The following is a 115,343-nucleotide window of genomic DNA, read 5'->3' as shown; positions in this document are numbered from 1 at the left end:
GGTTCGAATCCGGTCGGGGGTACTTGTAACACCATGGGCTATGGTGTAATTGGCAACACTACGGTTTCTGGTACCGTCATTCTAGGTTCGAGTCCTGGTAGCCCAGCGCAGAAATGCAACAGCAGTAACAAGCCCCCGTTGTGTAGCGGCCTAGCACGCTGCCCTCTCACGGCAGTAGCGCCGGTTCGAATCCGGTCGGGGGTACAACAGAGTGACAGACAAAGGCCCTTCACCTCGGTGAGGGGCTTTCTGCTTGTCCGTCAGAGTCCGTCAGAGTCCGTACCGCCGGGCCGACTCCTCCTCCTGAGCCATTCTGCGCAGCGACATCAGCAGCGGCTCGTAGAGCACGGCCGACGCGACCGCCGTCTCCACCTGCTCCGCCTCCGTGGGATACGTCTCCATCATGTCCAGGTCCTGGACGGCGACTTGGTGCATGAGGCGGGCCTGCTGGGCCAAGTACTCGACATCGCAGGGATAGCCGAGCCGGATGAGGGTGGCCACCGACGACACCAGCGCGCGATGGGCGGGGGACAGGGAGCCGAGCTCCTGCGAGGTCGCCCAGCCGAGCCGGTCCAGGAGCCGTTCGACCTCTTCGCGGGCGGCCGCCGTCTCAGGGGCCTCCTCGTCGGGGTCCGGACCGTGCGGGAGTGACCAGAGGGCGGCGCCCAGGCGGATCGTGCGGCCCAGGGACTCGTCGTCGACATGGGAGAGGACCTCACGGGCCGTCGCCACGGGGAGACGGCCCACCTGGATCAGGGCCCGCACCAGGCGCAGCCGGCGCAGATGGCTCTCGTCGTACTCGGCCTGCGTCGCGCTGACCCGGTGACCCGGCCACAGCAGTCCCTCGCGCAGGTAGTACTTGATCGTCGCGGTCTTGACGCCGCTCTTCTCGCTCAGTTCCGAGAGTCGCATGTTCCGTGCCTTCCCTTGCGCCACCTCTTGGGCAGTGCCACTATCCAACCATTGGATAGTGGCACTCTCCAACGAGAGAAGGGGGTACGGCCATGTTCGCGAAGCCGATTCCGGGGCGGACGACCGCCGCAGCCGAAGGGGAGGTGGTCGTCCTGCTCATCGGGATGCGCATCAACCACTTCCGGGGCGTGCATCATTGGCTGCCCGTGCTGGCGGCAATGCCACGCATGCTGCGGGAGTTGAGCAAGGACAAGGGGCGCGGCCTGCTCGGCTACACGCTGCTGTCCGGCTCGCCGCGGACGTACTACGTCGTCCAGTACTGGGAGTCGAAGGAGAAGCTGTACGCGTACGCGAGCGCTCCCGACATGTTCCACCGCAAGGCCTGGGCGATGATGAACCGCAAGGAGAAGAAGTCCCGGCAGCATGTGGGGCTGTGGCACGAGACCTACATAGTGCCCGAGGGCGGCTACGAATCGATCTACGCCGATATGCCGGCCTACGGACTGGCCGCGGTGACCGGCGTACTGCCGATCGAGGGGCGGGGCCGCCGGGCGGCGGACCGTCTCGCGCACCGCTCGTCCGCGAAGTGAGGTGCTGAGAGGGGGGCCGCCACGACGCTGGGGCGGCCGGAAGGTATTTCCTGCGTACGTATGTCCTGTGTACGTCAGCCGTTGCGGCGCAGGGCCTCGCTCAGCCTCGCCGCCGAGTCGATGACCGCCTGGGCGTGCATCCGGCCCGGGTGCCGGGTCAGCCGCTCGATCGGTCCGGAGACCGAGACGGCGGCGACCACCCGGTTCGAGGGGCCGCGCACCGGCGCGGAGACCGAGGCGACGCCCGGCTCGCGCTCGCCGATCGACTGGGCCCAGCCCCTGCGTCGTACGCCCGAGAGCGCCGTCGCCGTGAAGCGGGCGCCCTGGAGGCCGCGGTGCAGGCGCTCCGGCTCCTCCCAGGCCATCAGGATCTGGGCCGACGAGCCGGCCTTCATGGTGAGCGTGGAGCCGACCGGCACGGTGTCCCGCAGGCCGGACAGCCGCTCCGCCGCCGCCACGCAGATCCGCATGTCGCCCTGTCGCCGGTAGAGCTGCGCGCTCTCGCCCGTGATGTCCCGCAGGTGGGTGAGCACCGGTCCCGCCGTGGCCAGCAGACGGTCCTCGCCCGCCGCCGCCGCGAGTTCCGCCAGCCGGGGGCCGAGAATGAAACGGCCCTGCATGTCCCTCGCCACCATCCGGTGGTGTTCCAGTGCCACGGCCAGTCGATGGGCCGTGGGTCGTGCGAGCCCGGTCGCCGCGACCAGCCCGGCGAGGGTGGCCGGACCGGACTCCAGGGCGCTCAATACCAGAGCTGCCTTGTCGAGAACGCCGACGCCGCTAGAGTTGTCCATACGACGATACTTCCGTCTCACTCTGTGAAACGCAAGTTCAATTTTCGGCGGAAGTTGCGAACCTGTAGGGGCGGCCGCACAACGGCCCGTAGCGACCGCCCCGCACGGGGGTCCGGACGGCGGCGCACCGAATCTCTAGTTGGGCCGGCGAAGACGCCGGCCGGAGGGAAAGCGATGGGTAGGACACTCGCGGAGAAGGTCTGGGACGACCACGTCGTGCGGCGTGCGGACGGCGAGCCCGATCTTCTCTTCATCGATCTGCACCTGCTGCACGAGGTGACCAGCCCCCAGGCCTTCGACGGCCTCCGGCAGGCCGGACGCCGGGTCCGGCGCCTCGACCTCACCATCGCCACCGAGGATCACAACACCCCGACCCTCGACATCGACAAGCCGATCGCCGACCCGGTCTCCCGCGCCCAGTTGGAGACCCTGCGCAAGAACTGCGCGGAGTTCGGCGTGCGGCTGCACCCGCTGGGCGACGTCGAGCAGGGCGTCGTGCACGTGGTCGGCCCGCAGCTGGGTCTGACCCAGCCCGGCACCACGGTCGTCTGCGGCGACTCCCACACCTCCACGCACGGCGCTTTCGGCGCTCTGGCGTTCGGCATCGGCACCAGCCAGGTCGAGCACGTGCTGGCCACCCAGACGCTGCCGCTGGCCCGCCCCAAGACCATGGCGATCACCATCGACGGCGAACTGCCCGACGATGTCACGGCCAAGGACCTGATCCTGGCGATCATCACCCGGATCGGCACCGGTGGCGGCCAGGGCTACATCCTCGAATACCGCGGCCCGGCCATCGAGAAGCTCTCGATGGAAGCCCGGATGACCATCTGCAACATGTCGATCGAGGCCGGCGCCCGGGCGGGCATGATCGCCCCGGACGAGACCACCTTCGACTACCTGAAGGGGCGCGACCACGCCCCGCAGGGCGAGGACTGGGACGCCGCCGTCGCGTACTGGAAGACGCTGCGCACCGACGACGACGCGGTCTTCGACGCCGAGGTCGTCATCGAGGCCGCCGAACTGGCGCCGTTCGTCACCTGGGGCACCAACCCCGGCCAGGGCGCGCCCCTGTCGGCCGACGTCCCCGACCCGGCTTCGTACGAGGACGCCTCGGAGCGCCACGCCGCCGAAAAGGCCCTGGAATACATGGGGTTGACCGCCGGCCAGCCGCTGCGCGACATCAACGTGGACACCGTCTTCGTAGGCTCCTGCACCAACGGCCGGATCGAGGACCTGCGTAACGCGGCCGCGATCCTGGACGGCCGCAAAGTCGCGAGCGGCGTACGGATGCTGGTCGTCCCGGGCTCCGTCCGGGTCGCCCTGCAGGCCGTCGAGGAGGGCCTGGACAAGGTCTTCACCGCCGCGGGCGCCGAATGGCGGCACGCGGGCTGCTCGATGTGTCTCGGCATGAACCCCGACCAGCTGGCCCCGGGCGAGCGCTCCGCCTCCACCTCGAACCGCAACTTCGAGGGCCGGCAGGGCAAGGGCGGCCGCACGCACCTGGTCTCCCCGCAGGTCGCCGCCGCGACCGCCGTGCTGGGCCACCTGGCCTCGCCGGCCGACCTGTCCGAAGCCCGTACGCCCGCCGGAGTCTGAGAATCATGGAAGCTTTCACCACACACACCGGCCGGGCCGTCCCGCTGCGCCGCAGCAACGTCGACACCGACCAGATCATCCCCGCCCACTGGCTGAAGAAGGTCACCCGCGACGGCTTCGAGGACGGACTCTTCGAGGCCTGGCGCAAGGACGAGAACTTCGTCCTCAACCGCCCGGAGCGCAACGGCGCCACGGTGCTGGTGGCCGGTCCCGACTTCGGCACCGGATCGTCCCGCGAACACGCCGTGTGGGCGCTGCAGAACTACGGTTTCAAGGCCGTCATCTCCTCCCGGTTCGCCGACATCTTCCGGGGCAACTCGCTGAAGAACGGGCTGTTGACCGTCGTACTCGACCAGAAGATCGTCGACGCGATCTGGGAGCTGACCGAGGCCGACCCGACGGCCGAGATCACCGTCGACCTGGAGGCGCGACAGGTCCGCGCCGAGGGCATCACGGCCGACTTCGAGCTTGACGAGAACGCCCGCTGGCGACTGCTGAACGGGCTGGACGACATCAGTCTCACCCTTCAGAACGAAGCGGACATCGCGACTTATGAGGTGGCAAGACCGACCTTCAAGCCGCGTACAATTAACACCTGAGCAGCGCGTTTCCAGGACTGCGCCCCCCGCCATCTGGTAGGGGGCGCAGTCGCTTGTTGAGACCCCGTCGGGCGACAACTCGCCCCAGATGGCACAATCGGTGCATGGAACGCGACAGCCAACTCAAGCTTTACGGCCAAGTCGCCGACCGATTGAAGGAAGCGCACACAAGAGTGCGCACACTGCAAGTCCCGGAGGGCGTAAGGATGGCGCTGTCCCGGAAGCTGTTGGTCATCACGGCCGCGGCTAAGCACGATCTCCCGGATGCGGCAAGGCGTCTGGACCGGTTGATGAAGGACCTCGATGAGGGCCGATTCCCCGAAGGTGACTGACTCTGCGGAACTGCGCAGCGGTCGACTTCGTTGCGGCACTAGGGTGATTAGCCCGTTTCGTGTTTGATTTGCGGTATATATCTGCCTAACGTGCGAAAACGCTTGAACACTTTCGTTCTGGCAATGTCTCCGAAGGGGAAGACGTGAACAAGGCGCAGCTCGTAGAAGCGATTGCCGACAAGGTCGGCGGCCGTCAGCAGGCCGCGGACGCCGTTGACGCGGTGCTCGACGCGATCGTCCGTGCGGTTGTCGCGGGGGACCGTGTTTCGGTCACCGGCTTCGGCTCGTTCGAGAAGGTCGACCGCCCCGCCCGCTACGCCCGCAACCCACAGACGGGTGAGCGGGTGCGGGTCAAGAAGACCTCGGTTCCCCGCTTCCGTGCGGGACAGGGCTTCAAGGACCTGGTGAGCGGCTCGAAGAAGCTCCCCAAGGGCGAGGTGGCCGTGAAGAAGGCGCCCAAGGGCAGCCTCACGGGCGGTGTCGCCCGCACGACGGCCAAGGCCGCGGCCAAGAAGGCCACCGCCAAGAAGGCCGTTGCGAAGAAGGTCACCGCCAAGAGGGCCGTGACCGCCGCGAAGACCGCCGCGGCGAAGAAGACCACGGCGAAGAAGGCCGCTCCGGCGGCCAAGAAGGTCACGGCGGCGGCGAAGAAGACCACGGCTGCGGCCGCCAAGAAGACCGCGCCCGCCAAGAAGGCCACGGCGAAGAAGGCGCCCGCGAAGAAGATCACGGCGCGCAAGACCACGGCGAAGAAGGCCACCGCGCGCAAGAAGTGAGGCCGAGCAGCGCACAGCTGCTCACACGCGCCGGGCCGGGCTCCCCTCGGGGAGCCCGGCCCGCGGGCTGTTGCGGGCAGGGTGCGCGCAGTCGTTCAGAACGTCTGCAGGGTCACCAGGGTGATCCGCAGATCCGCCCCCTCGCCGACGCCTTCGATCCGCACCCGCTGCCCCGGACGCAGCAGCCGCAGCCCGCCCGCGTCGAAGGCCCGGGCGTCGAACTCCACCGGGGTCCCGTCGTCGAGCAGCACACTGCCGCTGCGGGTCTCGGGGTCGTACGTGTACGAGGTCGCCTGCATGTACGGAAGCCTATCGGCCCAGCGGGGAGGCCCCCGCGGCCCAGTGCCCCGAGGTGTGCGGGCCGGTGCCCAGGGCCAGTGCCGCCCGCAGATCGTCGCCGGTGTCCACGTCCTGGCGGACCGAATCGATGCCGGTCAGCGTGATTTCCACCGCGCCGGAGTCCAGGTGCCGGGCCCGGGAAGGGCCGCCGAAAGCCGGACGCAATTCCACTCCCGGCGCAGCCGAAAGAAATGTCGTTCCGATTCCTGCCGCATCGGTGACAAATGCGCGGGGAAAAGCGGCGGAAAAATCGAGGACCCGGTCCAGTTCCGCGGGACGCAGCGCGGGCAGATCCGCGTTGAGAGCGGCGACCGCCGCCCCGGGCCGCCCGGCCCGTACGGTCCGCTCACCGTGTGCCAGGGCGGCGTTGAGCCCGCGATCCGGTTCGTCGGGCACGATGCGCGCCCCGAGGGCCGCGAGAGCCGCTCCCGCCTCCGTGTCGTCCGTGACGACCACCACATCCCGGACCGCCCGGCAGGACAGGGCGGCGGTCACGGTGTCCCGGGCGAACGCGAGGGCGAGCCGCGGGCGCAGTGCGGCGCCCGTCGCGGGCGCGAGCCTGCTCTTGGCCCGCTCCAAGGGCTTCAACGGGACGACCAGGGTCCAAGGACCGGCCGGGTCGGTGTTCGTGGCGATCTCCCCCTCGATGCGCATCGCCGCTTATTCTCGCCTGCCGGTGCGAGAACCCGGAGGGTCGGCCCCGAAAACGGGGCGTACGGTGTTCTCGACAGAGCAGGGGCCTGGGGCGAGACTTGACCGTCGGTAGCCAGGCAGAGTTCAGGTCCATAGAGGAAGGTGTCCGAGTGTCCCGCCGCAGAATCGGCTTCTGGTACCGCCTGGCGGCGGTGATCGCAAAACCGCCGCTGGTGGTTCTGTTCAAGCGTGAATGGCGGGGAATGGAAAACATTCCGGCCGACGGCGGATTCATCACTGCGGTCAATCACAACTCGTATCTGGACCCGCTTTCCTACGGTCACTTCCAGTACAACACCGGACGTGTGCCGCGGCTTCTCGCGAAGGCCGGCCTCTTCAAGACCCCCTTTGTCGGAATGATGCTGCGCGGTACCGGACAGATTCCCGTGTACCGCGAGACGACCAACGCGCTGGACGCCTTCCGGGCCGCCGTCGACGCCATCGAGCGCGGTGAATGCGTCGCCTTCTACCCGGAGGGCACCCTCACCCGCGACCCCGACACGTGGCCGATGGCCGGCAAGACCGGCGCCGCCCGTGTCGCATTGATGACGAAGGCTCCGGTCATCCCGGTCGCCCAGTGGGGCGCCAACCTCGTGATGCCGCCGTACGCCAAGGACAACAAGCTCCGGCTCTTCCCCCGCAAGACCCTCCAGGTGCAGGCCGGACCGCCCGTCGATCTCTCCCGCTTCTACGATGAGGAGCCGACGCCCGACGTCCTGCGCGAGGCGACCGAGGTCATCATGGCCGCGGTGACCGCGCAGCTGGAGATCGTACGGGGCGAGAAGGCCCCTGCGGAGCCGTACGACCACCGCAAGGCCCGTGCAGAACAGCGGCGCAAGGCCGAAGGAAAGGGACCCAAGTGACGCACCCCGTAAAGGCAGCCGTCTTCGGAACCGGCTCATGGGGTACGGCCTTCGGCGTGGTTCTCGCCGACGCCGGCTGCGACGTCACCCTCTGGGGCCGCCGAGCCGAAGTCGCCGAGGCCGTCAACACGACCCGTACCAACCCGGACTACCTGCCGGGAATTGAACTCCCCGCGTCGATCCGGGCGACCACCGACGCCGCCGAGGCGCTGCACGGCGCCGACTACGCCGTGCTCGTGGTGCCCTCGCAGACCCTGCGCGCCAACCTCGCCGACTGGGCCCCGCACCTCGGCTCCGACACCGTCCTCGTCTCCATGATGAAGGGGGTCGAACTCGGCACCGCGAAGCGGATGAGCGAGGTCATCGAGGACGTCACCAAGGTCACCCCGGATCGCGTCGCCGTCATCACCGGCCCCAACCTGGCCAAGGAGATCGCCGAACGCCGCCCCGCCGCGGCCGTCGTCGCCTGCCGGGACGAGTCCGTGGCCCAGCGCCTCCAGAGCGCCTGCCACACCTCGTACTTCCGCCCGTACACCAACACCGATGTGGTCGGCTGCGAACTCGGCGGCGCGGTCAAGAACGTCATCGGACTCGCCGTGGGCATCGCCGACGGCATGGGCCTCGGCGACAACGCGAAGGGCTCGCTCATCACCCGGGGCCTCGCCGAGACGACCCGGCTCGGCCTCGCCATGGGCGCCGACCCGCTGACCTTCTCCGGTCTCGCGGGCCTCGGCGACCTGGTGGCGACCTGCTCCTCGCCGCTCTCGCGCAACCACACCTTCGGTACCAACCTCGGCCGCGGAATGACGCTCCAGGAGACGATCGCGGTCACCAGGCAGACCGCCGAGGGCGTCAAGTCCTGTGAATCGGTGCTCGATCTGGCGCGCAGGCACGGCGTCGACATGCCGATCACCGAGACGGTCGTCGGCATCGTCCACGAGGGCAAACCCCCCGTGGTCGCGCTGGGTGAGCTCATGTCGCGCAGCGCGAAGCCCGAGCGACGCTGACGACGGGCAGGGGGAGCGTGCAGAGCGGTGAACGTCCGCGGTCACCGCTCCAGCGGCCCCGGCCACGCTGACGCGAGGGATACCAGCAGGTACGCTCAACGCGATATGAGCAGCGAGAACCTCCCCCAGAGCCCGGAGCAGCAGCTCCGCAAGCCGCGCGTGGCCGTCGTGTTCGGCGGCCGCAGCTCCGAACACGGCATCTCGATCGTCACGGCCGGCGCCGTCCTGAACGCCATCGACCGGACGAAGTACGACGTCCTGCCGATCGGCATCACGACGAACGGCCGCTGGGCGCTCACCGCCGACGAGCCCGAACGCATGGCCATCACGGACCGCAGGATGCCCGATGTGGCCCAGCTGGCCGAGTCCACCGAGGGCGGCGTGGTGCTCTCCGTCGACCCCGGCAGCCGTGAAGTGGTGTACAGCGAGCCCGGCTCGGTCCCCAAGGCGCTCGGCGAGGTCGACGTCGTCTTCCCCGTACTGCACGGCCCGTACGGCGAGGACGGCACTCTGCAAGGGCTTCTGGAGCTCTCCGGTGTGCCGTACGTCGGCGCCGGGGTGCTCGCCTCGGCGGTCGGCCAGGACAAGGAGTACATGAAGCGGGTCTTCACCTCGTTCGGACTGCCGGTCGGCCCGTACGTCGTGGTGCGCCCCCGCGAGTGGGAGGCGGACCCCTCCGCCGCCCGCAAGCGCATCGTGGACTTCGCCGGGGACCACGGCTGGCCGCTCTTCGTCAAGCCCGCCCGGGCCGGCTCGTCCATCGGCATCACCAAGGTCGACGACCTCTCCGGTCTCGACGAGGCGATCGAGGAGGCCCGCCGCCACGACCCCAAGTTCCTCGTCGAGTCGCTGCTGCGGGGCCGCGAGATCGAGTGCGGGGTGCTGGAGTTCGAGGACGGTCCGCGCGCCAGCGTGCCCGCCGAGATCCCGCCGGTCACCTCGCACGACTTCTACGACTTCGAGGCCAAGTACATCGATTCGGCCTCCGGGATCGTGCCCGCCCCGCTCACCGAGGAACAGACTGCCGAGGTCCAGCGGCTGGCGGTCGACGCCTTCGAGGCCGTGTCCTGCGAGGGCCTGGTGCGGGCCGACTTCTTCCTCACCGAGGACGGCGGCTTCGTGATCAACGAGATCAACACCCTGCCGGGCTTCACCCCGATCTCCATGTACCCGCGGATGTGGCAGGAGAGCGGTGTGAGTTACCAGGAGCTGGTGGACCGGCTGATCCAGGCCGCGTTGAACCGGCCGACCGGGCTGCGCTGAGATGAGTCCCGAGCCGTAGGGCGTGCACTCCCGTCGCGGAGAGCACGCCCTACAGGCTGCTGGGCACCGTCTTCGTGATCACCGGGCCGAACGCGGCCAACGGGCTCGCGTCATGCGCGTACGCCGTCGAGAGACTCACCTCGACGTACGCCTTGCGGAAGGTGGTCGTAAAACGCGGACCGGCGTCTTCCGGCTGCTCCAGCAGCCAGTTGACGCCGTCCGCCTCGGTCGCCTTCGCCATGGGGTCGTCCATCTTCGCGGGCCGGGGGACACCGCAGCGCAGTACGATCGCTCCGTCCCCCCACTCGGCGATCAGTTCGGACTCCGTCCCGGTGTCACCGCGGCCGAGTCCGGCAACGGTCTTCGGCAGCTCCCTGTGCAGTGCGCGGCAGTAGGCTGCGGCTTCCGGAGACGGTGTGGGAACCGTGATCGACGCCGCGGTGTCCGTCGAGGAGCAGCCCGCCGCGGCCAGCAGCAGCGAGGCGACGGACGGACCGAGCAACACGGGATGGCGGAAGCGGCGGAGCGATGATGTCACCGGCCCAGCGTAGACGGGGACTACAGATGAACGACCGGGCAGGTCAGGGTTCGCGTGATGCCTTCCACTTGCTGGACCTTGGCGACCACCATGCGGCCGAGTTCGTCGACCGTGTCGGCCTGGGCGCGCACGATCACGTCGTAGGGGCCGGTGACGTCCTCTGCCTGTATCACTCCCGGGACTTTGGCGATGGTCTCGGCGACGGTCGACGCCTTGCCCACCTCGGTCTGAATAAGGATGTACGCCTGTACCACGGAACCTCCAGGGCGGCCACGAGGATCGTGTGGGGATGGGAAAGGGACGCCACGGTATCGCGTTGCCGCGGGCCGCGGGGAGACCTGCGGGGCGGTTGACGTCCACAGCGTGGCGCTCACACAGCACAAGTTGACGTATCTCTTGACAGTACCGACAGCAGAGACGGCCCGCGACCGCAAGCGCGACGGGGCGAAAGGGGGGACGGGCATGGCGATGGGAACCGGTGCAGACTGCTCTCTGCGGCGGCGGCCGGTCCACGGTCCGGACCCCCGGCCGCCGAAGCAGCCCGGACGGACGTCCGGCGCGATAGATGAGAGGTGAGACTCGGTGAAGGGAACCGTGGGCGAGTTGGGGGAGTTCGGGCTCATCAGGGAGCTGACTTCCCGGCTCACCACCACTCCGGCGGTACGGCTCGGCCCCGGCGACGACGCCGCGGTCGTGTCCGCTCCCGACCGCAGGGTCGTGGCCAGTACGGACATTTTGCTGGAGGGACGGCACTTCCGCCGCGACTGGTCGACCGCGTACGACGTCGGCCGCAAGGCCGCCGCCCAGAACCTCGCCGACATCGCCGCCATGGGTGCCGTGCCCACCGCGCTGCTGCTCGGCCTGGTCGTCCCCGCCGAACTCCCGGTCACCTGGGCCGGCGAGCTGATGGACGGCATCCGTGACGAGTGCCAGGTCGCCGGCGCGGCCGTGGTCGGCGGCGATGTGGTGCGCGGCGAGACGATCACCGTCTCGATCACCGCACTCGGCGATCTGCGCAACCACGAACCGGTCACCCGGTCCGGCGCCCAGCCCGGCGACGTCGTCGCCGTCACCGGCTGGCTCGGCTGGTCCGCCGCCGGTTACGCCGTGCTCTCCCGCGGCTTCCGCTCGCCCCGCGCCTTCGTCGAGGCCCACCGGCGCCCCGAACCGCCGTACCACGCGGGCCCCGCGGCCGCCGGTCTCGGCGCCACCGCGATGACGGACGTGAGCGACGGACTCGTCGCCGACCTCGGGCACATCGCCGAGGCCAGCAAGGTCCGGATCGATCTGCGCTCCGGACTCATCGACATCCCCTCGCAGATGTCCGACATCGGGCAGGCCGTCGGCGTGGACCCGCTGCAGTGGGTGCTCACCGGGGGAGAGGACCACGCGATCGTCGCCACCTTCCCGCCGGACGTGAAACTGCCCGCCCGCTGGAAGGTGATCGGCGAAGTCCTCAACCCCTCGGCGCTGCCGCAGGTGACGGTCGACGGGGCGCCCTGGACCAGCAAGGGCGGCTGGGACCATTTCGGCGGCATCGAGGACGCCCAGTAGATTCGGCGTATGCCCCGATCTGCTGCCGTACCCGCCCGCGTGCTCACCGTCGCCGGATCCGATTCCGGCGGTGGTGCGGGCATTCAGGCCGATCTGAAGACGATGCTCGCGTTCGGCGTGCACGGAATGAGCGTGCTGACCGCTGTCACCGCCCAGAACTCGCTGGGCGTGCAGGGCGCCTGGGAACTGCCCGCCGACGCCGTACGCGCCCAGTACCGCAGCGTGGTGGACGACATCGGTGTGCAGGCGGTGAAGACCGGCATGCTGGCGTCGGCCGCCCTGGTGGACACCGTGGCCGAACTCCTCGCGGGCACCGCGGCCCCGGTCGTCGTGGACCCGGTCGGGGTCTCCAAGCACGGAGACCCGCTGCTGGCCGCCGAGGCACTCGATTCCGTACGGACGAAACTGCTGCCGGTCGCCACGGTCGCCACCCCGAACCTGGACGAAGTGGCGCAGCTCACCGGCGTGAACGTCACGGACGAGACCGGAATGCGGCATGCCGCCACCGGGATACTGGCTTTCGGGCCGCGCTGGGTCGTCATCAAGGGCGGGCATCTGCCCGGCGAGCCCGTCGATCTGCTGACGGACGGCACCGCGGAGCACTGGCTGCGCTCACCCAGGCACGACAACCGGCACACCCACGGCACCGGCTGCACGCTCGCCTCGGCGATCGCCTGCGGACTGGCCCTGGGCCAGGACGTGCCCACGGCCGTACGAGACGCGAAGGCGTACGTCACCGGCGCGATCGTGGCCGGATTCCCGCTGGGCGGCGGGATCGGCCCCGTCGACCACGGCTGGCGGACGCGCACCGGGTGAGGACGCCCCGCAGCACAGCAAAAAGCCGGTCCACCGAGGTGGACCGGCTTTTTGGGCAACCGGAAGGCTGCGCTACGACGGGAACGTCAGCGCGCGACCTTGCCGGCCTTGATGCACGAGGTGCAGACGTTGAGCCGCTTCGGCGTCCGACCGACCACGGCACGCACGCGCTGGATGTTGGGATTCCAGCGACGGGACGTACGGCGGTGCGAGTGCGAAATGTTGTTGCCGAAGCCCGGCCCCTTGCCGCAGACGTCGCAGTTGGCAGCCACGGGTCACTCCAAAGACTTCAGGTGCACTTACAGTGAATTCCGGCGCGCCGGATTCATTTGACTGAAGTGGCGGCACCGGGGAAATGGCCCGACTCTCATCGGGCAACCGAAGCAGCATACAACGGCCGCGTCGGTAGAACGAAACTACCATGGGTTCCGCCGCCCCCTGTCCCGCCCCTGTCGCCGCCGGACCCGGCGCGCGGGGACTACTCTGCGGTGCAGCCGGCCGCCCACGGCCGATCTTCGAGGAGGACCGACAGGTGCCGCAGACCGCCGACGAGATGGACGCCGTCGCGGTGCGTACCTGGTGCTCACTGGCGCTGGAGGCGCTGGGCCGGGAGCGCGAGGCGATCGACGCGATCAATGTGTACCCCGTCGCGGACGGGGACACCGGTACGAACCTCTATCTGACCGTCGAGTCCGCGCACCAGGCCGTCGAAGCGGTCTTCACCGCCCACGAGACCGGCACGACCGTGCCCGTCGCCGCCGACGTGGTCCGGGCCATGGCGCACGGAGCGCTGATCGGTGCCCGCGGGAACTCCGGCACGATCCTGGCCCAGTTGCTGCGCGGGATGGCCGGGGTGCTGGCCGGCGGGCACGACGCGGACCACCTGTGCCGGGCGCTCACGAGTGCCGCGGCCGCCGCCCGGCAGGCCGTCGCCCACCCCGTCGAGGGCACCGTGCTCACCGTGGCCACCGCCGCCGCCGAGGCCGCCGGACGCACGGCGGACGACGCCGGAACCGCGGCGGTCGCACGGGCGGCGTACGAGGGGGCGCGGACGGCCCTGGAAGCGACCCCCGGACAACTCGCCGTCCTCGGGCGCGCGGGCGTCGTGGACGCCGGGGGACAGGGCCTGGTGACCGTGCTCGGGGCGCTCGTCGAAGCGGTCTCCGGGCGGGCGCCCGAGCGCCGTCACGTGGCCGCGCCCGCGCTTCCGGTGGCGGACGACTGCGCGGTGGCCGACGCGGAGGGCGGACCGGTCTTCGAGGTCATCTACCTGCTGGAGGCCACGGACGACGCCGTGGACCGGCTGCGGACCCGGCTCGACGGGCTCGGAGACTCGCTCGTCGTGGTGGGCGGCGACGGGCTGTGGAACGTCCACGTGCATGTCGACGACGCGGGTGCGGCGGTGGAGGCCGGGGTCGAGGCGGGGCGGCCGTACCGCATCCGGATCACCCACTTCGGCGCGGACCGGGTGCACCCCCACGCCGAACCCGTGCAGCGCGCGGTCGTCGTGGTGGTTCCCGGCGACGGGCTCCGCGGCCTGTGCAAGGAGGCCGGGGCGACGACGGTCCTGGCGCGCCCCGGGGAGCCGCCCGCCAGCGGCGAACTCGTCGACGCGATCCGTCGGGCGCATGCCCGCGAGGTGGTCCTGCTGCCCAACGACGCCGAGTTGCGCCACACCGCCGCTGCCGCCGCCGAACAGGCCCGCGCGGAGGGGGTCAGGGTCGCTCTGATCCCGACCCGGGCCGCCGTCCAGGGCATCGCGGCCCTCGCCGTCCACGAACCCGACCGCAGCTTCGACGAGGACGTGGTCGCGATGACCGCCGCGGCCGGCGCCACCCGCTACGCCGAACTGGCCGTCGCCGAGCGGCAGTCCTGGACCATGGCGGGCATCTGTCAGGCCGGCGACATCCTCGGCCTGATCGACGGCGACGTCGCGGTCATCGGCGAGGACGTACCGGAAACGGCCCGTAACGTGCTGGACCGCATGCTGGCGGCGGGCGGCGAACTGGTCACCCTGGTCCTCGGCGAGGACGTCCCCGACAGCCTCGCGGACGCGCTGGAGGAGCACGTACGCGAGGGCTATCTGGCGGTCGACACGGTGGTGTACCGGGGCGGCCACCAGTGCGCTCCGCTGCTGATCGGGGTGGAGTAGGGCGGCCCGGCCCCGTCCGGCCCGGCCCCGTCCGGCACGGGTTCTCAAGTGCCGGGCGGGCCCGGCTCCTTGCGCCGGGGGCCTCTCGTCCGGATCACGCCGGGCGGGCGCTCCGGCTCCGTGCCTCGCCGCGTTGTCGTCAGCTTTCCCCGGGCCCTCGGCCGCGCTCGACCGGGGGACCGGGCTCAATTGCCGGACGGGCCCGAATTGTCCACGTACTTCAGCAGCGTCTCCGCCTCCGACCGGCGCGCCCGGCCCGTCTCGTCCGGCTCCCCGTCCCCGTAGATCTCAAGAACTCTCCGCACCCGCTCCCGGGCCGCGTCCGGGCGGCTCAGGTCCGCCTCCAGCCAGGCCGCCATCAGTTCGGCGGCCGTGCGCAGGTCGAGGAAGCCGGGGCCCGCCTCCGCGAAGCCGGCGACCGCCCGGTGCACGTACGCGAGCGCCTCCTCGAACTCCGGCGCCTCACCCGGCTCGCCCTCGCAGACATGGGCGATCAGCTCGCCGGTCTGGCGGTGGGTGTCCGCGAGCTCGGCCAGCAGCTGGGGCGCCCCCTCCGCCGCGCCGGAGGCCAGCGCCGCCTCGCACTCCCGCTCGGCCGCCGCCATGAAGGCCCGTGCCGCGTCCGGGCCGGGCTGCCCCTCCCGAGTCGCGATCCAGGCCCGCACCCGCAGCGTCCGCACCAGCGCGGGGACGTCGCCGAGCCCGCGCCACAGCTCGCCGGCCCGCGCGTACGCCTGCTCCGCATGGGAGTCGAGATCGGCCTGGTACAGCGCCTGCGCGGCAAGATTGGCGAGCATCGCGTGATCGTGCTGCTCCGGCCAGCCGCGGGCGATGTCAGCGGCCTTCAGCCAGTGTTCGGCCGCCTCGCGCGGCTCGCGCAGCGCGGTGAGGGAGTCGCCGAGCCACCACAGCGTCTGCACGGCCATGCCCTCGCCGTGCTCCTCGGCCGTGATGTCGGGCAGGACGGCCTCCAGCACGACAGCCGCCTCCGCGGCCCGGCCCAGCTGAAGCAGCCGGCCGCCGAGCTGATGGCGGGCATGGACGCCGAGCGTCGCGCTCTCGCCCGACTCGTCCGCCCAGTGCGAGGCGTCCAGCGCGTGCTCCGCCGCCTCGTCGAACTGCCCGGTGGCACCGAGGATTTCGGCGAGCCGCAGATGCAGCCGGGCCCTTCCGGGCGCCGTGACGAACGCCGCCCCGTGCTCCAGGGCGGCCCGTGCGGCGCGTTCCGCCCGCTCGTACTCGTCGAGCCGGGCGGCGACCCCGGCCGTCTTGGCCTCGTACTCGACGGCGTACCACGGCAGCCCGGCGTCATTGGTCTCGGCGGCGGCCCGCTCGTACAGCTCCAGCGCGCCCCGCGCATCGCCCCGGTACCCCGCGACGTCGCCGAGGAGATCCAGCGCCTCCGCGATCCGGGTGGCCACGTGGCCCTCCGCGCGCCGTGGTTCGGTGAACGCGAGCAGATCCCGCGCACCCTGTTCCAGAGCGGCGACGGCGGCCTCGGCGGACTCCTCGTCCACGGCGTCCTGCACCAGCCGGCCGAGGACCCGGGCCCGGCACGTCAGCACGGCGCCCACCTGCCGGGCGGTGGCCGCGCCGTCGGCGTGCAGGGCGAGCGCGCGGTCCATCAGCGGAGCGATCTCGGCCAGGGCTCCCGCGGCATGGCCGGGCTCCAGCGAGCGGGCGTACGCGGCCCTGGCCGACGCGGCGGTGGCCTCGCCCCGGTCGCCCGCGGTGCCGTACAGCACGGCGGCCGTCCGGAACGCCGCCATCGCCTCGGCGGGCGGAAGCGAACCGTCCATCGCCCGGTGGTCCGCGACACACGCGTGGTCGTGGTCCGACAGCCGGTCCGCGGCCGCGACCGGCTCGTCGGCCCGGCGGGCGACGGCCGCCCAGGCAGCGCCCGCGTCCGGGTGCTGGGCGTCGGAGAGGCGGTGCGCCTCGGCCAGCAGACCGGCCAGATCGAGCGGAGCGGCCATCACCGTGCCCGGGGCCGCGGCCGGCTTCTCGACCGCGGCGGCGAGGCGCGCGGACCGCACACCGAGCGGCAGCCGGTCCAGCAGCGGCTGCCGGTCGAGACGCTCCCGCACCAGGCCGCCGACCTGCGCATTGCCGTTGCGCTCGTCGAACCGGGCGGCCAGCGCGAGCGCCTGCGTACGGGCGTGCGCGGCCAGCGCGGACGCGGTCCAGTCGGTCCCCGCGGGCCCCGGCACGGGCTGCCCGCCGTGGCCGAGCGATGCCAGCCGGTCCATCAGCAGGGCGGTGACCGCCAGGAAGTCCATCAGGCTGCCGGGGTTCCCGCTGTCCGTGAAGTACGCGGGCCGTTCGGCGATGATCTCAAGAGCCCGGGCCTCGTTGCCGGTCAGGGCGCAGAACTCGATGTGCAGGGCCGCCGAGTCCCGCATGCTCTCCATCGGCCGGACCATCCGGTACCCGCGCAGATGATGGGCGCGCGCCTGCTCCGCGCGGCCCGTCCGCAGCAGCGGGAGCAGCGAGGCCGCCAGCACGGCGTGCGGCTCATGGGCGCAGGTGTGCTCACCGTCCAGCACCGGCGCCCAGGTCTCCAGCGCCTCCGCGTCCAGGCCCCGCTGCACCTGCCAACCGCCCTGTTCGTGCAGCTCACAGGCGTGGCAGTTGGCCATCCGGTCCCGGTCGGCCGCCTGCCAGGCGGCGTACGCCCGCTCGGCGCGCGGCAGGTCGCCCAGGTGCCGGGCGATCTCCAGCTCGCCCTGGCGCACGGCACGCTCCGAGTGACCGGCGAGCCGGTAGCGGTGCGCCATCTCGCCCTGCCACTTCTCGATGGCGGCGAGCGGGATGTGCGGCTGGTCGACCATGGAGCTGGAGACCCACTTGAACATCCAGAACAGATGGTGGGTCATGAACTCGCTGAAAGCACCGGGCTGTTCGTCCCACATGCGCAGCAGCCGCGTGAAGGGCACGAACATCTTGTCCTTCTCGGAGCTGTAGTTGTAGACCTGCAGCTGATGGGTGAGCGCCTCGACGAGCAGGGCGGCGTCCCCGGTCTGCTCGGCCTCGGCCAGCAGCCGTTCCGCGCGGGCGTTGCGCGCGGGGCCCTCCGGCTCCGCGTCGTTCTCCCGCAGTGCCTGGCGGATCGTGGTGGTGTCGAGGCTCATCGGCCGTCCTCCTGGGATTCCGCGGGCGAGTGTCCTGGTACCGCGGGATGGGTGGCCCACTCCAGCAGGCCGGCGAACGCCCGGTTCAGCAGCGCCGAATCGGCGGGCCGCAGCGGGCGCTGTGCCATCAGCAACGCCTGCCCGTACAGCGCCTCCGTCGCGGTCGCGGCCAGCTCGGGGCTGTCCAGCGAACCGATCCGCCGGATCAGCGGATTGAGGTGGTTCAGTACGAGCCGGGCGCGCGGCGCGCTGCCGCGCAGCGAACCGAGGATGCCCGCCCACAGATCGTCCGCCTGCCCCTCCGCCTCGGCGCGGGCCTGCTCATGGCGGGCCGCCCGGTCGTCGAGATGCAGCGCGGGCACGGTCAGCGGATGGAAGGAACGCAGTGCCACGTCGCAGCCCAGCGGGTCGAGCCTGGCGCGGGCCGCGGCCAGGAAGGCGCCGAGCGCCAGCTCCTGCGCCGGATCGACGGAGTCCAGGTGCGCGGTGACGGTGTCGGCGTCCAGCTCCGCGACCGCCGTCCCCGGCCGGACCGAGGGCAGCCGCTCGACCAGCTCGGTGTCGTACGTGTAGCCGCCGTTGACCACCCCGATGCCCTGCGCCGAGGCGATCGGTGCGACCTGCCGGTACTCCTCCACGGTCCGCGTGAAGTGCACCACCGGGTGGCGCCGGGCGAACTCCTCCAGCGACAGCCGCCCGTCCGTCGTCTCGAACGGCAGCCACGGCAGCATCGTGCGCAGCATGGCGCTGTCGTGCCGGGCCAGCGACTTCACCCCCAGGTGGTGCACGGTGAGGAACTCCGCGAGCCGCTCCGGATCGCCCGCGGCGAGCCCGGTGAGCCAGTCCCTGATGCGGTCGCCGAGCGCCTCCCGTACGGCGGCCAGGGTCTCGTCCGCGTACAGCGCCTCGCGCGAGGCGGTGGGGCGCAGACTGTCCGTGTCGATGACACAGCGCACGAAGAACGCCCAGTCGGGCAGCAGTTCGTCGGCCCGGTCCGTCAGCAGCATCCCCTTCAGGTGCACCCGGTGGCCCGCACGCTGCGCCGGACTGACGGCGGACGGCAGGACGTAGGCGACACCGCGGATACCGGCGAGCGGCAGATCCAGATCGATCGTGTCGAGCGGCGAGAAGCCGAACTGCTCGTGGCAGTGCCGGGCGAGGGCGACCCGCCGCGCCGCCGGGGTCGGATACGGGCGGTCCCACGGCGCCGGAAGGTCGGTGACGGCCGCCCCGCCGACCCGTACGTCGTACGGCAGGAGCGAGCCGAAGTCACGGGCGAGGGAGAGGACGCGTTCCTCGGTGAGCCAGTCCGCACTGCCGGGGCGGGCGGTCAGATGCACGGTGGTGCCGGGCTCCGGGCGTGCGCTGTCGGGCAGTGTACGGACGGTGTACGAACCGTCGTCGCGGGCGCGCCACTCCACGGGCGGCGAACCCGGCGTACGCGCCGAGCGGCTGACCACCCGGATCTCGGCCGCGACGACGAAGCACGCCAGCAGCCCGATGCCGAACTGGCCGAGGAACTCGGCCCGCGCCGACGCCAGCCCCGCTGCCCCGTCGCGTTTGGAACTGCGGCCGATCGTCGCGAGCAGGCTGTGCACATCGGTCTCGGTCAGACCGATCCCGCTGTCCTCGACGCGCAGCCGTCCGCCGTCCGCGTGCAGCCGCACCAGGGCGGGCGCGTCCGGCTGCTCGGCGCGGCGGGCCGTGATGGCGTCCACGGCGTTCTGCAGCAGCTCACGGAGGTAGACGCGCGGAGAGGAGTAGAGGTGGTGGGAGAGGAGATCGACCAGTCCGCGCAGATCCACCTGGAAGGTGTGCGGCGACCGATCGGAGAGGGACCCGGAGTTTTCGGACTCTTCGGACTCGGAGTGTTCGGGGGACGCGGAATTCGCTGAAGTCTCAGATGTCATCGTCGCAGCGCCGGTGGGGGGACTGGCGACGGCGCGGGTCGGGCGATCCCGGGAAGGTGATCGCGAGCAGGAAGCGTGGGAGCCGATCCTAGGGGCGTGGCGACGATTCCGACCAGGGGATTCCGGCGTTCCGGGTGGTGCCCGCCGGACATCTGTCAGTGGTGTGGTGTGCAATGGATCGCGTGTCTGCGTTCGATGAACCCCTCAAGAAGCTGCTCGGCGGAGCCACCGCGAAGGTGATGGCCGACCATCTCGACCTGCACACGGTCGGTGATCTGCTGCACCACTACCCGCGGCGGTACGAGGAGCGCGGCCGGCTCACGGCGCTGACCGACCTCCCGCTGGACGAGCATGTGACGGTGGTCGCCCAGGTCGCCGACGCCCGCATCATGATGTTCAACAACGGCCGTGGCAAGCGCCTCGAAGTGACCCTCACCGATGGCAGCGGCCGCCTCCAGCTCGTCTTCTTCGGCCATGGTGTCCACAAGCCGCACAAGGAACTGCTGCCCGGCCGGCGGGCGATGTTCGCGGGCAAGGTCTCCGTCTTCAACCGCAAGATGCAGCTGGCCCACCCCACGTACCAGCTGCTGGACGCCGAGGACACCGACGAGGCCACGGAAGCGGTGGACGCCTTCGCCGGGCGGCTGCTGCCGATCTACCCGGCCTGCAAGCAGCTGGACTCGTGGCGGATCGCCAAGGCCGTCGACACCGTGCTGCCCAGCGCGCGGGAGGCCGTCGACCCGCTGCCGCCGAGTCTGCGCGAGGGCCGCGGGTTCACCCCGCTCCCGGAGGCGCTGCTGAAGGTGCACCGCCCGCAGACCAAGGCGGACATCGCCCAGGCCAGGGACCGGCTGAAGTGGGACGAGGCCTTCGTCCTCCAGGTCGCGCTGGCCCGCCGCAGATACGCGGACACCCAGCTCCCGGCGGTCGCCCGGAAACCCGCCCACGGCGGACTGCTCGACGCCTTCGACGCCAAGCTGCCGTTCACCCTCACCGAGGGGCAGCAGAAGGTCTCCCGGGAGATCTTCGACGACCTGGCGACCGAGCACCCGATGCACCGGCTCCTCCAGGGGGAGGTGGGCAGCGGGAAGACCATGGTCGCGCTGCGCGCGATGCTCGGCGTCGTCGACGCGGGCGGACAGGCCGCCATGCTCGCGCCCACCGAGGTGCTCGCCCAGCAGCACCACCGTTCCATCACGGAGATGATGGGCGAGCTGGCCGAGAATTGGGGGCTGTGGCGCGAAGTGCCTCCCCAGAAAGGTGGTGGCGGGCGACGGGCGGGCATGCTGGGCGGCTCCGAGCAGGGCACCAAGGTCGTGCTGCTCACCGGCTCCATGGGCGTCGCGGCCCGCCGTCAGGCGCTGCTCGACCTCGTCACCGGTGAGGCCGGGATCGTGATCGGTACGCACGCGCTGATCGAGGACAAGGTCCAGTTCCACGACCTGGGCCTGGTCGTCGTCGACGAACAGCACCGCTTCGGGGTGGAACAGCGCGACGCGCTCCGGTCCAAGGGGAAGCAGCCGCCGCACCTGCTGGTCATGACCGCCACCCCCATTCCCCGTACGGTCGCCATGACCGTCTTCGGTGATCTGGAGACCTCCGTACTGGACCAGCTGCCCGCCGGCCGCTCGCCGATCGCCAGCCACGTCGTCCCCGCCAAGGACAAACCGCACTTCCTCAGCCGCGCCTGGGAACGGGTCCGGGAGGAGGTGGAGAGCGGGCACCAGGCCTATGTGGTCTGCCCCCGCATCGGCGACGACGCCGAGGACGAGGCGGCAGGGAAGAAGGGGAAGAAGAAGACGGCCGAGGACGACGGCGAGAAGCGCCCCCCGCTCGCCGTCCTGGAGATCGCCGAACAGCTCGCCAAGGGCCCGCTCGCCGGGCTGCGCATCGAGGTGCTGCACGGCAGGATGAACCCCGACGACAAGGACGACGTGATGCGCCGCTTCGCCGCGGGCCAGGTCGACGTCCTCGTCGCCACCACCGTCATCGAGGTCGGGGTCAACGTCCCCAACGCCACCGCGATGGTCATCATGGACGCCGACCGGTTCGGAGTCTCCCAACTGCACCAGCTGCGCGGCCGGGTCGGCCGAGGCTCCGCCCCCGGACTCTGTCTGCTGGTCAGCGAGGCCCACGAGGCGAGTCCGGCCCGCGCCCGCCTGTCCGCCGTCGCCGCCACCCTCGACGGTTTCGAGCTGTCCCGGATCGACCTCGAACAGCGCCGTGAGGGCGATGTACTCGGCCAGGCCCAGTCCGGGGTCCGCTCCTCGCTGCGGATGCTCACCGTCATCGACGACGAGGAGGTCATCGCCGCCGCCCGGGAGGCGGCCGCGACGATCGTCGCCGCCGACCCGGAGCTGGAACACCTGCCGGAGCTGCGGACCGCGCTGGACGCGCTGCTCGACAAGGAGCGCGAACAGTACCTCGACAAGGGGTGACGGGTGCGCGGGCCCGATCCTCCGCGACGCCATATCGTGGATGCCACGGCGCCGCAGCATCCTGCGGGCCACCCACGAACCGAGGAACCAGACACCCATGACCCGCGTGATCGCCGGCTCGGCCGGCGGACGCCTCCTGGCCGTCCCGCCCGGCACCGGCACCCGCCCCACCTCCGACCGTGCACGCGAGGGCCTCTTCTCCACCTGGGAAGCCCTCCTGGGCAGCCTCCACGGCACCCGTATCGCGGATCTGTACGCGGGCTCCGGCGCCGTCGGCCTGGAAGCGCTCTCGCGCGGCGCCGTCCACGCCCTGCTCGTCGAGACCGACCCCAGGGCCGCCCGCACCGTCCGGGACAACGTCCGCACGCTCGGCCTGCCCGGCGCCGAAGTCCGTACCGGCAGAGCCGAACAGATCGTGACAGGACCAGTGCCCGCGGAGCCCTACGACGTGGTGTTCCTGGACCCGCCGTACGCCGTGACCGACGACGATCTCGGCGAGATACTGCTCACACTCCGTGCCCAGGGGTGGCTCGCAGTCGATGCGCTCGTCACCGTGGAACGCAGCACCAGAGGCGGAGAATTCAACTGGCCCAAGGGATTCGAGCCACTGCGGGCCCGTCGCTACGGCGAGGGAACGCTTTGGTACGGTCGCGCCGCCTCTACGTGCGAAGACGCACGATGACCGGACCGGAGAGCGAGGGAATCAAGTTGCGCCGCGCCGTCTGCCCGGGGTCGTTCGACCCCATCACCAATGGACACCTCGACATCATTGGGCGCGCCTCGAAGCTGTACGACGTCGTACATGTCGCGGTGATGATCAACCAGTCCAAGAAGGGCCTCTTCACGGTCGACGAGCGCATCGACCTGATCCGCCAGGTCACGGCGGACTTCGGCAACGTCCAGGTCGAGTCCTTCCACGGCCTCCTGGTCGACTTCTGCAAGCAACGCGACATCCCGGCGATCGTGAAGGGCCTGCGGGCCGTCAGCGACTTCGACTACGAGCTGCAGATGGCCCAGATGAACAACGGCCTCTCCGGCGTCGAAACGCTCTTCGTACCGACCAATCCCACCTACAGTTTCCTGTCGTCCTCCCTGGTCAAGGAGGTCGCCACCTGGGGCGGCGACGTCTCTCACCTGCTGCCCCCGGTGGTCCACGCGGCCCTCGTGGAGCGCCTGGCGGAGCGCTGATCCGGCGCCGAGTATCTGACGAACCGTCACCAGGTGTCGGGCGGGCGCCGACTGGCCGTACAGTCGTCCCGTCCGTCTCCAATCGGCTGTAGAGAGTGGCGAGCACACGGTGGACGTGCAGAAGAAGCTCGACGAGATCGTCGAGGCGGTCGGGAGCGCCCGGTCCATGCCCATGTCGGCTTCGTGCGTGGTCAACCGCGCCGAGCTGCTCGCGATGCTCGGAGAGGTGCGCGAGGCCCTGCCCGGCTCGCTCGCCCACGCTCAGGAGCTCATCGGCGGGCGGGAGCAGATGGTCGAGCAGGCCCGTCAGGAGGCCGAGCGGATCATCGAGGCCGCACACGCCGAACGCGCCTCGCTGGTCTCCGGGACCGAGGTCGCCGTGCAGTCCCGCAGCGAGGCCGACCGCATCCTCCGTGAGGCCCGCCGGGAGGCCGAGGAGGTCCGCGCCGAGGCCGACGAGTACGTCGACAGCAAGCTCGCCAACTTCGAGGTCGTCCTCACCAAGACCATCGGCTCCGTCGACCGGGGCCGCGAGAAGCTCCTCGGCCGCGGCCAGGCCTTCGACGAGCAGGGGTACGAGGACCCGGACTTCGCCGAGGCCCCCGAGCGCAGCACCGACCCGGCCACGCTCCAGCGCCGCGCCGACGAGTACGTGGACACCAAGCTCGGCGCCTTCGAGGCCGTGCTCGCCAAGACCCTGGAGGCGGTCGGCCGCGGCCGGCAGAAGCTGCACGGCCGGGTCGCCACCGACGAACTCGGCGCGCACATGGCCGCCCAGGACGCGGCGGGCAACCAGGTCCGCGTGAGCGACGAGGACCACTGGGCCGGCCTCGCCGAGCTCGCCACCCCGGAGCCGCAGCCGGTGCACCAGCAGCTCCAGCCGCACTTCCCCGCCCAGGACCGGCCGGACTACGCGGAGACGTACGCGTACCAGGAGCAGCCGCAGCAGGACGTCTACGGGTACCAGCAGCAGCCCGACCCGTACGCCGCCTATCAGCAGCAGGGCTACGATCAGAGCCAACCCCAGCCCCAGGCCCAGATCCCGGTCCAGGGATACGACGGCTGGCAGCAGCAGCCCATGCAGCCCCAGCAGGCGCTCCAGCCGCAGGGCGAGGGCGCCCTCGACGAGACCAGCCTGTTCGACACCAGCATGATCGACCTGGACCAGCTGCGCCGGTACGAGCAGGAACGCTGACCGGTCGCGACGGCGGCCCGGTCGTTACGGCGTCCGGGCCGTACAGGGGCCCGGTGGACCGGATTGGGAGCTGGGCGGCGCGTCCAGTATCCTGGCTCTTCGGTCGCGCATGTCCGCGATCCAGGCTGCCCGTTTCGCATCCGAAACCGGCGGCCCTCCCCACGCTGTGTGATGCACATGATTTCGAAAGCAGGAAAAGCCCTGAACGGCCACCTCGACCACCGAAACCCCCTCGTGTTCGATACGCACGAGCTGGGTCGGCGTCCCGGTGCCCTCCAGCGGCTGACCCGCACGGTGGACGCACCCGGCTCACCGGCCCTCGGCATCGACGAGGTCATCGGTGTGCCGGAAGGCGCACCCGTGGAGCTGGAACTCCGTCTCGAATCGGTCATGGAGGGTGTGCTCGTCACAGGCACCGCCCGTGCGTCGGCCGAGGGGGAGTGCGTAAGGTGTCTGGAGCCGCTGCGCCACGAGGTTGTGGCGGACTTCCAGGAGATGTTCTCGTACCCTGACGCCGATGACCGGGGCCGCAGCCACAAGGCGGAGCCGGCCGACGACGCCGAGGACGACGAGGACAGGCTCTTCATCGAGGACGGCCTTTTCGACCTCGAACCAGTGCTGCGCGATGCGGTGGTGCTCGCACTGCCGATGCAGCCGGTGTGCCGGGAGTCCTGTGCCGGTCTGTGTTCCGAATGCGGAATCAGGCTGGACGAGAATCCCGGTCACCACCACGATGCCGTCGACATCCGTTGGGCGGCATTGCAAGGACTCGCCGACACCGTTCAGGACGGCGAGAAGGACAACATGGGCGGCGCCGAAGCGGGCGTCGACGAGAAGCAGGAGAAGTAGCCGTGGCTGTTCCGAAGCGGAAGATGTCGCGCAGCAACACGCGCCACCGCCGGTCGCAGTGGAAGGCTGCGGTCCCCACCCTGGTTTCGTGCGAGCGTTGCCAGGAGCCGAAGCTGCAGCACATCGCGTGCCCCAGCTGCGGCACGTACAACAAGCGCCAGGTCCTCGAGGTCTGAGCGGCTGGTGAGAGGCCCGATGTCTGAGTTGTCCAACGCCAAGAAGCAGGCAGACAACGTCAACACAGCCTCGTCCCACACGCTTCTGGAAGGGCGGCTCGGGTATCACCTCGAGTCCGCCCTTCTGGTGCGTGCGCTGACCCACCGTTCGTACGCATACGAGAACGGCGGTCTGCCGACCAACGAGCGGCTCGAATTCCTCGGGGATTCGGTGCTCGGCCTGGTCGTCACGGACACGCTGTACCGCACCCACCCCGACCTGCCCGAAGGCCAGCTGGCCAAATTGCGGGCCGCGGTGGTCAACTCGCGTGCACTTGCGGAAGTGGGCCGCGGCCTCGAACTCGGCTCCTTCATCCGGCTCGGCCGTGGTGAAGAGGGCACGGGCGGCAGGGACAAGGCGTCCATCCTCGCCGACACCCTTGAAGCGGTGATCGGCGCGGTCTATCTCGACCAGGGCCTCAGCGCGGCCTCGGAGCTGGTCCACCGGCTCTTCGACCCGCTGATCGACAGGTCCTCCAACCTCGGTGCCGGCCTGGACTGGAAGACCAGCCTCCAGGAACTCACCGCGAGCGAGAGCCTCGGCGTCCCCGAGTACCTCGTCACGGAGACCGGCCCGGACCACGAGAAGACCTTTACTGCTGCTGCTCGCGTCGGTGGTGTCTCGTACGGCACCGGCACCGGCCGTAGCAAGAAGGAAGCGGAGCAGCAGGCGGCGGAGTCCGCCTGGCGTGAGATCAGCGCCGCCGCGGAAGCGCGGGAGGCAGCGGCGAAGGCCGCTGCCGACGGAGGGGCCGCCGACACCCCTGCCGACCCGTCGCCGCCCCCGGACGTCGCTCCGGCCTGACCCGGAAATCCCCTCGGTGCCCAGCGCATCGGGGGGTTTTCGCTGCCCGGATACCCTGGAAACGTCCCTGAGGAGCCACACCGTGCCCGAGCTGCCCGAGGTCGAAGTCGTACGGCGGGGTCTTGAGCGCTGGGTCACCGGCCGGACCGTCGGAGACGTCGAGGTGCTGCACCCGCGTGCGGTCCGTCGCCATCCCGCGGGCGGTGTGGACTTCGCGGCCCGGCTGGGCGGTGCCCGGCTCGGCCCGGCCATGCGGCGCGGCAAATACCTCTGGGTGCCGCTGGACGACGCGTCCAGTTCGCTGCTGGGCCACCTCGGCATGAGCGGCCAACTGCTCGTACAGCCGCAGGACGCCCCCGACGAGAAGCATCTGCGCATCCGGATCCGCTTCCAGGACTCGCTCGGCACCGAGCTGCGCTTCGTCGACCAGCGGACCTTCGGGGGGCTCTCGCTCCACGAATGCGCCGCCGACAGCACGGACGGGCTGCCCGACACCATCGCGCACATCGCCCGCGACCCCCTGGACCCGGCCTTCGACGACGCGGCGTTCCACGCGGCCCTGCGACTGCGCCGTACGACGATCAAGCGCGCCCTGCTCGACCAGTCGCTGATCAGCGGAGTCGGCAACATCTACGCGGACGAGGCGCTCTGGCGCGCCAAGCTGCACTACGACCGCCCGACCTCGACCCTCACCCGCCCCAAGTCGGCCGAGCTGCTGGGCCATGCCCGAGACGTGATGAACGCGGCGCTCGACCAGGGCGGCACCAGTTTCGACAGCCTCTACGTCAATGTGAACGGCGAGTCCGGCTACTTCGACCGCTCCCTCGACGCGTACGGGCGGGAGGACGAGCCCTGTCACCGCTGCGGTACGCCGATACGCCGCCGGGCGTGGATGAACCGCTCCAGCTACTTCTGCCCGCGCTGCCAGCGGCCGCCGCGCACCGTTTCCTAGGTCCGGATTCCTAGGCCCGGACCTCCGGGCACGGGTGGGCGTCGTCGTACCGGTCACGGGCCCGGAGCACCTCGGGCATCCGGCCCTCGACGAGCTCGATCAGCGCGAGCAGCCGTTCGGCGACCTGTCGGCCCAGGCGCGTCAGCTCGTAGTCGACGCGCGGCGGATTGGTCGGCTGGGCCTCGCGGTGGACCAGACCGTCCCGCTCCAGGGCGTGGAGCGTCTGCGAGAGCATCTTCTCGCTCACCCCGTCGACCCGGCGACGGAGCTCGTTGAAGCGGAAACTGCCTTCGTACAGGGCTCCCAGCGTCAGACTGCCCCAGCGCCCGGTGACATGCTCCAGGGTGCCGCGCGAGGGGCACTGCCTGGAGAACACGTCGAAGGCGAGCGCGTCCAGACGGATCTTCTCGTCCATCCCGACAGCTTACGCCCGCACAGCGCTTACTACCGGGGTGCGCTTTCTGCGGGTGAGCGTCCGTTCAAAAGCCGAAGTCCTGGGTCCACCAGGGGCCGCGCGCACCGAAGTGCACGCCGACGCCGAGCGTCTTGTAGTCGCAGTTGAGAATGTTTGCCCGGTGGCCGTCGCTGTTCATCCAGGAGTCCATCACGGCCTGTGCGTCGGCCTGGCCGCGGGCGATGTTCTCGCCGCCGAGCCCCCGCACCCCGGCCTCGGAGGCGCGGTCCCAGGGGGTCCGGCCGTCGGGGTCGGTGTGGTCGAAGAAGCCTCGGGCAGCCATGTCGTCGCTGAAATTCTGGGCGAGCGAGGCCAGTGAGGCGCTGGCCGTCACCGGGCTGCAGCCGACCTTCGAGCGCTCCTGGTTGACCAGGGCGAGCACGGCGGCCTGGGCAGAGGTGGCGGCGGCCGGCGCCGCGGACCTGCGGGCGGCCGGAGCGGAGGAGGCGGGAGCCTCCGGCGCGGCCGACGACTTCTCGGCCGTGGCCGACGCGGTGCTCTTCGAGGCTTTTGGCCGGGCGGCCTTCGACGACGTCGGTGAGGTGGTCGACGGGGACGGCTCCGTCCGCCCGGTCGGCTCGGACGTCCTCGACGGCGTGGCGGACGACGGGGATCCGGCGGGGGGCTCCGCCTTCGTCGGGCCGTCGGCCCGCCCGACACCGCGACTGGCCTGGGCGGACGCACCGGCGCGGTCGTCAGGCGTGGTGGTCGAGCCGCCCCGGCCCAGCAGATCCGGGACCCCTTCGGTACGTACCTGGTCCGCGGCCGGGCCACCGCCGGCCGAGTAGGTGTCGCCGCCCGGCAGCAGACCGGAGGCGACCGCGACGGCCCCCACGGCGAGGGCGGCGGAGACGCCGATCAGTCCGGTGCGAACAGGTGTCCCGGTCCGCTTCCCGTGGCGCACACCGCGGTGGCGCCCCGGGTCCCCCGCCGCGCGGTCCTGAACGGCAGGAGCTGCGGCGGAGCGTCGGTGGCGTCCCATATGCTGAGCCCTTCTGACGGTCTGGACGCCGGTCTCGGCGTCAATACGCCGCACCCGATCGGGTGAGGTTATTGCGACGGGACTGTACGCCATGGCCTCTCGGCAGGAAGTGCTCCGCGAGCAGTCGGCCGGTTAGCGTTCAGGCATGAACGAAGACGTACGGCTCACCGCCTGGGTACGCGGCCGAGTACAGCAAGTAGGGTTCCGCTGGTTCACCAGGGCAAATGCTCTGGAGATCGGCGGTCTCGCCGGCTTCGCCGTGAATCTCGACGACGGCAGGGTGCAGGTCGTCGCCGAGGGGCGACGTGAGAATTGCCACCGCCTGCTGGACTGGCTGCGCTCGGACGACACACCCGGGCGCGTTGACGGAGTCACTGAGATATGGGACACCCCGCGCGGCGGTTACGACGGCTTCGCGATCCGCTGATCCGGGCCCGGTCCGGCTCCGGATCGGGGGCCGTGTTCGGACCGTGTTCGAAGGATGGCGTGGGGTGAGGCGGTGGGGCGCTCATCCGCATACACATGAAATGACCTGCGGAATGACCCGGTGGTTGCCAAGATTCGGTTGGCGTGCCAGGCTGCGGCAGTAGGGATGATCTCCACGCCCACGAGGGCCCCGCAGGAGAGTCGCGCCGCATGATCGTCAAGCCGCGCGCCCCAGGGCTGCCCGCCTCTACAGGGCGTGATCGTGTTGACCGTCAAACTTTTTGGTGAGACGCTGAAATCCCCGCGCACCGCAGCTGTTCGGCAGAGCTGTTTGGCAGCAGAACAGCAGTGAATACAGAGCACTGCCGAGCACCGCGGGTGCGATTCCCTCACGACCCACACCGCATCGGTCGGTCACTCAGTGTGGAGGACCATCCATCATGGCAAAGGCGCTTCTCGGTTACGTCGGCGGTTCCGACCCGCGACTCCTCGCCGAGATGCGACGGCTCCAGCAACGCGTCCAGGACCTCGAATCCGAGCTCGTACGGATTCAGCACGAGAACGACGCGCTCAGTGCCGCCGCCCAGCACCAAGAGTCGCTGCTCGACAGCATCGACATCGACGTACCTCGGGCGGAGCCGGCGCTGACCTGACCGATGGCCCTCAGGGCCGGTCGGGTCGGCCGCGTCAGCCGTCCGAGATCATCACCCGGATCGTCGCCGGATCACTGAAGATCACTGCTCTTGATCTGTCACCTTCGTGACATGTCCTTGATCCGTCATGTGCCGCTGCACCAGTACACCGCACACGCAACACCGCACAAGATTTAAAGGGGCGCTTCGGCGTCCCTTCTTTCTTTTCCACTCGGACCTGTGCGGGACCCGCCCCGGACGTACGCCCCTTCCCTTACCGTCTGATGTGCCCTGCACCTTCATCAGCGAAACCGAGAGCGAAAGGTAGAGTCCGGCGGCGTGCACCTCAAGGCCCTGACCCTGCGTGGTTTCAAGTCATTCGCCTCCGCCACGACGCTGCGGTTCGAACCCGGTATCACGTGCGTCGTCGGTCCCAATGGGTCCGGCAAGTCCAATGTGGTGGACGCGCTCTCCTGGGTCATGGGGGAACAGGGTGCCAAATCCCTGCGCGGCGGCAAGATGGAAGACGTGATCTTCGCCGGAACCACCGGGCGGCCGCCGCTCGGGCGGGCGGAAGTGTCGCTGACCATCGACAATTCCGACGGCGCACTCCCCATCGAGTACGCCGAAGTGACGATCACTCGGATCATGTTCCGCAACGGCGGCAGCGAATACCAGATCAATGGCGACACCTGTCGGCTCCTGGACATCCAGGAACTCCTCTCGGACTCCGGTATCGGGCGGGAGATGCACGTCATCGTCGGCCAGGGCCAGCTGGACTCCGTACTCCACGCCGATCCGATGGGGCGGCGCGCATTCATCGAGGAAGCCGCAGGCGTGCTCAAGCACCGCAAGCGGAAAGAGAAGGCGTTGCGGAAACTGGACGCGATGGGGGCCAATCTGGCCCGCGTCCAGGATCTGACCGACGAGCTGCGACGGCAGCTGAAACCGCTGGGCCGACAGGCGGCCGTGGCGCGCCGGGCCGCCGTCATCCAGGCCGATCTGCGCGATGCCAGGCTGCGGCTGCTCGCCGACGACCTGGTGCGGCTGCACACCGCGCTGCGCAGCGAGATCGCCGACGAAGCGGCGCTCAAGCAGCGTCGGGAGTCCGCGGAGGCGGAGCTCAAGGCGGCCCTGGCGCGCGAGGCGGAGCTGGAGGACGAGGTACGACGGCTGGCGCCGCGGCTCCAGCGGGCTCAGCAGACCTGGTACGAGCTGTCACAGCTGGCCGAGCGGGTGCGCGGCACGATCTCGCTGGCCGATGCCCGGGTGAAGAGCGCCTCCGCCGCCCCCGAGGAGGAGCGGCGCGGTCGCGACCCGCAGGACATGGAGCGGGAGGCCGCCCGCATCCGTGAGCAGGAGGCGGAGCTGGCGGCCGCGCTGGAGGCGGCGGAACACGCGTTGGAGGACACCGCCGCCCATCGCGCCGATCTGGAAAGGGAGTTGGCGGCCGAGGAGCGCAGGCTCAAGGATGCCGCGCGGGCCATCGCGGACCGCCGCGAAGGACTCGCCCGACTGAACGGGCAGGTCAACGCGGCCCGCAGCCGGGCCGGTTCGGCGCAGGCCGAGATCGACCGGCTGGCCGCCTCCCGCGACGAGGCGCGGGAGCGGGCGGTCGCCGCGCAGGAGGAGTATGAACAGCTCAAGGCCGAGGTCGAGGGCCTGGACGCGGGCGATGCCGAGCTGGGCGCGCGGCACGACGCCGCCAAGCGGGAACTCACGGAGGCGGAGGCGGCGCTCTCTGCGGCCCGGGAGGCCGCCACCGCCGCCGAACGGAAGCGGGCGGCGGTCGCGGCCCGCCATGAGGCACTGGCCCTCGGCCTGCGCCGCAAGGACGGCACGGGCGTGCTGCTCGGCGCGCGGGACCGCCTGTCCGGCCTGCTCGGTCCGGCCGCGGAACTCCTGACGGTGGAGCAGGGGTACGAGGTGGCGGTGGCGGCGGCCCTGGGCGCGGCGGCGGACGCGGTCGCGGTGACGGACCCGGCCACGGCGGCGGACGCGATCCGGCTGCTGCGCAAGCAGGACGCGGGGCGGGCAGCGCTGTTGCTGGGCGGGGTGCGTGATCACGGTGGGGCTGGCGATGGCTGTGGTGCCTCTGGCGGCTCTGGTGCGAGTGTTGCCGCTGGTGTTGGTGGGGGCGATGTGACCGCCGCAGTGTTCGCCGGAGGTCCGCCCGCCGGAGGTCCGCCCGCCGTCGCCGGCCTCGTCGGCGGGCCGGCCGAACTGGTGGGCGCCGTACGGAGACTGGTGCAGGACATGGTGGTCGTCGGCACCCTGGAGGACGCCGAGGACCTCGTGGCCGAACGACCGGAACTGACGGCCGTCACCGCCGAGGGGGACATCCTCTCGGCCCACTTCGCGCACGGCGGTTCCGCCGGAGCGCCGAGCCTCCTCGAAGTGCAGGCGTCGGTCGACGAGGCCGCTGCCCAGCTGGAGGAACTGGCCGTGCGGTGCGCGGAGTTGACCGAGGCGCAGCGGCTCGCCGACGAGCGGCGCGGCGCGTGTGCCGGGCTCGTCGAGGAGCTGGGGGAGCGGCGCCGGGCCGCCGAGCGGGAGAAGTCCGGGGTGGCTCAGCAGCTCGGCCGGCTCGCCGGGCAGGCCCGCGGAGCCGCGGGCGAGGCCGAGCGGACGACCGCGTCCGCCGCCCGTGCCCAAGAGGCCCTCGAACGGGCGACGGAGGAGGCCGAGGAGCTGGCCGAGCGGCTGCTCGTCGCCGAGGAGATGCCGGTCGAGGAGGAGCCGGACACCTCCGTACGCGACCGGCTCGCCGCCGACGGTGCCAACGCCCGCCAGACCGAGATGGAGGCCCGCCTCCAGGTCCGTACCCACGAGGAGCGGGTCAAGGGACTCGCGGGCCGCGCGGACGCCCTCGACCGGGGCGCCCGCGCCGAACGCGAGGCCCGGGCCCGCGCCGAGCAGCGCCGCGCCCGGCTGCGGCACGAGGCGGCGGTGGCCTCGGCCGTTACGTCCGGCGCCCGTCAGCTGCTGGCCCACGTCGAGGCGTCCGTCGTCCGGGCCGAGCAGGAGCGGGTCGCGGCCGAGGCGGCGAAGGCGGAGCGGGAACGGGAGCTGGCGGCCGAGCGCAACCAGGGTCGCGAGCTCAAGAGCGAGCTGGACAAGCTCACCGACTCCGTCCACCGCGGCGAGGTGCTCGGTGCCGAGAAGCGGCTGCGGATGGAGCAGCTGGAGACGAAGGCGCTGGAGGAGCTGGGGGTCGAGCCGGCCGGGCTGGCCGCCGAGTACGGCCCCGACCAACTCGTACCGCCGTCAGCGCCCGCCGAGGGTGAGGAGCTGCCGGAGGACCCCGAGCACCCGCGCAACCAGCCGAAGCCGTTCGTCCGGGCCGAACAGGAGAAGCGGCTGAAGTCGGCCGAACGGGCGTATCAGCAACTCGGGAAGGTGAATCCGCTCGCCCTGGAGGAGTTCTCGGCGCTGGAGGAGCGGCACAAGTTCCTCTCCGAGCAGCTCGAAGACCTGAAGAAGACCCGGGCCGACCTGATACAGGTCATCAAGGAGGTCGACGAGCGGGTCGAGCAGGTGTTCACCGAGGCGTACCGGGACACGGCGCGTGAGTTCGAGGGCGTCTTCTCGCGGCTCTTCCCGGGTGGCGAGGGGCGGCTCGTCCTGACCGATCCGGACAATATGCTCGCGACCGGTGTGGACGTCGAGGCCCGGCCGCCGGGCAAGAAGGTCAAGCGGCTCTCGCTGCTGTCCGGCGGGGAACGCTCACTCACCGCGGTGGCGTTGCTGGTCTCGATCTTCAAGGCCAGGCCCAGCCCGTTCTATGTGATGGACGAGGTCGAGGCGGCGCTCGACGACACCAATCTGCAGCGGCTGATCCGGATCATGGAGGAGCTCCAGGAGAGCTCTCAGCTGATCGTGATCACGCATCAGAAGCGGACGATGGAGGTCGCGGACGCGCTGTACGGCGTCTCGATGCAGGGCGACGGGGTCTCCAAGGTCATCAGCCAGCGGCTGCGCTGAGGCTTTACGCAACCTTCAAGGCTCCAACGAATCCTTTGGACGCTCCTCGGTCGGAGTCTACTGAAAGCGCGATCATGACTTCGAGACTTGAACGAATGTTCTCTGCGGCTTCGCCTTTATCTTCAAGTGGTGGCAGGCCTGAAGTTATGCGCCACTTGGAAGAGCTCACCCCCTCAGTCGGAGCTCGCCCCACCTGACGACGCGGCCAGGCATCAGGAGTTCACGTGACCAGCACAGCGCAGGGACCGGCGTCCGGAGCCCGAGGGGCCCACCCGGACCACCTGGGCCATGTCATCTTCATCACGGCGGCCGCGGCGATGGGCGGCTTCCTGTTCGGCTATGACAGCTCCGTCATCAATGGCGCCGTCAACGCGATCCGCAGCCGGTACGACATCGGCTCGGCAACGCTCGCCCAGGTCATCGCCATCGCGTTGATCGGCTGTGCGATCGGCGCGGCCACGGCGGGCCGCATCGCCGACCGCATCGGCCGGATCCGCTGCATGCGGATCGCCTCCGTGCTCTTCACCATCAGCGCCGTCGGCTCCGCGCTCCCGTTCGCGCTCTGGGACCTGGCGATGTGGCGCATCATCGGCGGCTTCGCCATCGGCATGGCCTCGGTGATCGGCCCGGCGTACATCGCCGAGGTCTCGCCGCCCGCCTACCGCGGCCGGCTCGGCTCCTTCCAGCAGGCCGCGATCGTCACCGGCATCGCCATCTCCCAGCTGGTCAACTACGGCATTCTGCAACTCGCCGGCGGGGACCAGCGCGGCAGGATCGGCGGCATCGAGGCCTGGCAGTGGATGCTCGGTGTGATGGTCGTCCCCGCCGTTCTGTACGGGCTCCTCTCGTTCGCGATCCCCGAGTCGCCGCGGTTCCTGATCTCGGTCGGCAAGAAGAACCGGGCCCGGAAGATCCTGGAGGAGGTCGAGGGCAAGAACGTCGACCTCGACGCCCGGGTGACCGAGATCGAGACCGCCATGCACCGGGAGCACAAGTCCACGTTCAAGGACCTGCTCGGCGGCCGCTTCGGCTTCCTGCCGATCGTCTGGGTCGGTATCGGTCTGTCGGTCTTCCAGCAACTCGTCGGCATCAACGTGGCGTTCTACTACTCGGCGACGCTCTGGCAGTCCGTCGGCATCGACCCGTCGGCCTCGTTCCTGTACTCGTTCACCACGTCGATCATCAACATCATCGGTACCGTCATCGCGATGGTGCTGGTGGACCGGGTGGGCCGCAAGCCGCTCGCGCTGGTCGGCTCCACCGGTATGGCCATCGCCCTCGCCTTCGAGGCATGGGCCTTCTCCGCGCCCCTGGTCGGCGGCAAACTGCCCCACACCCAGGGCATCGTGGCGCTCGTCGCCGCCCATGTGTTCGTGCTCTTCTTCGCCCTGTCGTGGGGCGTCATCGTCTGGGTCTTCCTCGGCGAGATGTTCCCGAACAAGATCCGCGCCGCCGCGCTCGGCGTCGCCGCGTCCGCGCAGTGGATCGCCAACTGGGCGATCACCGCGAGCTTCCCGAGCCTGGCCGACTGGAACCTGTCGGGCACGTACATCATCTACGCATGCTTCGCCACGCTCTCGATCCCCTTCGTGCTCAAGTTCGTGAAGGAGACCAAGGGCAAGGCGTTGGAGGAGATGGGCTGATCCCTCGCTGGCCCGCTCCTCGACCACGGAATGCCCAGGCCCGCACCCGGGGCCCCGCGGTGGTCAGGGGCGGTTGTGTGCGATCGCCTCGCAGAACAGCCGCAGACTGCGCCATCCCTCCTCGACCGGCATCCCGCCGCACAGCGGATGCAGCACCAGGCTGTCCAGTTCCACGGCCGCCCCGGCACACTCATCCGGTGTGACGACCCGGTAGACCCCTTCGTCCCGCAGTTCCGTCACCGTCGTCGCCGCCGAACGTACCGCCGAGCGGATGTCCTTGGACTGCCAGGAGGCGTACGTACGCGCCTCGTGCAGGAAGTGCCCGCCGTACTCCGCCCACGTCCGGTCCGGGTCCTCGGACACATGGAGCAGCGGCGTCGCGGCGGACGGCATCATGCAGAAGCCGTCCGTCCCGAACTCCGCACGCCGCTCGTGGTAGTACGCCTCCAGCTCCGGCAGATGCGCGCTCGGGAAGAACGGCAGCCCGAACCGGGCCGCCCGCCGGGCCGCCGCCCGCGAACTGCCGCCCACCAGCAGCAGCGGATGCGGGCGGGTGTACGGGCGCGGCGTGACCCGGACCGTACGGCCCCGGTACGGGAACGGCTCCCCGGTCCACGCCCGCAACAGGGTTTCCAGGAGCTCGTCCTGGAGCCTGCCGCGCCTGCCCCATTCGACGCCCGCCTGTTCGTACTCCTCGGGCCGGTAGCCGATCCCCGCCACCGTGACGAGCCGACCCGCGCTCAGCAGGTCCAGGACCGCGATGTCCTCGGCCAGCCGCAGCGGATTGTGCAGCGGGCCGATGACCGCCGAGACGGTGACCGCGATCCGGCGGGTGGCGCCGAAGACCGAGCCCGCGAAGACGAAGGGGGACGGCAGCCAGGAGTTGGCGGCGCCGTGGTGTTCCTCGGTCTGTACGGTGTCGACGCCGTGCTCGTCGGCGTACGCGGCCATTTCCAGCGCCGCGCGGTAGCGGGCCGACAGCGACTCGGGGGTGGCGGCGGGATCGACCAGGTTGAACCGGACCACGGTGAACGCCATGGCACTTGGCCCCTTCGTCGGGCGGACTCGGCGAGGCGGGACACTAGCTGACGTGCCGTCAGAAGTGTAGGGGCGCGTCACTCCGGGGTCCGCCCCCGCGGCCCCCTTCGGCGGGCCGCCGCAGGAGTGCGTACAGCGCGGCGGACACGGCGATCGCGGCCGTCCGGCCCAGCCCGTGGCGCCCGATCCGGCCGTCTGCGAACGGGTCGGAGAACCACTCCACGCCGGTGAAGGGCAGGCCCGCCACCAGGCCCGTCGCCCACGCGGCCACGGCCGCCACGGCCGCCACGGCGAAGCCTCCCGTGTACCAGTAGGCGCTGGACGGCGTGGTGTCCGGGAGTGCCGCCGCATCGTACGTACGTCCCCGCAGCTGATCCATCGGGGCCTTCCGGAATCCAGCTGATCCCGCCGCCGGCCAGGGTGCCGACCCTGTTGACCACCATCGCGGTCGGTCCGGCGGGCCTGCTCGGGGCGTCGTGCCAAGCGGTGCTGCCGATCAGGTGGATCAGCACGAGGACGCCGAAGCAGCCGAAGAGAGACGTCGACCAGGTGCAGCACACCCGCAGTGCGCGCACGCCCGGCGCCGACACCAGGAAGCTGATCCCCACGAAGGCGACCAGGGTCGCCATGATCAGGGTGTTGCTGCTCACGATGCCGAAGAGCAGATTCAGTACGGCGAGTACGGCGTAAGTGACGGTGACCGCGTTCACCGTCTCCCAGCCCCAGCGGGCGATCCGGATCAGCGCGCCGGGCAGCAGATTGCCGCGCCGGCCGAAGACGGCCCGGGAGGGCGCCACGCCCGGAGCCCCGCCCTCCTTGCCCGCGACGCCGCCCCCCATGTGCCGGTCGGTCCAGGTCAGCCGAGGACGATGGGCCCCGCACCCATGGTGAGCAGCAGAACGGTCAGGTTCGCGCCGACCCAGGTGGGGAAGAGGGTCCGGACCCGGCCGGTGGGCTCGCTCTCGGGGACGGGTTCCAGGCCACGGGTCTCCACGGGCGGGATCGTATCGTTACCCCCAAAAGGTGCATAACGCCCAAGGTGATGCGGAGGTGACCCTTCAGGGCGGCCCACGCGGGCGGCCGTGACTGATACTGGGTGGGTTATGGAATTCGTCATCCTTGCTGTAGTCATCGCCCTGGTCGCGGTCGGCGTGATCAGCGGGCTCGTGGTCAGCAGCCGCAAGAAGAAGCAGCTGCCCCCGGCACCGTCGAGCACGCCGACCATCACTCCTCCCGAGCCCCATATCGGTGAGGAAGCCGAAGTGCCGCGCGAGGAACCGCGCCGCACCGTCGAGGAGGTCGGCCCCCCGGCGGCCGAGGCTCCCGCCGAGGAAGCCCCCGAGGCCGTCGAGCCGGAGGGGCCCGCCGCCCCCGCCATCGAAGTGCCCGAGCCCACCGCCGGCCGACTGGTCCGGCTGCGTGCCCGGCTCGCCCGCTCGCAGAATTCCCTCGGCAAGGGGCTGCTCACGCTCCTGTCCCGCGACAACCTCGACGAGGACACCTGGGAGGAGATCGAGGACACCCTCCTCACCGCCGACGTCGGCGTCGCGCCCACCCAGGAACTGGTGGAGCGGCTCCGCGAACGCGTCCGCGTCCTCGGCACCCGTACCCCCGAAGGGCTGCGCGCGCTGCTGCGCGAGGAGCTCATCACCCTGCTCGGCACCGATTTCGACCGTGCCGTCAAGACGGAGAGCGGCGTCGACACCCCCGGCGTCGTGATGGTCGTCGGCGTCAACGGAACCGGCAAGACCACCACCACCGGCAAGCTGGCGCGGGTGCTCGTCGCCGACGGCCGTAGCGTCGTGCTCGGCGCGGCCGACACCTTCCGGGCCGCCGCCGCCGATCAGCTCCAGACCTGGGGCGAGCGCGTCGGCGCCCGCACCGTGCGCGGCCCCGAGGGCGGCGACCCCGCGTCGATCGCCTTCGACGCGGTGAAGGAAGGCATCGCCGAGGGCGCCGATGTCGTCCTCATCGACACCGCGGGCCGGCTGCACACCAAGACCGGGCTCATGGACGAGCTCGGCAAGGTCAAGCGGGTCGTCGAGAAGCACGGGCCGCTCGACGAGATCCTCCTCGTCCTCGACGCCACGACCGGACAGAACGGTCTGGTGCAGGCCCGGGTGTTCGCCGAGGTCGTCGACATCACCGGCATCGTCCTCACCAAGCTGGACGGCACCGCCAAGGGCGGCATCGTCGTCGCCGTCCAGCGCGATCTGGGCGTACCGGTGAAGCTCATCGGTCTCGGTGAGGGACCGGACGATCTGGCTCCGTTCGAGCCCGAGGCGTTCGTGGACGCCCTGATCGGAGACTGATACCACCTCGTGCGTACACATACGTGTACGCGAAGAGCCCGACCGCGGGATGCAGCCGCGGTCGGGCTCTTGTGCTGTGCGGAGCAGCCATCAACGGGTACCCCTCCGCGCAAGTGGCGGCGGTTCAGCCGCAGAGGGGCGCGCGATGGCAGCTGTACGCCAGCGTGCCCAGCAGCAGCCGCGCCTGCGGCGGCGAGGCCGCCGTGTCCAGCACCGGCGGGCGCAGCCACCGGACGGGGCCGAGACCACCCTCGTCGGACGGCGGGGCGGTGATGTGGCAGCCGGGCCCCAGCGCCCGCAGGTCCAGGCCCGCGTCGTCCCAGCCCATTCGGTACAGCAGCTGCGGGAGCTCGGCGGCCGCCCCCGGGGCGACGAAGAACTGCGCCCGCCCGGCCGGTGTCACCGCGACCGGGCCGAGCGGCAGCCCCATCCGCTCCAGGCGCACCAGGGCCCGGCGCCCGGCCGCCTCGGCGACGTCGAGGATGTCGAAGGTGCGGCCCACCGGCAGCAGCATCGAGGCGCCCGGCACCCGGGCCCAGGCATCCGCCGCCGTGTCGAGCGAGGCGCCCGCGGGGACCTCGGGGACGAAGTCCAGCGGATGGGTGCCGGGGGAGGGGCACCGCGCCTTCCCGCACGAGCAGCGGCCTGCCGCGGCCCGTGCCCCCGGCGCGACGGCCCAGCCCCACAGCCCTGTGTACTCGGCCACTGCGGTGCACTCGGCCGCGCGGCCGCGACGCCGTGAGCCGGTGCGCATCTCACGGATGCCGCCGATCGTGAAGCCCATGCCCCCTCCAACGGGTCCGGCTCGCCGGTGGTTACGGCCCAGAGCGCAGTCGTGACGCTCCGTCGTCAGTGTCGATCCGTGGTGCGCCGGTGCACTCGGGGTAGTGCGAGATGGTTCGCGCGCCCCGCCGCGCATCACTGCGCCCACTGCTGATCGCCGTGTGTCAAGTGAATCGCGCCCGGCGGTGACGGTGTTCATCCGAAGGGGTGGCGAATGGTGGCGATTCGGCAATCGCCCTCGCTGGGCGGGTGATCGTAGGATTACCGTCGGTACGCGAACCATGGAAGTATGTGCGTCCATGGGTATGCCCGAGGCAACCCGATTTCCAGTTCGACCGTGCGCAATCTCCGTATGGGCGGCATCGGATCAGGGCATTCTGGTAATGGTTCGCGCGACAGTATTCGGCGGATGGGGGCGTTCCAGTGAGTGGCAGCGGCGCAGGCGATTCGAATGCCGGTAAGCGCCCCAATGGGCAATTGGGCTCATGGTTCGTGCGCAGCGGCTGGTCGAAGGGCGAACTGGCGCGGCAGGTGAACCGCCGGGCGCGCCAGATGGGCGCCCACCACATCAGCACCGACACCTCCCGGGTGCGGCGCTGGCTCGACGGTGAGCAGCCGCGCGAACCGATCCCGCGCATCCTCTCCGAGCTCTTCTCGGAGCGCTTCGGCTCCGTCGTCGCCGTCGAGGACCTCGGACTGCGCTCGGCGCGCCAGTCACCGTCCGTGTCCGGTGTCGACCTGCCCTGGGCGGGGCCGCAGACCGTCGCCCTGCTCAGCGAGTTCTCCCGCAGCGATCTCATGCTCGCCCGCCGCGGATTCCTCGGCTCCTCGCTCGCCCTGGCCGCGGGGCCCGCCCTGATCGAGCCCATGCAGCGCTGGCTGGTGCCCGTCACCGCCAATGGACACGAGGAGCCGGAGTCGCCCGCCGCGGCCCGCCGCCCCTCCCGGCTCTCCGCCCCCGAGCTCGATCTGCTGGAGTCCACCACCGCGATGTTCCGCCAGTGGGACGCGCAGTGCGGCGGCGGACTGCGCCGCAAGGCCGTTGTCGGACAACTCCACGAGGTCACCGACCTGTTGCAGGAATCGCAGCCGGCGGCCACCGCCAAGCGGCTGTTCCGCTGCGCGGCCGAACTGGCGGAGCTGGCCGGCTGGATGAGCTACGACGTGGGCCTCCAGCCCACCGCCCAGAAGTACTTCGTTCTCGCGCTCCACGCCTCGAAAGAGGCCGACGACAAACCGCTCGGTTCGTATGTTCTGTCCAGTATGAGCCGCCAGATGATCCACCTCGGACGGCCCGACGACGCCCTCGAACTGATCCATCTCGCGCAGTACGGCAGCCGGGACTGCGCCACCCCGCGCACCCAGGCCATGCTGTATGCGATGGAGGCCCGCGCGTACGCCAACATGGGCCAGCCCAGCAAGTGCAAACGAGCCGTCCGGATGGCCGAGGACACCTTCGACGACATCGGGATCGACGGCGAGCCCGAGCCCGACTGGATCCGTTTCTTCTCCGAGGCCGAGCTCAACGGCGAGAACTCCCACTCGTACCGCGACCTCGCCTACGTCGCGGGCCGCAGCCCCACGTACGCCACGCTCGCCGAACCCCTCATGGAGAGGGCCGTCCAGCTCTTCGGCGAGGACGACGAGCACCAGCGGTCGTACGCACTCAACCTGATCGGCCTCGCCACCGTCCGCCTTCTCCAGCGCGAGCCCGAACAGTCCACGGTGCTGGCCGAGAAAGCGCTGCTGGTCGCCAAGAAGATCCGTTCCGAACGCGTCAACACCCGGCTCCGCAAGACCGTCGACACCGCGGCCAGGGATTTCGGGGACATTCCCGAAGTCGCCAGGCTCACCGACCTCCTCACCGGGCAACTGCCCGAAACCGCCGCAGCGGTCTGAGCGGCCCCCAGGCCCCGGCCACGACGACCACCCCGCACAGACCGACTTCGGCTCCCCCATTGCCAGGTCAGAGGGTGGTCGGCGTGGCCGGTTCGCGTTGCCGTTCCCGTACGGGAGAGTTCCTGTACGGGAGAGTCGTCACCGCACCGTATGCGGCCGCGGCGGCAGAGCGGGCCCGGCACCGGGTGCGCCATCGCCGGTTCATGGGGCCGTAACACACCGGACCTCTTCGTCACTGCCGCGAAACGCCGTGCGGCATCGGCGGAAACCGTGCTGGGCGAATCTCATGGCTCATAACCGGCCCGCACCTTTTCCCCAGTGGTCCCGCACGTGGTGCCGCTCATCCCGCCCGCACGCGGCCGCACCGACGACGAGGAGACGCCGATGCCCCCAGGCATCACGACGCTTGCCGCAGACGCCCCGACGCTGTCTGCCGCCAACACCGGGTTCATGCTCATCTGCTCCGCCCTGGTGATGCTCATGACCCCGGCCCTGGCCTTCTTCTACGGAGGCATGGTCCGCGTCAAGAGCACCCTCAACATGCTGATGATGAGCTTCATCAGCCTCGGGATCGTCACGATCCTGTGGGTGCTCTACGGATTCAGCCTCGCCTTCGGGACCGACATCGGTTCCGTACTCGGCTGGAGTTCGGACTACGTCGGTCTCAGCGGAATCGGCATCACCCAGCTCTGGGACGGCTACACGATCCCCGTCTACGTCTTCGCCGTCTTCCAGCTGATGTTCGCCGTCATCACCCCGGCGCTGATCAGCGGCGCCCTCGCCGACCGGGTCAAGTTCACCTCTTGGGCCCTGTTCATCACGCTCTGGGTCACCGTCGTCTACTTCCCCGTGGCCCACTGGGTCTGGGGCGCGGGCGGCTGGCTCTTCGAGCTCGGCGTCATCGACTTCGCCGGTGGTACGGCCGTCCACATCAACGCGGGAGCCGCGGCGCTCGGCGTGATCCTCGTCATCGGCAAGCGCGTCGGCTTCAAGAAGGACCCGATGCGGCCGCACAGCCTGCCGCTCGTCATGCTCGGCGCCGGACTGCTCTGGTTCGGCTGGTTCGGCTTCAACGCCGGTTCGTGGCTCGGCAACGACGACGGCGTCGGTGCGGTCATGTTCGTCAACACCCAGGTCGCCACCGCCGCCGCGATGCTCGCCTGGCTCGGCTACGAGAAGCTCCGCCACGGCTCCTTCACGACGCTCGGTGCGGCCTCCGGCGCGGTCGCGGGCCTCGTCGCCATCACACCGTCCGGCGGCGCGGTCAGCCCGCTCGGCGCCATCGCGGTCGGCGCCATCGCCGGTGTCCTGTGCGCCATGGCCGTCGGCCTGAAGTACAAGTTCGGCTACGACGACTCCCTGGACGTCGTCGGCGTCCACCTCGTCGGCGGTGTCGCCGGCTCCCTCCTCGTCGGCCTCTTCGCGACCGGCGGCGTCCAGTCCGACGCCAAGGGCCTCTTCTACGGCGGCGGCCTCGACCAGCTCGGCAAGCAGGCCGTCGGAGTCTTCGCCGTCCTCGCGTACTCTCTGGTCGTCTCCGCGCTCCTCGCCTTCCTCCTCGACAGGACCATCGGGATGCGGGTCGACGAGGACGACGAGATCTCCGGCATCGACCAGGTCGAACACGCGGAGACGGCGTACGACTTCAGCGGAGCGGGCGGCGGCGCGGCCCTGCGCACCACGGCCTCCGCAACGGCACCGGGCACGACGGCAGCCCCGCAGACCAAGAAGGTGGATGTATGAAGCTCATCACCGCAGTCGTGAAGCCCCACCGGCTCGACGAGATCAAGGAAGCCCTTCAGGCCTTCGGCATCCAGGGCCTCACGGTCACGGAAGCCAGCGGATACGGGCGTCAGCGTGGCCACACCGAGGTCTACCGGGGTGCCGAGTACACCGTCGACCTCGTCCCCAAGATCCGCATCGAGGTCCTCGTCGAGGACGAGGACTCCGAACAGCTCATCGACGTTGTCGTGGAGGCCGCCCGAACCGGCAAGATCGGTGACGGCAAGGTCTGGAGCGTGCCGGTCGACACCGCGGTTCGCGTACGGACAGGCGAGCGCGGCCCGGACGCCCTCTGACCGACGGCTCCGAAGACCGACGGCCACCGAAGGCCGACGGCCCCGAAACGAAAGGCAGCCGGGTGACGAGCACCGAAGTGACCACCGAATCCGACGACTCGGAGCCCAGCGGCTACGCGGCGGCCCGGCTGCGCCTCCTCCAGGAGAAGGCGCAGCCCGGGCCGCCGCGCCGTGCGGCCCTCGCCGTGCTCACCGACGACTGGCTCACCGCGCTGTTCACCACCGCCGCCGAACAGACCGGCATCCGCGGCGCCGCCCTCGTCGCCGTCGGCGGCTACGGACGGGGCGAACTCTCCCCGCGCAGCGACCTCGACCTCCTGCTCCTGCACGACGGCAACGCCGACGCCGGAGCCATCGCCTCCCTCGCCGATCGCATCTGGTATCCCGTCTGGGACCTCGGCCTCGCCCTCGACCACTCCGTACGCACCCCCGCCGAAGCCCGCAGAACGGCCGGCGAGGACCTCAAGGTCCAGCTCGGACTGCTCGACGCCCGCCCCGTCGCCGGAAACCTCGGCCTCGTCGCCGCCCTGCGCACCGCGATCCTCGCCGACTGGCGCAACCAGGCCCCCAAACGCCTCCCCGCCCTCGACGAACTCTGCCGTGAACGCGCCGAACGCCAGGGTGAGCTCCAGTTCCTCCTGGAACCCGACCTCAAGGAGGCCCGCGGCGGACTGCGCGACGCCACCGCCCTGCGCGCCGTCGCCGCCTCCTGGGTCGCCGACGCCCCCCGCGAAGGTCTCGCCGAAGCCCGCCGCACCCTCCTCGACGCCCGCGACGCCCTCCACCTCACCACCGGCCGCGCCACCGACCGCCTCGGCCTCCAGGAACAGGACCAGGTCGCCACCGGCCTCGGCCTCCTCGACGCGGACGCCCTGCTCCGGCAGGTGTACGAGGCCGCCCGCACCATCTCGTACGCCACCGACGTCACCTGGCGCGAGGCCCACCGCGTCCTGCGCGCCCGGTCCGTACGCCCCCGGCTGCGCGCCATGCTGGGCGGCGGCAGGACCGCCGCGACCGAGCGCACCCCGCTCGCCGATGGCGTCGTCGAGGCCGACGGCGAAGTCGTCCTCGCCCGTACCGCCCGCCCCGAAATCGATCCCGTGCTCGTCCTGCGCGCCGCCGCCGCGGCCGCCCAGTCCGAACTTCCGCTCTCCCGCCACGTCGTACGCCATCTCGCCACCACCGCACGCCCGCTGCCGGTGCCCTGGCCCGCCGAGGCCCGTGAGGAACTCGTCACCCTCCTCGGCGCGGGCGAGGCGACCGTCCCCGTCTGGGAAGCACTCGAAGCCGAAGGGCTGATCACCCGTCTGCTGCCCGACTGGGAACGCGTCCACTGCCGCCCCCAGCGCAACCCCGTCCACACCTGGACCGTCGACCGTCACCTCGTCGAATCGGCCGTACGCGCCTCCTCCCTCACCCGCCGCGTCGGCCGCCCCGACCTCCTCCTCGTCGCCGCGCTCCTGCACGACATCGGCAAGGGCTGGCCCGGCGACCACTCCGTCGCCGGGGAGGTCATCGCCCGCGACATGGCCGCCCGGATCGGCTTCGACCAACACGACGTGGGCGTCATCGCCACCCTCGTACGCCACCATCTGCTGCTCGTCGAGACCGCCACCCGCCGCGACCTCGACGACCCGGCGACCGTCCGCTCCGTCGCCACCGCCGTGGGCACCACCGCCACGCTGGAACTGCTGCACGCCCTCACCGAGGCCGACGCACTCGCCACCGGGCCCGCCGCCTGGTCCACCTGGCGCGCCTCCCTCGTCGCCGACCTCGTCAAGCGCGTCGCCGCCGTGCTCGCCGGCCGGGCCCCGGAAGAACCGGAACCCGCCGCGCCCAGCGCCGAACAGGAACGCCTCGCCGTCGAGGCCCTGCGCACCGGCGAACCCGTCCTCGCCCTGCACGCCCAGGCCGAGACCCCGAACGAGGACGGCGAACCGGAACCCGTCGGCGTCGAACTCCTCATCGCCCTCCCCGACCGCCCCGGCGTGCTGCCCGCCGCGGCGGGCGTCCTCGCCCTGCACCGTCTCACCGTGCGGGCGGCCGATCTGCGTGCCGTGGAACTCCCCACCGAACTCGGCGCGGGCGAAGCCGCCGACCTGCTGCTGCTCAGCTGGCGGGTCGCGGCCGAATACGGCTCCCTGCCGCAGGCCTCCCGCCTCCGTGCCGACCTCGTACGCGCCCTGGACGGCTCCCTCGACATCCGCGCCCGCCTCGCCGAACGCGAGGCGGCCTACCCGAGGCGGCGCGGGGTGAAGGCCCCGCCGCCGAGGGTGACGGTCGCGGCGGCCGGCTCACAGCTCGCGACGGTGATCGAGGTACGCGCCCAGGACGCCCCGGGGCTGCTGCACCGGATCGGCCGGGCGCTGGAACAGAGCGGGGTACGGGTACGCAGCGCGCACGTGTCGACGCTGGGGGCGAACGCGGTCGACGCCTTCTACGTCACGGATACGGACGGTGAGCCGCTGCCCGAGGAGGCCGCGGGCGTGGTGGCGAATGCGGTAGAGGCGGCCTTGCGGGGGTGACCTGGGACGGCCGCGATCGTTGGATCAGCAGATGATCCCTGCGAACGCGGGGATGTTCCGCCCGCCCAGCAGGTCGTAAGGATGGACAAGGACTGCTCCCCGCACCCGCGGGGATTCATGTGACACGGCCTCCACCCGGGATTTTCCCCCGGGCAGGGGTCATCGTTTCTCCCGAGCCGGATACCCTGGGGTACCGAATCCACTTTGCCCCCGACCCTGAGGACCGACGAGCGCCGTGTTCGATACTCTCTCCGACCGCCTTGCCGCGACTTTCAAGAACCTCCGGGGCAAGGGCCGCTTGTCCGAGGCGGACATCGACGCCACGGCCCGCGAGATCCGTATCGCCCTGCTCGAAGCAGATGTCGCCCTGCCTGTCGTTCGGCCCTTCATCGCCAAGATCAAGGAGCGGGCGCGCGGTGCCGAGGTCTCCCAGGCGCTGAATCCGGCGCAACAGATGATCAAGATCGTCAACGAGGAGCTCGTCGGCATCCTCGGCGGCGAGACCCGGCGGCTGCGGTTCGCCAAGAACCCGCCCACCGTGATCATGCTCGCGGGTCTCCAGGGTGCCGGTAAGACCACCCTCGCCGGAAAGCTCGGCCTCTGGCTCAAGGGCCAGGGCCACTCCCCGCTGCTCGTGGCCTGTGACCTCCAGCGCCCCAACGCCGTCAACCAGCTCAGCGTCGTCGCCGACCGCGCGGGCGTGGCGGTGTACGCCCCCGAGCCGGGCAACGGCGTCGGCGACCCGGTCCAGGTCGCCAAGGACTCGATCGAGCACGCCAGGTCCAAGCAGTTCGACGTCGTGATCGTCGACACCGCCGGCCGTCTCGGCATCGACCAGGAGCTGATGCAGCAGGCCGCGGACATCCGCGACGCCGTCAGCCCCGACGAGATCCTCTTCGTCGTCGACGCGATGATCGGCCAGGACGCGGTCAACACCGCCGAGGCCTTCCGCGACGGCGTCGGCTTCGACGGCGTGGTGCTCTCCAAGCTCGACGGTGACGCCCGCGGTGGTGCGGCCCTGTCGATCGCCCACGTCACGGGCAAGCAGGTCATGTTCGCGTCGAACGGTGAGAAGCTCGAGGACTTCGACGCCTTCCACCCCGACCGCATGGCGTCCCGCATCCTCGACATGGGTGACCTGCTCACCCTGATCGAGCAGGCGGAGAAGACCTTCAGCCAGGAAGAGGCCGCCAAAATGGCCTCCAAGCTGGCGTCCAGCAAGGGCAAGGACTTCACGCTCGACGACTTCCTGGCCCAGATGGAGCAGGTCAGGAAGATGGGCTCCATCTCCAAGCTGCTCGGGATGCTGCCCGGCATGGGGCAGATCAAGGACCAGATCAACAACATCGACGAGCGCGACGTGGACCGTACCGCCGCGATCATCAAGTCGATGACCCCGAAGGAACGCGCCGAGCCGACGATCATCAACGGCTCGCGCCGCGCCCGGATCGCCAAGGGTTCCGGTGTCGAGGTCAGCGCCGTGAAGAACCTGGTGGAGCGGTTCTTCGACGCGCGCAAGATGATGTCGAAGATGGCGCAGGGCGGCGGCATGCCGGGGATGCCCGGGATGCCGGGCATGGGCGGTGGTCCCGGCCGGCAGAAGAAGCAGGTCAAGCAGGCCAAGGGCAAGCGCAAGAGCGGCAACCCGATGAAGCGCAAGGCCGAGGAGGAGGCCGCGGCGGTCCGTCGCGAGCAGGCGGCGGCGCAGGGCGGTGCGTTCGGTCTGCCGGCGCAGGAGGACAAGAACTTCGAGCTGCCGGACGAGTTCAAGAAGTTCATGGGCTGATCGCCCGACTGCACATGTGTGAGGGGCGCCCACCGCCGGTGGGCGCCCCTCACACATGTGCCGCGTGTGCCGCGCGTTCCTGTGCGGCGTGCGGTCCCGGCTGAGGGCCGTGCTTCCCTCTCCGGGCCCACTGGAAGGCCCCACAAGGGGCTATGGGCTGGTTTCTCCTTTAATGTCACATTCACTGACTGTCGGCAGAGGAGCGCGCGTGACCACCCCCGTACCTCCCCGCGATCGAACCGATCAGCCGTGGCGCTCCGAGGGCGCCCCGCCACCCCCGCCACCGGGCCGGAAGATGCCAGGAGGCTGGGGCGGACTGCTGCTCACCGCTCTCGCCGTCTATCTGATCGCCAATCTGGTGCTGTCCTTCTTCAACGGGGAGGCGGAGCGCACGGTCGCGTACACGGAGTTCAGCAAGCAGGTCACCTCGGGCAATGTCTCCAAGATCTACTCCAAGGGTGACGCCATCCAGGGGCAGCTCAAGAAGGAGGCGAAGGTCCCGGGAACCGACAAGAAGTACACCAAGTTCGTCACGCAACGGCCCGCGTTCGCGGACGACAACCTCTGGGCCGAACTGGTCAAGAACAATGTCGCGGTCACCGCCGAGCCCGTCGTCCAGCAGCGCAGCTTCCTCGCCAACCTGCTGATCTCGCTGGCCCCGATGCTGCTGCTCGTCCTGCTCTGGGTGTTCGTCGCCCGCCGGATGGCCAAGGGCATGGGCGGCGGTATGGGCGGCTTCGGGCGCAAGGCCCCGCCCAAGCCCGTCGAGCTGGAGGCCGGCCGGCGCACCACCTTCCAGGACGTGGCCGGGATCGACGAGGTCGAGGGCGAGCTCAACGACGTCGTGGACTTCCTGAAGAACCCGCAGGAGTACCGGAGGATGGGCGCCCGGATGCCCGGGGGAGTGCTCCTCGCGGGACCGCCCGGCACCGGCAAGACGCTGCTCGCACGGGCCGTCGCGGGTGAGGCCGGGGTGCCGTTCTTCTCGGCTTCGGCCTCCGAGTTCATCGAGATGATCGTCGGCGTCGGCGCGAGCCGGGTGCGGGAACTCTTCGCGGAGGCGCGCAAGGTCGCCCCCGCCATCGTCTTCATCGACGAGATCGACACCATCGGCCGGGCCCGCGGCGGCGGCTCCGGCATGGGCGGCCACGACGAGCGCGAGCAGACGCTCAACCAGATCCTCACCGAGATGGACGGCTTCTCCGGTTCGGAGGGCGTCGTCGTCCTCGCCGCCACCAACCGCGCCGACGTCCTCGACCCCGCCCTCACCCGGCCCGGCCGCTTCGACCGGATCGTCCAGGTCAGCCCGCCGGACCGGCGCGGCCGGGAGGCGATCCTGGAGATCCACACCCGGCAGATCCCGCTCGCCGACGATGTGAACCTGGCCCAGGTGGCCGGTACGACCCCCGGTATGACCGGCGCCGATCTCGCCAACCTCGCCAATGAGGCGGCGCTGCTCGCCGTCAAGCGCCGGCAGTCCGAGGTCGGCCAGTCCGATCTCTCGGACGCCCTGGAGAAGGTCCAGCTGGGGGCGGAACGCTCACTGGTCATGTCGGACGAGGAACGCCGCAGGACCGCTTACCACGAGAGCGGGCACGCCCTGCTCGGCATGGTCCAGCCGGGCGCCGACCCGGTCCGCAAGGTCACCATCGTGCCGCGCGGCCGGGCCCTGGGCGTCACCCTCTCGACGCCGGACGCCGACAAGTACTCCTACACCGAGGACTATCTGCGTGGCCGCATCATCGGTGCGCTCGGCGGCATGGCCGCCGAGCAGGTGGTCTTCGACATGGTCACCACCGGCGCGGAGAGCGACCTGGAACAGGTCACCAACCTGGCCCGCGGGATGGTCGGCCGCTGGGGCATGAGCCACAAGGTCGGCAGGCTGACGGCGATCCCGAGCGACGCCCAGCAGGCGTACGGGCTCTCCGCGGCCCCCGCGACGCTAGACGCGGTGGACGGCGAGATGCGCCGCATCGTCGACGAGTGCTACGAGGAAGCGTGCCGGCTCCTGCGGGAAAACCGGCACAGGCTGGACTCGCTGGCCGCGGCACTGCTGGAGAACGAGACGCTGGACGAGGCCGCGGCCTATCGGGCGGCGGGCATCGCCCGCCTGGCCAAGTAGCCGCCGCGGCCCGGACGGTGCACACGGAGCTTCAGGTCGTGCACACGAGATAGCGGAAGACGTTCGGCATCCAGATCGTGCCGTCCCCGCGCAGATGCGGATGCAGAGCCTCCGCGACCTCCTTCGCCACCTGGTCCCGGTCCGTCGCCGATACCGCCGCGTCGAAGAGCCGCGTCGACAGCAACCCCCGTACCGCGCTGTCCATGTCCGCGTACCCGAACGGGCACGCCACCCGGCCGGAACCGTCCGGGCTCAGACCGGCCCGGAACGCCACTTCCTCCAGATCGTCCCGCTCCCACGGCCGCCAGCCACCGGTGCGCGGCGCCCGGGCCCCGTCGCAGAGCCGCCCCGCCACCCGCAGCACCGGCGCCGTCGCGCACCGCTCCGGCGGACCCCACCCGGTCAGCACGACCGTGCTGCCCCGGGCGGCCAGCGGTACGGCCGACCGCAGCGCGTCCACGAGCCGTTCCCCGTCACCGGCCGAGCAGCCGATCGGAGTGAACGCGGTGATCAGGCCGTACGGCGCCCCGTCGGCCGGGGTGGCCGCGGACGGATCACCGTCGACGAGCCGGGCGTGCCCGGCCGGAGTTCCGGCATCGCCCCCCGGATCGGGCAGCAGCCGGGCGCGGGCGAGCGCCAGCCGTTCGGAATCGGTATCGACACCGGTGACGCGCGCGCCCCGCGCGGCCGCGATCAGCAGCGAAAGACCGGAGCCGCAGCCGAGGGAGAGCAGCCGGGTGCCGGTTCCCACTTCGAGCCGCTCGTACACCGCTTCGTACAGCGGTGCGAGCATCCGCTCCTGGATCTCGGCCCAGTCCCGGGCACGGGTACCCGGATCCACCGGGGTGGCCGTGTCCGCGCAGCTGTGGTGCCGGACGAGCGTTGGTGTCATGGAAGCGCCCCAATCCGCCGAGAGGTCGGTCGTGTCCGATCGGTCGTGCCCGAGTGGATGTTCCCCCTGCGCGTCTGCGTCCGCTCCCCCCGTATGTCAGAGAACTGCGCATCCGCGCCCACGTCCAGAGGTCTGATGGCAATGGTTGTGTGCTCCGGAGCTGCGCCCGTGCTCACGGCCCGTGGAGGCAGGGCCAGTCGCTCCGTGTGGTGGGCGGTGTCGCCGTACGATGCGCGCCATGGCAAAGGCACCCGTTCTCACGCCCCAGGCCGAGGACTTTCCCCGCTGGTACCAGGATCTGATCAACAAGGCCGAACTCGCGGACAACGGTCCGGTGCGCGGCACCATGGTCATCCGGCCGTACGGATACGGCCTGTGGGAGCGGATGCAGCAGGAGATGGATGCCCGGATCAAACAGGCCGGCGCCCGGAACGCCTACTTCCCGCTCTTCATCCCCCAGTCTTACCTGACACGCGAAGCCGAGCACGTCGAGGGCTTCGCACCGGAACTCGCGATCGTGACCCACGCCGGCGGAAAAGAGCTCGAAGAGCCCGTGGTGGTGCGGCCGACGTCCGAAACGATCATCAACGAGTACTTCTCGAAATGGATCCAGAGCTACCGGGATCTGCCGCTGCTGATCAACCAGTGGGCGAACGTCGTGCGCTGGGAGATGCGCCCGCGGGTCTTTCTCCGTACGACGGAATTCCTCTGGCAGGAGGGCCACACCGCCCATGCCACCTACGAGGAGGCCCGGGAGTACGCCGCGTACATCCACCGGGAGGTCTACGCGGACTTCATGGTCAACGTCCTGGGTATCGACGTGGTCCTGGGCCGAAAGACCCCGGCCGAGCGGTTCGCCGGGGCCGTCAACACCCTGACGCTCGAAGGAATGATGCGGGACGGCAAGGCCCTGCAACTGGGTACGAGCCACGAACTCGGCACGAACTTCGCCAGGGCCTTCCACACCAGCTACCTGTCCAGGGAAGGCAGGCAGGAGCTCGTCTGGCAGACCTCCTGGGGTTCGTCGACCCGCATGGTCGGCGGTCTGATCATGGCGCACGGCGACGATCACGGCCTCCGGGTGCCGCCGCGCCTCGCCCCCGTCCAGGCCGTCGTCCTCGCGGTCAAGGGCGACGATGCGGTACTGGCCGCGGTCCGGTCGCTCGGGGAGCGGCTGCGCGCCGCGGGGATCAGGGCCGAGGTCGACGACCGCACCGACACCCCGTTCGGCCGTCGCGCCGTCGACTGGGAACTGAAGGGCGTGCCGGTACGGATCGAGATCGGCCCGCGCGATCTGGCGGACGGTACCGCGATGCTGGCCCGGCGGGTCCCCGGCGGGAAGGAACCGGTGGCCATCGAGGCTCTGCCCGCGCTGCTCCCGACGGTCCTGGAGGAGGACCAGGCAGCTCTGCTGCGGGAGTCCCGGAGCCGGCGCGAGTCGGCCACCAGCGAGGTCGCGTCCGTCGAGGAGGCCGTGGAGGCGGCGGCCGCGGGTGGCTGGGCGCGTATCGCCTGGTCGGCCCTCGGCCCGGCGGGGGAGGCCCGGCTCGCGGAGCACGGGGTGTCCGTACGGTGCCTGGTCGCCGGGGACGGGTCCGTGCCGGGTGCGGACGACGCCCCCGGTACTGTCGCCCTGGTGGCCCGCGCCTACTGACGCCCCACCCGCCTCCGGGGCCGCCCGACGGCCCGGCGTACGGTTGCCGTCTACGCCCGGGCGTACGGGGCGCTACGTACCACCTTGGTGTGAGCTGTGAGACTTCTCCGCAGATCAGCGCACCCGCCCTCGTCAGGACGCATCAATGGCAACTGACTGGTACGTGCAAATTATTTGGGATGGCCCGGAATCGGAACACCGGGGCCCTCGTGCTCGTTGTCACGACGTGAGCACGACACCACCTGTACTTGCCGCAGAGCTGGCGCAGGCGTGGGCCGACATTCAGCGGTACCACCCCGAGCTGCCCGATCTAGCCGCGCCCGAGTCCCTGATCGGAGAGTCCTCGTCCGCCTGTGGCGCCGAACTCTCCTTCGAGCGACTGCTCCACGAGGCAGTCCACGGCATCGCCGCCGCGCGAGGTGTCCGCGACACCTCGCGGGCCGGCCGCTACCACAACCGACGATTCCTCGCGATCGCCGAGGAGTTGGGCCTCGACCACGCCGAGGAGCCCCACCCCAGCAGTGGCTTCTCGCTGGTCACGCTCAATCCCGAGGCCAAGCGGAGATACCGCCCGACGACCGAGCGGCTGCAGCGCGCCCTCAAGGCGCATACGGTCGCCACCGCCGCCGACACCAAGCGTTCCTTCCGCGGGCCGGCCGCCCGGCACGGCTCCTCAGGCGGGGGCGTCCGCGTCAAGGCCGTCTGCGACTGCGGACGCAATGTGCGGGTCGTCCCGTCGGTGCTGGCACAGGCGCCGATCGTCTGTGGTGGCTGCGGAAAGCCGTTCCGTATCCCCGAAGCCGCGGTCGCGGTGGGGTGACCCGACGCGGTGTGGCACAATGGCTAGCTGTACTCGACAGTCGCACAGGACCCCTCTCTCCTCCGGCTGACGCGTCCATCGGGCACCCGAGTACCGCAACCCCACGTGGCATCTTCGTTGTGCCCAACCACGTCATAGACCAGGAGACACCACTTCCGTGGCAGTCAAGATCAAGCTGAAGCGTCTGGGCAAGATCCGTTCGCCTCACTACCGCATCGTCGTCGCCGACTCCCGTACCCGCCGTGACGGCCGGGCCATCGAGGAGATCGGCCTGTACCACCCGGTACAGAACCCCTCGCGCATCGAGGTCAACTCGGAGCGTGCGCAGTACTGGCTGTCCGTCGGCGCCCAGCCGACCGAGCCGGTTCTCGCGATCCTGAAGCTCACCGGTGACTGGCAGGCCCACAAGGGTCTCCCGGCCCCCGCGCCGCTGCTGCAGCCGGAGCCCAAGGCCGACAAGCGCGCCCTGTTCGAGGCCCTGGCCAAGGACACCGGCGAGGAGTCCAAGGGCGAGGCCATCACGCAGAAGGCGAAGAAGGCCGACAAGAAGGCGGACGAGGCGGCTGACGCTGCCGCGCCTGCCGAGTCGACCGAGGCCTGAGCATGCTCGAGGAGGCTCTCGAGCACCTCGTGAAGGGCATCGTCGACAACCCTGACGATGTGCAGGTCGCCTCGCGCAACCTGCGCCGTGGTCGCGTGCTGGAGGTCCGGGTCCACCCCGACGACCTCGGCAAGGTGATCGGCCGCAACGGTCGCACCGCACGCGCGCTGCGTACCGTCGTGGGAGCCATCGGCGGCCGTGGCATCCGCGTCGACCTCGTCGATGTGGATCAGGTTCGCTGACAGAGTTGAACACCGGCACGGGCCGGGGAGGGCCATGCGCCCGCCCCGGCCCGTCGTCGTACGACAGGGTCGTAGGACAGGAGAAATACAAGGTGCAGTTGGTAGTCGCGCGGATCGGCCGTGCCCATGGCATCAAGGGCGAGGTCACCGTCGAGGTGCGTACGGACGAGCCGGAGCTGCGGCTCGCTCCCGGGGCCGTGCTCACCACCGAACCGGTCGGCGTCGGACCGCTGACGATCGAGACCGGCCGGGTGCACAGCGGACGGCTGCTGCTGCGCTTCGAGGGCGTACGCGACCGTACGGCTGCCGAGGCCCTGCGCAACACGCTCCTGATCGCCGAGGTCGATCCGGCGGAACTCCCCGAGGATCCCGAGGAGTTCTACGACCATCAGCTCATGGACCTCGACGTGGTCCTCGCCGACGGCACCGAGATCGGCCGGATCACCGAGATCACGCATCTGCCGTCCCAGGACCTCTTCATCGTCGAGCGGCCGGACGGCAGCGAGGTGATGATCCCGTTCGTGGAGGAGATCGTCGCCGAGATCGATCTCGAAGCGCAGCGCGCCGTGATCACCCCGCCGCCCGGTCTGATCGACGAGAGCCAGGCCGTGATCGACTCCTCGCGAGACGAAGACCGCGAAGAAGAGGACGACGGGGACGAGGCGCCCGGGGCCGGGAAGGACGCCTGATGCGCCTCGACGTCGTCACGATCTTCCCGGAGTACCTGGAGCCGCTGAACGTCTCCCTCGTCGGCAAGGCCCGCGCGCGCGGCCGCCTCGACGTGCACGTGCACGACCTGCGTGACTGGACGTACGACCGGCACAGCACGGTCGACGACACCCCGTACGGCGGCGGCCCCGGCATGGTCATGAAGACCGAGCCGTGGGGCGAGGCGCTGGACGACGCGCTGGCAGCCGGGTACGAGGCCGGGGCGCACTCCCCGGTGCTCGTGGTGCCCACACCCAGCGGCCGCCCGTTCACCCAGGAGCTCGCCGTCGAGCTCTCCGAGCGGCCGTGGCTGATCTTCACCCCGGCCCGCTACGAGGGCATCGACCGGCGGGTGGTGGACGAGTACGCGACCCGTATGCCGGTCGTCGAGGTGTCCATCGGGGACTACGTGCTGGCCGGCGGGGAAGCCGCGGTACTGGTGATCACGGAGGCGGTGGCCCGGCTGCTGCCCGGCGTGCTCGGCAATGCCGAATCGCACCGGGACGACTCCTTCGCCCCCGGCGCGATGGCCAATCTGCTGGAGGGGCCCGTCTACACCAAGCCGCCCGAGTGGCGCGGCAGGGGCGTCCCGGACGTCCTGCTCAGCGGGCACCACGGGAAGATCGCGCGCTGGCGGCGGGACGAGGCGTTCCGTCGCACCGCGCTCAACCGGCCCGATCTGATCGAGCGCTGCGAGGCAACTGCCTTCGACAAGAAGGACCGCGAGATCCTCTCCATCCTCGGCTGGTCACCGGAGCCCGGGGGCCGATTTTGGCGCAGGCCCGAGGCCGTGGAAGAATAGGCCGCTGCTGTCCGTCCGACGTGCGCCCCTGCCACAGGGGGAAAGCGACCGTTGTGTTCCCCATGGACATGGGGATGGTCCCGACGCCCGCCCGACGTGATCAGCACCCCGAATTCATCACTCTCCCGTCGATGACCTGTGGCATCGGCGAAGAAAGCAGACAACATGGCTTCCCTGCTCGATGGCGTCAACGCCGCCTCGCTGCGTACCGACCTCCCGGCCTTCCGCCCCGGCGACACCGTCAACGTCCACGTGCGAGTGATCGAGGGCAACCGCTCCCGTATCCAGCAGTTCAAGGGCGTAGTCATCCGCCGCCAGGGCTCGGGCGTCAGCGAGACCTTCACGGTCCGCAAGGTCTCCTTCAGCGTCGGCGTCGAGCGCACCTTCCCGGTGCACAGCCCGATCTTCGAGAAGATCGAGCTCGTCACCCGCGGTGACGTCCGTCGCGCCAAGCTGTACTACCTCCGTGAGCTGCGCGGCAAGGCCGCGAAGATCAAGGAGAAGCGCGACAAGTGAGCTGACTCCCAGGTCCACAGGACGGCCGGATAGGCTCTGGCCCCGATGGACACGGAAGCCAAGCACACGGAGCGCGACCGCTCCTCCGCACCCGAAGCAGGGTCGGAGGAGGGGTCGCGCTCCTCGCGTATCCCGGACCGGCTGACCGCCTCGATCTCATGGCGGCGGACCGCCGCGCTCAGTGTCGTCTGCTCGGTCTTCGTGCTGCTCGTCAGCGCCTTCGTGGTGCAGCCCTTCCTGATTCCCAGCGGCTCGATGGAGTCCACCCTTCGGGTGGGGGACCGGGTGCTGGTGAACAAGTTGGCGTACCGTTTCGGCTCCGTACCGCAGCGCGGCGATGTCGTGGTCTTCGACGGCACCGGTTCCTTTGTGCAGGAGCCGCCCCGGGAGAATCCCGTCACCGGACTGCTGCACGGTGCGGCAGCCTCCCTGGGCCTGGCGGAGCCCGCCCGGACCGACTACGTGAAGCGGGTGGTGGGCGTGGGGGGTGACCGGGTGGTCTGCTGCGACAAGCAGGGACGGCTCGAGGTGAACGGCAGCCCGGTCGACGAGGACTATCTGTACCCGGGCGATGCACCGTCCCGGGTGCGCTTCGACATCGTCGTCCCCGACGGCACGCTGTGGATGATGGGCGACCACCGCAGCAATTCCCGCGACTCGCGTGACCACCTGGGAGAGCCGGGCGGTGGCATGGTCCCGGTCGACATGGTGATCGGCCGGGCGGACTGGATCGGCTGGCCGCTGGGCCGGCTGGGCTCGCTGCCGGACAGCACGGCCTTCGCCGGTCCACGGGCGCCGGGCGGGGCCCATGGGTAACCGCCGGCGGGGGCAGAGCGGGGGCGATCCCGAGATACCGCCGCCGTCCGGCGCCGGGCCGACGCCCGCGCGCTCGCTGCCGACCAGGGCGGAGCGGCGCAAGCTCGCCCGCAAGGTCAAGCGGCGGCGGCGCAGGTCGGCCGTCCGGGAGATCCCCCTTCTCATCACCGTGGCGCTGCTGATCGCGCTCGTGCTCAAGACCTTCCTGGTGCAGGCCTTCGTGATCCCGTCCGGATCGATGGAGCAGACCATCCGGGTCGGCGACCGGGTGCTCGTGGACAAACTGACACCCTGGTTCGGATCCAGGCCCCGGCGCGGCGATGTCGTCGTCTTCAAGGACCCGGGCCACTGGCTCAAGCAGGAGAGCACCGGCAAGAAGAACCCGCCCGTCGTCGTCAAACAGGCGAAGGAAGCGCTGACCTTCATCGGCCTGCTGCCGTCGGACAACGAGCAGGATCTGATCAAACGGGTGGTCGCGGTCGGCGGTGACAAGGTGAAGTGCTGCGACAAGGGCGGCCGGATCACCGTCAACGGCGTACCGCTCGACGAGCCCTATCTCTATCCCGGCAATCCGCCCTCCCTCATCAAATTCGAGGTAAAGGTTCCGGCCGGACGGATCTTCGTGATGGGCGACCACCGGTCGGATTCGGCCGATTCGCGCTACCACCTGGACGAGCCGGGACACGGCACGGTTTCCGAGGACGAGGTCGTGGGACGTGCCGTTGTCATCGCCTGGCCCTTCGGTCACTGGCGAAAACTGGAGGAACCGGCGACTTTCGACTCGGTCCCTGACGCGCGCGCCGGGACGGCGGCTGCCTCGGGCTCGTCGAATAGTGTGTTGTCCAAGGATCCCAACGGAATGATCCCTCTCCCGACCCCTGCGGAACTCCCGCTCGTTACGGGAGTGGTGGGCCTGCACCGGCTAGGGCGCAGGCGGTGGCACGGAGTAAGGAGTGGATGTGGGGGATTTGGCGGTCGGCGCACGATCCGGACACGAGGAACCCGAGGACCGGCCTGACAATCCGGAGAATGTCGAGTCCGCCGGGGCGACGGACCGCACGGAGGGTGACGGCGACTCTCCGGACGGCGGTGGTACGGCCCAGAAGAAGCCGCGCTCCTTCTGGAAGGAGCTGCCCCTGCTCATCGGCATCGCGCTGGTTCTCGCGCTGCTGATCAAGACGTTTCTGGTACAGGCGTTCTCGATCCCCTCGGACTCGATGCAGAACACGCTCCAGCGGGGCGACCGGGTGCTGGTCGACAAGCTGACCCCGTGGTTCGGCGCGGAGCCCAAGCGCGGCGAGGTCGTGGTCTTCCACGACCCGGGCGGCTGGCTGGAGAACACCCAGGCGGCCAATCCCAATGTGATGCAGAAGTTCCTCAGCTTCATCGGACTGATGCCGTCCGCGGAGGAGAAGGACCTGATCAAGCGGGTCATCGCGGTCGGCGGCGACACGGTGGAGTGCAAGAAGGACGGCCCCGTCGTGGTCAATGGCAAGGCCCTGGACGACAAGTCGTTCATCTTCCCGGGGAACACCCCCTGCAACGACGAGCCGTTCGGCCCGATCAAGGTGCCCAAGGGCCGGATCTGGGTGATGGGCGACCACCGCCAGAACTCCCTCGACTCCCGCTATCACCAGGAGCTCCCGGGCGGCGGCACGGTCTCCGACGACGAGGTCGTCGGCCGCGCCATCGTCGTGGCCTGGCCGATCAACCGCTGGTCGACCCTGCCCGTCCCGAAGACCTTCGACCAGCCGGGGATCAGCGCGGCGATGGGCCTGGCCCCCGGAGCACTCGGTGTGGCCGGTGCGCTGCCCATTGTGCTGTGGCGTCGCAGGAAGCTGACCAGCGGGCGTACTGCCGGGTAGTGTGCCGACTCGGATCAGCGGTTGTCGATCTCCGAGGTGGGGGCGCTGGGATGAGTGCAATAGGACGTACAGGTGACGGCCACGGCCGGCTCGGCAGCATGCTGTCGGGGCTGGCCGTGGCCGTCGGCTGTGTGCTCTTTCTCGGCGGGTTCGTCTGGGGGGCCGTGGTGTACCGGCCCTACACGGTGCCGACCGGGTCGATGACGCCGACGGTGCATGCCGGCGACCGGGTGCTCGCCCAGCGGATCGACGGCGGCGAGGTGCACCGAGGCGACGTGGTGGTGTTCACCGATCCGGCGTGGGGCAACAACATGCCCATGGTGAAGCGGGTCGTCGGGATCGGCGGCGACACGATCGCCTGCTGCGACAAGGGCCGGCTCACGATCAACGGCAAACCCGTAGAGGAACCGTATCTGCAGACCGAGGGCCTCGCCTCGATGAAGAACTTCACGGCGGATGTGCCCGCGGGTCAGCTCTTCCTGCTCGGTGACGAGCGCAGTTCCTCGCTGGACTCCCGGGTCCATCTGGAGGACCCGGGGCAGGGTTCCGTACCGCGCAGCGCGGTGCAGGCCCGAGTGGACGCCATAGCCTGGCCGATGAACGGCATGGTCGGGCGGCCGCAGGCCTTCGCGTTCCTCCCGGGCGGAGTGTCGTCGCCCGGGCCGCTGCGGCTGCAGCTCGGTGCCGTGGTGGCCGGTGTGGCGCTTATCCTCGGCGGTGCCGCGTACGGCCCGATCGCGGCACGGTCCGCGCGATCGGACCGCAGGCGGAACAAGCGGGAAGGGACGACGGCCGGTGCGCACTGAGAAGCGGAAGGCCGCCCGGGTGGTACTCCTGGACCCCGACGACCGCATACTCCTGATACACGGGTTCGAACCGGAGGACCCCGCGAGCACCTGGTGGTTCACCCCCGGTGGCGGTCTGGAGGGCGCGGAGACCCGGGAACAGGCCGCGCTGCGCGAACTTGCCGAGGAGACCGGGATCACCGATGTCGAGCTGGGTCCGCTGCTCTGGCAGCGGCTGTGCTCGTTCCCGTTCGACGGGCGCCGCTGGAACCAGGACGAGTGGTACTTCCTGGCACGCACGACGCAGACCGTCACCGACACCAGCAGGATGACCGGACTGGAGCAGCGCAGCGTCGCGGGTCTGAGGTGGTGGACCTCCGCCGAACTGTCGGCAGCGCGTGAGACGGTGTACCCGACCAGGCTCGCCGAGTTGCTGCGCACGCTGCTCGACGAGGGTCCTCCGCGTACGCCACTGGTTCTGGCCCCCGAAATCGCCTAAGCGCCCAGGGGCGCCGGGGCCTGGCGCACAATGGGGGCACGCACGGCTGAAGGGGAACATGCCAATGAGCGCCGAGGACCTCGAAAAGTACGAGACCGAGATGGAGCTGAAGCTCTACCGGGAGTACCGAGATGTCGTCGGTCTGTTCAAATATGTGATCGAGACCGAACGGCGCTTCTACCTCACCAACGACTACGAGATGCAGGTGCACTCGGTTCAGGGCGAGGTGTTCTTCGAAGTATCCATGGCGGACGCCTGGGTCTGGGACATGTACCGGCCCGCCCGCTTCGTCAAGCAGGTACGCGTGTTGACGTTCAAGGACGTCAACATCGAGGAGCTCAACAAGAGTGATCTCGAACTTCCGGGCGGCTGAGCCGGCTCTCCGGGGGAGACCCAGGGGGATCCGAGGAGGATTCGAGGGGAAGACCCGAAGGGGAGCGCTTGCCGCTTCCGGGGGATTGACCCCCACCTTCGGGTGATCTCCAGCTTCGGGGGATCGATTCCCACCTCCGGGTGGCCGAGTTGTCCACAATCCAGGAGTTGTCCACCAAGATCCACAAGCCGGGGCCGAACGCGTCAGAGTCGGTCCCGGAGGTGGTGCCGATATGAACGCACGGGGGGCACTCGGGCGGTTCGGCGAGGATCTGGCGGCGCGGCTGCTGACCGACGTCGGCATGTCCGTACTGGAACGGAACTGGCGCTGTCGTGCCGGTGAGATCGACATCGTCGCGATGGACGGCGACGCACTCGTGGTCTGCGAGGTGAAGACCCGCAGGGCGGGCGCCTTCGAACATCCGATGGCGGCGGTCACCCCGGTCAAGGCGGAGCGGCTGCGACGGCTGGCCGGGATCTGGCTCCACCGGCACGGCGGCCCGCCGCCCGGCGGGGTCCGGATCGACCTGGTCGGCGTGGTGCTGCCCAGGCGTGGAGCGCCCGTTGTCGAGCATGCGCGCGGGGTGGCCTGATGGGGTTCGCGCGGGCGTGTTCAGTGGCGCTCGTCGGCGTCGAGGGCGTGGTGGTGGAGGTTCAGGCGGACCTGGAGGCCGGGGTGGCCGCGTTCACCCTGGTGGGGCTGCCGGACAAGAGCCTGGTGGAGAGCCGGGACCGGGTCAGGGCCGCAGTCGTGAACTCCGGGGCCGAGTGGCCGCAGAAGAAACTCACGGTGGGTCTGTCACCGGCCTCCGTGCCGAAAGGCGGCTCCGGATTCGATCTGGCGGTGGCCTGCGCGGTGCTGGGAGCGGCCGAGCGGATCGATCCGGCGTCCATCGCCGATGTGGTGATGATCGGTGAGCTGGGGCTCGACGGTCGGGTGCGGCCGGTGCGCGGGGTGCTGCCCGCCGTGCTCGCCGCGGCGGAGGCCGGGTACCGCCAGGTCGTCGTGCCCGAGCAGACCGCGGGGGAGGCGGCGTTGGTGCCCGGGGTCTCGGTTCTCGGGGTGCGGAGCCTGCGCCAGCTGATCGCGGTGCTCTGCGACGAGCCGGTGCCGGACGAGCGGCAGGCCCACGACGAGGGGCGCCCCGACACCATGCTGGCCGGGCTGATGGTGCCCGGCGCGGGGATCGGCACCGGGCTCACCCGGGGGCCCGGGCAGGGCGACGGCAATCCGCCGGATCTCGTGGACGTGGCGGGGCAGCGGCGTCCCCGCAAGGCGCTGGAGGTCGCCGCGGCGGGCGGTCACCATCTGCTGCTCTCCGGGCCGCCGGGCGCCGGCAAAACCATGCTGGCCGAGCGATTGCCGGCGATCCTGCCGGTGTTGACGAGGAAGGAGTCCCTGGAAGTCACCGCGGTGCACTCGGTGGCCGGCATTCTGCCGCCGGGGGAACCGCTGGTCACCCGGGCGCCGTACTGCGCACCGCACCACTCGGCGACGATGCAGTCGCTGGTCGGCGGGGGCAACGGGCTGCCGAGACCCGGTGCGGTCTCCCTGGCCCACCGAGGGATTCTCTTTCTGGACGAGGCACCGGAATTCTCCATGCGGGTGCTGGACGCGCTGCGCCAGCCACTGGAGTCGGGGCATGTGGTGGTGGCACGCAGCGCCGGGGTGGTGCGGCTGCCCGCCAGATTCTTGATGGTGCTGGCCGCCAATCCCTGCCCGTGCGGCCGACACTCACTCAGCGGCGCGGGTTGCGAGTGCGCGCCGTCGACGGTCCGCCGCTATCAGTCGAGGCTCTCCGGGCCCCTGCTCGACCGGGTCGATCTGCGGGTGGCCGTCGATCCCGTCAGGCGCGAGGACCTGATGGGGCAGGGCGGCAGGGGCGAGCCGACGGCCACCGTCGCGGCCCGGGTCCGGGAGGCGAGGGCGCGAGCGGCGGAGCGGCTGGCCGGCACCGCGTGGACGACCAACAGCGAGGTGCCCGGCCATGAGCTGCGGACCCGGCTGGTCGCGGCACCGGGCGCGCTCATGGAAGCCGAACGGGACATGGAACGCGGCTTGCTCACGGCTCGGGGCCTGGACCGGGTGCTCAGGGTGGCGTGGACCGTCGCCGATCTGCGCGGTGCCGACCGGCCGGAAGCCTCCGACATCGCCGTGGCGCTGGAACTGCGGACCGGGATCCCCCGGGGCACCCTGATGGAGGCCGGAGCGTCATGACAGTGCGGGCGGACCACGACCAGGGGCAGCACCCGGAGCGCGGCGCGGGGCCCGAGCCAGGACCGGAGGGGGAGCCGGGGGTGGCGGTGAGCGATCGGGAACGCCTGGCGCGGGCCGCGCTGACCCGCGTCCTGGAGCCGGGGGACGAGCGCGGCGGCCGATGGCTGCGCGAAATCGGCGCCGTCGAGCTGATACGGCGGATCACCACCAGGGACGGGGCCGCGGAGCAACTGACCGGAATGACTCCGAAACGTCTCGACGCGTACCGGCTACGGGCCGAGAACGCCGAGCCCGAGCAGGACCTCGCGGCAGTCGCCGTGCTCGGCGGGCGGTTCGTCTGCCCCGGGGAGCGGGAGTGGCCCAGCCAGCTCGACGACCTGGGAGACGCCAGGCCGACCGGCCTGTGGGTGCGGGGACCGCGCGATCTGCGGCTCTGGGCGCTGCGCTCGGTCGCCGTGGTCGGCGCCCGTGCCTGCACGCCGTACGGCTCCCACATGGCGGCGAGCCTCGGCGCGGGTCTCGCCGAGCTGGGGTGGGTGGTGGTCTCGGGAGCGGCATTCGGGGTCGACGGGGCAGCTCATCGTGGCGCGCTCGCTGTCGACGGGGCGACCATGGCGGTGCTGGCCTGCGGGGTGGACGTCGCCTATCCCCGGGGCCATGCCGAGCTGATCGGACGCATGGCGGAACAGGGGCTCGTCATCGGCGAATTGCCACCGTCCGGTCATCCGACCCGCAGCAGATTCATTCTCCGGAACCGGGTCATCGCCGCGTTGACGCGCGGGACGGTGGTGGTCGAGGCCGAATACCGCAGCGGTTCGCTGGTCACCGCACGCAGCGCGCAGCGCCTCGGCCGCTTCACCATGGGGGTGCCGGGCCCCGCCACCAGCGGGTTGTCGGCAGGAGTCCATGAACTCCTCCGCGGGGAAGGCATCCTGGTGACGGACGCCGCGGAAGTAGCCGAACTGGTGGGGGACATCGGCGAGCTGGCTCCGGCCAGGCACGGCCCCGTACACCCCAGGGACTTGCTGGACGCAGTCTCCGCCAGGGTCCTCGACGCGCTGCCGTCGCGCGGCGCCGTCAGCGGGCGCGAGGTGGCCCGCACGGCGGGAACCAGCGCCGACGAAGCGCTCGGCAGGCTGTACGAACTGCACTCACTGGGGTTCGTCGAACGCGATGGCGATGGATGGCAGTTGACGCCGCGACGTATATGCAATGGCGACGCGCGGCGAGGCGGTACTTGACCTGGAGCATTCGGGTGAAAAGGTGATGCCGATGACCTCGGCGGATCCTTCAGCGACGCTTCCGGGGCCGGCGCACGAGGCGACGGCCCCGGACCCCAGACATGTTCGATCGGACGGAATGGCACAGCGCCGATCCACTGTCCTGCGCGGACCGCGACGCCTCAGTCACGCTACGCTCACAAGGATTCCGACTCAGACACAAGTCCCCCAGCACTTCACAGCAGAACGGCTCAAGGCACCACATGCCCCAGCACACCTCCGGGTCTGACCGCGCGCCAGTACCACCGGCTGCGCGTGGCACTGTGCGCCCTCCGGCCCCCTCCTCGCTCGACGAGTTGTGGCGTTCATACAAGTCCACGGGCGACGAGCGGCTGCGGGAGCAGCTGATCCTGCACTACTCGCCGCTGGTGAAGTACGTCGCGGGCCGGGTGAGTGTGGGCCTGCCTTCCAACGTCGAGCAGGCGGACTTCGTCTCCTCGGGCGTCTTCGGACTGATCGACGCGATCGAGAAGTTCGACATCGAGCGCGCGATCAAATTCGAGACGTACGCGATCACCCGCATCCGGGGCGCGATGATCGACGAACTCCGGGCGCTGGACTGGATCCCTCGCTCGGTGCGCCAGAAGGCGCGGGCCGTGGAACGTGCCTATGCCACGCTGGAGGCGCAGCTGCGACGCACCCCTTCCGAGCCGGAGGTCGCTGCGGAAATGGGCATCGCGCTGGAGGAACTGCATGCGGTTTTCAGCCAGTTGTCCCTCGCGAACGTCGTCGCGCTGGAAGAGCTGCTGCACGTCGGCGGCGAGGGCGGCGACCGGCTGAGCCTGATGGACACGCTCGAGGACACCGCCGCCGACGATCCGGTGGAGGTTGCCGAGGACCGTGAGCTCAGGCGGCTGCTCGCCCGGGCGATCAATACGCTTCCGGAGCGTGAGAAAACGGTCGTCACGCTCTACTACTACGAGGGCCTCACCCTCGCCGAGATCGGCAACGTGCTCGGGGTCACCGAGAGCCGTGTCAGCCAGATCCACACCAAGTCGGTGCTGCAACTGCGTGCGAAACTCGCCGACGCCGGCCGCTGAGACCCTCCCGGTGGCCGCTGCGGTTGTGGCTGCTTCGGCCACCGATCGGGGCCTTGAGCGCCCTTTCGAACACCGGCCGCCGTAGAGTGGACGGGTGCCCAGGATTCGAGCGGCCTCGGTGGCCGAGCACCGGACCATGCAGCGCGGCGCCCTCCTGGACGCCGCCCGCTCCCTGCTGTCAGAGGGCGGTACGGAGGCGTTGACCTTCCCCGCCCTCGCCGAACGCACGGGCCTCGCCCGGTCCTCCGTCTATGAGTATTTCCGCTCCCGTGCGGCCGTCGTCGAAGAGCTCTGCGCCGTCGACTTCCCCATCTGGGCGGCCGAGGTCGAAGGCGCGATGGAGCAGGCCACCACGCCGGAGGCGAAGATCGAGGCCTACGTACGGCGACAGCTCGACCTCGTCGGGGACCGCCGCCACCGAGCGGTCGTCGCGATCTCGGCGAGCGAACTGGACGCGGGCGCACGCGAGAAGATCAGGGCCGCGCACGGCGGGCTGATCGCCATGATCGTCGAGGCGCTCGGCGACCTCGGCCATGAACAGCCGAGGCTCGCGGCGATGCTGCTGCAGGGCTCGGTGGACGCCGCGGTACGGCGTATCGAACTCGGCGTGGCGGAGGAGCCGGGCGTGATCGCGGACACCGCTGTCGCCATGGTCCTGCGCGGCGTACGGGACTGACGTCGGGGCCGCACGGCGGCGACGACGAGCAGAACGCCGGGGGCGGCGAGTCCGTCCCCGGCCCCCTCGGCCGAAGGCCGCGGCTCCGGTACGCCGAACACCGGCAGCAGCCGGGACGGCCCTCGCCGCAGCAGCCCGGGCGGCAGCAGCGACAACGGATCCAGATACGCGTCACTGCGCCGAAGCCCCCAGTGCAGACAGCCCGACGCGCAGTGGAAGGGCCCCGCCTCCATTACCGCCACGACCTGTCCCGCCACCACCTCCTCGCCCTTCGCGACCAGTGCGCGCACCGGCTCGTACGTGGTCCGCTGCGGCGGATCACCCGTCCCGGCCACCTCGATCGCCAGCACCCCGCGCCCCGCCACACGCCCTGCAAATGAGACCCGGCCCGAGGCCGCGGCGAGCACCGCCGTGCCCGGCTCCGCGGCGAGATCCACCCCGCGGTGGCCCCGCCCGTAGGCGTCGGCCGGCGGCTCCCATCCCCGTACGACCACGGGCCGCCCGGCAAGCGGCCACACGGCGGCAGGCACGGCCCCCGTCCCTGCCGCTGCCGCGACCGGCACACCGCACAGCGTCGCGAGAACGGTCACCACCGCCACGAGCGCGGCCTCGCAGAGCCGGGGTCCGCGCACGAGCCGGGGTCCGCGCACGAGCCGGGGTCCGCGCACGAGAAGGGAAGGGGAAACGGGCGGATCAGGTGTGCATCGCATGGCAGAACGGTCCCGCGCCGCGCGGATTCGCGGGGATCATGGTCCGGATCTGTGGACTACCGACCGGTTGTGGACAACGCCGTCACCCGGCACCCGGCCCGTCCCGTACACTTCCTATGGCGATCCGGGTCACCGGGTCGACTTCGCACGCCCCGCCACCTCCCTCTCTGCGGACGGTGGCCGCGCTCCTCGGTCCCTTGTGGCACGGCGCGTCGGGGCGTCAGGCGCGACAGCAATCCTGCGGTCGCGGCAACCGAGCACCTCAAGGAGTACGGCCATGGCCGTCGTCACGATGCGGGAGCTGCTGGAAAGCGGCGTCCACTTCGGTCACCAGACCCGTCGCTGGAACCCGAAGATGAAGCGCTTCATCTTCACCGAGCGCAACGGCATCTACATCATTGACCTGCTCCAGTCGCTGTCGTACATCGACCGCGCCTACGAGTTCGTCAAGGAGACCGTCGCCCACGGCGGCTCCATCATGTTCGTCGGTACCAAGAAGCAGGCCCAGGAGGCCATCGCCGAGCAGGCGACGCGCGTCGGCATGCCGTACGTCAACCAGCGTTGGCTCGGTGGCATGCTCACCAACTTCTCCACCGTCTACAAGCGCCTTCAGCGTCTGAAGGAGCTCGAGCTCATCGACTTCGAGGACGTGGCCGCCTCCGGCCTCACCAAGAAGGAGCTCCTGGTTCTCTCCCGCGAGAAGGCCAAGCTGGAGAAGACCCTCGGTGGTATCCGCGAGATGCAGAAGGTGCCGAGCGCCGTCTGGATCGTCGACACCAAGAAGGAGCACATCGCCGTCGGTGAGGCGCGCAAGCTCCACATCCCGGTCGTCGCGATCCTCGACACCAACTGCGACCCCGACGAGGTCGACTACAAGATTCCGGGCAACGACGACGCGATCCGCTCCGTCACGCTGCTCACCCGCGTGATCGCCGACGCCGTCGCCGAGGGCCTCATCGCCCGTTCCGGTGCCGCCACCGGTGACTCGAAGCCGGGCGAGAAGGCCGCCGGCGAGCCGCTCGCCGAGTGGGAGCGCGACCTGCTCGAGGGCGACAAGAAGGCCGACGCCGAGGTGCAGACCTCTGCCGAGACCGAGAAGGTCGCGGACGCTGCCGAGACGCCGGCCGAGGCCGCTGCCGAGGCCCCCGCTGCCGAGGCTCCGGCCGCTGAGGCCCCCGCCGCCGAGGCTCCGGCCGCTGAGGCCCCCGCCGCCGAGGCTCCGGCCGCGGACGCCGAGCAGGCCTGACGCCTCCGTCACGGCTGAATGACGGCGGGGGCCGGTGCCACAAGCACCGTCCCCGCCGTCCACCCGTAGATCTTTCAGACTTCGAGAGAGAAACACAGACTCATGGCGAACTACACCGCCGCTGACGTCAAGAAGCTCCGCGAGCTGACCGGCGCCGGCATGATGGACTGCAAGAAGGCGCTCGACGAGGCCGAGGGCAACGTCGACAAGGCCGTCGAGGCGCTCCGTATCAAGGGTCAGAAGGGCGTCGCCAAGCGCGAGGGCCGTTCTGCCGAGAACGGTGCCGTCGTCTCCCTCATCTCCGAGGACAAGACCTCCGGTGTTCTGCTCGAGCTGAAGTGCGAGACGGACTTCGTCGCCAAGGGCGAGAAGTTCCAGACCGTCGCGAACACGCTCGCCGCCCACGTCGCCGCGACCTCCCCGGCCGACCTGGCCGCGCTGCTCGCCTCCGAGATCGAGGCCGGCAAGACCGTCCAGGCGTACGTCGACGAGGCCAACGCCAACCTCGGCGAGAAGATCGTCCTGGACCGCTTCGCGCAGTTCACCGGCGGTTACGTGGCTGCGTACATGCACCGCACGATGCCCGACCTCCCGCCGCAGGTCGGTGTCCTGGTCGAGCTCGACCAGGAGAACGCCCAGGTCGCCAAGGACGTCGCGCAGCACATCGCCGCCTTCGCCCCGAAGTACCTCAACCGCGACGAGGTCCCGGCCGAGACGGTCGAGAACGAGCGTCGTGTCGCCGAGGCCACCTCTCGCGAGGAGGGTAAGCCGGAGGCCGCCCTTCCGAAGATCGTCGAGGGTCGCGTCAACGGTTTCTTCAAGGAAGTCGTCGTCCTGGAGCAGGCGTTCGCCAAGGACAACAAGAAGTCCGTCCAGAAGGTTCTGGACGAGGCCGGTGTCACCCTGAAGCGCTTCTCGCGCATCAAGGTCGGCATCTGAGTCCGTCCGCGAACAACGGTGGACCCCGTTAGGGTCCAGTGCAGTCGTCGGCCGCACTCATGCCGTACGACCGCAGATCTGACGAGGAGGCCATTGCCGCTGAGGGACACCAGACCCACCGGCAATGGCCTTCTTCGTATGTGCACGAGGAGAATCTCCATGAACAAGGGCGCGGACGCCGCCAAAGGTGACCACAAGCGCGAGGACGGCAAGGTGCCCGGACGCTTCATGCTGAAGCTGTCCGGAGAAGCGTTCGCCGGCGGCGGAGGTCTCGGTGTAGACCCCGACGTCGTACACGCCATCGCCCGGGAAATCGCGGCAGTCGTCCGCGGCGGCGCGGAAATCGCGATTGTCATCGGCGGCGGCAACTTCTTCCGGGGTGCCGAACTCCAGCAGCGCGGCATGGACCGGGCCCGGTCCGACTACATGGGCATGCTCGGCACGGTCATGAACTGCCTGGCTCTCCAGGACTTCCTGGAGAAGGAGGGCATCGACTCCCGGGTCCAGACCGCCATCACCATGGGACAGGTCGCGGAGCCGTACATCCCGCTGCGCGCCGTGCGCCACCTGGAGAAGGGCCGCGTCGTCATCTTCGGCGCCGGTATGGGGATGCCGTACTTCTCCACCGACACCACCGCCGCCCAGCGCGCCCTGGAGATCGACGCCCAGGCGCTGCTCATGGGCAAGAACGGCGTGGACGGGGTCTACGACTCCGACCCGAAGACCAACCCCGACGCGGTGAAGTTCGACGCCCTCGAGTACAGCGAGGTGCTCGCCCGCGATCTCAAGGTCGCCGACGCCACCGCCATCACGCTCTGCCGTGACAACCAGCTGCCGATCCTCGTCTTCGAACTGACCGCCACGGGCAATATCGCCCGCGCGGTCAAGGGTGAGAAGATCGGCACGCTCGTGAGTGACCAGGGCACCCGGGCCTGAGAACCGGGGGGCCTTCCCGGGAAGCCACGGGAGGGCCCGGGGCCTGCGGGGAACACCCCGGGACAGGTCCCGAAGGATGGACAACGGCCTGCCGGTCGGACACCGTGCAGGTGAGGACGCGACCCAGGACCCGCCGGGCCCGAGCACGCCGGGCCCACTCAAGACACGCAGGAGCACGTGGTGATCGAAGAAACCCTCCTTGAGGCCGAGGAGAAGATGGAGAAGGCCGTCGTCGTTGCGAAGGAGGACTTCGCCGCGATCCGTACCGGCCGTGCCCACCCGGCGATGTTCAACAAGATCGTCGCCGACTACTACGGCGCGCTGACCCCGATCAACCAGCTCGCCTCGTTCTCGGTGCCCGAGCCGCGCATGGCCGTCGTGACGCCGTTCGACAAGACCGCGCTGCGCAACATCGAACAGGCCATCCGCGACTCGGACCTCGGCGTCAACCCGAGCAACGACGGCAATATCATCCGGGTGACCTTCCCGGACCTCACCGAGGAGCGTCGTCGCGAGTACATCAAGGTCGCGAAGACGAAGGCCGAGGACTCCAAGATCTCCATCCGGGCCGTGCGCCGCAAGGCCAAGGAGACGCTCGACAAGCTGGTCAAGGACAAGGAGACCGGCGAGGACGAGGTGCGTCGCGCCGAGAAGGAGCTCGACGACACCACCGCGAAGTACGTCGCACAGGTCGACGAGCTGCTCAAGCACAAGGAAGCCGAGCTGCTCGAAGTCTGATGAACGACTCTTCCTGGGGCGCCCCGCAGAGAGCCGGCCACTGGGGTCCGCCCGAGATGCAGGCGGCTCCGGCGGGTCCTGCATACGATGTGCATGGCGCCCAGCAGACTCGGCCCATGCCCATCGTGCCGGACGCTCCCGACGCAGGTAGAGACGCTGACGACCGTGATGACCGGGACCGGGGGGCCGCACGCCTGAGCGGCGGCCCCCTGTTCCGCGACGAGAAGCCGCAGGAGCCCATGTCCACCGCGCCGCCTCCCCCGCAGAAGAAGCGTGCGGGCCGTGATCTGCGAGCCGCCATAGGGGTCGGTGTGGGGCTCGGTGCCGTCATCGCCGCCTCGCTGTTCATCGTGAAGGCCGTCTTCGTCGGTGTGATCGCCGTCGCCGTCGTCGTGGGGCTGTGGGAGCTCACCTCCCGGCTGGAGGAGCGCAAGGACATCAAGGCGCCGCTCATCCCGCTGGCGGTCGGTGGCGCGGCGATGGTGGTGGCCGGCTACGCACGGGGTGCCGAGGGAGCCTGGGTGGCGATGGCGCTCACCGCCCTCGCGGTGCTCGTCTGGCGGATGACCGAGCCCCCGGAGGGCTACCTCGAGGACGTCACGGCCGGCGTGTTCGCCGCGTTCTACGTGCCGTTCCTGGCCACGTTCGTCGCCATGCTCCTGACCGCGGACGACGGGCCGCAGCGGGTGCTGACCTTCCTGTTGCTGACCGTGGTCAGCGACACGGGTGCGTACGCCGTCGGCTGGCGCTTCGGCAAGCACAAGCTCGCGCCGCGCATCAGCCCCGGAAAGACCCGGGAGGGTCTGTTCGGCGCCGTCGCCTTCGCGATGGTCGCCGGTGCGCTGTGCATGCAGTTCCTGATCGACGGCGGTTCCTGGTGGCAGGGGCTGCTGCTGGGGCTCGCGGTCGCGGCCAGTGCCACGCTCGGTGACCTGGGCGAGTCGATGATCAAGCGGGACCTCGGCATCAAGGACATGGGCACGCTGCTGCCGGGGCACGGCGGCATCATGGACCGGCTGGACTCGCTGCTGCCGACCGCCCCGGTGGTCTGGCTGCTGCTGGTGCTGTTCGTGGGCTCCGGCTGATCCCTCGAGCTCTACTCTCCTGACCTGGGCTTTTACGAGTGAGGGTCCGTTGTCCACAGGGCGGCGGGCCCTCACTGTTCTGTCTGCGACACTGGATGGACCATGCCTAAGCCCGGAGAACTCACTTTCGTCGCGCCCCGCGGAGCCAAGAAGCCGCCGCGGCATCTCGCCGACCTCACGCCCGCCGAGCGCAAGGAAGCCGTCGCCGCGATCGGCGAGAAGCCGTTCCGTGCCCAGCAGCTCTCGCAGCACTACTTCGCGCGGTACGCGCACGACCCGGCCGAGTGGACCAACATCCCGGCCGGTTCGCGGGACAAGCTCGCCGAGGCGATGTTCCCCGATCTGATGTCCGTGGTCCGCCACATCAGTTGTGACGACGACACCACTCGCAAGACGCTGTGGAAGCTGCACGACGGGACGCTCGTCGAGTCCGTCCTGATGCGCTACCCGGAGCGGGTGACGATGTGTATCTCGTCACAGGCGGGATGCGGGATGAACTGCCCGTTCTGCGCCACGGGACAGGCCGGTCTCGACCGCAATCTGTCGACCGCCGAGATTGTCCACCAGATCGTGGACGGCATGCGGGCGCTGCGCGACGGGGAGGTCCCGGGGGGCCCGGCACGGCTCTCCAACATCGTCTTCATGGGCATGGGCGAACCGCTCGCCAACTACAAGCGGGTGGTCGGCGCGATCCGTCGGCTGACCGACCCGGAGCCGGACGGGCTGGGGCTCTCGCAGCGCGGGATCACCGTCTCCACCGTCGGCCTGGTGCCCGCGATGCTCCGCTTCGCCGACGAGGGCTTCAAGTGCCGTCTCGCCGTCTCGCTGCACGCCCCGGACGACGAGCTGCGCGACACGCTCGTCCCCGTGAACACGCGGTGGAAGGTGCGTGAGGTGCTGGACGCCGCGTGGGAGTACGCGGAGAAGTCCGGTCGCCGCATCTCCATCGAGTACGCGCTGATCCGGGACATCAACGACCAGGCCTGGCGCGGCGATCGGCTCGGCCGGCTCCTCAAGGGGAGGCGGGTGCACGTCAACCTGATCCCGCTGAACCCGACGCCCGGCTCCCAGTGGACCGCCTCGCGGCCCGAGGACGAGAAGGCCTTCGTCGAGGCGATCGCGGCACACGGGGTGCCGGTGACCGTGCGGGACACCCGCGGCCAGGAGATCGACGGGGCCTGCGGGCAGCTGGCTGCAGCCGAGCGCTGAGGCCGGAACGGCCCGTGTAACCTGGGCCTGAAATCAACTTCATAGAATCAACTTCATATTCCGACAGGGGAGCGCCACAGCGCTGAGAGTGCGGCACCGAGGACAGGTCGGCCGCAGACCCTCTGAACCTCGCCCGGGTCATTCCAGGTAGGAAGTTCGGTCATCAACTCATGCTGTTGCGCCCTGCCCGCCTCCCGTGGGCAGGGCCGCGTCTCTTCCTGGCCAAAACCCAGGAGGAATCCACAATGAGCACCACGCGCAGAACCAAGCAGCTCGCGGCGACGGCCGTTGCCGCCGCGCTCGGCGTCACCGCACTTGCCGGATGCGGGAGTTCCGACACGTCGGACTCCGGTTCCGGCTCCACGAAGAGCTCGGGCTCGAAGACCGTGACGCTCGTCAGCCATGACTCCTTCAACGCCTCCAAGGACGTGCTGAAGGAGTTCACCGAGCAGACCGGCTACACCGTCAAGGTACTGAAGAGCGGCGACGCGGGTGTCGCGCTCAACCAGGAGATCCTGACCAAGGGTTCCCCGCGCGGTGATGTGTTCTTCGGCGTCGACAACACCCTGCTTTCCCGCGCGCTCGACAGCGGCCTCTTCACGCCGTACGAGGCGAAGGGCATCGACCAGGTGGCGTCCGATACCCAACTCGACGCCACCGAGCACCGGGTCACCCCGATCGACACCGGCGACATCTGCGTCAACTACGACAAGAAGTACTTCGCCGACAAGAAGCTCGCGCCGCCGCAGTCCTTCGAGGACCTGACGAAGCCCGCGTACAAGAACCTCCTCGTCACCGAGAACGCCCAGACCTCCTCGCCCGGCCTCGGTTTCCTCCTCGGCACCGTCGCCACCTACGGCGAGAAGGGCTACCAGGACTACTGGAAGAAGCTGAAGAGCAACGGCGTCAAGGTCGTCGACGGCTGGGAGCAGGCGTACAACGAGGAGTTCTCCGGCTCCGCGGGGGGCAAGAAGGCCAAGGCCGACCGGCCGCTCGTCGTCTCGTACGCCTCCAGCCCGCCCGTCGAGGTGCTCTACGCGAAGCCGCAGCCCACTGCGGCCCCGACCGGGGTCGCCACCGGGACCTGCTTCCGCCAGATCGAGTTCGCGGGGCTGCTGAACGGTGCGAAGAACGAGGCGGGTGGCAAGGCCCTGCTGGACTTCCTGATCAGCAAGAGGTTCCAGGAGGACATGCCGCTCAACATGTTCGTGAACCCGGTCACCAAGGGCGCGAATCTGCCGGAGCTCTTCACGAAGTTCGGCGCGACGGTGGACAGGCCGACGACCGTCGCCCCGGACAAGATCTCCAAGAACCGTGAGCAGTGGGTCCAGTCGTGGTCCTCGCTCGTAGTGAAGTAGCGAAGACCCCCGTACGCGGAACGGACGCGGGCGGGAAGAGTTCGGGCGGGACGGGTGCGCACCAGGACGGGCCGCGTGGTGAGGAGCCGCGCGGCCGCTCCGGGCACGCGGACTTCGTGCGCGCGAAGGCGCGGCGCGGGAGCGCGGTGCGGCTCGGCCTGATGGCCGTGCCCGTCGCGTTCTTCGCGCTGTTCTTCGCCTATCCGGTCACCGCGATTGTCGGCCGCGGCCTGAAGGCGGACGGCGTCTGGCAGTTCGGCCGGATCGGCGAGGTGCTGACCCGGCCGGACATCCGCGACGTCCTCTGGTTCACCACCTGGCAGGCGCTCGTCTCGACCGCGCTGACCCTGCTGATCGCGCTGCCCGGCGCCTATGTCTTCGCCCGCTTCGACTTCCCCGGCAAACAACTGCTGCGGGCGGTCGTCACCGTGCCGTTCGTCCTGCCGACCGTCGTCGTCGGGACGGCCTTCCTGGCGCTGGTGGGACGCGGCGGGTTCATGGACGAGCTCTGGGGCGTACGTCTCGACACCACCGTCTGGGCGATTCTGCTCGCCCATGTCTTCTTCAACTACGCGGTGGTCGTACGGACCGTGGGCGGGCTGTGGTCACAGCTCGACCCGCGACAGGAGGAGGCCGCCCGGGTGCTGGGCGCCGGGCGGTTCGCCGCCTGGCGGCGGGTCACCCTGCCGGCCCTCGCACCCGCCGTGGCCGCTGCCGCGTTGATGGTCTTTCTCTTCACCTTCACCTCCTTCGGCGTCGTGCAGATCCTCGGCGGTCCGGGATACGCCACGCTGGAGGTGGAGATCTACCGGCAGACCGCCCAGCTGCTCGCCCTGCCGACGGCCGCCGTGCTGACGCTGGTGCAGTTCGCCGCGGTCGGCGCGATCCTCGCCGTGCACGCGTGGACCGTACGGCGCAGGGAGACCGCGCTGAAACTGGTCGACCCCGCGCAGACCGCCCGCAGGCCGCGCGGCGCCGGGCAGTGGGCGCTGCTCTGCGGGGTGCTGCTGTCCGTGCTTGTGCTGATCCTGCTGCCGCTCGGGGTGCTGGTGGAGCGCTCGCTGGCCACGCCCGGCGGCCACGGCCTCGACTACTACCGCGCCCTGGGGTCCGTGGACGCGGGCGGCGGTACGTTCCTGGTCGCGCCGCTCGAAGCGGTCTGGAACTCAACTCAGTACGCACTGGTCGCGACGGCCATCGCGCTGGTCATCGGCGGGCTCGCCGCCGCGGCGCTGACCCGGCGCACGGGCCGGCTCGTGCGCGGCTTCGACGCCTTGCTGATGCTGCCGCTCGGGGTGTCCGCGGTCACCGTCGGCTTCGGTTTCCTGATCACCCTGGACAAGCCCCCGCTGGATCTGCGTACTTCGTGGATTCTGGTGCCGCTCGCCCAGGCGCTGGTCGGTGTGCCCTTCGTCGTACGGACCATGCTGCCGGTTCTGCGCGCGGTGGACGGTCGGTTGAGGGAGGCGGCCGCGGTGCTCGGAGCGTCACCGCTGCGGGCCTGGCGGGAGGTCGATCTGCCGCTGGTACGACGCGCGTTGCTGGTCGCGGCCGGCTTCGCGTTCGCGGTGTCGCTCGGTGAGTTCGGCGCGACGGTGTTCATCGCGCGGCCCGACCGCCCGACGCTGCCGGTCGCCGTGGCCCGGCTGCTGGGCCGGGCCGGGGAGCTCAACTACGGCCAGGCGATGGCCCTCAGCACCCTTCTGATGGCAGTCTGTGCGGTGTCGCTGCTGCTGCTCGAACGTATGCGCACGGACCGGTCCGGGGAGTTCTAGAGATGCTGACACTGGAATCGGCCACGGTCCGCTTCGGCGAGCGTGCGGCGCTCGACCGGGTGGATCTGGAGGTCGCCGAGCACGAGATCGTATGCGTGCTGGGGCCGAGCGGCAGCGGCAAGTCGACGCTGCTGCGGGTGGTCGCCGGACTGCATCCGCCGGACGGCGGCCGGGTGCTGCTGGACGGCGCGGACCAGGCGGGGGTGCCGGTGCACCGGCGCGGTCTCGGCCTGATGTTCCAGGACCACCAGCTGTTCCCGCACCGGGACGTCGGCGCCAACGTCGCCTTCGGGCTGCGGATGCGCGGGGTGTCGCGGCGCGATCAGGAGCACCGGGTCGGCGAACTTCTCGACCTGGTGGGCCTGCCCGGCGCCGAACGGCGGGCCGTCGCCGCGCTGTCCGGCGGTGAGCAGCAGCGTGTCGCCCTCGCCAGGGCGCTCGCTCCGCGCCCCAAGCTGCTGATGCTGGACGAGCCGCTCGGCCAGCTCGACCGCGGCCTGCGTGAACGGCTCGTCGTCGAACTGCGCACGCTCTTCGGGCGGTTGGGTACGACGGTGCTCGCCGTCACCCACGACCAGGGCGAGGCGTTCGCCCTCGCCGACCGGGTGGTGGTGATGCGCGACGGGCGGATCGCCCAGGTGGGCACCCCGCTGGAGGTCTGGCAGCGGCCCGCCTCCGCCTTCGTCGCCCGGTTCCTCGGCTTCGACAACGTGGTCGAGGCGACGGTGACCGGCACGGCCGCCGACACGGTGTGGGGCATGGTGCCGGTGCCCGAGGGCTCGCCGCAGGGGGCGTGCGATCTGCTGGTGCGCCCCGCCGGGATCCGGATCGGTGCTCCGGTCGACGGGCTGCGCTGCACGGTCGGGACGCGTACGTTCCGGGGCAACCACGTCGCCGTACAGCTGATGCCGGAGGGCGGTCCGGTGCTGGAGGCGGAGTGCGCGCTGCGGGACGCGCCGGAGGAGGGTGCGGCGGTCGGGGTCGGCTTCGACGCGGCGGAGACCGTCGTCCTGCCCGCTGCCTTCTGACCGGACTCGCGTGGCCCGGCGGTGGCCGCGCTCACTGGACCGGCCGAGCGGCGTCCGCCGGTCCCGCCCGCCGTTTCCCGTGGTGTCCGTGCAAGCTGGAGGGGACACGCGGAAGGTCCGGAACGACTCATCGAAGGACGGGAACAATGACCGGTTCAGCACGCGAGGGCATCGACATCACCCGCATCCTCGACGCCCCGCGCGAACGCGTCTTCGAGGCGTGGACAACCCCGGAGCACTTCGCCGCCTGGTACGGCGGGGACGCCGAGGTTCCGCTCGACCGGGTCTCGATGGACGTCAGGCCGGGCGGCGCCTGGAGCCTGGTCATCGTGGTGCCGGGCACCGAGATGCCCTTCCACGGGGTCTACCGCGAGGTGGTCGCGCCCGAGCGGCTGGTGTTCACGCTGAAGGACGCCACCGCGCCCGCCGACATCGAGGGCGAGACCGTCACCGTCACGTTCACCGACCGCGGTTCCAAGACCACCGAAATGGTCTTCGCGCAGCGCGGCGGCAACCTCACGGCCGAGCAGTACGCGGCGGCCGAGGACGGCTGGGAGGCCTTCTTCGACGCGCTGGTGGCCCGTCTCGCTTCCCGCTGAATCCGACCCGGTTCCGGTCACGGGTCGGCTCGCGGTCACGGGTCCGCCGACAACCGGGCGAGTGCCTCGGGCGCCTCGTCCACCGTGTCGACGAGCGCGATACGGGCCCCCATCGTCCGGCCGTCGGCCAGCGCGCGCAGCAGCGGCCAGGCGGGCAGCTCCCGTGTCCAGTGCGTGCTGCCGACCAGCACCATCGGGGTCGGTCCGCCGCGCGAGCCGTAGTAGTTCGGCGTCGCGTTGTCGAAGATCTCCTGTACGGTGCCGGCCGCGCCCGGCAGGAAGATCACGCCTGCCGTGGAGCGGGCGAGCAGCCCGTCCTCGCGCAGGGCGTTGGCGAAGTACTTGGCGATGTGGTCGGCGAACGGGTTCGGCGGCTCGTGTCCGTAGAACCAGGTGGGGATCGACACCGAGCCGCCGCCGCCCGGCCAGCGTTCCCGCACGGCGAAGCCGGCCAGCGCCCACGCGGTGACCGACGGGAGGAACGAGGGGGTCGCGGTCAGCATCCCGCAGGCCTTGTCCAGCATGGGATCGGGATGCGGCGCCGCGTACGCCCCGAGGTTCGCGGCCTCCATCGCGCCCGGCCCTCCGCCGGTCGCCACGGTCAGGCCGCCCCGGGCCAGCGTCCGGCCCAGCCGGGCCGCCGCCGCGTACCACGCGCTGCCGCGAGCGGTGGTGTGGCCGCCCATCACCCCGACGACGCGGGCGCCGACGAGGTGTTCGTCCAGCGCGTCGGAGACCGCGTCGTCGTGGAGCGCGCGCAGCATCGACGCGAAGGCGTCGCCGCTCGCCCGGGTCTCCTGGAACCAGCGGTACGCGCGGGCGTCGGGCGTCGCCGCGTAGCCGCCGTCCGTCAGCCCTTCGTAGAGCGCGTCGGGGGAGTAGAGCAGGCCCCGGTACGGATCGAAGGGCAGCCCGGGCACCGGCGGGAAGACGATCGCGCCGTCGGCCCGGACCTTCGCCGCAGCTTCGGGCGCCATCCGGCAGCCGAGGAAGACCGTGCCGGACGTGTCGGCGGCCAGTAGAGCGGCGCTGCGGTCCGTGAGGTCGACGGACTGGACCCGGTGTCCGGCCAGCGTTCCGGCGGCGACCGCCGAATCGAATGCGGCGAGCGACTCGATTTCCGGACCGGACGGGCCGGACGGGTCGGACGGTCCCGACGGACCGGGTACGGGTTTGCTGTCGTCCGGGTTCTCCACGGTGTCATGCTACGTAGCGGCCGAGGTGCGTGGGCGCCGTCGGGAGGCGGTGTCCTCAGGCCGTCAGCGGCAGCGCCGCCAGCTGGGCGATCAGCCAGGTCAGCGGGGCGAAGACGATCAGCAGCGCGGCGGCGCGCAGCGCCGTCGCGGCCCGGAGCGCCGAGGCGGGGGCGCCGAGCCTCAGCAGCGCCTGCGCCGTCCGGGTACGGTCCTGCCGGGCCTCCAGCGCCGAGGTCAGCAGCGTCGCCGTCGTGCAGCCGAGGACGAGCACCGCGCCCAGTTCCGTGAGCGGGCCGAAGGGGCGCGGCCCCGTCCCGTACAGCGCGTAGGCGGCGGCCACCGCCGAGAGCACCGCGCAGACCACACCGAGCGGCCCACCGATCCGGCGCGCCTCGTTCATCAGCACCCGGCCGGCCAGCAGGCGTACGGCGCCGGGGCGCACCGCCTGCAGGAGCCGCCCGCACAGATACGCCAGGCCGGGTCCTGCCATGGCCAGGCCGATCGCCGTCAGCGTCCAGCCCGCCAGCACTCCAACCGGGGTGGCATCGAGCCTGCCGGGGAGCGGGAGCAGGCTGCGCCCGTCGCCGCCGCTCATGTACGCCTCGACGGCGAGGCCGGCCGCGGTCAGCGCCACCCCCCACGGCAGCCCCGTCGGGGGCGCCGTCGGCGCGGGCGGCAGGTCCTCCGGCAGAGCGTCCACTGAGTCGTCGTCACCGACCGTCGCCGAGACCCCGGACGCCGTCGAGACCGGCCGGGTGCGCAGCGCCAGCGCGCTCGCCGTCGCCGCGGACACCGGGACCAGGGCCAGCAGCACGAGCACCGCCGCGAGCGGCAGCGGGGCGTCCGCGTCGAGCAGCCCGGCCGCCGCACCGTCGAACGGCAGCCCGGACAGATCACCGCGCAGATGGAGGAAGAACAGCAGCGCCACCATCGACCCGAGGGCGCAGGAGACGGCCGTGGAGACCGCGGCGAGCACCGTGAGCTTCACCGGCCCGAGGCCCACGGCGGACAGCCCGGAACGCGGCCGGGTGCTCGGGTCCGTACGGGCCACCGCGACCGCGAACTGCACGGTGGCGGCGAGCGGCACGAAGCACCACAGCAGGCGCAGCACGGCCCCGGTGGAGTGCGCCGGGTGCCCCGACGCGTAGCCCAGGGCGCACAGCAGCAGGAAGCCGACCCCGGCGGACGCGGCCGCGACCAGCAGCCGCCGCATCAGGACCAGCGGATGGGAACCCCGGGCTAGACGGAGAGCGAGCACGCCGCGCGGCCCTCCGCATCGGATACGGCGGGCAGGGCGACGGTGGCGACGAGGCGGCCGTCCAGCAGCGGGACCGTACGGTCGGCGAGGGCGGCGACCTCCGCGTCATGGGTGGCCAGCACGACGGTGATGCCGTGCGAACGCGCCGCGCTGGTGAGCGTGCGCAGCACATGTGCCCGGTCGTTGCGGTGCAGGGTCGCGGTCGGCTCGTCGGCGAAGATCACTGCGGGTGAGGCGGCCAGCGCGCGGGCCACGGCGATCCGCTGGCGCTGCCCCTGGGGCAGCGCGTGCGGTCGTTTCTTGGCACACACGTCGATGTCGAGCCGCTCCAGCCAATCCAGGCCGGCCTTCTTCGCCTCCCGGTGCGAGGTGCCGCGCAGCAGCAGCGGAAGGGCCACGTTCTCCCAGGCGTTCAGCTCCGGTACGAGCTGGGGCTCGGGGGCGATCCAGCCGAACCTGTCGCGGCGCAGCCGTTCGCGCAGCCGGGGGCCCATGGTGTGGACGGGGACGCTGTTGAACCACACCTCGCCCTGCTGGGGCACCAGTTGACCGGACAGACAGTGCAGCAGGGTCGTCTTGCCACTGCCCCTGGGGCCGGTCACGGCGAGGATCTCGCCGTCACGGACGCCCACGGAGACGCCACCGAGGGCGGGTGAGCCGTTGTGGGAGTGCTGCAGGGAACGTGCCCAGATCACGTCGTTGTCCGGCGGGGCCACCATGGCGTACACCTCGGTTCAGATCGAAATTCCCGTCCCCCGTACGGGGGAACGAAGAAGGGGCCGATCGGTCACTCGGCACCGTAAGGATTCGAACCGCGGTGTGGGCACAGCACACGGCCCGGGTGCGCCCCTTCCCACTCGAATGGGGGCATCCGGGCCGTGTGGACCGTATGAAACGACCGTTGCGAGCCGGTCATGTGGTGGTCAAGCGAGGGTCAAGCCGCGGGTTCCGTCCGGTGGATCACCGCAGGACGGAACCCGGCCCGCCGGGCCGTCGGGCGGACAGGGGCGACCGGCCGGCCGGTCCGTGGTCGGCCGGCCGGTCGGACCGCTGTCAGAGCTTGGTCCACGCCTCGGTGAGGACGGTCCGCAGAATGCCCTCGATCTCGTCGAACGTCGACTGGTCGGAAATCAGCGGCGGCGCGAGCTGGACGACCGGGTCGCCGCGGTCGTCGGCCCGGCAGTACAGGCCGTTGTCGTACAGCGCCTTGGAGAGGAACCCGTACAGGACGCGCTCGGTCTCCTCGTCGGTGAAGGTCTCCTTGGTGGCCTTGTCCTTCACCAGCTCGATGCCGTAGAAGAAGCCGTTGCCGCGGACGTCGCCGACGATCGGCAGGTCGAGCAGCTTCTGCAGCGTCGTGAAGAAGGCGTTCTCGTTGTCCAGGACGTGCTGGTTGAGGCCCTCGCGCTCGAAGATGTCGAGGTTGGCGAGGCCGACCGCCGCGGAGACCGGGTGGCCACCGAAGGTGTAGCCGTGCAGGAAGGTGTTGTCGCCCTCGTAGAACGGCGCGGCGACGCGGTCCGAGACGATGCAGGCACCGATCGGGGAGTAGCCCGAGGTCATGCCCTTGGCGCAGGTGATCATGTCCGGCACGTAGCCGAACTTGTCGCAGGCGAACATCGTGCCGAGACGGCCGAAGGCGCAGATGACCTCGTCGGAGACGAGCAGCACGTCGTACTTGTCGCAGATCTCGCGCACGCGCTGGAAGTATCCGGGCGGCGGCGGGAAGCAGCCACCGGCGTTCTGCACCGGCTCGAGGAAGACCGCGGCGACGGTCTCCGGGCCCTCGAAGAGGATCTCCTGCTCGATCTGGTCGGCGGCCCAGCGGCCGAAGGCCTCCGGGTCGTCGCCGTGGATCGTGGCGCGGTAGATGTTGGTGTTCGGCACCTTGTGCGCGCCGGGGACCAGCGGCTCGAAGGGGGCCTTCAGGGCCGGCAGACCGGTGATCGACAGGGCGCCCTGCGGGGTGCCGTGGTAGGCGACCGCACGCGAGATGACCTTGTACTTGGTCGGCTTGCCCTGGAGCTTGAAGTACTGCTTGGCCAGCTTCCAGGCGGTCTCGACGGCCTCGCCGCCACCGGTGGTGAAGAAGACCTTGTTGAGGTCGCCCGGCGCGTAGTCGGCGAGCCGCTCGGCCAGCTCGACGGCCTTCGGGTGGGCGTAGGACCACACCGGGAAGAAGGCGAGCTCCTGGCCCTGCTTGTACGCCGCCTCGGCGAGCTCGTGCCGGCCGTGACCGGCGTTGACCACGAACAGGCCGGAGAGGCCGTCGAGGTAGCGCTTGCCCTGGTCGTCGTAGATGTAGGTGCCCTCGCCACGCACGATGGTGGGAACGGGCGCGTTCTCGTAGTCCGACATGCGGGTGAAATGCATCCACAGGTGGTCGTACGCGGTTCGGCTGAGGTCCTTGCTCACGGCTATCGGGTTCCCCACATATAGGTCTGCTTCTTGAGCTTCAGGTACACAAAGCTCTCGGTGGAGCGCACGCCGGGGATGGCCCGGATGCGTTTGTTGATCGTTTCCAGCAGGTGGTCGTCGTCCTCGCAGACGATCTCCACCATCAGGTCGAAGGAGCCCGCGGTCATCACCACGTACTCGCACTCGGCCATGGCCGACAGGGCCTCCGCGACGGGGTCGAGGTCTCCCTCGACATTGATCCCGACCATTGCCTGCCGCCGGAAGCCCACGGTGAGCGGGTCCGTGACGGCGACGATCTGCATCACGCCCTGGTCGAGCAGCTTCTGAACACGCTGTCGTACGGCCGCCTCGGAGAGGCCGACGGCCTTGCCGATCGCGGCGTACGGACGACGTCCGTCCTCCTGGAGCTGCTCGATGATTGCGAGGGACACGGCATCGACCGCTGGGGACGATCCGCTCCCGGTCCTGGAGTCTGCGCTGCGACTGGCCACGCATCCACTGTGCACCGGGACTCGTCTGTCTGGCAACCCCAGATCAATGAAATTCGTTGTCTGAGGGTCTGGATCTCACTGAATCCGAAGTTCACGGCGGTTGGGCATGTCGAAAGCGACACCTGAGCGACTAGGCTGGTCTTCTCATCCACTGGACGTGTCGACAGGAGGGGTGGTTGTGACCACCGAGGTGCGCCGTCTGCGCAACTACATCAACGGAGAGTTCCGGGACGCCGCTGACGGGCGGACCATCGACGTGGTCAACCCGGCGACGGAAGAGGTCTACGCGACCTCGCCGCTCTCCGGCCAGGCCGATGTCGATGCCGCGATGGAAGCCGCCGCGGCCGCTTTCCCCGCCTGGCGCGATGCCACGCCCGCCGAGCGCCAGAAGGCCCTGCTGAAGATCGCGGACGCCTTCGAGGAGCGCGCCGAGGACCTCATCGCCGCCGAGTCGGAGAACACGGGCAAGCCGATCGAGCTCACCCGCACCGAAGAGATCCCGCCGATGGTGGACCAGATCCGCTTCTTCGCGGGCGCGGCACGGCTGCTCGAAGGCCGCTCGGCAGGCGAGTACATGGAGGGCCTCACCTCCATCGTCCGGCGCGAGCCGGTCGGCGTCTGCGCCCAGGTCGCGCCGTGGAACTACCCGATGATGATGGCCGTGTGGAAGTTCGCCCCGGCGCTCGCCGCGGGGAACACCGTCGTGATCAAGCCGTCCGACACCACTCCGGCGTCGACCGTGCTGATCGCCGAGATCATCGGTCAGATCCTCCCCAAGGGCGTCTTCAACGTCATCTGCGGCGACCGTGACACCGGCCGCGCGATGGTCGAGCACCCGACCCCGGCGATGGCCTCCATCACCGGTTCGGTACGGGCCGGCATGCAGGTCGCCGAGTCCGCCGCCAAGGACGTCAAGCGGGTCCACCTGGAGCTCGGCGGCAAGGCCCCGGTCGTCGTGTTCGAGGACACCGACATCGCCAAGGCCGTCGAGGGCATCTCCGTCGCGGGCTTCTTCAACGCGGGTCAGGACTGTACGGCCGCGACCCGGGTCCTGGTCCACGAGTCCATCCACGACGAGTTCGTCACCGCCCTCGCCAAGGCCGCCGCCGACACGAAGACCGGGCAGCCGGACGACGAGGACGTGCTGTACGGCCCGCTCAACAACGCCAACCAGCTGAAGCAGGTCAGCGGCTTCATCGACCGCCTCCCCGCCCACGCCAAGGTCGAGGCGGGCGGCCACCGGGTCGGAGAGAAGGGCTACTTCTACGCCGCGACCGTCGTCTCCGGCCTCCAGCAGGACGACGAGATCATCCAGAACGAGGTCTTCGGCCCCGTCATCACCGTCCAGAAGTTCACCGACGAGGCCCAGGCCGTCGCGTATGCCAACGGCGTCGAGTACGCCCTGGCCTCCTCGGTATGGACCAAGGACCACGCCCGCGCCATGCGGATGTCCAAGAACCTCGACTTCGGCTGCGTGTGGATCAACACCCACATTCCGCTCGTCGCCGAGATGCCGCACGGCGGATTCAAGAAGTCCGGCTACGGCAAGGACCTCTCCGCGTACGGCTTCGAGGACTACACCCGGATCAAGCACGTCATGACCTCGCTCGACGGCTGAGCCTTCGTCAGTTGCGGTGAGCGGCCCCGGGCATGAGTCCGGGGCCGTTTCCGTTCGGCATCGGCACCGGCATCGGCACCGGCATCGGCGACGGCATCGACAGGGTGTGCGGACGGAGCGGGTTCCGCTGGACGGTTGGTCCATTGCCCGCACCGTCGCCCGACCGGCATCCTGCGCAGGTGCGAGCGACCCCGAAGAACCCCATGACCCGCCGGTCCCTGCTGCGCGCCTTCGGGGCAACAGCGGCCGGTGCCACACTGGCCGGCTGCGGAGTGCCCGCCGCCTATGTGGAGCCCGGTGACCGCACCGGACGCGACAGATCGGCGAGCGACCGTTCCCTGCACTTCGCGAACTGGCCCCTCTACATCGACACCGACGACGAGAACACGTCGAAGCGGCCTACCCTCGACGCGTTCGGCAGGCGCACCGGGATCTCCGTCACGTACACCGAGGAGATCAACGACAACGACGAGTTCTTCGGAAAGATCAGCCCGGCCCTGATGAACCACCAGGAGACCGGCCGGGACCTGATCGTCATCAGTGACTGGATGGCCGCCCGGTTCGTACGGCTCGGCTGGGTGCAGGAGATGGACCGGGCCGCACAGCCCAACGTCGCCAAGTACCTGGATCCGCAACTGCGTTCGCCCGCCTTCGACAAGGGGCGGATGCACAGCGTCCCCTGGCAGTCCGGGATCACCGGCATCGCGTACAACCGCAAGAAGCTCGGCCGGGAGATCAAGCACCTGAGCGATCTGTGGGCGGACGACCTGCGCGGCAAGGTGACGCTGCTGTCCGGGCTCGACGAGTCCTTCGCCCTTCTGATGCAGGGCAACGGCGTCGACATCACCCGCTGGAAGCGGGACGACTTCTACGAGGTGTGCGAGCAGGTGGAGAAGCTGGTGAAGAAGAGGCACATCCGCCGCTTCACCGGCAACGACTACATCAAGGACCTGTCGACCGGCGATGTGCTCGCCTGCCAGGCCTACTCCGGCGATGTCATCCAGCTCCAGGCAGACAACCCGGAGATCGAGTTCGTGGTGCCCGAGGAGGGTGCCGAACTCTGGGCGGAGTCCCTCCTGGTCCCCAACCTCGCCCGCCACAAGCGCAACGCCGAGAAGCTCATCGACTACTACTACGAGCCGGAGGTGGCCGCGGAGCTGGCGACCTGGGTCAACTACGTCTGCCCCGTCCCGGCCGCCCGCGAGGTGCTGGCCTCCTCCAAGGACGAGGAGGCCGCCGCCCTCGCCGAGGACCCGCTGATCTTCCCCGACGACGCGATGCGCAGACGGCTGGCGATCGCCCGTGACATCACGTCCGAGGAGCGCACCGAGTTCGCCAAGAAGTGGAACTCCATCGTCGGCCTGTGAGCCGTTGCGGGGGCGGCGTAAAGAGGCGGTAAACACGGGCGTACGCTGCGGACATGAGCCGGCGAAGAGCCTTGCTGAGGCGCATCCGCGTGTGGTTGGTCGTCTTTATCGTCTGTCTGGCGCTGAGCGGGCTGACCGCCTTCCCGCTCGTCCACGAACTCCACTGGGCCGAGGACCTGCTGAGGTCCTCGGCCTCTCCGGTACCCGAGCACTTCCCGGCCCTGATGGAGTGGATCACCCGGGTCCGCACCGGTCTCGACGAGGCCGATGCGAAGTACCCCTTCGTGCTGTACGGCACCGACTGGCTGGCGTTCGCGCACCTCGTCATCGCGGTCGCCTTCTACGGCCCCTACCGAGACCCGGTCCGCAACATCTGGGTCGTCGAGTTCGGCATGATCGCCTGCGCGGGGATCATCCCGCTCGCCCTGATCTGCGGACCGATCCGGGACATCCCCTTCTGGTGGTCGGTCATCGACATGTCGTTCGGGGTCTTCGGGGTGATCCCGCTGCTCGTCGTACGCCGCATGATCAAGCGGCTGGAGGCCCTGCCGCAGACACCGTCACCAAAACCGCTCTCCGCCGCGACGGCCGGCCGAGTCACTCCCGCGCCGGGGCTCCGAAGGCGCTGACGATCAGGCCCATCACGACGCCGTTGGTGCCCTGCCCCTTCGCGTCCGTGGAGTTCACGCTGTAGACGAGGGTGCGGGAGAGATCGCGGGTGCCCCCTATTCCCGCGTTGTAACCCCAGCGGCCACCGGTCTTGCCCCAGACCTCGTGGCCGCCCAGCCGCCACGAGGTCAGGCCCGCGCTGTACGCCGCGGGCGCGCCGGACTCGTAGTCACGGACCGAGGGCTCGGGCAGAGTGAACATCTCCTCCAGCAACGGCCCGCGCACCACCCGGCCGCGGAACAGGGCCTTGGTGAACCGCTCCAGATCGGCGGTGGTGGAGATGATGTCGCCCGCCGCCCAGCCGTCGGTCGCGCCCCAGACGCTCACATCGCGCAGTCCGGTCGTTCCGTCGTCGAGCCTCATCGTCTGGTAGCCGTGGTTGTGCGGGCCGTGGATGAAGGGATCGGCGCCGGGGTACGAAGTGCCGTGCAGACCGAGCGGCTCGATGATGCGGCGGGTGACCTCGCTCTCGTAGGTGTGGCCGGTGACCCTCTCGATCAGCAGCCCGGCCACGGTGTAGTTGATGTTCAGGTAGTGCTGGCGCTTCCCGGCCGGGAACTCCGGCAGCTTCGCCGTCGCCGATGCGACCGTCTCGCGCGGGGTGTGGATCAGGAAGCGGTTCTCGTACCACTCCTCCACGGTCGTGCCGGGGAAGTCTGCGGAGGGCAGACCGCTGGTGTGGTTCAGCAACTGACGCACGGTGACCTTCTCGTACGCCGCCGGGATCAGCTCGGGCAGATAGGCCCGCACCGGCCGGTCCAGGTCGACCCTCTTCTCGGTGGCGAGCTGGAGCAGCGTGGCCGCCGTGAAGACCTTGGTCACCGAACCCGCCCGGAACCGGGCATCCGGGTCGGCCGGGCTGCCGGACCTCAGATCATGGACGCCGGAGCTGCCGCGCCAGGCACCGGAGGTGCCCGAGAGCCGTGCCAGCGCGGCCGTCGCGGTGTCGTCCGGCAGCCCGGCGATGGCGGCGGCCAGCGCCTTCGCGTCCGGGGCGCCGTATGCCGGGGCCTGTGCCGCGGTGCTCGTGGCGGCGGGCTTCGGGGCGCCTGCGGCCAGAGCCGGAGCGGCCGGGCCCGCCGCGATACCGAGGACCAGGGCGGCGGCGAGGACGGTGCGGGTGCGGGCGTTCATCGTGGGCCTCCGGGGCGTGGAATCCATGACGGCCCAGTCGCTGCGCCGTCGCTGTTGTCGGATTCCATCCTGGTGAGCGCCGGGCCCCGGCGGATCCCCGGAGCGGGGGGTCTCAGGAGGGAGTTCTTCTCACCTGCGCGGGGGAGAGGAGCGCTTCGGCTCCCTCCGGCGAGGGAGCGACAAGACCGGTCTCGTACGCGCAGATGACTGCCTGGATGCGGTCGCGCAGCCCCAGTTTGGCGAGCACATTGCCCACATGGGTCTTCACCGTGTGCTCGCTGACGACCAGCGCCGCCGCGATCTCCGCGTTCGACAGACCGCGGGCCAGATGCAGCAGCGTCTCGCGCTCGCGGGCGGTCAGTACATCGAGCCGTTCGCGGGAGACGGCACCGGCAGCGGGGCGGGAGGTGTAGTCGGCGATCAGCCGACGGGCCACCGAGGGGGCGAGCAGGGAGTCGCCTGCCGCCACCACCCGTACCGCGTGCACCAGATCGTCCCTGCGGACGTCCTTGAGCAGAAAGCCGCTCGCGCCGGCGTGCAGTGCCTCGTAGACGTACTCGTCGGAGTCGAACGTGGTGAGCATGACCGTCCGGCAGCCGGTCTCCGCGCTGATGGTGCGGCAGGCCTCGATCCCGTCCATGACCGGCATCCGGATGTCCAGCAGGGCGACTTCGGGCTTCAGCCGGCGCACCGCCCCGACCGCCTGCGCACCGTCACCGGCCTCCGCGACGACCTCGATGTCCGGCTGTGCGTCCAGGATCATCGCGAAGCCGCTGCGTACCAGCTCCTGGTCGTCGGCCACCATCACGTGAATCGTCAACTGCCCACCTCCGCGAGGGACGTTACTAGGGGCAGGGTGACCTCCACCCGGAACCCCCGGCCGTTCGGGCCGGGGCCGGTGCGGGCCGTTCCGCCGTGGGCGGCCGCCCGTTCGGCGATGCCCACCAGGCCGAGTCCGGCGCCGGTCCCCGTGCCGGGACCGCGCCCGTCGTCGACGATGCGGACGACCAGCTCGCCGGGGCCGTGAACCAGCCGCACGGACACCGTCCGGGCGGCGGCGTGCCTGACCACGTTCGTCAGGGCCTCCTGCACGATCCGGTGGACCGCGGCCTCGGTGTCCAGCGCCAACGGCCGGGCCGGGCCCATGACCTCGAAGGAGACCTCCAGGCCACTGCCGCAGACCCGCTCGACGAGGCCGGGCAACGAGGCCAGTGCGGGCGGGGGCTCGCGCGGTGACTCCGGGTCCGCCTCCCTCTCGCGCAGCACGCCGAGCATCCGGCGCAGTTGCACCATCGCGTCCCGGCCCGTCTCCGAGATTGCCTCGAACGCCGCCTCCGCGCGCTCCGGCGCCGTACGGACCGCCACCGGACCTGCCTCCGCCTGCACGATCATCAGGCTCACCGCGTGGGACAGTATGTCGTGCATCTCCCGTGCGATCCGCGCCCGTTCACGGGCCGCGGCCTGTTCCGTCTCCATCCGGTGCGTCAGCTCCAGCTGCCTGGCCCGGTCCTCCACGGCCCGGGTGTACGCCTGCCGGGTGTGGGTGAACCGGCCGAAGGCGTACGCCGCGGTGAAGACGATGAGCGAGAACACCAGCTCACGCGCCTCACCCGTGTTGAACGCGGTCGACGGGAAGACCACGGCGAGGGTCAGGGCTCCGAGGACCTGGCGCCTGGGCGACGGTGCGAGCGCCGCCACGGTGTAGAGGGCGACCAGGCCCGTGTACGGCAGCGTCTGTCCGGGGCCGTCGACGGCGAGCCCGTACAGCGCCTGGGCCGCGAAGACGGCGAGGAGTACGCGCACCGGCGCCCGGCGCCGCCACACCAGCGGCAGCACGGTGAGGGTGGTCAGCAGATACGCCGTCGCCGTCGCCGGCTCCAGACCGGGATCCCGGGGGACGACCCACGGCATCGACACGGCGGCCTGCACCAGCAGGGCCACCCCGATGTCCGTCGCCCAGGGGCCGGTGTTCCACAGCTCCCGGGCGCGCGCCCACACCCCTCGTATGTCCATTACGGCTTCCGCGCCACCGCGCCGAACTGGGCGACCTCCACCGCCCCGGGCTCGGCGCGCCAGCGTGCGCACGACACGATGCCCGGCTCCACGAGTTCGAGCCCCGTCAGGAACGCGGCGAACTCGGCGCGGCTGCGCGCGGTGATCGGCGGGGTGGCGTTCTCGTTCCAGAACCGCATCGCCGCCTCGTTGCCCTCGCCGCCCAGCTCCGGCGTGGGATGGGTGAGCACCAGATGGCTGCCGGACGGCATCGCGTCCATCAGGGTCCGGACGATGCGCTGCGCCTCGTCGGCGTCGAGGACGAAGTTGAGGATGCCCAGCAGCATGACCGCGACCGGCTTCTTCAGGTCCAGCGTCGGTTCGACGGCCCGCAGGATCCGCTCCGGGTGGCGCGCGTCCGCGTCGATGTACTCGGTCGCGCCCTCCGGTGAGCTGGTGAGCAGCGCGCGGGCGTGCACCAGCACGGTCGGGTCGTTGTCGACGTACACGATGCGGGAGTCGGGGGCGGTGTGCTGGGCGACCTCGTGCGTGTTGTCTGCGGTCGGCAGGCCGGTGCCTATGTCGAGGAACTGGCCGATCCCCGCGTCACCGGCGAGATACCGGACGGCCCGCCCCAAAAACGCCCGGTCGGCGCGCGCCACTTCGCCGATGCTCGGATACATGCCGGTGACCTGGTCGCCGACGGCACGGTCCACGGGGTAGTTGTCCTTGCCGCCGAGCCAGTGGTTCCAGACCCGCGCGTTGTGGGCGATGTCGGAACGGATGCGGTCGTCGAGAGGGGTGGTGCGGGCTTCGGTCACGTCTCTGCTCCTCTGGCTCCCGGCCTGGCATCACGGCGGATGCGGTGCTGTCCATGATGCCGGACCGATCAAGAAGAGGCGGTGGCCGAGGAGTTGGTGAGGACCCTCTGCAGGGCGTCGACCCGGTTGGTGGTGATCGAGTCGACCCCCTGCCGGACGAGGCGGCGCATGGTGCGCTTGGTGTCGGCCGTCCAGGCGGAGACCAGCAGTCCGTCCCGGTGAAGACGGTCCGTCAGCTCCCGGTCCACCAGGCCGAACCGGTAGTTCAGCCACCTCGGCCTCACCGCGTCGAGCAGCGCGGCGCGTGGTGGCGCGAGTGTCGTCCAGGTCAGGGCGATCTCCGCGGACGGATCGGCGGCGCGCACCCGCAGCATGGCATCCGGGCCCGCGCAGTAGTACGCCCGCTCACCTGCCCCGCACTCGCGCACCACGCCGACGATCCTGCGTACCGAATCATCGGTGGAGCCCGGCAGATCGACCATGACGCGATGCGTCCCGACGGCGAGCAGCGCGTCGCGCAGTGTGGGCACACCGCCCGCGGTCAGCCCGGTGAGCTCCTTGTGGGTCAGTCGGTCGAGACGCACGTCATGGCCCCACAGCCGCTCCAGCGTGGAGTCGTGCAGCAGGACCGGTACACCGTCGCGGGTGACGCGCACATCGACCTCGACCGCGTCCGCCCCCCGTTCGAGGGCGGAGCGGATCGAGGGCAGCGTGTTCTCGCGGACACGGTATGGATCGCCGCGGTGGGCTACGGCGGTGACAGTGGTGGCCATGGGGCCATTGTGGCTACCGGGGGTCAGCGGCCGGTGCGCTCCAGCCAGTTCGTCGTGTACGTGTCGATCTCGGCGGCCAGCGTCCGCTTGCCGGCCGCGTCGAGGTACGACGCCTCGACCGCGTTCTTCGCCAGCGCCGCGAGACCCCGCTCGTCCAGGCCGAGCAGACGGGCGGCCACCCCGTACTCGTTGTTGAGGTCGGTGCCGAACATCGGCGGATCGTCGCTGTTGATGGTGACCAGGACGCCCGCCTGCACCATCTCCTTGACCGGGTGCTTCTCGATGTCCGCCACCGCACGGGTCGCGATGTTCGACGTCGGGCAGACCTCCAGCGGGATGCGGTGCTCCGCGAGGTGGGCCAGCAGCTCCGGGTCCTGGACGGAGTTGGTGCCGTGGCCGATGCGCTCGGCGCGCAGCTGGGTCAGCGCGTCCCAGACGGTCTGCGGCCCGGTGGTCTCCCCGGCGTGCGGCACGGAGTGCAGGCCCTCGGCGATCGCCCGGTCGAAGTAGGGCTTGAACTGCGGGCGCTCCACGCCCACCTCCGGACCGCCGAGCCCGAACGAGACGAGTCCCTCGGGCCGCAGGTCCACGGCGAGCCGGGTGGTCTCCTCGGCCGCTTCGAGCCCGGCCTCGCCGGGAATGTCGAAGCACCAGCGCAGGGCGACCCCGAGCTCGGTCTCCGCGGCCTTGCGGGCGTCCTCTATCGCCTCCATGAACCCCTGCTCCGGGATGCCGCGCCGGGTCGAGCTGAACGGGGTGACGGTCAGCTCCGCGTACCGGATGTTCTGCCGGGCCATGTCACGGGCGACCTCGAAGGTCAGCAGCCGGACGTCCTCCGGGGTGCGGATCAGGTCCACGACGGAGAGGTACACGTCGATGAAGTGCCCGAAGTCGGTGAAGGTGAAGTAGTCGGCCAGCGCCTCGGGGTCGGTGGGGACCTTGGAGTCGGGGTGGTGCGCGGCCAGCTCGGCGACGATACGGGGCGAGGCGGACCCGACGTGGTGGACATGCAGTTCCGCCTTGGGCAGCCCCGCGATGAAGGGGTGCAGATCGGTCATCGGATACTCCGGGGGCATGGGACGGTTCGGGTGCCGGGCGCGGTCGGCCGGGCAGGGGACGGGGATCATCGTAGGCCCGGTCCTGCCGTGCGGGGCCGGGCCGTAGCATGACGGGATCACGATGGGGGAGGCCCATGTCAGACAACACAGAGCAGCCCGCGGGCGGGGGCGCGCCGCACGATCCGTGGGCTCCGCCGGACAGCAGGGTGCCGCTGGAGAAGCCGGCCGGCGATCCCCGGCCGCCTGCTGTGCACGATCAGCCGACCATGACCTCGATGCCGGGGGCCGGGGACGGCTCCGCACCCGCCACGGGGCCCGGCGCCGGAGCGCCGACCGGGCCGGTGCCGGGCGCCGGAGCCGGCTTCGGCCCCGGGTTCGGCACCGCGGAGATACCGCCGCCGCCGATCGCACCGAACGGACCGGGCCAGCAGGTCCCGCCGGCCGCGGGACTGTACGGCTACCCGGCCACGCCTGCCCCGCAGTACGGCGGCTACCCGGGGTACTCCGCCTATGGCCAGCCGCCGTGGGGCGGTTCCGCGCCCTCCAACGGCATGGGTACGGCAGCCATGGTGCTCGGCATCCTGGCCGTCTGCCTGTTCTGCATCTACGGCATACCCAGCGTGGTCCTGGGCGTACTCGCCCTGATCTTCGGCATCCTGGGCCGTAAGCGGGTGCAGCGCGGTGAGGCCACCAACAACGGTCAGGCACTCGCCGGGATCATCATGGGGTCCGTCGGCATCGCCATCGGTGTGGCGATCATCAGCTTCTTCATCTGGCTGTTCGTCGCCCACGCCGACGAGTTCGACGACAACACCTACAACGACGACCCGTACTCCACGTCTCTGGTCGTCGACGTCAACCGATAGCGGACGTCGAACGGCGGTGCCCGGACCGCCGCGGGCACCGGCACCCGTATCCCTCCCGATGGCAGGGTGGGCCGGACTCAGGCCCACCCTGCCATCGGGCGTCCGGCCCGCCTCATCGCGCGCGCAGCTCCGCCCGCGCTTCCACCAGCGCGAACCCCAGCAGATTCAGCCCCCGCCAGGTCGCCGGATCCTCCGCGCGCGGGTCGTCCGCCGCCAGCCCGATGCCCCAGACACGGTCCATGGGACTCGCCTCGACCAGGACCCGGTCCCCCGTATCCAGCAGGAACTCCCGCAGTTCCGGGTGGTGGCCGAACTTGTGGACGCTGCCGGACACCACCAGCGCGTACCGCTCGCGCTCCCACACCGCCTCGTCGAAACCGCGGACCAGCCGGCCCATCTTCTTCGCCTGGGCCGGGCTCTTCGCCGAAACCGCCCGCTCCTGCGCCTCCGCGTCACCGAACAGCCGGGCCTTCGCGGCCATCATCCAGTGCTCGGCCGACGCGTACGTCACGCCGTCGACCGTGAAGGGTGCCGGCCACCACTGACTGAGGCAGCTCGCACCGATGCGGCCGTCGGGCCGCGGGCGGTGCCCCCAGAAGCGCAGGTACTTCACCTTCTCGCCGCGCCGGGTCCGCGCCAGGAGATCGTCCATGTGTTCCATGACACGCGAGTCTGGCATCCGCCACTGACACTCCGTACGGGGAATTCCGCACTGACGCGACACATGGTCGACAGATTCCGTTGCGTAACCAAAAGGCAACAACGGAATCACTTGTTGGGGTCGACCTCCTCTGTCAGGATCGGCAGTCAAATCGAACAGAAGCTACGCCGCCACGGCACTCCGGGGCGTGCGGCGGAGGAGAACGTCATGGGCAACGGCATCCAGGTGCGGGACCGCTTCGCGGACGGCGCACAGTACATCGGCGGAAAGCTGCGGTCCGGTACATCGGGACGTCACCACGACGTGGTGAACCCGGCGACGGGCGAGACCGTCCACACCTACGAACTGGCGGGCACCGCCGACGTCGACGCGGCCGTGGCGGCCGCCCGCGAGGCGTTCCCCGGCTGGTCGGGGGCGACGCCTGCCGAGCGGGCCGAGGCGATGCACCGCTTCGCGGCCGTCCTCGCCGAGCAGGCCGACGACTTCGCGTACGTCGAGTCCCTCCAGTGCGGCAAGCCGATCAAGCTCTCCACCGAGTTCGATGTGCCCGGCACCGTCGACAACACGTCCTTCTTCGCGGGCGCCGCCCGCCATCTGGAGGGCAAGTCGGCCGCCGAGTACGACGGCGACCACACCTCGTACGTACGCCGTGAGGCGATCGGCGTCATCGGCTCCATCGCGCCCTGGAACTACCCGCTCCAGATGGCCGCGTGGAAGATCCTCCCGGCCGTCGCCGCAGGCAACACCATCGTGCTGAAGCCCGCCGAGATCACCCCGCTGACCTCGCTGATGTTCGCCCAGGCGGCCACCGAGGCCGGCATTCCGGACGGTGTGATCAACATTGTCACCGGCGCGGGCAAGGACGCCGGGGAGCACCTCGTCGGCCACCCGGACGTCGTCATGACCTCCTTCACCGGCTCCACCGCCGTCGGCAAGCGGGTGGCGGAGATCGCCACCGCCACCGTCAAGCGCCTGCACCTCGAACTCGGCGGCAAGGCACCCTTCGTCGTCTTCGACGACGCCGACCTCGAAGCCGCGGTCCACGGCGCGGTCGCCGGAGCGCTCATCAACACCGGCCAGGACTGCACCGCCGCCACCCGCGCCTACGTCCAGCGCCCCCTCTACGACGCCTTCGTGCAGGGCGTCGCCGAACTGATGGAGACCGTCCGGCTCGGCGACCCCTTCGACCCGTCGACCGACCTCGGCCCGCTGATCAGCCACGCCCAGCGGGACCGGGTCGCCGGATTCGTCGAGCGCGCCCGCGCGTATGCCACCGTCGTCACCGGCGGTGAGGCGCCCGGCGGTGAACTGGCGGCCGGGGCCTACTACCGGCCGACGCTGGTCGCCGGTGCCGCCCAGGACAGCGAGATCGTCCAGTCGGAGATCTTCGGCCCGGTCCTCGTCGTGCTGCCCTTCGACACCGATGACGAAGGCATCCGCCTCGCCAACGACACCCCGTACGGACTCGCCGCCTCCGCCTGGACCCGCGACCTGTACCGGGCGAACCGCGCCACCCGCGAGATCAAGGCGGGCTGCGTCTGGGTCAACGACCACATTCCGATCATCAGCGAGATGCCGCACGGCGGATACAAGGCCAGCGGCTTCGGCAAGGACATGTCGTCGTACTCCTTCGAGGAGTACACGCAGGTCAAGCACGTCATGTACGACAACACCGCGGTCGCCCGGAAGGACTGGCACCGCACGATCTTCGGGGACCGATAGCCCGGCCGCCCCCGGCCATACACACCCGAAAGGGCAACGCGCATGGAGCAGTACGAGCCCGAGCGCCTCTCCGCGGCCCAACTGGCCGCGATGCGACGCAGTCTGACCAGTGGCCGGGGCGCCCTGACCCGCCGCTCGCTACTCCGTGCCTCCGGCATGGGGGCGCTCGCGATCGGCGGGCTGGGGACGCTGAGCGCCTGCGGCATCCCGCCCGCGAAGCGGGAAGGGGACGCCGCGGCGGCCTCGGACGACCACTCGGCAAAGGAGAAGCAGGTCAACTTCTCCAACTGGACCGAGTACATGGACGTCACCGAGGACGGCAAGCACCGGCCCACCCTGGAGGCGTTCACGGAGCGCACCGGGATCAAGGTCAAGTACACCGAGGACATCAACGACAACGTCGAGTTCTTCGGCAAGATCAAGCCGCAGCTCGCGGCCGGCCAGGACACCGGCCGCGACATCATCTGCGTCACCGACTGGCTGGCCGCCCGCATCGTCCGCCTCGGCTGGGCGCAGAAGCTCGACCCGTCACAGCTGCCGCACGCCTACGCCAACCTCTCGGCCCAGTTCCGGTCCCCGGACTGGGACCCCGGCCGCGCCCACTCGTACCCGTGGGCGGGCATCCCCACCGTCATCGCCTACAACTCCAAGGCGACCGGCGGCCGCAAGGTCGATTCCGTCAGCCAGCTGCTCGACGACCCGAAGCTCAAGGGGCGGGTCAGCTTCCTCTCGGAGATGCGCGACTCCATCGGGATGACCCTGCTCGACATGGGCAAGGACCCCGGCACCTTCACCGACGCCGACTACGACGCCGCGATCGGCCGGCTCCAGAAGGGCGTCGACAAGAACCAGATCCGGCGCTTCACCGGCAACGACTACACGGCCGACCTCGACAAGGGCGACATCGCCGCCTGTGTCGCCTGGGCCGGCGACATCATCCAGCTCCAGGCCGGAAACCCGGACATCAAGTACGCCATCCCGGCCGCCGGTTACATCATTTCCAGCGACAACCTGCTCGTCCCGGTGAAGGCCCGGCACAAGACCAACGCCGAGAAGCTCATCGACTACTACTACGAGCCGCCGGTCGCCGCCCAGCTCGCCGCGTACATCAACTTCGTCTGCCCGGTCGACGGTGTCCGCGACGAACTGGCGAAGATCGATCAGGCGATGGCCGACAACGTCCTGATCCTTCCGGACAAGGAGATGGCGGCCCGGTCGCACGCCTTCCGCTCCCTGACAGCCGAGGAAGAGACGGCGTACGAAGAGAAGTTCGCCAAGCTCATCGGCGCCTGACCGCCGAGCCTTCCCCCTTCCCCGATCTCCCCCTGACACCACTGGGACTGCGATCCATGACACAGCAGCAGACAGGCGGCGATGTCCGCCTCACCGGGATCAGCAAGACGTACGGCTCCTTCGCCGCCGTCAAACCGCTCGATCTGACCGTCCCGCAGGGCTCCTTCTTCGCCCTGCTCGGCGCGTCCGGCTGCGGCAAGACCACCACCCTGCGGATGATCGCGGGCCTGGAGGAGGCGACCACCGGCACCGTCTCCCTCGGCGGCCGCGACATCACCGGCCTGCCGCCGTACAAGCGGCCCGTCAACACGGTCTTCCAGAGCTACGCGCTCTTCCCGCACCTCGACATCACCGAGAACGTCGCCTTCGGTCTGCGCCGGCGCGGCATCAAGTCGGTGAAGAAACAAGTCGACGAGATGCTGGAGCTCGTCCAGCTCGGCGACTTCGCCAAGCGCAAACCGCACCAGCTCTCCGGCGGCCAGCAGCAGCGCGTCGCCGTCGCCCGCGCCCTGATCAACCACCCGCAGGTGCTCCTCCTCGACGAGCCGCTCGGCGCCCTCGACCTCAAACTGCGCCGCCAGATGCAGCTGGAGCTCAAGCGCATCCAGACCGAGGTCGGCATCACCTTCGTCCATGTCACCCACGACCAGGAAGAGGCCATGACCATGGCCGACACCGTCGCGGTGATGAACGGCGGCCGGGTCGAACAGCTCGGTGCCCCCGCCGATCTGTACGAGAACCCGAAGACGACCTTCGTCGCCAACTTCCTCGGCACCTCGAACCTCATCGAGGGCGAGATCGTCTCCGTCGGCACGGACATCGTCGTGGCGGCCGGTGGCGGCAAGCTGCGGCTGCCCACCGACCGATGTACGGCCCCGACCGCCAACGGAGGCAAGCTGCTGCTCGGCGTACGCCCGGAGAAGATCTCGCTCGCGCACGCCGACGACGCGGACGCGATAGCCGACGGACGCAACCGGGTCACCGGCCGGATCGTCGACTCCAGCTTCATCGGCGTGTCCACGCAGTACGTGGTCGAGAGCCCGGCGGGCAAGGCGCTCCAGGTCTACGAGCAGAACATCGAGCGTGATACCCGGCTGGCCCCCGGTGCCGAGGTCGTCCTGCACTGGAACCCGGCGCACACTTTCGGTCTGGACGCCGCTCAGGACATCGACGCCGGTGTGGAGACGGTGGAGGACGCGGCGTGACCGTCACCCAGGAGGCGCCACCCGCGCCCATCACGGAGCTGAAGGTACGCAAGGCCTCCACCCGCAAGCGGCTCGTCCCGTACTGGCTGCTGCTCCCCGGCATCCTGTGGCTCGTCGTCTTCTTCGCGCTGCCGATGGTCTACCAGGCGTCGACCTCCGTACAGACCGGCTCCCTGGAGAAGGGATTCGAGGTCACCTGGCACTTCCAGACGTACTGGGACGCGCTGAAGGACTACTACCCGCAGTTCATCCGGTCGCTGCTGTACGCGGGCACCGCCACGATCCTGTGCCTGCTGCTCGGCTACCCGCTGGCGTACCTCATCGCCTTCAAGGCCGGTCGCTGGCGCAATGTCGTCCTCGTGCTGGTCATCGCGCCGTTCTTCACCAGCTTCCTGATCCGTACGCTCGCCTGGAAGACGATCCTCGCGGACGGCGGCGCGGTCGTCGACGTACTGAACACCCTGCACGTCCTGGACGTCACCGGCTGGCTCGGCTGGACCGAGTCCAACCGGGTGCTGGCCACGCCGATGGCCGTGGTCTGCGGTCTCACGTACAACTTCCTGCCCTTCATGATCCTGCCGCTCTACACCTCGCTGGAGCGGATCGACGGCAGGCTGCACGAGGCGGCCGGCGATCTGTACGCCACCCCCGCCACCACCTTCCGCAAGGTGACCTTCCCGCTCTCCATGCCGGGTGTCGTCTCCGGAACGCTGCTGACCTTCATCCCGGCCAGTGGTGACTACGTCAACGCGGAACTGCTGGGCTCCACCGACACCAAGATGGTCGGCAGCGTCATCCAGACCCAGTTCCTGCGCGTCCTCGACTACCCGACGGCGGCCGCGCTCTCCTTCATCCTCATGGCGGTCGTCCTGATCATGGTCACCGTCTACATCCGCCGCTCCGGGACGGAGGACCTGGTCTGATGCCCGTACTGCGCTGGATCCGCCGGAATCTGATCGTCATCGCGGGTCTGCTGACCCTCGCGTACCTGATCCTGCCGAACATCGTCGTGATGGTGTTCTCGTTCAACAAGCCGAAGGGGCGCTTCAACTACGCCTGGCAGCACTTCTCCGTGGACGCCTGGAAGGACCCCTGCGGCGTCGCCGACATGTGCGGCTCGCTCTCCCTGTCCCTGCAGATCGCCGCCTGGGCCACCGTCGGCGCGACGGCCCTGGGCACGATGATCGCCTTCGCCCTGGTCCGCTACCGCTTCCGGGCGCGCGGCGCGATCAACTCGCTGATCTTCCTGCCGATGGCGATGCCCGAGGTCGTCATGGCCGCCTCGCTGCTCACGCTCTTCCTCAACATGGGTGCGCAGCTGGGCTTCTGGACGATCCTCATCGCACACATCATGTTCTGCCTGAGCTTCGTCGTGACCGCCGTCAAGGCGCGCGTGATGTCGATGGACCCGCGACTGGAGGAGGCGGCCCGCGATCTGTACGCGGGCCCCGTACAGACCTTCGTGCGGGTGACGCTGCCGATCGCCGCCCCCGGAATCGCGGCGGGAGCGCTGCTCGCCTTCGCGCTCTCCTTCGACGATTTCATCATCACCAATTTCAACGCGGGCTCCACCGTGACCTTCCCCATGTTCGTCTGGGGATCGGCACAGCGCGGCACGCCCGTGCAGATCAACGTCATCGGCACGGCGATGTTCATCATTGCCGTCACGGTGGTTGTCGTCGGCCAGCTGATCGCGAACCGGCGGAAGAACAGCGCACGACCGTGAGTTCCTGAAGGAGTTGGAAACCATGGCCCCAGGTGCCATGCGTACTGCAGCACAATCACTCTCCGGCGCCAAGCCGGTCTCGTTCTGGCTGGACGACCCCGGCAGACCCGAAGCGCTGCCAGCGCTCACGGGCGACGAGCACTGCGATCTCCTCGTCATCGGCGGCGGCTACAGCGGACTGTGGACCGCGCTGATCGCGAAGGAACGCGACCCGGAGCGGGACGTCGTACTGATCGAGGGGCACGAGGTGGGCTGGGCCGCCTCCGGCCGCAACGGCGGATTCTGCGCCGCCTCCCTCACCCACGGCCTGCCCAACGGCCTGGAGCGGTGGCCCGACGAGATCAACAAGCTGGAGGAGCTGGGCGAGCGGAACCTCGACGCCATCGAGGCGGCCGTTGCCCGCTACTCCATCGACTGCGAATTCGAGCGGACCGGCGAAATCGACGTCGCCACCGAACCCCACCAGCTCGAAGAACTCCACGCATGGCACCAGGAAGCGGAGAAGCTCGGCTTCACCGGAATGGAATTCCTGGACCGGGACGCGGTGCGCGCCGAAGTCGACTCACCGACCTTCCTGGGCGGACTCTGGGACCGGCGCGGGGTCGCCATGCTGCACCCCGCCAAACTGGCCTGGGGTCTGAAGCAGGCCTGTCTCGACCTGGGGGTCCGGGTGTACGAGCACACCCGGGGTCTCGAACTGGCCGGGACCACCACCGCGATGGCGGTCCGCACACCGTACGGAAGGGTCTTCGCGCGCCGCGTCGCACTGGGTACGAACATCTTCCCGTCCCTGGTCAAGCGGGTGCGGCCGTACACCGTGCCGGTCTACGACTACGCGCTGATGACCGAACCCCTGACCGCCGACCAGCTCGCCTCCATCGGCTGGAAGAACCGGCAGGGGCTGGGCGACAGCGCCAACCAGTTCCACTACTTCCGGATGTCGGCCGACAACCGGATTCTGTGGGGCGGCTATGACGCGATCTATCCGTACGGAGGCCGGCTGAGCGCCGATCTCGATCAGCGTCCGGAGACCTTCCTCAAACTCGCGGGCCAGTTCTTCGACTGCTTCCCGCAATTGGCCGGGATCCGTTTCAGCCACGCCTGGGGCGGGGCGATCGACACCTGTTCCCGCTTTTCCGCATTCTTCGGTACGGCCCATCAGGGCCGGGTCGCCTATGCCGCCGGATTCACCGGACTCGGCGTCGGAGCCACGCGTTTCGGGGCCGATGTGATGCTTGATCTGCTGGCCGGTGAACAGAATGAACGGACCGCTCTGGAAATGGTCCGCCACAAGCCGATGCCGTTTCCGCCGGAGCCCTTCGCCTGGGCCGGGATCGAACTCACCAAGCGGTCCCTGGCCAGGGCGGACAGCAATGGTGGGCACCGCAATCTGTGGCTGCGGACGATGGACCGGCTGGGGCTCGGCTTCGACAGCTGAGCGATGCCCGGGCGCGGCGTGACCCAGTTCGCTGCCAACTGGTGACCCGAACCTGCGTAGTGGACCGGCGCCACCCCTCTCTCCCGTGTGAACACACCGGCCACGCAGGGCCGGTGTGCACACGTCACGGAGGCCGGTCATGGCCGGCTCGGGGGTCGATGCAGCAGTCGAGTGGCTCGCATCAGTGGCGCCGGATCCGGACGCCTGCCGGTGGGAGTGGGAGCGCAATCCCCAGGGGATCGCGCTCCTGCCCGCCGGCCGGCGCCGGTGCGTACTGATTCTGCCGGGGGAGCTGGGCTGTCCCACGCTCGATGTGCTCACCCGGCTCATCGACCGGCCCGGACCGGTCCTCTCCGATTTCGGCGATGCCCGCATGGGCTTCTTCGTGCCGCCGGGCACCGCCACGCTGGGGCCGTTTCAACAACGGGGAAGTCCTCGAAGGACTTCGAGGACTACCCCGGCGGACGCAGTCGGCGTCCCGCGCGGCGGCCGAGGCACAGTGGCAGGAGCAACAGCCCACACAGGAACCAGCTGCCCAGCACATCCAGCGGCCAGTGATAACCGCGCAGCACCAGACCGATGCCTGTCGCCGTTGTCAGTACGGAAGCGGCGACAGGCATCATCCATACCCGCCTCGTGTACCGCGCGGTCAGCAGCGCCGCGGCGCCGTACGCCGCCATTGCCGTCGCCGCATGGCCGGACGGGTAGTAGCCGGTGGCTTCGGTCAGCGGTCCCGGACGGGCGATCCAGTCCTTCAGCGGGACGACGAGGAGGGGCACTGCCGCCATGGTGAGCGCCGCGCACAACGGCTCACGGCGCTGACCGCGCACCAGCGCCCATACGATGGCGCAGCCCAGCACCGGGAGCGCGACCTGCATGTTGCCGAGATCGGCAAGGAATTCGGTCAGTCGGGCGGGGCCATGTCCCACGACGGCCCAGCCGGTCCGCTCGTCCAGCGAGCGCAGTGGACCGTCGGACGCGACCTGCCAGGTGGTGAGCGCGAGGAGCGCCAGGAAGGACGACACCAGAGAAATGAGAAGAGCCGGCCGCCCGGGAACAGGGGGGGTGGTTCCCGGGCGGCCGGTCGGATCGGTTTGCCGCGCGCCCCGGGGGGTTTGGGGCGAGCGGCCATCCGATCGGTGAGGAGTTCCGGAGCCAGAGGCTCCAGTGGTGTGCGCGAAGGCACGGCCAGGACGGTGCTGGGGAAGCTCCGGCCCGGCGTCGCCGGCAGTCCCCTGCGGGCGGGGTGTTTCTCTCATCTGCAGAAACCGTACGTCAGCGGATGGGGGACCGACAGACGGAAACGGATCCCGCCATCGGCCCCCCACACCTTCTTCACAAGCCCTCACGCGGGCCCTGCAGCCCCGGCAAAAACGCCTTCCGGCACCGCGGGGGGTTTCGCACAGGTCAGATCTGGCCGAAAGCCTGCTCGATGACGTCGAGAGCCTCGATCAGCAGGTCCTCGCCGATCACCAGCGGCGGGAGGAAGCGCAGGACGTTGCCGTACGTGCCGCACGTGAGGACCAGCACACCCTCCGCGTGGCAGGCCTTGGCGAGCTTCGCGGTGGCCTCCGGGTTCGGGTCCTTCGTGCCGGACTTCACCAGCTCGATCGCGATCATCGCGCCGCGGCCGCGGATGTCACCGATGACATCGCCGTTCGGCAGCTTCGCCTGCATCTCGGCGAGGCGGCCCTTCATGATCTCCTCGATGCGCTTCGCCTTCGCGTTCAGGTCCAGCTCGCGCATCGTCTCGATGGCGCCGAGCGCACCCGCGCAGGCCACCGGGTTTCCGCCGTAGGTGCCACCGAGGCCACCGGCGTGGGCGGCGTCCATGATCTCGGCGCGGCCCGTCACGGCGGACAGCGGAAGGCCGCCCGCGATGCCCTTGGCGGTGGTGATCAGGTCGGGGACGATGCCCTCGTCCTCACAGGCGAACCACTGGCCGGTACGGCAGAAGCCGGACTGGATCTCGTCGGCGACGAAGACGATGCCGTTGTCCTTGGCGAACTGGGCGATCGCCGGGAGGAAGCCCTTGGCGGGCTCGATGAAGCCGCCCTCGCCGAGCACCGGCTCGATGATGATCGCGGCGACGTTGTCCGCGCCGATCTGCTTGGTGATCTGGTCGATGGCCTGGGCGGACGCCTCCGCGCCGGCGTTCTCGGCACCGGTCGGCCAGCGGTAGCCGTACGCCACCGGCACCCGGTAGACCTCGGGCGCGAACGGGCCGAAGCCCTGCTTGTACGGCATGTTCTTGGCGGTCAGCGCCATCGTGAGGTTGGTGCGGCCGTGGTAGCCGTGGTCGAAGACGACGACCGCGGAGCGCTTGGTGTAGACGCGGGCGATCTTCACCGCGTTCTCGACGGCCTCGGCACCCGAGTTGAACAGCGCGGACTTCTTGGCGTGGTCGCCCGGCGTCAGCTCGGCGAGCTGCTCACAGACCTCGACGTACCCCTCGTACGGCGTGACCATGAAACAGGTGTGGGTGAAGTCGGCGAGCTGCGCGGACGCACGGCGTACGACGGCCTCGGCCGAGGCGCCGACCGACGTCACGGCGATACCGGAACCGAGGTCGATCAGACGGTTGCCGTCCACGTCCTCGATGATCCCGCCACCGGCGCGGGCGGTGAACACCGGCAGGGTGGAGCCCACACCTGCGGCCACCGTCGCGAGACGGCGGGCCTGCAGCTCCACCGACTTCGGGCCGGGAATGGCAGTGACGACGCGGCGCTCCTGCGGAATTGCGGTCATGAGGGGCTCCTGTGGGGTGTTTCGGACGCTTCTCTTTCTGCAGGCTATGGGCGGGGCCCGGGGTCCGGCATGTTCCGTTCGGGAGTGGTGACCGGACGCGGTTGTCCGCCACGGACATAGTGAGGGGGTCCGGGGCCGGGCCGCGGCGGCGCGCGGACGAGTCCGGAGACCGCCGGGGCGCGGGCGGAGAGATCCCGCCGGAGCGCGTCCGACGGGGTGGTACGGGGCACTAGATTGATGACTTCGGGCGCGTGCGCCCGGAGTTACCGGTCGGCGCTGGTCAGGGGACGAGGGACAGCAGATGGACACCGAGGGCACGTACGGCTCGCGCGACACCCGTTCCGGTCGTCCGGTGCCGCGCCCGGCGGGCCCGCCACCGCCCGAACTGCCGCCGAGGCCGGGATACGCTCCCACGTCCGGGCCTTCGCTGGGGGACTGGCTCCGCACCCCGCGCGCGGCGGCCGAGCCCGGCCTGTGGCGATTCGGCCACACCCCCCGGCCCGACGCCGACCCCGACCGGGTGCCCGACCGGGCACTGATCGGCGGTGCGGTGGTGGCGCTGCTCGCTGCCCTGCTGGTGTGGTCGCTGTGGCGCAACGGATATGTGCCGCACAGCCGGATCCTCCTCGAAGTGGTCACCCCGTCCGACTGGTGGGGGCTCGAACGCCCCGCGGCGGCCCTGACCGCCCTCGCCGTCTACAACAGCCTGGTCGCCGTCCTGGTGATCTGGGGCTTCGGGCGGTTGGGCAACTGGCACGAGGTGTTCCGCCGGTACGCCGCCGACCACCCCCAGCCGGGCCGGGCGCTGCGCACCGCGCTGGTCGGGGCCGTCCTGGTCTGGTGCTTCGTGAACTCCGACGACCTGCTGCCCTTCGACGACCTGGCACTGGGCCTGACGCCGTACTCCTGGCTGTACGGCGGCACGGCCGTGGAGACCCGGGATCGCGTGGAGACCTTCAAGACCGTGTACCACTTGGTGGGCGCCGCCGCGATCCTCCTGCCGATCGCCCGGGCCGGCGGCTGGTTCACCCTCGTACGGGAGCTGCGCGGCGGCGGGAAGAGCGGGCCGGAACCGGAAAAGGCACCCGGTGAGAGCCCCGCCGACTGGCCGCAGCTGCGCGCCGCGGGCCGGCACGCGGCCGCCGACCGGCTGGTGGCGGACGAGCGGGCCGGGCGGATGAACGACGTCGACTGCGTACGGATCCGGCGTGCCTGGGTCTCCGTGGAGGCCGACTCCTCGCGGGTCGGCCCGTTCACCGACGCCGTGCTCGGCCAGGGCGCGCGGGCCTGTCCGCACCCTTCGGGCGACCGGGACCTGCCGGCCCGTACCGCCACCCACGACCTGCTCACCTCGCAGGTGCGGCTCGGCCGGTACACGGACTTCGACCGCAACCCGGCGGCCCGGCGGGGCGCGGGGGCCGCCGTCGACCCGGCGTCACTGGGCTCCTCGCTGCTGGCCGTCGGGCCCTTCGGGTCGGGCAAGACCCGGCACCTGGTGCGGCCCGTCGTGGAGTCGCTCGCCCTGCAGGCGCTCGCCGGGAAGGCCGTTGTCGTGGCCGTCTGCGCGACGGGCACGCCGCTCGGGCCCGACGAGGGCTACGACGTGGTGATCAAGCCGGGCGATCCGTCCTGTGCCCACGACCTCGACCTGTACAGCGGAACCGACGACGCCGACGAGGCCGCCGCCCTGCTCGCCGAGGCGGTCGCCGGCGACCTGCCCGACATCGACGCGCGGCGGGCCACGACCGCACTCGCCCAACTGCTCGGCCCGTACCGGGCGGTCCATGACCGCTTCCCGTCCGTCCCGGTGCTCCGCGAGCTGCTCGACGGCTCTCCCGGCGCCCTGGCCGAGCTCCGGGCCCTGCTCCACATCGACGCGCACCGCTCCTATCTCCGTGAACTCGACACCCGGGCACGGCAGGCGGGCACCCCCGGCGACCCGGGACTCCTTCTTGCCGACCGGCTCGCCGCCCTGGACCGGCCCGCCTTCGCGGGGTTCTTCGACACCACCGGCACGACCCGGCCCTTCTCGGTACGCACCCTCGAACACCCGCTGCGAGTCCGCATCGACCTGCCGGAACGCGCCCACCCCGAGGCCGCGCGCCTGATCGCCCGGCTGGTGCTCGCCCAGTTCACCTCCGGGGCGGCCGCCCGCGCGGACCGCTCGCTGTTCGCCTTCCTCGCCCTGGACGACGCCACGCACGCCGTCACCGCCGAGTCCGTCCGGGCCGTGCAGCGGCTGCGGAACTGCAACGCCGGAGTCCTGCTCACCCTGCGCGGGCTGGGCGACGTACCGGAGAGCCTGCACACGGCGCTGCTCGGCTCGGTCGGCTGCCACATGACGTTCTCCGGCGTCACGACCTGGGACGGACGGCTCTTTGCGCAGGCATGGGGCACCGAATGGGTGGAGACCACCGAGGTCGCCAAGCACACGGTCTTCGCCGACCAGCCGCTCACCCGGGCCGTGCACGCCCTGCGCAAACTGGTCACCGGCAAGGCGGTCACCACGGACGCGGTGACCGTGCGCCAGGTGGAGCGCGAGCGCTGGTCGGCCTCCGAACTGGCCCACCGGGTGCCCGCCGGGCACGCGGTGCTCTCCCTGACCACCGTCAAGGGCGAGCACGCACCGCCGCTCCTGGTGGACCTGAACGGCTGAGCGGTACGGGGCGGGGCCCGTGGCGCGGGAGCGGTTACGGCAAACCCTGCCGCCCTGGCAGAATCGAGGGGAGCCGTTCGTACGGGACGGCGAAAATCGATACTGATCGATTCCCTCATCGACTCCCTGAGGTCCCACGGTCCCCATGCCCCCCACTCTCGCCTCGCTCCTCCAGCATTCGGCGCTCAAACTCACGGTGCGTGCGGGGGCGGACCGGCTCGACGCGCCCGTCCGCTGGGCACACGCCAGCGAGCTGACCGACCCCGTGCCGTACATGGAGGGCGGTGAGTTCCTGCTCGTCACCGCCACCAACCTCGACGCCGAGAACCCCGAGGCGATGCGGCGGTACGTGCGACGGCTGGCCGGGGCCGGAGTCGTCGGCCTGGGCTTCGCCGTCGGCGTCAACTACGACGACGTACCGCAGGCCCTGATCGACGCCGCGGAGGAGACGGGTCTGCCGCTCCTCGAAGTGCCACGCCGCACCCCGTTTCTCGCCATCGCCAAGGCGGTGTCGTCGGCGATCGCCGCGGACCAGTACCGGGCCGTGACGGCGGGGTTCGAGGCCCAGCGGGAACTGACGAAGGCCGCGCTCGCGGGCGACGGGCCCGGCGAGCTCCTGGGCCGGCTCGCGGCCCATGTCGACGGCTGGGTGGCGCTGTACGACGCCTCCGGCGCGGTGGTCGCCGCCGCCCCCGAGTGGGCCGCCCGCAGGGCCGCCCGGCTCACCCCCGATGTGGAACGGCTGCGGGACCGCCCCGCCCCGGCCAGCGTGGTCGTCGGCGGCACCGACGACCGGGTCGAGCTCCAGTCCCTCGGCACCGGCCGCCGGGTCCGGGGCGCCCTGGCCGTCGGCACGGGGGCGGCACTCGGCACCGCCGAGCGGTACGCCGTGCACTCCGCGGTCGCCCTGCTGACCCTGACCACCGCCCGCTCCCGGTCCCTCCAGGGCGCCGAACAGCGGCTGGGCGCGGCGGTGCTGCGCATGCTGCTGGCCGGCCAGCCGGACCACGCACGGGCGGTCGCCGGGGATCTGTACGGGGGGCTGCTCGACGCCCCGTTCCGGCTGCTCATCGCGGAGGCCTCCGGGCCCGCGACACCGGCGGCGCTGGGCGAGGCGATGGATGCGGCGGCCTTCCGGACCGGCGAGGCGCTGCTGGCCGTGCCCGAGGGCGAACGGCTCGTCGTGCTGGCCGCGGACGGCGGAGCAGCGGTCGCCGCCTGCGCGGCGTTCGCGCAGGCGCAGGAGGCCCAGGAGGCCCATGCGGCACGGCCGTCGCGCGAACCGGCGGCGGAGGAGGGCCAGGGCAAGGTGGTCGTGGGCCTCTCCGCACCCGCGGGCCCCATCGCCGTCTCCGCCGCGTACAAGCAGGCGGAACAGGCCCTGTCGGTGGCCCGCCGCCGGGGCAGGGCGCTGGTCGAGCACGAGGAGCTGGCGACGGGCTCGGTGCTGCCGCTCCTCGCGGACGACGCCGTACGGGCCTTCGCCGACGGAATGCTCCGCGCCCTGCACGAGCACGACGCCAAGGGCCGCGGCGACCTGGTCGCCTCCCTGCGGGCCTGGCTCGCCCACCACGGCCAGTGGGACGCGGCCGCGGCCGACCTGGGCGTGCACCGCCACACCTTGCGCTACCGGATGCGCCGGGTCGAGGAGATCCTGGGCCGTTCCCTGGACGATCCGGACGTCCGGATGGAGCTGTGGCTGGCACTGAAGGCCACGAGTTCCCCGTTGGTGCCGGAGACGCAGGTGCCGGAGACGTAGCCGTTGCGCCGACGAATGGGCCCGGTGTCCCCGTCGACGTACCCGCATCCGACAAACCGGCGCACCCCCGCCGCGCACTGCTCCACGCCGGACAAACGCCAGGGCGGCCGCGCGGCCCTACGGTGGGGGCAACACACCCCACGTCTCCGAAGGGCCGGAACCTCCATGACTTCCACCCACGCCTTCTGGCTCGCCGGCCGCCAGGCCACCGGCGAGGACAGCTTCGACGTCACCAACCCCTGGGACGGCCGTCTCGTCGGCACCGTCAGCGTGCCGACCGACGCCCAGATCGAGGAGGCCGTCGCGGCCGCGCACGCCGTGCGTGAGGAGTTCGCCGCGACCCCGGCCCATGTCCGGGCCGCCGCACTCGACCACGTCGTACGGCGCCTGGTGGAGCGCACCGAGGAGATCGCCCAGCTGATCTCCGCCGAGAACGGCAAGCCCATCAAGTGGGCCCGCGGCGAAGTCGGCCGCGCCGTCTCCGTGTTCCGGTTCGCCTCCGAGGAGGCCCGCCGCTTCAACGGCGGTGACGCGCAGCGCCTGGACACCGACGCCGGTGGCACCGGCCGCCTCGGCCTGACCCGGCGCTTCCCGCGCGGCACGGTCCTCGGTATCGCACCCTTCAACTTCCCGCTGAACCTGAGCGCCCACAAGGTCGCCCCGGCCATCGCCGTCGGTGCCCCGATCATCCTGAAGCCCGCCCCGGCCACCCCGATCTCCTCGCTGATCCTGGGCGAGCTGCTGGCCGAGACCGACCTGCCGGCCGGTTCGTGGTCCGTGCTGACGGTGCCCAACGACCGGATGCCCGCCCTGGTCCAGGACGAGCGCCTGCCGGTCATCTCCTTCACTGGTTCCGGCCCCGTCGGCTACTCGATCATGGAGTCGGTGCCGCGCAAGCACTGCACCCTGGAGCTCGGCGGCAACGGCGCCGCGGTCGTGCTCGGCGACTACGCCTCCGACGAGGACCTCAACTGGGCCGCGACCCGTATCGCGACCTTCTCCAACTACCAGGGCGGCCAGTCCTGCATCTCGGTGCAGCGCGTCATCGCGGACGCCCAGGTCTACGACCGGCTCCTCCCGAAGATCGTCGCGGCCGTCGAGGCCCAGGTCACCGGCGACCCGTCCGACGCCGCCACCGACGTCGGCCCGCTGGTCAGCGAGGACGCCGCCAAGCGCGTCGAGTCCTGGGTCGACGAGGCCGTGCAGGCCGGCGCCCAGCTGCTCACCGGCGGCAAGCGGGACGGTGCCACGTACGCCCCGACCGTGCTCGCCGAGCTCCCGGACAACGTCACCCTCTCCTGCGAGGAGGTCTTCGGACCGGTGCTGTCCGTGCAGAAGGTGGACGGCGAGGCCGAGGCGTTCGCAGCGGTCAACTCCTCCAAGTACGGCCTGCAGGCAGGCGTGTTCACGCACGACCTGCAGACCGCCTTCCGCGCCCACCGCGCCCTCGAGGTCGGCGGCGTGATCATCGGCGACGTCCCCTCCTACCGGGCGGACCAGATGCCGTACGGCGGCGCCAAGCAGTCCGGCGTCGGCCGCGAGGGCGTCCGCTACGCCATGGACGACTACACCTACGAGCGCGTGCTGGTCCTCACCGGCCTCGCCCTGTAGTCCGCGAGCAGGATCGAACCGATCCACCCACGTCGCCTGTGATCCGCCTGGACAGCACGAAAGCAGGTGGCAGAGAGACGGCCGGAGCCCAACTGTGCGGGGGCTCCGGCCGTCTCTGCTTCACCCGCCCCGCTCACGGCCCGACCGCCCTGTCACCACGGGGCTGTCCAGTGGAGTGGCTCCCGACCCGATCGGCGTCCGGGGGATGGTGGGAGTCCCAGGAATCGGGTACATCAGGACAAGTACACCGGTTGGTACGGCTCGGCAGGCGCCCATGCGCTCCGGGCGGACCGGCCGCGTCCGCCCACCCCACAACGCGGCGAGGTGAGCTCCTCATGTCCGCACCATCCGCACCGAAGAACACACCCAAGATCACCGAGCGTGAAGCGCGCCAAGTGGCCGAGGCCGCGCGCGAACAGGACTGGCACAAGCCCAGTTTCGCCAAGGAACTCTTCCTCGGGCGCTTCCGTCTCGACCTGATCCATCCGCATCCGCTGCCGCCCGTGGACGACGTCCGGCGCGGCGAGGCGTTCCTCGCCCGGCTGCGCGACTTCTGCGAAACCAGGATCGACAGCGCCCTGATCGAGCGTGAGGCGAGGATCCCCGACGAGGTGATCAACGGCCTCAAGGAACTCGGCGCGCTCGGGATGAAGATCGAACCGAAATACGGCGGCCTGGGGTTGACCCAGGTCTACTACAACAAGGCTCTCTCCCTGGTCGGCTCCGCCAGCCCCGCGATCGGCGCGCTGCTCTCCGCCCACCAGTCCATCGGCGTACCGCAGCCGCTGAAGCTCTTCGGCAGCCAGGAGCAGAAGGACGCCTTCCTGCCCCGGCTGGCCAGCACCGACATCTCGGCGTTCCTGCTCACCGAGCCGGACGTCGGCTCCGACCCCGCCCGGCTCGCCACCTCGGCCGTTCCGGACGGATCGGACTACATCCTCGACGGCGTGAAGCTGTGGACGACCAACGGTGTCGTCGCCGACCTGCTCGTCGTGATGGCCCGTGTCCCGAAGTCGGACGGCCACAAGGGCGGCATCACCGCGTTCGTCGTCGAGGCGGACTCCCCGGGCATCACCGTGGAAAACCGCAACGCCTTCATGGGCCTGCGCGGCATCGAGAACGGCGTCACCCGCTTCCACCGCGTCCGGGTCCCCGCCGCGAACCGCATCGGCCCCGAAGGCGCGGGGCTCAAGATCGCCCTGACCACGCTCAACACGGGACGGCTCTCGCTGCCCGCGATGTGCGTCGGTGCCGGGAAGTGGTGCCTGAAGATCGCCCGTGAGTGGTCGGCGGTGCGCGAGCAGTGGGGCAGGCCGGTCGCCCGGCACGAGGCCGTCGGCGCCAAGATCTCCTTCATCGCCGCGACCACGTTCGCGCTCGAAGCGGTGGTCGAACTCTCCTCCCAGATGGCCGACGAGAACCGCAACGACATCCGGATCGAAGCGGCCCTCGCCAAGCTCTACGGCTCCGAGATGGGCTGCCTGATGGCCGACGAGCTGGTCCAGATCCGCGGCGGCCGGGGCTTCGAGACCGCCGAGTCGCTCGCGGCCCGGGGCGAACGGGCCGTCCCCGCCGAGCAACTCCTGCGCGATCTGCGGATCAACCGGATCTTCGAGGGCTCCACCGAGATCATGCACCTGCTGATCGCCCGTGAGGCCGTCGACGCCCACCTGAAGGTCGCCGGAGACATCATCGACCCCGACAAACCCCTCTCCGCCAAGGCGAAAGCGGGCGCGAACGCGGCAGGCTTCTACGCCCGCTGGCTCCCCAAACTCGTCGCGGGACCGGGACAACTCCCGCGTACGTACGGAGAGTTCAACCCGCCCGGCCACCCGGACCTGTCCACCCACCTGCGCTACGTCGAACGCTCCGCCCGTAAACTCGCGCGCTCCACCTTCTACGCCATGTCGCGCTGGCAGGGCCGGATGGAGACCAAGCAGGGCTTCCTCGGCCGGATCGTCGACATCGGCGCGGAACTCTTCGCGATGAGCGCCGCCTGCGTCCGCGCCGAACTGCAACGCTCCTGCGACGACCACGGCCGCGAGGCCTACCAGCTCGCCGATGCGTTCTGCCGTCAGTCCCGCGTCCGGGTCGAGGAACTCTTCACCCGCCTGTGGTCCAACACCGACGACCTGGACCGGCGCGTGGTGGACGGCGTCCTGTCCGGTACGTACACCTGGCTGGAGGACGGCATCATCGACCCGAGCGGCGAAGGACCGTGGATCGCCGACGCCACCCCGGGGCCGTCCGTCCGGGACGACGTCCACCGGCCCATTCGCTGACCCGCGGCCCACCGGGCGGCCCCGGCGGACCGCTCCGGGCGGGTGCGGGGGGACGCACTGTCCACACCCACAGCCGATGCGGCAAGAATGGGGGGCATGAGCGACAGCCCTGCCCCCCTCGCCGACCCGCACCTCGTCTTCGACGCCGCGGAAGGCCGCCGGGATCTCGTCATCCTCGGCTCCACCGGTTCCGTCGGTACCCAGGCCATCGACCTGGTGCTGCGCAACCCCGACCGCTTCCGCGTCACCGGGCTCTCCGCCGCGGGCGGACGGGTCGCCCTCCTCGCCGAGCAGGCCCGGCAGCTGCGGGTGCGTACCGTGGCCGTCGCCGCACCGGACGCCGTACCGGCCCTCCGCGAGGCGCTGCGCGCGCAGTACGGGACGGGCGAGCCGCTCCCCGAGATCCTGGCCGGCCCCGAGGCCGCCGCCCAGCTCGCCGCCGGCGACTGCCACACCGTGCTCAACGGAATCACCGGCTCGATCGGTCTCGCCCCCACACTCGCCGCGCTCGAAGCGGGCCGCACGCTCGCCCTGGCCAACAAGGAATCGCTGATCGTCGGCGGCCCGCTGGTGAAGGCGCTGGCGAAGCCCGGCCAGATCATCCCGGTCGACTCCGAGCACGCCGCCCTTTTCCAGGCGCTCGGCGCGGGTACCCGCGCCGACGTACGCAAGCTCGTCGTCACCGCGTCCGGCGGCCCCTTCCGGGGACGCACCAGGAGCGAACTCGTGAACGTCACCCGCGAGGAAGCCCTCGCGCACCCGACCTGGGCCATGGGACCGGTCATCACGATCAACTCCGCCACCCTGGTCAACAAGGGACTGGAGGTCATCGAGGCGCATCTCCTCTACGACATCCCGTTCGACCGGATCGAGGTCGTGGTCCACCCCCAGTCGTACGTCCACTCCATGGTCGAGTTCACCGACGGCTCCACCCTCGCCCAGGCCACACCCCCGGACATGAGGGGCCCGATCGCCATCGGCCTCGGCTGGCCCCAGCGCATCCCGGACGCCGCACCCGCCTTCGACTGGGCGAAGGCGTCCAGCTGGGAGTTCTTCCCCCTCGACAACGAGGCCTTCCCGTCCGTGGGACTGGCCCGGCACGTGGGCACGCTCGGCGCCACCGCACCCGCCGTGTTCAACGCCGCGAACGAGGAATGCGTCGACGCATTCCTGGCGGGACAGCTGCCGTTCAACGGAATCATGGATACGGTCACCGCGGTGGTGGCCGAACACGGCACCCCCGATACGGGAACTTCGCTCACGGTCGCAGACGTCCTCGAAGCGGAGACCTGGGCACGCGCCCGGGCCCGTGAACTCTCGGCGAAAGCGACAGCGGAGGCGCGCGCATGAGTATTACGACGGTCCTGTTGACGATTCTGGGCATCGTCGTCTTCGTCATCGGCCTGCTGTTCTCGATCGCCTGGCACGAACTGGGCCACCTGTCGACAGCGAAGCTCTTCGGCATCCGCGTCCCCCAGTACATGGTCGGCTTCGGACCGACGATCTGGTCGCGGAAGAAGGGCGACACCGAGTACGGGATCAAGGCCATCCCGGCCGGCGGCTACATCCGCATGATCGGCATGTTCCCGCCGGGACCGGACGGGCGCCTGGAGGCGCGGTCCACATCACCGTGGCGCAGCATGATCGAGGACGCCAGGTCCGCGTCCTTCGAAGAGATCGAACCGGGCGACGAGAAGCGCCTCTTCTACACGCGCAAGCCGTGGAAGCGCGTCATCGTGATGTTCGCCGGACCGTTCATGAACCTGGTCCTCGCCGTCGCGATCTTCCTCGGTGTGTCGATGTCCTTCGGCTTCCAGACCCAGACCACCGAGGTCGCGGGCGTCCAGAAGTGCGTGATCCCCCAGAGCGAGAACCGCGACACCTGCAAGAAGTCCGACGCCGTCTCGCCCGCACAGGCAGCGGGACTCAAGAAGGGCGACAGGATCGTCGCCTTCGACGGCCAGAAGGTCGACGACTGGGCGACGCTCTCCGAGAAGATCCGCGACACCATCGGCCCCGCCACCATCACGGTGCAGCGCGACGGTCAGGAGCAGACCCTCCACGCCGTGCTGAAGAAGAACGCCGTGGCGAAGAAGGACTCCAAGGGAGAGGTGATCGCCGGTCAGTACGTGACGGCCGGCTACCTCGGCTTCGCCGCCCAGAGCGAGATCGTGCCGCTCTCCTTCGGCGACTCGGTCGTCCGCATGGGAGACATGATCGAGAACGGCGTCCACTCGATCATCGCCCTCCCGTCCAAGATCCCGGACCTGTGGAACGCCGCCTTCGGTGACGGCCCGCGAGCGGCCGACTCCCCGGTGGGCGTCGTCGGCGCGGCCAGGATCGGCGGCGAGGTGATGGCGCTGGACGTACCGGCGCAGAACCAGATCGCGATGATGCTGTCCCTGCTGGCGGTCTTCAACCTCTCGCTGTTCCTCTTCAACATGCTGCCCCTGCTCCCGCTCGACGGCGGACACATCGCCGGAGCGCTCTGGGAGGCCCTGCGCCGCAATGTGGCGCGCGTCTTCAAGCGCCCCGACCCGGGCCCCTTCGACGTGGCCAAGCTGATGCCGGTCGCCTATGTCGTCGCAGGTGTCTTCATCTGCTTCACGCTGCTGGTGCTGGTGGCCGACATCGTCAATCCGGTCAAGATCTCCTGACCTTCCGGACGGCCCGCTGCACGAAGGGTGACGACCCGGCACACAGTGTGTGTCCGGGCGTCCCCTGCGCGCGGCATTCCCGCACGCGGTGTGCTCCGGGCCGCCGTCGGTGACGTAACCTCGGAACCCGGAGCCCGCCGATCTCGGGACCTCGATCCACACCTTGGGGATGCTCAGCGCATGACTGCGATTTCTCTCGGAATTCCGTCCGTTCCGACCAAGCTCGCCGACCGGCGGGTCAGCCGCAAGATCCAGGTCGGGTCGGTTGCGGTGGGCGGGGATGCGCCGGTGTCGGTGCAGTCGATGACGACGACGCGTACGTCGGACATCGGTGCGACGTTGCA

General features: G+C 70.3%; 103 protein-coding genes, 3 tRNA genes, 3 pseudogenes and 1 riboswitch (1 of these 110 running past the window's edge). Of the genes and pseudogenes, 79 read left to right on the top strand and 30 right to left on the bottom strand.

What is annotated here, in order from left to right:
• The 3 genes from ACFVV1_RS18620 to ACFVV1_RS18610 all read left to right on the top strand — a co-directional run.
• Positions 1-22, top strand: a tRNA-Glu gene (locus ACFVV1_RS18620); it begins 51 nt to the left of the window's first position.
• 12 nt (positions 23-34) lie between these two features.
• Positions 35-106: transfer RNA gene (locus tag ACFVV1_RS18615), tRNA-Gln, on the top strand.
• A gap of 25 nt (positions 107-131) precedes the next feature.
• Positions 132-204: transfer RNA gene (locus ACFVV1_RS18610), tRNA-Glu, on the top strand.
• Between the two features lie 66 nt (positions 205-270).
• On the opposite strand, the gene ACFVV1_RS18605 is transcribed toward ACFVV1_RS18610, so the two are convergent.
• Positions 271-912 (bottom strand): MerR family transcriptional regulator, encoded by a 642-nt coding sequence (locus ACFVV1_RS18605; protein WP_389990268.1) that lies wholly within the window; start codon positions 910-912, stop codon positions 271-273.
• A 92-nt stretch (positions 913-1,004) separates the two neighbouring features.
• Here ACFVV1_RS18605 and ACFVV1_RS18600 point away from each other — a divergent pair, with 92 nt between their 5' ends.
• Complete coding sequence (locus ACFVV1_RS18600) at positions 1,005-1,502, top strand: DUF4188 domain-containing protein (protein ID WP_389990267.1); 498 nt, start codon at positions 1,005-1,007, stop codon at positions 1,500-1,502.
• Positions 1,503-1,576: 74 nt separating this feature from the next.
• On the opposite strand, the gene ndgR is transcribed toward ACFVV1_RS18600, so the two are convergent.
• On the bottom strand, positions 1,577-2,293 hold the full coding sequence (gene ndgR, locus ACFVV1_RS18595; protein ID WP_030928691.1) for an IclR family transcriptional regulator NdgR: 717 nt from the start codon (positions 2,291-2,293) through the stop codon (positions 1,577-1,579).
• A gap of 174 nt (positions 2,294-2,467) precedes the next feature.
• On the opposite strand from ndgR, the gene leuC reads away from it, so the two are divergent.
• The 4 genes from leuC to ACFVV1_RS18575 all read left to right on the top strand — a co-directional run bounded on the left by leuC (position 2,468) and on the right by ACFVV1_RS18575 (position 5,599).
• The gene (gene leuC, locus ACFVV1_RS18590; RefSeq protein ID WP_389990266.1) at positions 2,468-3,892 is read left to right on the top strand and encodes a 3-isopropylmalate dehydratase large subunit; all 1,425 of its coding nucleotides are present in this window, start codon (positions 2,468-2,470) and stop codon (positions 3,890-3,892) included.
• A gap of 5 nt (positions 3,893-3,897) precedes the next feature.
• Entirely contained in the window at positions 3,898-4,491 is a 594-nt protein-coding gene (gene leuD / locus ACFVV1_RS18585) for a 3-isopropylmalate dehydratase small subunit (protein ID WP_389990265.1), read from the top strand.
• A 104-nt stretch (positions 4,492-4,595) separates the two neighbouring features.
• A complete protein-coding gene (locus ACFVV1_RS18580) occupies positions 4,596-4,823 on the top strand; it encodes a hypothetical protein (RefSeq protein WP_093545158.1) in 228 nt (75 codons plus the stop codon).
• Between the two features lie 143 nt (positions 4,824-4,966).
• Complete coding sequence (locus tag ACFVV1_RS18575; RefSeq protein ID WP_389990264.1) at positions 4,967-5,599, top strand: HU family DNA-binding protein; 633 nt, start codon at positions 4,967-4,969, stop codon at positions 5,597-5,599.
• Positions 5,600-5,694: 95 nt separating this feature from the next.
• Here ACFVV1_RS18575 and ACFVV1_RS18570 read toward each other — a convergent pair whose 3' ends face one another.
• Together ACFVV1_RS18570 and cofC are read right to left on the bottom strand one after the other, a co-directional pair.
• Positions 5,695-5,898, bottom strand: coding sequence for a hypothetical protein (locus ACFVV1_RS18570; RefSeq protein ID WP_389990263.1), 204 nt, complete (start codon positions 5,896-5,898; stop codon positions 5,695-5,697).
• A gap of 10 nt (positions 5,899-5,908) precedes the next feature.
• Entirely contained in the window at positions 5,909-6,592 is a 684-nt protein-coding gene (gene cofC, locus ACFVV1_RS18565; RefSeq protein WP_389990262.1) for a 2-phospho-L-lactate guanylyltransferase, read from the bottom strand.
• Between the two features lie 149 nt (positions 6,593-6,741).
• On the opposite strand from cofC, the gene ACFVV1_RS18560 reads away from it, so the two are divergent.
• From ACFVV1_RS18560 to ACFVV1_RS18550, 3 genes are all read left to right on the top strand, one after another.
• Positions 6,742-7,494, top strand: a complete 753-nt coding sequence (locus ACFVV1_RS18560) for a lysophospholipid acyltransferase family protein (protein WP_389990261.1) — start codon at positions 6,742-6,744, stop codon at positions 7,492-7,494.
• Positions 7,491-8,501 carry an NAD(P)H-dependent glycerol-3-phosphate dehydrogenase gene (locus tag ACFVV1_RS18555; RefSeq protein WP_389990260.1) on the top strand — a complete coding sequence of 337 codons (1,011 nt, stop codon included), beginning with the start codon at positions 7,491-7,493 and terminating at the stop codon, positions 8,499-8,501. Before ACFVV1_RS18560 ends, ACFVV1_RS18555 begins: the two co-directional genes overlap by 4 nt.
• A gap of 105 nt (positions 8,502-8,606) precedes the next feature.
• Entirely contained in the window at positions 8,607-9,764 is a 1,158-nt protein-coding gene (locus ACFVV1_RS18550; RefSeq protein ID WP_389990259.1) for a D-alanine--D-alanine ligase family protein, read from the top strand.
• A gap of 49 nt (positions 9,765-9,813) precedes the next feature.
• Here ACFVV1_RS18550 and ACFVV1_RS18545 read toward each other — a convergent pair whose 3' ends face one another.
• Both ACFVV1_RS18545 and ACFVV1_RS18540 read right to left on the bottom strand, forming a co-directional pair.
• The gene (locus tag ACFVV1_RS18545) at positions 9,814-10,302 is read right to left on the bottom strand and encodes a DUF3515 domain-containing protein (protein WP_389990258.1); all 489 of its coding nucleotides are present in this window, start codon (positions 10,300-10,302) and stop codon (positions 9,814-9,816) included.
• A gap of 20 nt (positions 10,303-10,322) precedes the next feature.
• A complete protein-coding gene (locus tag ACFVV1_RS18540) occupies positions 10,323-10,556 on the bottom strand; it encodes an Lrp/AsnC family transcriptional regulator (RefSeq protein ID WP_093899132.1) in 234 nt (77 codons plus the stop codon).
• A 328-nt stretch (positions 10,557-10,884) separates the two neighbouring features.
• Between ACFVV1_RS18540 and ACFVV1_RS18535 the strand changes: the two genes are divergently transcribed.
• Entirely contained in the window at positions 10,885-11,856 is a 972-nt protein-coding gene (locus tag ACFVV1_RS18535; RefSeq protein ID WP_383751448.1) for a thiamine-phosphate kinase, read from the top strand.
• 9 nt (positions 11,857-11,865) lie between these two features.
• On the top strand, positions 11,866-12,672 hold the full coding sequence (thiD, locus tag ACFVV1_RS18530; protein WP_389990257.1) for a bifunctional hydroxymethylpyrimidine kinase/phosphomethylpyrimidine kinase: 807 nt from the start codon (positions 11,866-11,868) through the stop codon (positions 12,670-12,672).
• 86 nt (positions 12,673-12,758) lie between these two features.
• Here the strand turns inward: thiD and rpmB are convergent, their stop codons facing one another.
• Positions 12,759-12,944, bottom strand: a complete 186-nt coding sequence (gene rpmB / locus ACFVV1_RS18525; RefSeq protein WP_030928661.1) for a 50S ribosomal protein L28 — start codon at positions 12,942-12,944, stop codon at positions 12,759-12,761.
• A gap of 260 nt (positions 12,945-13,204) precedes the next feature.
• Here rpmB and ACFVV1_RS18520 point away from each other — a divergent pair, with 260 nt between their 5' ends.
• Positions 13,205-14,824, top strand: coding sequence for a DAK2 domain-containing protein (locus ACFVV1_RS18520; RefSeq protein WP_389990256.1), 1,620 nt, complete (start codon positions 13,205-13,207; stop codon positions 14,822-14,824).
• Between the two features lie 185 nt (positions 14,825-15,009).
• Here the strand turns inward: ACFVV1_RS18520 and ACFVV1_RS18515 are convergent, their stop codons facing one another.
• Both ACFVV1_RS18515 and ACFVV1_RS18510 read right to left on the bottom strand, forming a co-directional pair.
• On the bottom strand, positions 15,010-17,955 hold the full coding sequence (locus tag ACFVV1_RS18515) for a tetratricopeptide repeat protein (protein WP_389990255.1): 2,946 nt from the start codon (positions 17,953-17,955) through the stop codon (positions 15,010-15,012).
• The gene (locus tag ACFVV1_RS18510; RefSeq protein WP_389990254.1) at positions 17,952-19,865 is read right to left on the bottom strand and encodes an HSP90 family protein; all 1,914 of its coding nucleotides are present in this window, start codon (positions 19,863-19,865) and stop codon (positions 17,952-17,954) included. Before ACFVV1_RS18510 ends, ACFVV1_RS18515 begins: the two co-directional genes overlap by 4 nt.
• A 173-nt stretch (positions 19,866-20,038) precedes the next feature.
• On the opposite strand from ACFVV1_RS18510, the gene recG reads away from it, so the two are divergent.
• From recG to mutM, 8 genes are all read left to right on the top strand, one after another.
• A complete protein-coding gene (recG, locus tag ACFVV1_RS18505; protein WP_389990253.1) occupies positions 20,039-22,303 on the top strand; it encodes an ATP-dependent DNA helicase RecG in 2,265 nt (754 codons plus the stop codon).
• Between the two features lie 97 nt (positions 22,304-22,400).
• Positions 22,401-22,985: a 16S rRNA (guanine(966)-N(2))-methyltransferase RsmD gene (gene rsmD / locus ACFVV1_RS18500; protein ID WP_389990252.1), complete on the top strand. Its 585-nt coding sequence runs from the start codon at positions 22,401-22,403 to the stop codon at positions 22,983-22,985.
• Between the two features lie 26 nt (positions 22,986-23,011).
• Positions 23,012-23,491, top strand: a complete 480-nt coding sequence (gene coaD, locus ACFVV1_RS18495) for a pantetheine-phosphate adenylyltransferase (protein WP_389990485.1) — start codon at positions 23,012-23,014, stop codon at positions 23,489-23,491.
• A 109-nt stretch (positions 23,492-23,600) separates the two neighbouring features.
• Positions 23,601-24,686 (top strand): cell division initiation protein, encoded by a 1,086-nt coding sequence (locus ACFVV1_RS18490; RefSeq protein WP_389990251.1) that lies wholly within the window; start codon positions 23,601-23,603, stop codon positions 24,684-24,686.
• 177 nt (positions 24,687-24,863) lie between these two features.
• A complete protein-coding gene (locus ACFVV1_RS18485; protein WP_389990250.1) occupies positions 24,864-25,535 on the top strand; it encodes a YceD family protein in 672 nt (223 codons plus the stop codon).
• A 2-nt stretch (positions 25,536-25,537) separates the two neighbouring features.
• Positions 25,538-25,711: a 50S ribosomal protein L32 gene (gene rpmF, locus ACFVV1_RS18480; protein ID WP_003965982.1), complete on the top strand. Its 174-nt coding sequence runs from the start codon at positions 25,538-25,540 to the stop codon at positions 25,709-25,711.
• Positions 25,712-25,730: 19 nt separating this feature from the next.
• The gene (gene rnc / locus ACFVV1_RS18475) at positions 25,731-26,555 is read left to right on the top strand and encodes a ribonuclease III (protein WP_389990249.1); all 825 of its coding nucleotides are present in this window, start codon (positions 25,731-25,733) and stop codon (positions 26,553-26,555) included.
• An 82-nt stretch (positions 26,556-26,637) separates the two neighbouring features.
• Entirely contained in the window at positions 26,638-27,507 is an 870-nt protein-coding gene (mutM, locus tag ACFVV1_RS18470; protein WP_389990248.1) for a bifunctional DNA-formamidopyrimidine glycosylase/DNA-(apurinic or apyrimidinic site) lyase, read from the top strand.
• A 10-nt stretch (positions 27,508-27,517) separates the two neighbouring features.
• On the opposite strand, the gene ACFVV1_RS18465 is transcribed toward mutM, so the two are convergent.
• Positions 27,518-27,922, bottom strand: coding sequence for a winged helix-turn-helix transcriptional regulator (locus tag ACFVV1_RS18465; RefSeq protein WP_389990247.1), 405 nt, complete (start codon positions 27,920-27,922; stop codon positions 27,518-27,520).
• 64 nt (positions 27,923-27,986) lie between these two features.
• Positions 27,987-28,943, bottom strand: a complete 957-nt coding sequence (locus tag ACFVV1_RS18460; protein WP_389990246.1) for a CAP domain-containing protein — start codon at positions 28,941-28,943, stop codon at positions 27,987-27,989.
• Positions 28,944-29,088: 145 nt separating this feature from the next.
• Between ACFVV1_RS18460 and ACFVV1_RS18455 the strand changes: the two genes are divergently transcribed.
• The 4 genes from ACFVV1_RS18455 to ACFVV1_RS18440 all read left to right on the top strand — a co-directional run bounded on the left by ACFVV1_RS18455 (position 29,089) and on the right by ACFVV1_RS18440 (position 35,628).
• A complete protein-coding gene (locus tag ACFVV1_RS18455) occupies positions 29,089-29,370 on the top strand; it encodes an acylphosphatase (protein ID WP_389990245.1) in 282 nt (93 codons plus the stop codon).
• 439 nt (positions 29,371-29,809) lie between these two features.
• Positions 29,810-30,022, top strand: a complete 213-nt coding sequence (locus ACFVV1_RS18450; RefSeq protein ID WP_389990244.1) for a hypothetical protein — start codon at positions 29,810-29,812, stop codon at positions 30,020-30,022.
• Positions 30,023-30,340: 318 nt separating this feature from the next.
• Positions 30,341-33,985, top strand: coding sequence for an AAA family ATPase (locus tag ACFVV1_RS18445; protein ID WP_389990243.1), 3,645 nt, complete (start codon positions 30,341-30,343; stop codon positions 33,983-33,985).
• Positions 33,986-34,209: 224 nt separating this feature from the next.
• A complete protein-coding gene (locus tag ACFVV1_RS18440) occupies positions 34,210-35,628 on the top strand; it encodes a sugar porter family MFS transporter (protein WP_389990242.1) in 1,419 nt (472 codons plus the stop codon).
• A gap of 63 nt (positions 35,629-35,691) precedes the next feature.
• On the opposite strand, the gene ACFVV1_RS18435 is transcribed toward ACFVV1_RS18440, so the two are convergent.
• Positions 35,692-36,666, bottom strand: coding sequence for an LLM class flavin-dependent oxidoreductase (locus tag ACFVV1_RS18435; protein WP_389990241.1), 975 nt, complete (start codon positions 36,664-36,666; stop codon positions 35,692-35,694).
• 58 nt (positions 36,667-36,724) lie between these two features.
• Positions 36,725-37,660 (bottom strand): annotated as a pseudogene (locus tag ACFVV1_RS18430) (cytosine permease).
• Between the two features lie 109 nt (positions 37,661-37,769).
• On the opposite strand from ACFVV1_RS18430, the gene ftsY reads away from it, so the two are divergent.
• Positions 37,770-38,978 (top strand): signal recognition particle-docking protein FtsY, encoded by a 1,209-nt coding sequence (gene ftsY / locus ACFVV1_RS18425; protein ID WP_389990240.1) that lies wholly within the window; start codon positions 37,770-37,772, stop codon positions 38,976-38,978.
• Between the two features lie 124 nt (positions 38,979-39,102).
• Here the strand turns inward: ftsY and ACFVV1_RS18420 are convergent, their stop codons facing one another.
• Positions 39,103-39,762: a bifunctional DNA primase/polymerase gene (locus ACFVV1_RS18420; protein ID WP_389990239.1), complete on the bottom strand. Its 660-nt coding sequence runs from the start codon at positions 39,760-39,762 to the stop codon at positions 39,103-39,105.
• Between the two features lie 422 nt (positions 39,763-40,184).
• On the opposite strand from ACFVV1_RS18420, the gene ACFVV1_RS18415 reads away from it, so the two are divergent.
• From ACFVV1_RS18415 to ftsH, 6 genes are all read left to right on the top strand, one after another.
• On the top strand, positions 40,185-41,660 hold the full coding sequence (locus ACFVV1_RS18415) for a hypothetical protein (protein ID WP_389990238.1): 1,476 nt from the start codon (positions 40,185-40,187) through the stop codon (positions 41,658-41,660).
• Positions 41,661-42,044: 384 nt separating this feature from the next.
• On the top strand, positions 42,045-43,403 hold the full coding sequence (locus ACFVV1_RS18410; protein ID WP_389990483.1) for an ammonium transporter: 1,359 nt from the start codon (positions 42,045-42,047) through the stop codon (positions 43,401-43,403).
• Positions 43,400-43,738, top strand: a complete 339-nt coding sequence (locus ACFVV1_RS18405; protein ID WP_389990237.1) for a P-II family nitrogen regulator — start codon at positions 43,400-43,402, stop codon at positions 43,736-43,738. Before ACFVV1_RS18410 ends, ACFVV1_RS18405 begins: the two co-directional genes overlap by 4 nt.
• A 62-nt stretch (positions 43,739-43,800) precedes the next feature.
• Entirely contained in the window at positions 43,801-46,263 is a 2,463-nt protein-coding gene (locus tag ACFVV1_RS18400) for a [protein-PII] uridylyltransferase (RefSeq protein WP_389990236.1), read from the top strand.
• A 235-nt stretch (positions 46,264-46,498) separates the two neighbouring features.
• On the top strand, positions 46,499-48,049 hold the full coding sequence (gene ffh, locus ACFVV1_RS18395) for a signal recognition particle protein (RefSeq protein WP_389990235.1): 1,551 nt from the start codon (positions 46,499-46,501) through the stop codon (positions 48,047-48,049).
• Positions 48,050-48,257: 208 nt separating this feature from the next.
• Positions 48,258-50,171: an ATP-dependent zinc metalloprotease FtsH gene (gene ftsH, locus ACFVV1_RS18390; RefSeq protein ID WP_389990234.1), complete on the top strand. Its 1,914-nt coding sequence runs from the start codon at positions 48,258-48,260 to the stop codon at positions 50,169-50,171.
• Between the two features lie 31 nt (positions 50,172-50,202).
• On the opposite strand, the gene ACFVV1_RS18385 is transcribed toward ftsH, so the two are convergent.
• A complete protein-coding gene (locus tag ACFVV1_RS18385; RefSeq protein ID WP_389990233.1) occupies positions 50,203-51,063 on the bottom strand; it encodes a methyltransferase domain-containing protein in 861 nt (286 codons plus the stop codon).
• Positions 51,064-51,301: 238 nt separating this feature from the next.
• On the opposite strand from ACFVV1_RS18385, the gene proS reads away from it, so the two are divergent.
• The 18 genes from proS to ACFVV1_RS18295 all read left to right on the top strand — a co-directional run bounded on the left by proS (position 51,302) and on the right by ACFVV1_RS18295 (position 65,957).
• A complete protein-coding gene (proS, locus tag ACFVV1_RS18380; RefSeq protein WP_389990232.1) occupies positions 51,302-52,717 on the top strand; it encodes a proline--tRNA ligase in 1,416 nt (471 codons plus the stop codon).
• A gap of 226 nt (positions 52,718-52,943) precedes the next feature.
• A complete protein-coding gene (locus ACFVV1_RS18375) occupies positions 52,944-53,537 on the top strand; it encodes a hypothetical protein (protein WP_003965961.1) in 594 nt (197 codons plus the stop codon).
• A gap of 157 nt (positions 53,538-53,694) precedes the next feature.
• Entirely contained in the window at positions 53,695-54,138 is a 444-nt protein-coding gene (gene rpsP / locus ACFVV1_RS18370; protein WP_030928571.1) for a 30S ribosomal protein S16, read from the top strand.
• Between the two features lie 2 nt (positions 54,139-54,140).
• Positions 54,141-54,380 (top strand): RNA-binding protein, encoded by a 240-nt coding sequence (locus ACFVV1_RS18365; protein ID WP_005311361.1) that lies wholly within the window; start codon positions 54,141-54,143, stop codon positions 54,378-54,380.
• A 92-nt stretch (positions 54,381-54,472) separates the two neighbouring features.
• Positions 54,473-55,069: a ribosome maturation factor RimM gene (gene rimM, locus ACFVV1_RS18360; RefSeq protein ID WP_389990231.1), complete on the top strand. Its 597-nt coding sequence runs from the start codon at positions 54,473-54,475 to the stop codon at positions 55,067-55,069.
• Positions 55,069-55,890: a tRNA (guanosine(37)-N1)-methyltransferase TrmD gene (gene trmD / locus ACFVV1_RS18355; RefSeq protein WP_389990230.1), complete on the top strand. Its 822-nt coding sequence runs from the start codon at positions 55,069-55,071 to the stop codon at positions 55,888-55,890. Before rimM ends, trmD begins: the two co-directional genes overlap by 1 nt.
• Positions 55,891-56,055: 165 nt before the next feature.
• The gene (gene rplS, locus ACFVV1_RS18350; protein WP_389990229.1) at positions 56,056-56,406 is read left to right on the top strand and encodes a 50S ribosomal protein L19; all 351 of its coding nucleotides are present in this window, start codon (positions 56,056-56,058) and stop codon (positions 56,404-56,406) included.
• A gap of 45 nt (positions 56,407-56,451) precedes the next feature.
• Positions 56,452-57,222 (top strand): signal peptidase I, encoded by a 771-nt coding sequence (lepB, locus tag ACFVV1_RS18345; RefSeq protein WP_389990228.1) that lies wholly within the window; start codon positions 56,452-56,454, stop codon positions 57,220-57,222.
• A complete protein-coding gene (lepB, locus tag ACFVV1_RS18340) occupies positions 57,215-58,240 on the top strand; it encodes a signal peptidase I (protein WP_389990227.1) in 1,026 nt (341 codons plus the stop codon). The genes lepB (ACFVV1_RS18345) and lepB (ACFVV1_RS18340) overlap by 8 nt, the downstream gene beginning before the upstream one ends.
• On the top strand, positions 58,191-59,087 hold the full coding sequence (lepB, locus tag ACFVV1_RS18335; RefSeq protein WP_389990481.1) for a signal peptidase I: 897 nt from the start codon (positions 58,191-58,193) through the stop codon (positions 59,085-59,087). The genes lepB (ACFVV1_RS18340) and lepB (ACFVV1_RS18335) overlap by 50 nt, the downstream gene beginning before the upstream one ends.
• 50 nt (positions 59,088-59,137) lie before the next feature.
• On the top strand, positions 59,138-59,893 hold the full coding sequence (gene lepB, locus ACFVV1_RS18330) for a signal peptidase I (RefSeq protein ID WP_389990226.1): 756 nt from the start codon (positions 59,138-59,140) through the stop codon (positions 59,891-59,893).
• Positions 59,883-60,371 (top strand): NUDIX hydrolase, encoded by a 489-nt coding sequence (locus ACFVV1_RS18325; RefSeq protein WP_389990225.1) that lies wholly within the window; start codon positions 59,883-59,885, stop codon positions 60,369-60,371. Before lepB (ACFVV1_RS18330) ends, ACFVV1_RS18325 begins: the two co-directional genes overlap by 11 nt.
• 64 nt (positions 60,372-60,435) lie before the next feature.
• The gene (locus ACFVV1_RS18320) at positions 60,436-60,744 is read left to right on the top strand and encodes a DUF2469 domain-containing protein (protein ID WP_003965949.1); all 309 of its coding nucleotides are present in this window, start codon (positions 60,436-60,438) and stop codon (positions 60,742-60,744) included.
• A gap of 232 nt (positions 60,745-60,976) precedes the next feature.
• Positions 60,977-61,336, top strand: a complete 360-nt coding sequence (locus tag ACFVV1_RS18315) for a YraN family protein (protein ID WP_389990224.1) — start codon at positions 60,977-60,979, stop codon at positions 61,334-61,336.
• A complete protein-coding gene (locus ACFVV1_RS18310) occupies positions 61,336-62,961 on the top strand; it encodes a YifB family Mg chelatase-like AAA ATPase (protein ID WP_389990223.1) in 1,626 nt (541 codons plus the stop codon). Before ACFVV1_RS18315 ends, ACFVV1_RS18310 begins: the two co-directional genes overlap by 1 nt.
• A complete protein-coding gene (dprA, locus tag ACFVV1_RS18305) occupies positions 62,958-64,202 on the top strand; it encodes a DNA-processing protein DprA (protein ID WP_389990222.1) in 1,245 nt (414 codons plus the stop codon). The genes ACFVV1_RS18310 and dprA overlap by 4 nt, the downstream gene beginning before the upstream one ends.
• A gap of 242 nt (positions 64,203-64,444) precedes the next feature.
• Positions 64,445-65,281 (top strand): RNA polymerase sigma factor WhiG, encoded by an 837-nt coding sequence (gene whiG / locus ACFVV1_RS18300; RefSeq protein ID WP_389990221.1) that lies wholly within the window; start codon positions 64,445-64,447, stop codon positions 65,279-65,281.
• Between the two features lie 118 nt (positions 65,282-65,399).
• Positions 65,400-65,957, top strand: coding sequence for a TetR/AcrR family transcriptional regulator (locus ACFVV1_RS18295; RefSeq protein WP_389990479.1), 558 nt, complete (start codon positions 65,400-65,402; stop codon positions 65,955-65,957).
• A 215-nt stretch (positions 65,958-66,172) separates the two neighbouring features.
• Here the strand turns inward: ACFVV1_RS18295 and ACFVV1_RS18290 are convergent.
• Positions 66,173-66,667: pseudogene (locus ACFVV1_RS18290) on the bottom strand (peptidoglycan DD-metalloendopeptidase family protein); the annotation flags it as partial.
• Between the two features lie 277 nt (positions 66,668-66,944).
• Between ACFVV1_RS18290 and rpsB the strand changes: the two are divergent.
• From rpsB to ACFVV1_RS18240, 10 genes are all read left to right on the top strand, one after another.
• On the top strand, positions 66,945-67,913 hold the full coding sequence (gene rpsB, locus ACFVV1_RS18285; RefSeq protein WP_389990220.1) for a 30S ribosomal protein S2: 969 nt from the start codon (positions 66,945-66,947) through the stop codon (positions 67,911-67,913).
• A gap of 102 nt (positions 67,914-68,015) precedes the next feature.
• Entirely contained in the window at positions 68,016-68,852 is an 837-nt protein-coding gene (gene tsf / locus ACFVV1_RS18280) for a translation elongation factor Ts (protein WP_389990219.1), read from the top strand.
• Positions 68,853-69,011: 159 nt separating this feature from the next.
• Positions 69,012-69,788: a UMP kinase gene (gene pyrH / locus ACFVV1_RS18275; RefSeq protein ID WP_266748968.1), complete on the top strand. Its 777-nt coding sequence runs from the start codon at positions 69,012-69,014 to the stop codon at positions 69,786-69,788.
• Positions 69,789-69,968: 180 nt separating this feature from the next.
• Positions 69,969-70,526, top strand: a complete 558-nt coding sequence (frr, locus tag ACFVV1_RS18270) for a ribosome recycling factor (protein WP_383751557.1) — start codon at positions 69,969-69,971, stop codon at positions 70,524-70,526.
• A complete protein-coding gene (locus ACFVV1_RS18265; RefSeq protein ID WP_389990218.1) occupies positions 70,526-71,611 on the top strand; it encodes a phosphatidate cytidylyltransferase in 1,086 nt (361 codons plus the stop codon). Before frr ends, ACFVV1_RS18265 begins: the two co-directional genes overlap by 1 nt.
• Positions 71,612-71,713: 102 nt before the next feature.
• A complete protein-coding gene (gene rlmN / locus ACFVV1_RS18260; protein WP_383751571.1) occupies positions 71,714-72,820 on the top strand; it encodes a 23S rRNA (adenine(2503)-C(2))-methyltransferase RlmN in 1,107 nt (368 codons plus the stop codon).
• Between the two features lie 55 nt (positions 72,821-72,875).
• Positions 72,876-72,992: riboswitch (TPP riboswitch) on the top strand.
• Positions 72,993-73,065: 73 nt separating this feature from the next.
• The gene (locus tag ACFVV1_RS18255) at positions 73,066-74,178 is read left to right on the top strand and encodes a thiamine ABC transporter substrate binding subunit (protein ID WP_389990217.1); all 1,113 of its coding nucleotides are present in this window, start codon (positions 73,066-73,068) and stop codon (positions 74,176-74,178) included.
• 161 nt (positions 74,179-74,339) lie between these two features.
• A complete protein-coding gene (locus ACFVV1_RS18250; protein WP_389990477.1) occupies positions 74,340-75,953 on the top strand; it encodes an ABC transporter permease in 1,614 nt (537 codons plus the stop codon).
• 2 nt (positions 75,954-75,955) lie between these two features.
• Positions 75,956-76,981 (top strand): ABC transporter ATP-binding protein, encoded by a 1,026-nt coding sequence (locus ACFVV1_RS18245; protein WP_389990216.1) that lies wholly within the window; start codon positions 75,956-75,958, stop codon positions 76,979-76,981.
• A gap of 146 nt (positions 76,982-77,127) precedes the next feature.
• Positions 77,128-77,580 carry an SRPBCC domain-containing protein gene (locus tag ACFVV1_RS18240; RefSeq protein WP_389990215.1) on the top strand — a complete coding sequence of 151 codons (453 nt, stop codon included), beginning with the start codon at positions 77,128-77,130 and terminating at the stop codon, positions 77,578-77,580.
• Between the two features lie 35 nt (positions 77,581-77,615).
• On the opposite strand, the gene ACFVV1_RS18235 is transcribed toward ACFVV1_RS18240, so the two are convergent.
• From ACFVV1_RS18235 to ACFVV1_RS18215, 5 genes are all read right to left on the bottom strand, one after another.
• Positions 77,616-78,698, bottom strand: coding sequence for an LOG family protein (locus ACFVV1_RS18235; RefSeq protein ID WP_389990475.1), 1,083 nt, complete (start codon positions 78,696-78,698; stop codon positions 77,616-77,618).
• Positions 78,699-78,831: 133 nt separating this feature from the next.
• Positions 78,832-80,034, bottom strand: a complete 1,203-nt coding sequence (locus ACFVV1_RS18230; RefSeq protein WP_389990214.1) for a hypothetical protein — start codon at positions 80,032-80,034, stop codon at positions 78,832-78,834.
• Positions 80,016-80,753, bottom strand: coding sequence for an ABC transporter ATP-binding protein (locus ACFVV1_RS18225; protein WP_389990213.1), 738 nt, complete (start codon positions 80,751-80,753; stop codon positions 80,016-80,018). Before ACFVV1_RS18225 ends, ACFVV1_RS18230 begins: the two co-directional genes overlap by 19 nt.
• Before the next feature lie 334 nt (positions 80,754-81,087).
• A complete protein-coding gene (locus ACFVV1_RS18220) occupies positions 81,088-82,467 on the bottom strand; it encodes an aspartate aminotransferase family protein (RefSeq protein WP_389990212.1) in 1,380 nt (459 codons plus the stop codon).
• The gene (locus ACFVV1_RS18215; protein WP_266748981.1) at positions 82,452-82,958 is read right to left on the bottom strand and encodes an Lrp/AsnC family transcriptional regulator; all 507 of its coding nucleotides are present in this window, start codon (positions 82,956-82,958) and stop codon (positions 82,452-82,454) included. Before ACFVV1_RS18215 ends, ACFVV1_RS18220 begins: the two co-directional genes overlap by 16 nt.
• Before the next feature lie 163 nt (positions 82,959-83,121).
• Here ACFVV1_RS18215 and ACFVV1_RS18210 point away from each other — a divergent pair, with 163 nt between their 5' ends.
• The 3 genes from ACFVV1_RS18210 (at position 83,122) to ACFVV1_RS18200 (ending at position 86,557) form a co-directional block, all read left to right on the top strand.
• Positions 83,122-84,561 carry a gamma-aminobutyraldehyde dehydrogenase gene (locus tag ACFVV1_RS18210; RefSeq protein WP_389990211.1) on the top strand — a complete coding sequence of 480 codons (1,440 nt, stop codon included), beginning with the start codon at positions 83,122-83,124 and terminating at the stop codon, positions 84,559-84,561.
• A 203-nt stretch (positions 84,562-84,764) separates the two neighbouring features.
• Positions 84,765-85,928, top strand: a complete 1,164-nt coding sequence (locus ACFVV1_RS18205) for a spermidine/putrescine ABC transporter substrate-binding protein (protein WP_389990473.1) — start codon at positions 84,765-84,767, stop codon at positions 85,926-85,928.
• Positions 85,929-85,981: 53 nt separating this feature from the next.
• Positions 85,982-86,557, top strand: a complete 576-nt coding sequence (locus ACFVV1_RS18200; RefSeq protein WP_389990210.1) for a hypothetical protein — start codon at positions 85,982-85,984, stop codon at positions 86,555-86,557.
• On the opposite strand, the gene ACFVV1_RS18195 is transcribed toward ACFVV1_RS18200, so the two are convergent.
• From ACFVV1_RS18195 to ACFVV1_RS18170, 6 genes are all read right to left on the bottom strand, one after another.
• A complete protein-coding gene (locus ACFVV1_RS18195) occupies positions 86,526-87,731 on the bottom strand; it encodes a serine hydrolase domain-containing protein (protein ID WP_389990209.1) in 1,206 nt (401 codons plus the stop codon). The genes ACFVV1_RS18200 and ACFVV1_RS18195 overlap by 32 nt on opposite strands.
• A 112-nt stretch (positions 87,732-87,843) precedes the next feature.
• Positions 87,844-88,551: a response regulator gene (locus tag ACFVV1_RS18190; RefSeq protein WP_389990208.1), complete on the bottom strand. Its 708-nt coding sequence runs from the start codon at positions 88,549-88,551 to the stop codon at positions 87,844-87,846.
• Entirely contained in the window at positions 88,548-89,744 is a 1,197-nt protein-coding gene (locus ACFVV1_RS18185; protein ID WP_389990207.1) for a sensor histidine kinase, read from the bottom strand. Before ACFVV1_RS18185 ends, ACFVV1_RS18190 begins: the two co-directional genes overlap by 4 nt.
• The gene (locus ACFVV1_RS18180; RefSeq protein ID WP_389990206.1) at positions 89,744-90,544 is read right to left on the bottom strand and encodes an SAM-dependent methyltransferase; all 801 of its coding nucleotides are present in this window, start codon (positions 90,542-90,544) and stop codon (positions 89,744-89,746) included. Before ACFVV1_RS18180 ends, ACFVV1_RS18185 begins: the two co-directional genes overlap by 1 nt.
• Positions 90,545-90,612: 68 nt before the next feature.
• Positions 90,613-91,317: a glycerophosphodiester phosphodiesterase gene (locus ACFVV1_RS18175; RefSeq protein WP_389990205.1), complete on the bottom strand. Its 705-nt coding sequence runs from the start codon at positions 91,315-91,317 to the stop codon at positions 90,613-90,615.
• 23 nt (positions 91,318-91,340) lie between these two features.
• The gene (locus tag ACFVV1_RS18170) at positions 91,341-92,375 is read right to left on the bottom strand and encodes an adenosine deaminase (RefSeq protein WP_389990204.1); all 1,035 of its coding nucleotides are present in this window, start codon (positions 92,373-92,375) and stop codon (positions 91,341-91,343) included.
• 134 nt (positions 92,376-92,509) lie between these two features.
• Here ACFVV1_RS18170 and ACFVV1_RS18165 point away from each other — a divergent pair, with 134 nt between their 5' ends.
• Complete coding sequence (locus ACFVV1_RS18165; protein WP_389990203.1) at positions 92,510-93,241, top strand: DUF4190 domain-containing protein; 732 nt, start codon at positions 92,510-92,512, stop codon at positions 93,239-93,241.
• 112 nt (positions 93,242-93,353) lie between these two features.
• On the opposite strand, the gene ACFVV1_RS18160 is transcribed toward ACFVV1_RS18165, so the two are convergent.
• Positions 93,354-93,893, bottom strand: coding sequence for an NADAR family protein (locus ACFVV1_RS18160; RefSeq protein WP_389990202.1), 540 nt, complete (start codon positions 93,891-93,893; stop codon positions 93,354-93,356).
• Between the two features lie 216 nt (positions 93,894-94,109).
• Between ACFVV1_RS18160 and ACFVV1_RS18155 the strand changes: the two genes are divergently transcribed.
• The 7 genes and pseudogenes from ACFVV1_RS18155 to ACFVV1_RS18125 form a co-directional block, all read left to right on the top strand.
• Entirely contained in the window at positions 94,110-95,624 is a 1,515-nt protein-coding gene (locus ACFVV1_RS18155; protein WP_389990201.1) for a gamma-aminobutyraldehyde dehydrogenase, read from the top strand.
• Between the two features lie 42 nt (positions 95,625-95,666).
• The gene (locus ACFVV1_RS18150; protein WP_389990200.1) at positions 95,667-96,917 is read left to right on the top strand and encodes a spermidine/putrescine ABC transporter substrate-binding protein; all 1,251 of its coding nucleotides are present in this window, start codon (positions 95,667-95,669) and stop codon (positions 96,915-96,917) included.
• A 56-nt stretch (positions 96,918-96,973) separates the two neighbouring features.
• Positions 96,974-98,122, top strand: coding sequence for an ABC transporter ATP-binding protein (locus ACFVV1_RS18145; protein WP_389990199.1), 1,149 nt, complete (start codon positions 96,974-96,976; stop codon positions 98,120-98,122).
• Positions 98,119-99,045, top strand: a complete 927-nt coding sequence (locus ACFVV1_RS18140) for an ABC transporter permease (protein WP_389990198.1) — start codon at positions 98,119-98,121, stop codon at positions 99,043-99,045. Before ACFVV1_RS18145 ends, ACFVV1_RS18140 begins: the two co-directional genes overlap by 4 nt.
• Positions 99,045-99,848, top strand: coding sequence for an ABC transporter permease (locus ACFVV1_RS18135; protein WP_389990197.1), 804 nt, complete (start codon positions 99,045-99,047; stop codon positions 99,846-99,848). The genes ACFVV1_RS18140 and ACFVV1_RS18135 overlap by 1 nt, the downstream gene beginning before the upstream one ends.
• Positions 99,849-99,870: 22 nt before the next feature.
• The gene (locus ACFVV1_RS18130; protein ID WP_389990196.1) at positions 99,871-101,286 is read left to right on the top strand and encodes an NAD(P)/FAD-dependent oxidoreductase; all 1,416 of its coding nucleotides are present in this window, start codon (positions 99,871-99,873) and stop codon (positions 101,284-101,286) included.
• A 139-nt stretch (positions 101,287-101,425) separates the two neighbouring features.
• Positions 101,426-101,692, top strand: a pseudogene (locus ACFVV1_RS18125) (hypothetical protein); the annotation flags it as partial.
• A 46-nt stretch (positions 101,693-101,738) separates the two neighbouring features.
• Here the strand turns inward: ACFVV1_RS18125 and ACFVV1_RS18120 are convergent.
• Positions 101,739-102,545 carry a phosphatase PAP2 family protein gene (locus ACFVV1_RS18120; RefSeq protein WP_389990195.1) on the bottom strand — a complete coding sequence of 269 codons (807 nt, stop codon included), beginning with the start codon at positions 102,543-102,545 and terminating at the stop codon, positions 101,739-101,741.
• 148 nt (positions 102,546-102,693) lie between these two features.
• The gene (gene gabT / locus ACFVV1_RS18115) at positions 102,694-104,034 is read right to left on the bottom strand and encodes a 4-aminobutyrate--2-oxoglutarate transaminase (protein ID WP_389990194.1); all 1,341 of its coding nucleotides are present in this window, start codon (positions 104,032-104,034) and stop codon (positions 102,694-102,696) included.
• 301 nt (positions 104,035-104,335) lie between these two features.
• Here gabT and ACFVV1_RS18110 point away from each other — a divergent pair, with 301 nt between their 5' ends.
• The 7 genes from ACFVV1_RS18110 to ACFVV1_RS18080 all read left to right on the top strand — a co-directional run.
• Positions 104,336-106,690, top strand: coding sequence for an ATP/GTP-binding protein (locus ACFVV1_RS18110; RefSeq protein ID WP_389990193.1), 2,355 nt, complete (start codon positions 104,336-104,338; stop codon positions 106,688-106,690).
• Positions 106,691-106,835: 145 nt separating this feature from the next.
• Entirely contained in the window at positions 106,836-108,449 is a 1,614-nt protein-coding gene (locus tag ACFVV1_RS18105) for a PucR family transcriptional regulator (RefSeq protein WP_389990192.1), read from the top strand.
• 165 nt (positions 108,450-108,614) lie between these two features.
• Entirely contained in the window at positions 108,615-110,060 is a 1,446-nt protein-coding gene (locus tag ACFVV1_RS18100; protein WP_389990191.1) for an aldehyde dehydrogenase family protein, read from the top strand.
• Between the two features lie 335 nt (positions 110,061-110,395).
• Complete coding sequence (locus ACFVV1_RS18095; RefSeq protein WP_389990190.1) at positions 110,396-112,342, top strand: acyl-CoA dehydrogenase family protein; 1,947 nt, start codon at positions 110,396-110,398, stop codon at positions 112,340-112,342.
• A gap of 96 nt (positions 112,343-112,438) precedes the next feature.
• Positions 112,439-113,692: a 1-deoxy-D-xylulose-5-phosphate reductoisomerase gene (gene dxr, locus ACFVV1_RS18090; protein WP_389990189.1), complete on the top strand. Its 1,254-nt coding sequence runs from the start codon at positions 112,439-112,441 to the stop codon at positions 113,690-113,692.
• A complete protein-coding gene (locus tag ACFVV1_RS18085) occupies positions 113,689-114,999 on the top strand; it encodes a M50 family metallopeptidase (RefSeq protein ID WP_389990188.1) in 1,311 nt (436 codons plus the stop codon). Before dxr ends, ACFVV1_RS18085 begins: the two co-directional genes overlap by 4 nt.
• A gap of 180 nt (positions 115,000-115,179) precedes the next feature.
• Positions 115,180-115,343, top strand: a 164-nt coding sequence (locus ACFVV1_RS18080; RefSeq protein WP_350985938.1) for a flavodoxin-dependent (E)-4-hydroxy-3-methylbut-2-enyl-diphosphate synthase, incomplete at its 3' end; no start/stop codon positions are given.

It is taken from the genome of Streptomyces sp. NPDC058092 (assembly GCF_042884935.1).
GTDB lineage: Bacteria > Actinomycetota > Actinomycetes > Streptomycetales > Streptomycetaceae > Streptomyces.
This window is presented reverse-complemented; position numbering and strand designations above follow the sequence as displayed.

Coding starts and splice junctions, on each gene's coding strand:
- ACFVV1_RS18605 (WP_389990268.1), bottom strand. CDS start 912: ATGCGACTCTCGGAACTGAGCGAGAAGAGCGGCGTCAAGACCGCGACG.
- ACFVV1_RS18600 (WP_389990267.1), top strand. CDS start 1,005: ATGTTCGCGAAGCCGATTCCGGGGCGGACGACCGCCGCAGCCGAAGGG.
- ndgR (WP_030928691.1), bottom strand. CDS start 2,293: ATGGACAACTCTAGCGGCGTCGGCGTTCTCGACAAGGCAGCTCTGGTA.
- leuC (WP_389990266.1), top strand. CDS start 2,468: ATGGGTAGGACACTCGCGGAGAAGGTCTGGGACGACCACGTCGTGCGG.
- leuD (WP_389990265.1), top strand. CDS start 3,898: ATGGAAGCTTTCACCACACACACCGGCCGGGCCGTCCCGCTGCGCCGC.
- ACFVV1_RS18580 (WP_093545158.1), top strand. CDS start 4,596: ATGGAACGCGACAGCCAACTCAAGCTTTACGGCCAAGTCGCCGACCGA.
- ACFVV1_RS18570 (WP_389990263.1), bottom strand. CDS start 5,898: ATGCAGGCGACCTCGTACACGTACGACCCCGAGACCCGCAGCGGCAGT.
- cofC (WP_389990262.1), bottom strand. CDS start 6,592: ATGCGCATCGAGGGGGAGATCGCCACGAACACCGACCCGGCCGGTCCT.
- ACFVV1_RS18550 (WP_389990259.1), top strand. CDS start 8,607: ATGAGCAGCGAGAACCTCCCCCAGAGCCCGGAGCAGCAGCTCCGCAAG.
- thiD (WP_389990257.1), top strand. CDS start 11,866: ATGCCCCGATCTGCTGCCGTACCCGCCCGCGTGCTCACCGTCGCCGGA.
- ACFVV1_RS18515 (WP_389990255.1), bottom strand. CDS start 17,955: ATGAGCCTCGACACCACCACGATCCGCCAGGCACTGCGGGAGAACGAC.
- ACFVV1_RS18510 (WP_389990254.1), bottom strand. CDS start 19,865: ATGACATCTGAGACTTCAGCGAATTCCGCGTCCCCCGAACACTCCGAG.
- recG (WP_389990253.1), top strand. CDS start 20,039: ATGGATCGCGTGTCTGCGTTCGATGAACCCCTCAAGAAGCTGCTCGGC.
- rsmD (WP_389990252.1), top strand. CDS start 22,401: ATGACCCGCGTGATCGCCGGCTCGGCCGGCGGACGCCTCCTGGCCGTC.
- ACFVV1_RS18485 (WP_389990250.1), top strand. CDS start 24,864: ATGATTTCGAAAGCAGGAAAAGCCCTGAACGGCCACCTCGACCACCGA.
- rnc (WP_389990249.1), top strand. CDS start 25,731: ATGTCTGAGTTGTCCAACGCCAAGAAGCAGGCAGACAACGTCAACACA.
- ACFVV1_RS18465 (WP_389990247.1), bottom strand. CDS start 27,922: ATGGACGAGAAGATCCGTCTGGACGCGCTCGCCTTCGACGTGTTCTCC.
- ACFVV1_RS18460 (WP_389990246.1), bottom strand. CDS start 28,943: ATGGGACGCCACCGACGCTCCGCCGCAGCTCCTGCCGTTCAGGACCGC.
- ACFVV1_RS18455 (WP_389990245.1), top strand. CDS start 29,089: ATGAACGAAGACGTACGGCTCACCGCCTGGGTACGCGGCCGAGTACAG.
- ACFVV1_RS18450 (WP_389990244.1), top strand. CDS start 29,810: ATGGCAAAGGCGCTTCTCGGTTACGTCGGCGGTTCCGACCCGCGACTC.
- ACFVV1_RS18435 (WP_389990241.1), bottom strand. CDS start 36,666: ATGGCGTTCACCGTGGTCCGGTTCAACCTGGTCGATCCCGCCGCCACC.
- ftsY (WP_389990240.1), top strand. CDS start 37,770: ATGGAATTCGTCATCCTTGCTGTAGTCATCGCCCTGGTCGCGGTCGGC.
- ACFVV1_RS18420 (WP_389990239.1), bottom strand. CDS start 39,762: ATGGGCTTCACGATCGGCGGCATCCGTGAGATGCGCACCGGCTCACGG.
- ACFVV1_RS18410 (WP_389990483.1), top strand. CDS start 42,045: ATGCCCCCAGGCATCACGACGCTTGCCGCAGACGCCCCGACGCTGTCT.
- ACFVV1_RS18405 (WP_389990237.1), top strand. CDS start 43,400: ATGAAGCTCATCACCGCAGTCGTGAAGCCCCACCGGCTCGACGAGATC.
- ACFVV1_RS18385 (WP_389990233.1), bottom strand. CDS start 51,063: ATGACACCAACGCTCGTCCGGCACCACAGCTGCGCGGACACGGCCACC.
- proS (WP_389990232.1), top strand. CDS start 51,302: ATGGCAAAGGCACCCGTTCTCACGCCCCAGGCCGAGGACTTTCCCCGC.
- ACFVV1_RS18365 (WP_005311361.1), top strand. CDS start 54,141: ATGCTCGAGGAGGCTCTCGAGCACCTCGTGAAGGGCATCGTCGACAAC.
- trmD (WP_389990230.1), top strand. CDS start 55,069: ATGCGCCTCGACGTCGTCACGATCTTCCCGGAGTACCTGGAGCCGCTG.
- rplS (WP_389990229.1), top strand. CDS start 56,056: ATGGCTTCCCTGCTCGATGGCGTCAACGCCGCCTCGCTGCGTACCGAC.
- lepB (WP_389990228.1), top strand. CDS start 56,452: ATGGACACGGAAGCCAAGCACACGGAGCGCGACCGCTCCTCCGCACCC.
- lepB (WP_389990227.1), top strand. CDS start 57,215: ATGGGTAACCGCCGGCGGGGGCAGAGCGGGGGCGATCCCGAGATACCG.
- lepB (WP_389990226.1), top strand. CDS start 59,138: ATGAGTGCAATAGGACGTACAGGTGACGGCCACGGCCGGCTCGGCAGC.
- ACFVV1_RS18320 (WP_003965949.1), top strand. CDS start 60,436: ATGAGCGCCGAGGACCTCGAAAAGTACGAGACCGAGATGGAGCTGAAG.
- ACFVV1_RS18315 (WP_389990224.1), top strand. CDS start 60,977: ATGAACGCACGGGGGGCACTCGGGCGGTTCGGCGAGGATCTGGCGGCG.
- ACFVV1_RS18310 (WP_389990223.1), top strand. CDS start 61,336: ATGGGGTTCGCGCGGGCGTGTTCAGTGGCGCTCGTCGGCGTCGAGGGC.
- dprA (WP_389990222.1), top strand. CDS start 62,958: ATGACAGTGCGGGCGGACCACGACCAGGGGCAGCACCCGGAGCGCGGC.
- whiG (WP_389990221.1), top strand. CDS start 64,445: ATGCCCCAGCACACCTCCGGGTCTGACCGCGCGCCAGTACCACCGGCT.
- rpsB (WP_389990220.1), top strand. CDS start 66,945: ATGGCCGTCGTCACGATGCGGGAGCTGCTGGAAAGCGGCGTCCACTTC.
- tsf (WP_389990219.1), top strand. CDS start 68,016: ATGGCGAACTACACCGCCGCTGACGTCAAGAAGCTCCGCGAGCTGACC.
- pyrH (WP_266748968.1), top strand. CDS start 69,012: ATGAACAAGGGCGCGGACGCCGCCAAAGGTGACCACAAGCGCGAGGAC.
- ACFVV1_RS18265 (WP_389990218.1), top strand. CDS start 70,526: ATGAACGACTCTTCCTGGGGCGCCCCGCAGAGAGCCGGCCACTGGGGT.
- rlmN (WP_383751571.1), top strand. CDS start 71,714: ATGCCTAAGCCCGGAGAACTCACTTTCGTCGCGCCCCGCGGAGCCAAG.
- ACFVV1_RS18255 (WP_389990217.1), top strand. CDS start 73,066: ATGAGCACCACGCGCAGAACCAAGCAGCTCGCGGCGACGGCCGTTGCC.
- ACFVV1_RS18250 (WP_389990477.1), top strand. CDS start 74,340: ATGGCCGTGCCCGTCGCGTTCTTCGCGCTGTTCTTCGCCTATCCGGTC.
- ACFVV1_RS18245 (WP_389990216.1), top strand. CDS start 75,956: ATGCTGACACTGGAATCGGCCACGGTCCGCTTCGGCGAGCGTGCGGCG.
- ACFVV1_RS18240 (WP_389990215.1), top strand. CDS start 77,128: ATGACCGGTTCAGCACGCGAGGGCATCGACATCACCCGCATCCTCGAC.
- ACFVV1_RS18225 (WP_389990213.1), bottom strand. CDS start 80,753: ATGGTGGCCCCGCCGGACAACGACGTGATCTGGGCACGTTCCCTGCAG.
- ACFVV1_RS18205 (WP_389990473.1), top strand. CDS start 84,765: ATGACCCGCCGGTCCCTGCTGCGCGCCTTCGGGGCAACAGCGGCCGGT.
- ACFVV1_RS18200 (WP_389990210.1), top strand. CDS start 85,982: ATGAGCCGGCGAAGAGCCTTGCTGAGGCGCATCCGCGTGTGGTTGGTC.
- ACFVV1_RS18195 (WP_389990209.1), bottom strand. CDS start 87,731: ATGAACGCCCGCACCCGCACCGTCCTCGCCGCCGCCCTGGTCCTCGGT.
- ACFVV1_RS18185 (WP_389990207.1), bottom strand. CDS start 89,744: ATGGACATACGAGGGGTGTGGGCGCGCGCCCGGGAGCTGTGGAACACC.
- ACFVV1_RS18175 (WP_389990205.1), bottom strand. CDS start 91,317: ATGGCCACCACTGTCACCGCCGTAGCCCACCGCGGCGATCCATACCGT.
- ACFVV1_RS18170 (WP_389990204.1), bottom strand. CDS start 92,375: ATGACCGATCTGCACCCCTTCATCGCGGGGCTGCCCAAGGCGGAACTG.
- ACFVV1_RS18165 (WP_389990203.1), top strand. CDS start 92,510: ATGTCAGACAACACAGAGCAGCCCGCGGGCGGGGGCGCGCCGCACGAT.
- ACFVV1_RS18160 (WP_389990202.1), bottom strand. CDS start 93,893: ATGGACGATCTCCTGGCGCGGACCCGGCGCGGCGAGAAGGTGAAGTAC.
- ACFVV1_RS18155 (WP_389990201.1), top strand. CDS start 94,110: ATGGGCAACGGCATCCAGGTGCGGGACCGCTTCGCGGACGGCGCACAG.
- ACFVV1_RS18150 (WP_389990200.1), top strand. CDS start 95,667: ATGGAGCAGTACGAGCCCGAGCGCCTCTCCGCGGCCCAACTGGCCGCG.
- ACFVV1_RS18145 (WP_389990199.1), top strand. CDS start 96,974: ATGACACAGCAGCAGACAGGCGGCGATGTCCGCCTCACCGGGATCAGC.
- ACFVV1_RS18135 (WP_389990197.1), top strand. CDS start 99,045: ATGCCCGTACTGCGCTGGATCCGCCGGAATCTGATCGTCATCGCGGGT.
- ACFVV1_RS18130 (WP_389990196.1), top strand. CDS start 99,871: ATGGCCCCAGGTGCCATGCGTACTGCAGCACAATCACTCTCCGGCGCC.
- ACFVV1_RS18120 (WP_389990195.1), bottom strand. CDS start 102,545: ATGAGAGAAACACCCCGCCCGCAGGGGACTGCCGGCGACGCCGGGCCG.
- gabT (WP_389990194.1), bottom strand. CDS start 104,034: ATGACCGCAATTCCGCAGGAGCGCCGCGTCGTCACTGCCATTCCCGGC.
- ACFVV1_RS18110 (WP_389990193.1), top strand. CDS start 104,336: ATGGACACCGAGGGCACGTACGGCTCGCGCGACACCCGTTCCGGTCGT.
- ACFVV1_RS18105 (WP_389990192.1), top strand. CDS start 106,836: ATGCCCCCCACTCTCGCCTCGCTCCTCCAGCATTCGGCGCTCAAACTC.
- ACFVV1_RS18100 (WP_389990191.1), top strand. CDS start 108,615: ATGACTTCCACCCACGCCTTCTGGCTCGCCGGCCGCCAGGCCACCGGC.
- ACFVV1_RS18095 (WP_389990190.1), top strand. CDS start 110,396: ATGTCCGCACCATCCGCACCGAAGAACACACCCAAGATCACCGAGCGT.
- dxr (WP_389990189.1), top strand. CDS start 112,439: ATGAGCGACAGCCCTGCCCCCCTCGCCGACCCGCACCTCGTCTTCGAC.
- ACFVV1_RS18085 (WP_389990188.1), top strand. CDS start 113,689: ATGAGTATTACGACGGTCCTGTTGACGATTCTGGGCATCGTCGTCTTC.